Annotated in this window: 91 protein-coding genes, 1 tRNA gene and 1 pseudogene; 39 read left to right on the top strand and 54 right to left on the bottom strand. The window is 66.4% G+C overall.

Annotated features, from left to right (window positions below; translation table 11 throughout):
- Positions 1–383: 383 nt before the first annotated feature.
- The 4 genes from GO986_RS11890 to GO986_RS11875 all read right to left on the bottom strand — a co-directional run bounded on the left by GO986_RS11890 (position 384) and on the right by GO986_RS11875 (position 4,963).
- Positions 384–2,810 (bottom strand): EAL domain-containing protein, encoded by a 2,427-nt coding sequence (locus GO986_RS11890; protein WP_157459512.1) that lies wholly within the window; start codon positions 2,808–2,810, stop codon positions 384–386.
- A gap of 625 nt (positions 2,811–3,435) precedes the next feature.
- Entirely contained in the window at positions 3,436–4,173 is a 738-nt protein-coding gene (locus GO986_RS11885) for a metallophosphoesterase (RefSeq protein WP_157459511.1), read from the bottom strand.
- Between the two features lie 66 nt (positions 4,174–4,239).
- A tRNA-Pro gene (locus GO986_RS11880) sits at positions 4,240–4,316 on the bottom strand.
- A gap of 86 nt (positions 4,317–4,402) precedes the next feature.
- Positions 4,403–4,963, bottom strand: coding sequence for a RecX family transcriptional regulator (locus GO986_RS11875; protein WP_157459510.1), 561 nt, complete (start codon positions 4,961–4,963; stop codon positions 4,403–4,405).
- A 179-nt stretch (positions 4,964–5,142) separates the two neighbouring features.
- On the opposite strand from GO986_RS11875, the gene rpsT reads away from it, so the two are divergent.
- Positions 5,143–5,421 carry a 30S ribosomal protein S20 gene (rpsT, locus tag GO986_RS11870; RefSeq protein WP_157459509.1) on the top strand — a complete coding sequence of 93 codons (279 nt, stop codon included), beginning with the start codon at positions 5,143–5,145 and terminating at the stop codon, positions 5,419–5,421.
- Between the two features lie 200 nt (positions 5,422–5,621).
- Here rpsT and GO986_RS11865 read toward each other — a convergent pair whose 3' ends face one another.
- Together GO986_RS11865 and glmM are read right to left on the bottom strand one after the other, a co-directional pair.
- Positions 5,622–6,119 carry a hypothetical protein gene (locus tag GO986_RS11865; RefSeq protein WP_157459508.1) on the bottom strand — a complete coding sequence of 166 codons (498 nt, stop codon included), beginning with the start codon at positions 6,117–6,119 and terminating at the stop codon, positions 5,622–5,624.
- A gap of 166 nt (positions 6,120–6,285) precedes the next feature.
- On the bottom strand, positions 6,286–7,617 hold the full coding sequence (gene glmM, locus GO986_RS11860) for a phosphoglucosamine mutase (RefSeq protein WP_157459507.1): 1,332 nt from the start codon (positions 7,615–7,617) through the stop codon (positions 6,286–6,288).
- Between the two features lie 105 nt (positions 7,618–7,722).
- On the opposite strand from glmM, the gene GO986_RS11855 reads away from it, so the two are divergent.
- Positions 7,723–7,938: a hypothetical protein gene (locus tag GO986_RS11855; RefSeq protein WP_157459506.1), complete on the top strand. Its 216-nt coding sequence runs from the start codon at positions 7,723–7,725 to the stop codon at positions 7,936–7,938.
- A gap of 3 nt (positions 7,939–7,941) precedes the next feature.
- Positions 7,942–8,931: a phosphotransferase family protein gene (locus tag GO986_RS11850; RefSeq protein WP_232337756.1), complete on the top strand. Its 990-nt coding sequence runs from the start codon at positions 7,942–7,944 to the stop codon at positions 8,929–8,931.
- A 397-nt stretch (positions 8,932–9,328) separates the two neighbouring features.
- Here GO986_RS11850 and GO986_RS11845 read toward each other — a convergent pair whose 3' ends face one another.
- Positions 9,329–11,002, bottom strand: coding sequence for a DNA repair protein RecN (locus GO986_RS11845; RefSeq protein ID WP_369409339.1), 1,674 nt, complete (start codon positions 11,000–11,002; stop codon positions 9,329–9,331).
- A gap of 320 nt (positions 11,003–11,322) precedes the next feature.
- On the opposite strand from GO986_RS11845, the gene GO986_RS11840 reads away from it, so the two are divergent.
- Both GO986_RS11840 and pckA read left to right on the top strand, forming a co-directional pair.
- The gene (locus GO986_RS11840) at positions 11,323–12,486 is read left to right on the top strand and encodes an alginate biosynthesis protein AlgP (RefSeq protein WP_157459504.1); all 1,164 of its coding nucleotides are present in this window, start codon (positions 11,323–11,325) and stop codon (positions 12,484–12,486) included.
- Positions 12,487–12,824: 338 nt separating this feature from the next.
- Complete coding sequence (gene pckA / locus GO986_RS11835) at positions 12,825–14,411, top strand: phosphoenolpyruvate carboxykinase (ATP) (RefSeq protein WP_157459503.1); 1,587 nt, start codon at positions 12,825–12,827, stop codon at positions 14,409–14,411.
- Between the two features lie 246 nt (positions 14,412–14,657).
- Here the strand turns inward: pckA and GO986_RS11830 are convergent, their stop codons facing one another.
- From GO986_RS11830 to GO986_RS11815, 4 genes are read right to left on the bottom strand one after another with little or no spacing between them, the layout of a single operon-like run.
- Complete coding sequence (locus tag GO986_RS11830) at positions 14,658–16,040, bottom strand: sugar ABC transporter permease (protein WP_369409338.1); 1,383 nt, start codon at positions 16,038–16,040, stop codon at positions 14,658–14,660.
- The gene (locus tag GO986_RS11825; RefSeq protein ID WP_157459502.1) at positions 16,037–17,446 is read right to left on the bottom strand and encodes an ABC transporter permease subunit; all 1,410 of its coding nucleotides are present in this window, start codon (positions 17,444–17,446) and stop codon (positions 16,037–16,039) included. Before GO986_RS11825 ends, GO986_RS11830 begins: the two co-directional genes overlap by 4 nt.
- On the bottom strand, positions 17,443–17,769 hold the full coding sequence (locus tag GO986_RS11820; protein WP_157459501.1) for a hypothetical protein: 327 nt from the start codon (positions 17,767–17,769) through the stop codon (positions 17,443–17,445). The genes GO986_RS11825 and GO986_RS11820 overlap by 4 nt, the downstream gene beginning before the upstream one ends.
- 17 nt (positions 17,770–17,786) lie before the next feature.
- The gene (locus GO986_RS11815) at positions 17,787–18,968 is read right to left on the bottom strand and encodes a sugar ABC transporter substrate-binding protein (protein WP_157459500.1); all 1,182 of its coding nucleotides are present in this window, start codon (positions 18,966–18,968) and stop codon (positions 17,787–17,789) included.
- Positions 18,969–19,381: 413 nt separating this feature from the next.
- Between GO986_RS11815 and GO986_RS11810 the strand changes: the two genes are divergently transcribed.
- Positions 19,382–20,656, top strand: a complete 1,275-nt coding sequence (locus tag GO986_RS11810; RefSeq protein ID WP_157459499.1) for an RsmB/NOP family class I SAM-dependent RNA methyltransferase — start codon at positions 19,382–19,384, stop codon at positions 20,654–20,656.
- Here the strand turns inward: GO986_RS11810 and GO986_RS11805 are convergent.
- From GO986_RS11805 to GO986_RS11795, 3 genes are all read right to left on the bottom strand, one after another.
- Positions 20,653–21,480: a hypothetical protein gene (locus GO986_RS11805; protein ID WP_157459498.1), complete on the bottom strand. Its 828-nt coding sequence runs from the start codon at positions 21,478–21,480 to the stop codon at positions 20,653–20,655. The two genes, GO986_RS11810 and GO986_RS11805, sit on opposite strands and share 4 nt — an antisense overlap.
- A gap of 221 nt (positions 21,481–21,701) precedes the next feature.
- Positions 21,702–22,409, bottom strand: a complete 708-nt coding sequence (gene deoD / locus GO986_RS11800; RefSeq protein WP_157459497.1) for a purine-nucleoside phosphorylase — start codon at positions 22,407–22,409, stop codon at positions 21,702–21,704.
- 178 nt (positions 22,410–22,587) lie between these two features.
- On the bottom strand, positions 22,588–23,769 hold the full coding sequence (locus GO986_RS11795; protein ID WP_157459496.1) for an alanyl-tRNA editing protein: 1,182 nt from the start codon (positions 23,767–23,769) through the stop codon (positions 22,588–22,590).
- 92 nt (positions 23,770–23,861) lie between these two features.
- Here GO986_RS11795 and GO986_RS11790 point away from each other — a divergent pair, with 92 nt between their 5' ends.
- Positions 23,862–26,378: a glycosyltransferase family 1 protein gene (locus GO986_RS11790; RefSeq protein ID WP_157459495.1), complete on the top strand. Its 2,517-nt coding sequence runs from the start codon at positions 23,862–23,864 to the stop codon at positions 26,376–26,378.
- Between the two features lie 241 nt (positions 26,379–26,619).
- On the opposite strand, the gene mglA is transcribed toward GO986_RS11790, so the two are convergent.
- Both mglA and mglB read right to left on the bottom strand, forming a co-directional pair.
- The gene (mglA, locus tag GO986_RS11785; protein ID WP_157459494.1) at positions 26,620–27,210 is read right to left on the bottom strand and encodes a GTPase MglA; all 591 of its coding nucleotides are present in this window, start codon (positions 27,208–27,210) and stop codon (positions 26,620–26,622) included.
- Positions 27,211–27,240: 30 nt separating this feature from the next.
- Complete coding sequence (mglB, locus tag GO986_RS11780) at positions 27,241–27,726, bottom strand: GTPase-activating protein MglB (RefSeq protein WP_157459493.1); 486 nt, start codon at positions 27,724–27,726, stop codon at positions 27,241–27,243.
- A gap of 297 nt (positions 27,727–28,023) precedes the next feature.
- Between mglB and GO986_RS11775 the strand changes: the two genes are divergently transcribed.
- Positions 28,024–29,808 (top strand): phosphodiester glycosidase family protein, encoded by a 1,785-nt coding sequence (locus tag GO986_RS11775; RefSeq protein WP_232337755.1) that lies wholly within the window; start codon positions 28,024–28,026, stop codon positions 29,806–29,808.
- 122 nt (positions 29,809–29,930) lie between these two features.
- On the opposite strand, the gene GO986_RS11770 is transcribed toward GO986_RS11775, so the two are convergent.
- From GO986_RS11770 to GO986_RS22930, 5 genes are all read right to left on the bottom strand, one after another.
- Positions 29,931–30,473: a 3'-5' exonuclease gene (locus tag GO986_RS11770; protein ID WP_369409337.1), complete on the bottom strand. Its 543-nt coding sequence runs from the start codon at positions 30,471–30,473 to the stop codon at positions 29,931–29,933.
- A gap of 359 nt (positions 30,474–30,832) precedes the next feature.
- Positions 30,833–31,753, bottom strand: coding sequence for a hypothetical protein (locus tag GO986_RS11765; RefSeq protein WP_157459491.1), 921 nt, complete (start codon positions 31,751–31,753; stop codon positions 30,833–30,835).
- A 371-nt stretch (positions 31,754–32,124) separates the two neighbouring features.
- Positions 32,125–32,613, bottom strand: coding sequence for a gluconokinase (locus GO986_RS11760; protein WP_157459490.1), 489 nt, complete (start codon positions 32,611–32,613; stop codon positions 32,125–32,127).
- Between the two features lie 35 nt (positions 32,614–32,648).
- Positions 32,649–33,560, bottom strand: a complete 912-nt coding sequence (uvsE, locus tag GO986_RS11755; protein WP_369409336.1) for a UV DNA damage repair endonuclease UvsE — start codon at positions 33,558–33,560, stop codon at positions 32,649–32,651.
- A complete protein-coding gene (locus GO986_RS22930; protein WP_224575833.1) occupies positions 33,557–33,745 on the bottom strand; it encodes a DUF2256 domain-containing protein in 189 nt (62 codons plus the stop codon). Before GO986_RS22930 ends, uvsE begins: the two co-directional genes overlap by 4 nt.
- A gap of 350 nt (positions 33,746–34,095) precedes the next feature.
- On the opposite strand from GO986_RS22930, the gene GO986_RS11745 reads away from it, so the two are divergent.
- Entirely contained in the window at positions 34,096–36,072 is a 1,977-nt protein-coding gene (locus tag GO986_RS11745; RefSeq protein ID WP_157459488.1) for a carbohydrate binding domain-containing protein, read from the top strand.
- A gap of 435 nt (positions 36,073–36,507) precedes the next feature.
- On the opposite strand, the gene GO986_RS11740 is transcribed toward GO986_RS11745, so the two are convergent.
- Positions 36,508–36,975 (bottom strand): Rrf2 family transcriptional regulator, encoded by a 468-nt coding sequence (locus GO986_RS11740; RefSeq protein ID WP_157459487.1) that lies wholly within the window; start codon positions 36,973–36,975, stop codon positions 36,508–36,510.
- Positions 36,976–37,246: 271 nt separating this feature from the next.
- Positions 37,247–38,236 (bottom strand): ribosome small subunit-dependent GTPase A, encoded by a 990-nt coding sequence (gene rsgA / locus GO986_RS11735; protein WP_157459486.1) that lies wholly within the window; start codon positions 38,234–38,236, stop codon positions 37,247–37,249.
- 195 nt (positions 38,237–38,431) lie between these two features.
- On the opposite strand from rsgA, the gene GO986_RS11730 reads away from it, so the two are divergent.
- The gene (locus GO986_RS11730; RefSeq protein WP_224575840.1) at positions 38,432–38,764 is read left to right on the top strand and encodes a hypothetical protein; all 333 of its coding nucleotides are present in this window, start codon (positions 38,432–38,434) and stop codon (positions 38,762–38,764) included.
- Positions 38,765–38,773: 9 nt separating this feature from the next.
- A complete protein-coding gene (locus GO986_RS11725; protein WP_157459485.1) occupies positions 38,774–40,444 on the top strand; it encodes a cation:proton antiporter domain-containing protein in 1,671 nt (556 codons plus the stop codon).
- A 438-nt stretch (positions 40,445–40,882) separates the two neighbouring features.
- On the opposite strand, the gene GO986_RS11720 is transcribed toward GO986_RS11725, so the two are convergent.
- Positions 40,883–42,544 carry a GGDEF domain-containing protein gene (locus GO986_RS11720; protein ID WP_157459484.1) on the bottom strand — a complete coding sequence of 554 codons (1,662 nt, stop codon included), beginning with the start codon at positions 42,542–42,544 and terminating at the stop codon, positions 40,883–40,885.
- Positions 42,545–42,814: 270 nt separating this feature from the next.
- Between GO986_RS11720 and GO986_RS11715 the strand changes: the two genes are divergently transcribed.
- Positions 42,815–45,931: an NAD(P)-binding protein gene (locus GO986_RS11715; RefSeq protein WP_157459483.1), complete on the top strand. Its 3,117-nt coding sequence runs from the start codon at positions 42,815–42,817 to the stop codon at positions 45,929–45,931.
- Positions 45,932–45,969: 38 nt separating this feature from the next.
- On the opposite strand, the gene GO986_RS11710 is transcribed toward GO986_RS11715, so the two are convergent.
- The 4 genes from GO986_RS11710 to GO986_RS11695 form a co-directional block, all read right to left on the bottom strand.
- Complete coding sequence (locus tag GO986_RS11710; RefSeq protein ID WP_157459482.1) at positions 45,970–46,428, bottom strand: hypothetical protein; 459 nt, start codon at positions 46,426–46,428, stop codon at positions 45,970–45,972.
- Positions 46,425–46,973 carry an AAA family ATPase gene (locus GO986_RS11705; protein WP_198170620.1) on the bottom strand — a complete coding sequence of 183 codons (549 nt, stop codon included), beginning with the start codon at positions 46,971–46,973 and terminating at the stop codon, positions 46,425–46,427. The genes GO986_RS11710 and GO986_RS11705 overlap by 4 nt, the downstream gene beginning before the upstream one ends.
- A 10-nt stretch (positions 46,974–46,983) precedes the next feature.
- Entirely contained in the window at positions 46,984–47,208 is a 225-nt protein-coding gene (locus GO986_RS11700) for a hypothetical protein (RefSeq protein WP_157459480.1), read from the bottom strand.
- A 349-nt stretch (positions 47,209–47,557) separates the two neighbouring features.
- Positions 47,558–48,649, bottom strand: coding sequence for an aminopeptidase (locus tag GO986_RS11695; RefSeq protein ID WP_369409334.1), 1,092 nt, complete (start codon positions 48,647–48,649; stop codon positions 47,558–47,560).
- A 454-nt stretch (positions 48,650–49,103) separates the two neighbouring features.
- Between GO986_RS11695 and purU the strand changes: the two genes are divergently transcribed.
- Both purU and GO986_RS11685 read left to right on the top strand, forming a co-directional pair.
- Entirely contained in the window at positions 49,104–50,006 is a 903-nt protein-coding gene (gene purU / locus GO986_RS11690) for a formyltetrahydrofolate deformylase (protein WP_157459478.1), read from the top strand.
- Positions 50,007–50,159: 153 nt separating this feature from the next.
- Positions 50,160–50,603, top strand: coding sequence for a hypothetical protein (locus tag GO986_RS11685; protein WP_157459477.1), 444 nt, complete (start codon positions 50,160–50,162; stop codon positions 50,601–50,603).
- A gap of 134 nt (positions 50,604–50,737) precedes the next feature.
- Here GO986_RS11685 and GO986_RS11680 read toward each other — a convergent pair whose 3' ends face one another.
- On the bottom strand, positions 50,738–51,625 hold the full coding sequence (locus GO986_RS11680) for an NAD-dependent epimerase/dehydratase family protein (protein WP_157459476.1): 888 nt from the start codon (positions 51,623–51,625) through the stop codon (positions 50,738–50,740).
- A 96-nt stretch (positions 51,626–51,721) separates the two neighbouring features.
- On the opposite strand from GO986_RS11680, the gene GO986_RS11675 reads away from it, so the two are divergent.
- The 3 genes from GO986_RS11675 to GO986_RS11665 all read left to right on the top strand — a co-directional run bounded on the left by GO986_RS11675 (position 51,722) and on the right by GO986_RS11665 (position 56,176).
- A complete protein-coding gene (locus GO986_RS11675) occupies positions 51,722–52,609 on the top strand; it encodes a UbiA family prenyltransferase (RefSeq protein ID WP_369409333.1) in 888 nt (295 codons plus the stop codon).
- On the top strand, positions 52,600–53,958 hold the full coding sequence (locus GO986_RS11670) for a phytoene desaturase family protein (protein ID WP_369409332.1): 1,359 nt from the start codon (positions 52,600–52,602) through the stop codon (positions 53,956–53,958). The genes GO986_RS11675 and GO986_RS11670 overlap by 10 nt, the downstream gene beginning before the upstream one ends.
- Before the next feature lie 271 nt (positions 53,959–54,229).
- Positions 54,230–56,176 carry a WD40 repeat domain-containing protein gene (locus GO986_RS11665; RefSeq protein WP_157459475.1) on the top strand — a complete coding sequence of 649 codons (1,947 nt, stop codon included), beginning with the start codon at positions 54,230–54,232 and terminating at the stop codon, positions 56,174–56,176.
- 175 nt (positions 56,177–56,351) lie between these two features.
- Here the strand turns inward: GO986_RS11665 and pruA are convergent, their stop codons facing one another.
- The 5 genes from pruA to GO986_RS11640 form a co-directional block, all read right to left on the bottom strand.
- Positions 56,352–57,923, bottom strand: coding sequence for an L-glutamate gamma-semialdehyde dehydrogenase (pruA, locus tag GO986_RS11660; protein WP_157459474.1), 1,572 nt, complete (start codon positions 57,921–57,923; stop codon positions 56,352–56,354).
- Positions 57,920–58,795: an SDR family oxidoreductase gene (locus GO986_RS11655; RefSeq protein WP_157459473.1), complete on the bottom strand. Its 876-nt coding sequence runs from the start codon at positions 58,793–58,795 to the stop codon at positions 57,920–57,922. The genes pruA and GO986_RS11655 overlap by 4 nt, the downstream gene beginning before the upstream one ends.
- Positions 58,795–59,733 (bottom strand): proline dehydrogenase family protein, encoded by a 939-nt coding sequence (locus GO986_RS11650; protein WP_157459472.1) that lies wholly within the window; start codon positions 59,731–59,733, stop codon positions 58,795–58,797. Before GO986_RS11650 ends, GO986_RS11655 begins: the two co-directional genes overlap by 1 nt.
- Positions 59,730–60,392, bottom strand: coding sequence for a GntR family transcriptional regulator (locus tag GO986_RS11645; protein WP_157459471.1), 663 nt, complete (start codon positions 60,390–60,392; stop codon positions 59,730–59,732). The genes GO986_RS11650 and GO986_RS11645 overlap by 4 nt, the downstream gene beginning before the upstream one ends.
- Positions 60,393–60,617: 225 nt before the next feature.
- The gene (locus GO986_RS11640; RefSeq protein ID WP_157459470.1) at positions 60,618–61,079 is read right to left on the bottom strand and encodes an MgtC/SapB family protein; all 462 of its coding nucleotides are present in this window, start codon (positions 61,077–61,079) and stop codon (positions 60,618–60,620) included.
- Between the two features lie 225 nt (positions 61,080–61,304).
- Here GO986_RS11640 and GO986_RS11635 point away from each other — a divergent pair, with 225 nt between their 5' ends.
- A complete protein-coding gene (locus tag GO986_RS11635) occupies positions 61,305–61,580 on the top strand; it encodes a cold-shock protein (RefSeq protein WP_157459469.1) in 276 nt (91 codons plus the stop codon).
- A gap of 129 nt (positions 61,581–61,709) precedes the next feature.
- On the opposite strand, the gene GO986_RS11630 is transcribed toward GO986_RS11635, so the two are convergent.
- Positions 61,710–62,126 carry a hypothetical protein gene (locus GO986_RS11630; RefSeq protein WP_157459468.1) on the bottom strand — a complete coding sequence of 139 codons (417 nt, stop codon included), beginning with the start codon at positions 62,124–62,126 and terminating at the stop codon, positions 61,710–61,712.
- Between the two features lie 87 nt (positions 62,127–62,213).
- Between GO986_RS11630 and recO the strand changes: the two genes are divergently transcribed.
- Positions 62,214–62,975: a DNA repair protein RecO gene (recO, locus tag GO986_RS11625; RefSeq protein ID WP_157459467.1), complete on the top strand. Its 762-nt coding sequence runs from the start codon at positions 62,214–62,216 to the stop codon at positions 62,973–62,975.
- 341 nt (positions 62,976–63,316) lie between these two features.
- On the opposite strand, the gene GO986_RS11620 is transcribed toward recO, so the two are convergent.
- Entirely contained in the window at positions 63,317–64,015 is a 699-nt protein-coding gene (locus GO986_RS11620; protein WP_157459466.1) for a 16S rRNA (uracil(1498)-N(3))-methyltransferase, read from the bottom strand.
- The gene (locus tag GO986_RS11615) at positions 64,012–64,824 is read right to left on the bottom strand and encodes a 50S ribosomal protein L11 methyltransferase (RefSeq protein WP_157459465.1); all 813 of its coding nucleotides are present in this window, start codon (positions 64,822–64,824) and stop codon (positions 64,012–64,014) included. Before GO986_RS11615 ends, GO986_RS11620 begins: the two co-directional genes overlap by 4 nt.
- A 68-nt stretch (positions 64,825–64,892) precedes the next feature.
- Here GO986_RS11615 and proC point away from each other — a divergent pair, with 68 nt between their 5' ends.
- Entirely contained in the window at positions 64,893–65,684 is a 792-nt protein-coding gene (proC, locus tag GO986_RS11610) for a pyrroline-5-carboxylate reductase (RefSeq protein ID WP_157459464.1), read from the top strand.
- A gap of 245 nt (positions 65,685–65,929) precedes the next feature.
- Positions 65,930–66,946, top strand: coding sequence for a LacI family DNA-binding transcriptional regulator (locus GO986_RS11605; RefSeq protein WP_157459463.1), 1,017 nt, complete (start codon positions 65,930–65,932; stop codon positions 66,944–66,946).
- 442 nt (positions 66,947–67,388) lie between these two features.
- Here the strand turns inward: GO986_RS11605 and GO986_RS11600 are convergent, their stop codons facing one another.
- Positions 67,389–67,709, bottom strand: coding sequence for a hypothetical protein (locus GO986_RS11600; protein WP_157459462.1), 321 nt, complete (start codon positions 67,707–67,709; stop codon positions 67,389–67,391).
- Positions 67,710–67,783: 74 nt separating this feature from the next.
- Positions 67,784–68,293, bottom strand: a complete 510-nt coding sequence (locus GO986_RS11595) for a hypothetical protein (RefSeq protein ID WP_157459461.1) — start codon at positions 68,291–68,293, stop codon at positions 67,784–67,786.
- 250 nt (positions 68,294–68,543) lie between these two features.
- On the opposite strand from GO986_RS11595, the gene GO986_RS11590 reads away from it, so the two are divergent.
- Positions 68,544–68,765, top strand: a complete 222-nt coding sequence (locus tag GO986_RS11590; RefSeq protein WP_157459460.1) for a hypothetical protein — start codon at positions 68,544–68,546, stop codon at positions 68,763–68,765.
- Between the two features lie 323 nt (positions 68,766–69,088).
- The gene (locus GO986_RS11585; RefSeq protein ID WP_157459459.1) at positions 69,089–69,643 is read left to right on the top strand and encodes a hypothetical protein; all 555 of its coding nucleotides are present in this window, start codon (positions 69,089–69,091) and stop codon (positions 69,641–69,643) included.
- Between the two features lie 254 nt (positions 69,644–69,897).
- Here the strand turns inward: GO986_RS11585 and GO986_RS11580 are convergent, their stop codons facing one another.
- Together GO986_RS11580 and GO986_RS11575 are read right to left on the bottom strand one after the other, a co-directional pair.
- Positions 69,898–70,548 (bottom strand): glycosyltransferase family 2 protein, encoded by a 651-nt coding sequence (locus tag GO986_RS11580; RefSeq protein WP_157459458.1) that lies wholly within the window; start codon positions 70,546–70,548, stop codon positions 69,898–69,900.
- A 334-nt stretch (positions 70,549–70,882) separates the two neighbouring features.
- Complete coding sequence (locus tag GO986_RS11575; protein WP_439648711.1) at positions 70,883–72,682, bottom strand: hypothetical protein; 1,800 nt, start codon at positions 72,680–72,682, stop codon at positions 70,883–70,885.
- 344 nt (positions 72,683–73,026) lie between these two features.
- Here GO986_RS11575 and GO986_RS11570 point away from each other — a divergent pair, with 344 nt between their 5' ends.
- The 3 genes from GO986_RS11570 (at position 73,027) to ftsY (ending at position 76,400) form a co-directional block, all read left to right on the top strand.
- Positions 73,027–75,114 carry a protein kinase domain-containing protein gene (locus tag GO986_RS11570; RefSeq protein WP_369409331.1) on the top strand — a complete coding sequence of 696 codons (2,088 nt, stop codon included), beginning with the start codon at positions 73,027–73,029 and terminating at the stop codon, positions 75,112–75,114.
- 3 nt (positions 75,115–75,117) lie between these two features.
- Positions 75,118–75,375 carry a glutaredoxin family protein gene (locus GO986_RS11565; protein ID WP_369409330.1) on the top strand — a complete coding sequence of 86 codons (258 nt, stop codon included), beginning with the start codon at positions 75,118–75,120 and terminating at the stop codon, positions 75,373–75,375.
- 68 nt (positions 75,376–75,443) lie between these two features.
- On the top strand, positions 75,444–76,400 hold the full coding sequence (gene ftsY / locus GO986_RS11560; protein ID WP_157459456.1) for a signal recognition particle-docking protein FtsY: 957 nt from the start codon (positions 75,444–75,446) through the stop codon (positions 76,398–76,400).
- A 243-nt stretch (positions 76,401–76,643) separates the two neighbouring features.
- Here ftsY and GO986_RS11555 read toward each other — a convergent pair whose 3' ends face one another.
- The 4 genes from GO986_RS11555 to GO986_RS11540 all read right to left on the bottom strand — a co-directional run bounded on the left by GO986_RS11555 (position 76,644) and on the right by GO986_RS11540 (position 79,031).
- Complete coding sequence (locus tag GO986_RS11555) at positions 76,644–77,399, bottom strand: alpha/beta fold hydrolase (protein ID WP_157459455.1); 756 nt, start codon at positions 77,397–77,399, stop codon at positions 76,644–76,646.
- Complete coding sequence (locus GO986_RS11550; protein WP_157459454.1) at positions 77,396–77,965, bottom strand: mycothiol transferase; 570 nt, start codon at positions 77,963–77,965, stop codon at positions 77,396–77,398. The genes GO986_RS11555 and GO986_RS11550 overlap by 4 nt, the downstream gene beginning before the upstream one ends.
- An 89-nt stretch (positions 77,966–78,054) precedes the next feature.
- On the bottom strand, positions 78,055–78,594 hold the full coding sequence (locus GO986_RS11545) for a histidine phosphatase family protein (RefSeq protein WP_157459453.1): 540 nt from the start codon (positions 78,592–78,594) through the stop codon (positions 78,055–78,057).
- 203 nt (positions 78,595–78,797) lie between these two features.
- A complete protein-coding gene (locus tag GO986_RS11540) occupies positions 78,798–79,031 on the bottom strand; it encodes a hypothetical protein (protein ID WP_157459452.1) in 234 nt (77 codons plus the stop codon).
- Between the two features lie 335 nt (positions 79,032–79,366).
- On the opposite strand from GO986_RS11540, the gene icd reads away from it, so the two are divergent.
- Together icd and GO986_RS11530 are read left to right on the top strand one after the other, a co-directional pair.
- Positions 79,367–80,623 (top strand): NADP-dependent isocitrate dehydrogenase, encoded by a 1,257-nt coding sequence (icd, locus tag GO986_RS11535; protein WP_157459451.1) that lies wholly within the window; start codon positions 79,367–79,369, stop codon positions 80,621–80,623.
- 112 nt (positions 80,624–80,735) lie between these two features.
- Positions 80,736–81,002 (top strand): hypothetical protein, encoded by a 267-nt coding sequence (locus GO986_RS11530; protein ID WP_157459450.1) that lies wholly within the window; start codon positions 80,736–80,738, stop codon positions 81,000–81,002.
- 248 nt (positions 81,003–81,250) lie between these two features.
- On the opposite strand, the gene nadA is transcribed toward GO986_RS11530, so the two are convergent.
- The 3 genes from nadA to GO986_RS11515 form a co-directional block, all read right to left on the bottom strand.
- Entirely contained in the window at positions 81,251–82,270 is a 1,020-nt protein-coding gene (nadA, locus tag GO986_RS11525; RefSeq protein WP_157459449.1) for a quinolinate synthase NadA, read from the bottom strand.
- Complete coding sequence (nadC, locus tag GO986_RS11520; RefSeq protein WP_157459516.1) at positions 82,267–83,109, bottom strand: carboxylating nicotinate-nucleotide diphosphorylase; 843 nt, start codon at positions 83,107–83,109, stop codon at positions 82,267–82,269. The genes nadA and nadC overlap by 4 nt, the downstream gene beginning before the upstream one ends.
- 106 nt (positions 83,110–83,215) lie before the next feature.
- Complete coding sequence (locus tag GO986_RS11515; RefSeq protein ID WP_369409329.1) at positions 83,216–84,760, bottom strand: L-aspartate oxidase; 1,545 nt, start codon at positions 84,758–84,760, stop codon at positions 83,216–83,218.
- Positions 84,761–84,904: 144 nt separating this feature from the next.
- Between GO986_RS11515 and GO986_RS22925 the strand changes: the two genes are divergently transcribed.
- The 6 genes from GO986_RS22925 to GO986_RS11485 all read left to right on the top strand — a co-directional run bounded on the left by GO986_RS22925 (position 84,905) and on the right by GO986_RS11485 (position 89,559).
- Positions 84,905–85,237 (top strand): hypothetical protein, encoded by a 333-nt coding sequence (locus GO986_RS22925; protein ID WP_369409328.1) that lies wholly within the window; start codon positions 84,905–84,907, stop codon positions 85,235–85,237.
- Entirely contained in the window at positions 85,234–85,992 is a 759-nt protein-coding gene (locus GO986_RS11505) for a class I SAM-dependent methyltransferase (protein WP_157459448.1), read from the top strand. Before GO986_RS22925 ends, GO986_RS11505 begins: the two co-directional genes overlap by 4 nt.
- Positions 85,993–86,149: 157 nt before the next feature.
- Positions 86,150–86,638, top strand: coding sequence for a Panacea domain-containing protein (locus GO986_RS11500; RefSeq protein WP_157459447.1), 489 nt, complete (start codon positions 86,150–86,152; stop codon positions 86,636–86,638).
- Between the two features lie 10 nt (positions 86,639–86,648).
- Positions 86,649–87,044 (top strand): hypothetical protein, encoded by a 396-nt coding sequence (locus GO986_RS11495; protein WP_198170618.1) that lies wholly within the window; start codon positions 86,649–86,651, stop codon positions 87,042–87,044.
- 394 nt (positions 87,045–87,438) lie between these two features.
- Positions 87,439–88,971, top strand: a complete 1,533-nt coding sequence (locus tag GO986_RS11490; RefSeq protein WP_157459446.1) for a B12-binding domain-containing radical SAM protein — start codon at positions 87,439–87,441, stop codon at positions 88,969–88,971.
- Positions 88,972–89,067: 96 nt separating this feature from the next.
- Complete coding sequence (locus GO986_RS11485) at positions 89,068–89,559, top strand: hypothetical protein (protein ID WP_157459445.1); 492 nt, start codon at positions 89,068–89,070, stop codon at positions 89,557–89,559.
- A gap of 9 nt (positions 89,560–89,568) precedes the next feature.
- Here GO986_RS11485 and GO986_RS11480 read toward each other — a convergent pair whose 3' ends face one another.
- From GO986_RS11480 to GO986_RS11470, 3 genes are all read right to left on the bottom strand, one after another.
- The gene (locus GO986_RS11480) at positions 89,569–90,435 is read right to left on the bottom strand and encodes an alpha/beta hydrolase family protein (protein ID WP_369409327.1); all 867 of its coding nucleotides are present in this window, start codon (positions 90,433–90,435) and stop codon (positions 89,569–89,571) included.
- Positions 90,436–90,908: 473 nt separating this feature from the next.
- Positions 90,909–92,075, bottom strand: a complete 1,167-nt coding sequence (locus tag GO986_RS11475) for an acyltransferase (RefSeq protein WP_157459444.1) — start codon at positions 92,073–92,075, stop codon at positions 90,909–90,911.
- Between the two features lie 139 nt (positions 92,076–92,214).
- On the bottom strand, positions 92,215–93,330 hold the full coding sequence (locus tag GO986_RS11470) for a prephenate dehydrogenase/arogenate dehydrogenase family protein (protein ID WP_157459443.1): 1,116 nt from the start codon (positions 93,328–93,330) through the stop codon (positions 92,215–92,217).
- Positions 93,331–93,388: 58 nt separating this feature from the next.
- Here GO986_RS11470 and GO986_RS11465 point away from each other — a divergent pair, with 58 nt between their 5' ends.
- Together GO986_RS11465 and msrA are read left to right on the top strand one after the other, a co-directional pair.
- Positions 93,389–94,141: a TSUP family transporter gene (locus GO986_RS11465; protein WP_369409326.1), complete on the top strand. Its 753-nt coding sequence runs from the start codon at positions 93,389–93,391 to the stop codon at positions 94,139–94,141.
- Positions 94,142–94,490: 349 nt separating this feature from the next.
- The gene (msrA, locus tag GO986_RS11460) at positions 94,491–95,048 is read left to right on the top strand and encodes a peptide-methionine (S)-S-oxide reductase MsrA (protein WP_198170616.1); all 558 of its coding nucleotides are present in this window, start codon (positions 94,491–94,493) and stop codon (positions 95,046–95,048) included.
- Between the two features lie 59 nt (positions 95,049–95,107).
- On the opposite strand, the gene GO986_RS11455 is transcribed toward msrA, so the two are convergent.
- Positions 95,108–95,770, bottom strand: coding sequence for an MOSC domain-containing protein (locus GO986_RS11455; RefSeq protein WP_157459440.1), 663 nt, complete (start codon positions 95,768–95,770; stop codon positions 95,108–95,110).
- A gap of 467 nt (positions 95,771–96,237) precedes the next feature.
- On the opposite strand from GO986_RS11455, the gene GO986_RS11450 reads away from it, so the two are divergent.
- The 3 genes from GO986_RS11450 (at position 96,238) to GO986_RS11440 (ending at position 98,877) form a co-directional block, all read left to right on the top strand.
- The gene (locus GO986_RS11450; RefSeq protein ID WP_369409325.1) at positions 96,238–96,636 is read left to right on the top strand and encodes a hypothetical protein; all 399 of its coding nucleotides are present in this window, start codon (positions 96,238–96,240) and stop codon (positions 96,634–96,636) included.
- Positions 96,633–96,983, top strand: coding sequence for an RNHCP domain-containing protein (locus GO986_RS11445; protein ID WP_157459439.1), 351 nt, complete (start codon positions 96,633–96,635; stop codon positions 96,981–96,983). The genes GO986_RS11450 and GO986_RS11445 overlap by 4 nt, the downstream gene beginning before the upstream one ends.
- A 367-nt stretch (positions 96,984–97,350) precedes the next feature.
- Positions 97,351–98,877: a sensor domain-containing diguanylate cyclase gene (locus tag GO986_RS11440; protein WP_157459438.1), complete on the top strand. Its 1,527-nt coding sequence runs from the start codon at positions 97,351–97,353 to the stop codon at positions 98,875–98,877.
- A 319-nt stretch (positions 98,878–99,196) separates the two neighbouring features.
- Here GO986_RS11440 and GO986_RS11435 read toward each other — a convergent pair whose 3' ends face one another.
- Entirely contained in the window at positions 99,197–99,463 is a 267-nt protein-coding gene (locus GO986_RS11435; protein WP_157459437.1) for a hypothetical protein, read from the bottom strand.
- A gap of 105 nt (positions 99,464–99,568) precedes the next feature.
- Positions 99,569–100,355 (bottom strand): annotated as a pseudogene (locus GO986_RS11430) (IS5 family transposase).
- Between the last annotated feature and the right edge of the window lie 61 nt (positions 100,356–100,416).

The following is a 100,416-nucleotide window of genomic DNA, read 5'->3' as shown; positions in this document are numbered from 1 at the left end:
TGGTTCTTTTGGGTTCACACCCCATCTTGGGGCCAAAAGTGCGTTCCAGACGTCCTTTCCCAAAACTGCAAGATGTCAGTATAGGTTTTTGTCAACAGCTTTGAGGTCTGCTTTGCTACAGGCTCGGATGGCACCATTTGCAAAAGCGGATGACTGGTTTGGAGAGTTGAGAAGCAAATCAGGCAGGACCTAAACGTCTGCTAGGCATGGACCAACCAGCCCTTCTTGCCTATGAGGGCAATACGGCGAAGTCCTACGGGTCGTGGGCATGCCAGAGGGGAGGTCATCTGATCACACAACCTCCTCTGCTCGATCAGCGCTGCCGAGCACCTCTCGCTCTAAATTCGCCTCGCTTCTCTGCGGTACTGGCCGGCCTTAAGCCCCTAATTGCGGTTGTACAAAGCAGGGAGACTCAACAATTCAGGTGCGGTGGGACGGGCAATCAGGTAGCCCTGAATCAGGTCGCAGCCCCAGGTCTGGAGGTCTTCGAGCTGTTCGGGGTGCTCCACGCCCTCGGCCACCACGCGCAGGCCCGCCTCGTGGGCGAAGGTAATCAGGGCGCGCACAATCGGCCGCGCTGGGCGCACGCTGCTGCCCGCCGAGCCCTCAGCCTGAATCAGCGAGCGGTCAATCTTGAGCCACTGCGCCGGCAATTGGTGCAGGCGGCTGATGCTGGAATATCCGGTGCCGAAGTCGTCCAGCGCCAGGGTCAGGCCGGTGTGGCCCATTGCCGCTTCATGGGGCACGCCGCCCTCGTCCATCACGGCGCCCTCGGTGACCTCCAGAATCAGGGCGTCGGCAGGCAGGCCAGCGTCGGCCAGCAGGGTCAGCACCTGCTCGGCAAACCCAGGCTGCGCGAACTGGCGCGGCGCCACATTCACCGTCATGCGCAGGGCAGGCCACTGCGCGCGCCAGAGGGTCAGCTGACGGCACGCCTCGCGCAGCACCCAGTCACCCAGCGCCACAATCAGGTCGCTGCTCTCGGCCACTGGGATAAAGCGGCCAGGGGGCAGCAGGCCCAGCGCTGGGTGCTGCCAGCGCACCAGGGCTTCCAGGGCCACTGGCGTCAGGGTCTGGGCGTCCACGATGGGTTGGTAATGAAGCCGCAATTCGTCCCGGTCAATGCCCGCCCGCAGCGCCTGCTCCAGTTCCAGCCGTTCCAGCGCCGCAGTGCTCAGGGCGGCCTGAAACCGGCGAACGGTGTGGCGCTCGCGCTTGGCCAGGTACATGGCCAGGTCAGCATTCTTTTGCAGCGAGGTCACATCGGTGCCGTCGTCGGGGGACACGGCCACCCCAATCGAGGCCGTGACGGTCAGGGTGCGCCCGGCCAGTTCGGTGGGGGCACTCAGGGCCGCCAGGATGCGGCCTGCGGCGGCTTCAGCTTCCTCATGGGAGCGCACGCGCCGCAGCAGCACGGTAAATTCATCGCCGCCCTGGCGGGCCACCAGGTCGCCGTCACGCACAGAACGCTGCAGCCGCTCGGCCACCTGAATCAGCAGCTGGTCGCCCACATCGTGCCCCAGGGTGTCGTTGACCTGTTTGAAGTGGTCGAGGTCGATAAACAGCACGCCCATCGTCTCGCGCGCCTGAATGGCGCCCTGAAGCGCCGCCTCAAAGGCCGCGCGGTTCATCAGTCCTGTCAGGGCGTCGTGCTGGGCCTGATAGGCCAGGCGTTCCTGGGCCACCTGAAGCGCCGCGTTGGCGTGCGACAGTTCCTGGTTGCGCAGCCGCTCTTCCTCGGCTCGGTGTTCCAGGCGCTCGACCTTGAGCTGGGTGGCCAGCACCTGTGACTTCTGCCGCAGCACATCGGCGGTCACGGCCTGCTCGGCGGCGGCGGCCTGGCGGGCGTGGTGCAGCGCTTCGGGGTAGGCCCCCAGCTGCTCCAGCACCGCCGACAGGTGCAGGTGGGCCTCGGCCTGCCGCAGGGTCAGATTCAGCTCATCGGCCAGCGCCGCTGCCCGCTGCAGGACGTCGCGGGCGCTGGGCCACTCGCCCTTGCCAGCCAGCACCCGCCCCTGCGTAATCAGCACGTCACACAGGTTCTCCCGGTCCCCCAGCTCCTCAGAGCCGCTGACCCCCTGCACGGTGAGGGCCAGGGCCTCGTCCAGCCGGCCCAGTGCCAGTAGGTTGACCGACATGTTGGCCAGCAGCAGGTCCTCGTGCTGGCGGTAGCCAGCGGCGCGGGCGCGCGCCAGGGTCTGCTGGTTGAGCGTCAGCGCCTCGTCAAATCGCCCCAGTTCCTGATAATCCAGCGCCGCATTGATCGACGCGCTGGAAATCAGGATGGAGTGCCCGATGGCGGTGGCCAGTTCCAGCGCCTCAAGGTGATAGGGCAGCGCCGTCTCGTAGTCTTTGAGGTCCAGATAGAGGTTGCCAATGTTGTTCAGGGCGCGTGCCTGGCCCTGGGCATCGCCAATCGACTGCACCATTCGCAGGCAGCGCAGGTGGTATTCCAGCGCCTGCCCCAGTTGGCCAGTCTTGACCGCCGTGATGGCCAGGCCGTTCAGGTTGCGCGCTTCCAGGGCGGTTAGACCCAGCGCCGCTGCCAGCGCTGCGCTTTCTTCAAAGGCCGCGCAGGCTTCAGGGTAATTGGCCAGATAAAAGTGCCCGTAGCCAATCAGCATGCGGGCGCGGGCCATGCCCGCTTCGTAGCCGGTCTGCTGCGCAAGGTCCAGGGCGCGCGCTGCCAGCTCCTGCGCGCGCTGCATGGACAGCATCAGTACGGCGTCGGCCTCGTCGTTCAACTGGTCCACGCTGCGCCACGCCGCGTTGGCGGGGGGCAGGGCAGCGGTGGCGGGGTAAAACGACATGGAAACCTCCTGGGACAGTGGGGCGGGAATAAGCCAGAAGATAGCGGCGCCCGGCTGACAGGCTTCTGAATACCGCTCCACCCCCGGTCATCTTCATCTGCCCTTGACCGGCTGCCGTCAGAGGTGGGGCGGAATGCGGCTGGAGGCGGGAAAATGCAAGCTATAGACGACGTTTTCTGGTCAATGTGTTCACGTGCTCTTTGGAATCAAAGTCACACTGGCCTGCCAGAACCAGCGGTGCCGCTTAGTCTGATTTCGCACAGAGTTCTGACGCGGCGGCACGGTGGGCTGTCACGCCTCTGGCAAGACTCTGCATCAAGCGAGCCGTGAAAAGGGCAATCTGGCGGCTCTGAACTCGATAAATGGCCTGCGAAAAGAGTCCGACGCTGAGCCAGAGCTTCACCCGGTCAGGGAGATGAGGGCCGATGGCTGAGACACCTTCCAGCTGTGTTGTTGGCTTCTCAGAACAGAACTGAATTGCCAGCCGCTGCCCACCTTCCTGCTTGCATCGCGGCTGGGTCACTTGACTCGGATTGAGTTTTGGACAAAACAAGGAGGTCGAAGGCCGGCTTACTCCTCAAGCGGCGCCCTTTCAATGCTTGAGTGCTCCGGACGGCTCTCCGTCTTAATGGCCCGGCTGCATGCCGGTGTCCACTCCCACCTGCGCCGTGTCCAGCAGTAGCTGAGGCCGGAAGCGCAGGCCGTCGGCAGCCACCAGTTGCGCCGGAATCCCGTTCACGTGGCGCATAGCCCGTTCGGGTGCCACGCCATGCAGGTGCCCGTAGACAATCTGGTCGGGGCGCGCGGCCTCAATCACGCGGGTCAGCGGGTTGGGCAGATAAGGTGGCGAGGCCGGCGGGTAATGCAGCATCATCAGCAGGTGGTCGCCGGGTTGGCGCAGGGCCTGGGCTGCCCGCACGCTCAGGGTCAGGCGCTCGGCCTCGCGGGCCAGCAGCCGCTCGTCGTCGGCGCCCAGCGGCTCGTGGCCTGGGGTGACCCAGCCGCGCGTACCGCAGACCACCACATTGCCCACCCGCACGGCGTCATTGACCACCGCCAGCATGCCCGGCGGCAGCGCGGCGCGCAGCTTGCCCGCCGTGGGCCACCAGTAATCGTGGTTGCCGCGCAGCAGCACCTTGGTGCCGGGCAGCGCCGCGACAGGGGCCAGGTCCTGCAGCGCCTCGGGCAGCCGCATGGCCCACGACAGGTCGCCGGGCAGCAGTACCAGGTCATCTGGGTGCACCGCTGCCTGCCAGTGGTCAAAAATGGCCTGGGGGTGCCCCGCCCACTGCGGCCCGAACACGGTCATGGGCTTGGGGGTGGTCAGGGCCAGATGCAGGTCGGCGATGGCGTATACGCGCATGAAGGCTCCGGGGAAGAGAAAAACACCCTCCCAGCTGCGGGAGGGCGAATCTGTGGTCGGCTCGCTTGGTCGGGGCGAGAGGATTCGAACCTCCGACCCCTTCGTCCCGAACGAAGTGCGCTACCAGGCTGCGCTACGCCCCGAAAGAAGCCGACCAAAGCCCGGCGGGTGGCTGGGCAGGGGGTAGTCTACGCGCGGGCCTGGGGGGTGTCAAGCGCGTGCCTGGGCGTTATTCCCAGTCTTCCGGGGCGTCTGGCAGAGGGGCGCCAGTGTCCTGCTCTGCCACAAAAGCGCGAATGGCGGGCCAGATCACGCTGCCCGGATAGCCCCGGCGGGCCAGAAAGGCAAAGGCGCTGGCCTGGGGGTCACGCTTGCGGGCAAACGAGGGCCAGCGCCGGGCCAGCAGCTCGGCCACAGCCTCGGCGTCGCTGCCAGGGTCACGGGCCTCCAGGGTGTCCTGAATCAGTTCGTCGGCCACGCCCCGCCGTTTAAGGGTCTGGCGCACCCGCATGACCCCCACGCCCCGGCGCGCATTTTCCACCCGCGCCACCTGGGTGTCGTTCTGGTAACCCAGTTCCTGCACGCGGGCCAGCACCTCGTCAATCAGGGCGGCGTTCTCACTGCGTTTTTCCAGCCGGCTGCGCAGTTCCTGGGCACTCAGGGCGCGCTGGCCCAGCGCGCGAAAAGCGTAGGCCAGAAGCGCGTCGCGTTCCTCGGCGGGGGTGCGGGCGGGGCGCGGCTTTGGCGTCTGGTTCCCGTCCGGGGCAGCTCTGGAGCGTCGGCCGTACATGCCCCGCAGTATGCCGCTTGCCGCCGCGCCCGGAGGCGGGTATAGTCACGAGGTTGCCTTCACGGCAGCCGGGCGCCCTAGGCGCCGCGCGCCGGCCCACCCGCCGGACGCTCGTGTTCCCTAGGAGGGAACCGCCCCGCACCGCCAGACCGGCGGCGGGAGAACAAGGAGAAAGACACATGGCCCTTCGTCATAAATCCGCCCAGAAACGTCACCGCCAGAGCCTCAAGCGCCGCCTGATCAACCGCAGCCGCAAGAGCACCATCAAGACCTTCACCAAGAAGGCCGTGGTGGCTGCCCAGACCGGCGCCGAAGACCTGGCCACGCTGCAAAGCCGCGCCGAGAGCCTGATTGACAAGGCTGCTAAGGGCAGCACCCTGCACAAGAACACCGCGGCCCGCAAGAAGAGCCGCCTGGCCAAGGCCATCAACAAGGCCAAAGCCGCACAGCAGGGCTAAGCCAGCAGCACCGCGCGCACCGATGAAACGTCGGTGCGCGTTTTGTTGGGTGAAGCAGGCCAGCTGAATGGACATGCCGCGCGGGCTGTTACGAGTGGCCTTCTCAAGATGATGGGCCACTCATCTCCCCAAAGGAAAACAGACAAAGCCGCCGCAGAGGACGTTTCATTCCTCTGCGGCGGCTCTCTGAACTTCTGGGGTTACTTCACCACGGCGCGGATGGCGCAGCGGCCCTGGCTGGACGCCTTGAGCAGCGGCACCTGCCAGCGCACGTTGGTGTATTCGCTGGGTTTGACCTCAACCTGGCGCTGGACCTGCTGACCGTTTTCGGTGACCGTTACCGTCTTTTTCAGCGGCGCGGCGCCAAAGGTTTTGCCGTCAATGCTGTACAGCGTGACCACACCGGCCACCGTGCAGGCCGCGCTACGGAATGTGGTTGCTGGGTCCACCTTCATATCGAGCTTCAGGCCGCGCAGGTCGGTCGCAGAGACGTTTTGCATGGTGTGGGCCATGTCGAGCAGGACGCCAGGCACGACAGCAACCTTGCTGGCATCCGTCAGGACTTCAGTGGTTTTGCCGTTCTGGGTGGTCTGAGTAACCACCGAGGTGCCGGAGGTCAGCTTCAGGGGACTGGGGGTCTGGGCGGCGGCCCAGGACAGCAGGGCCGGAGCAAGCAGAGCAGAGACGGCGTATTTCATGGACAGAGAACCTCCAGGCAGAGAGCGGGAACGCAGGGGCATGGGCTCCAGTTGGCCGCGTGCGGGTGACCTCAGTCTGATGGTCGCGCGCCGGGCGGGCCAGTGGCCGCTGTTGTACCGCGCCGCCGCATGAGGGGTGTGGGAGCCGGGACGGGGACTGCGGCCTTTACGCTTGCGCGCCCCGCGCCTCAACCACGCCGGCCAGGACGCGGGCGATTTCATGAATCTCGGCGGCGTCCTGGCCCTCGACCATCACGCGAATCAGGTTCTCGGTGCCGCTGGGGCGCAGGTTCACGCGGCCCTTGCCGTGCAGCTGCGCCTCGGCCTGGGCCACCGCCGCCTGCACCTCTGGGTCGGCCGCAATGGCCTTTTTGTCAGCCACCCGGACATTGACCAGGGTTTGCGGGTACATCACGAGGTCATCGTGCAGGGCGTCCAGTGTGGTGTTCAGCGCCTTCATGCTCCCCAGGGTCAGCAGGGCGGTGAGGACGCCGTCGCCCGTCGGCGAGACATCCAGAAACAGGATATGCCCGCTCTGCTCGCCGCCCAGCCGCAGCCCATCTCCGTGCAGCCGTTCGTGGACATAGCGGTCCCCCACTGCTGTCCGCTCCAGGGGAATCCCGGCTTCGGCCAGTTTCACTTCCAGGGCCATGTTCGCCATGATGGTCGTGACCACCCGCCCCTCGCCGCGGGCGCGGGCATTGAGCAGCAGCATGTGGTCGCCGTGAATCACATTGCCCCGGCTGTCCACGAACAGGGCGCGGTCGGCGTCGCCGTCAAAGGCCACCCCAAGGTCGTACTGCCCTTCACGCACAATGCGCTGAAGGTGATCCAGATGGGTGCTGCCGCAGTCGCGGTTGATGTTGCGGCCGTCCGGCGTGGTGTAGACCGCAAACACGTCCGCACCCGCCGCCTGAAACACCTTGGGCCCCACCCGGTAGGCGGCCCCGTTGGCGCAGTCCATTGCAATCCGCAGGCCGCTGAGGTCGGGGGCGTGGCCCCGCAGATAACCCATGTACAGCCGCTCGGCTTCAGAGTAGTTGGTGACCCCGCCCAGGTTCACGCCCGTCACGGGGGGCAACTCGTGCAGACTGTCCAGCGCGGCCTCTATGTCCAGTTCGGTGGTGTCACTCAGTTTCTGGCCGTCGGCGCCGAAAAACTTGATGCCGTTGTCCTGATAGGGGTTGTGCGACGCGCTGATCACCACGCCCGCATCGGCCTTGAGGTGACGGGTCAGGTAGCTGACGCCGGGGGTAGGCAGCACGCCCACATGAATGACATTCACGCCCCGGCTGGTCAGGCCGGCGGCCAGGGCCGCTTCCAGCATGTCGCCGCTCTGGCGGGTGTCCTTGCCGATGACCACCGCCGCCTGATCGCGTCCAGCTTTCAAGATTTCACCGGCGGCGGCGCCCAGCTCCATGACCCAGGCGGCGGTCAGTGGATGGGCACCCGCCACAGCACGCACCCCATCGGTGCCGAAGTATTTACGTTCGCTCATATCTTGGCCGCATGATACGCCGGCGAGTGTCATGCTCACGGCACGCCCAATTGAACCCGGTCAAAACATGGCAACCCTGGCGCTCCCCACCGCGTACCGTGGGGCATGAGCGGATTCTCAGTCGGATCGTTCTCGTTCAGCCGCAGCGGTCACAGAGGCGGCTTTATGCGCCACAGCAGCCACAGCAGTCACAAGCGGCATCACTACGGTTACGGCGGGCACCACCGTCAGGTGCGCCGTTCGGGCTGCCTGGGGATGTTCGTGGTGGCGGCCCTGGCGGCGGGTGGGTCGCTGGCGGGGCTCGTCTCGCTGCTGGCCTGAGGCTTGCTGCGGCGCGCCTTCGCCTTTGTCGCTGACCAGGCGGCCACCCGGCGCGGTCAGGCCCCAGCGTGCAGTGTGCGGGCGTGGCCACCGGAGCTGCGCGCCGCCTTTCCTGGGGCGCGGCCCGTCGAAAGCTGGACGGGGGAGGGGGCCGCCTTTGCCCGGTACCGCAGCGGGCGCGGCCCCCTGTTTCTGAAATACATTCCGGCGGGCTGGCGCGATGCCCGAGCGGCCGAGCGGCTGCGCCGCGAGGCTGCTTACCTGCGGGACCTAGCTCCTCTGGCGCCGGTGGCCCACGCGCCGCACCTGCACGACGCGGCCAGCCAGGCGCGGCCTCTGGCCCACCTGCTGACCCGCGACCTGACCGACGAGACCACCGGCTGGGGCTGGTTTCAGACCGATGCCCAGCGGGAACAGGGCCTGCACGATGTGGTGCGGTTACTGGCGCAGCTGCATGCGTTCTGGGCGGGGCCGGGGCAGGTGCATCTGCGTGGCCCCTGGGTCTGGCAGCCCGCGTCCGTGGTCCGGAGGCAGCCCCAGACAGACGGCCTGCCTGAAGCGGTGCGGGGGGCTGTGCTGGCGGCCGCACGTGACCTGCCTGCGCTGCTGGAGCGCGCCCCCGTCTGGACACTGGTTCACGGGGACATTCACGCTGGGCAGGTGCTGTGGCCGCGTGGTGGCGCCCCCGCTGTCCTGATTGACTACGGCCAGGTGCATCCCAGCCTGCCCGGCGAGGACCTCGCGCATCTGCTGGCGCTGCGGCTGGACCCGGCCGAACGCGCTCGCCTGGGGCCAGAACTGCGGGACGCTTACCAGGCGGCGCTGGCCGAAGCCGGGCTGCCGCTGAGCCGCACCGAACTGGCCGCACAGGAACGGGCGGGCTTGGCCATCAACGTGCTGTCTACGGCGCGGCAGGCGCGGCGCCGACAGAGCAGCGGTGTGCAGCAGGCGCTTGAAGCCGCCGCTCAAGCGTGGTGGGAAGGGGAGGCGTAAGGAGCGAGCAGAGCTGTGGGGGCAGACTCTGGCAAACATTGACCGTAATGCACTTCAGGTCAGGCAACTTCAGAGGAACGCCTCGGCTCCCCGAAGCACAAAGGCAGTGAGAAGTTGCTGGTCGAGTGGGTGATCATAGGAAAGCTGTGCGACTGAGCGAATGAACGCCACCTGCGACAGATTCTGGAGAAGTCATTCAGGTCAGGCAGGCGGGTTTGGCGGCAGAAGAGGAGCTAGAGGTGATGAGAATGCAATTGACGGCCCAGATGACAGTCGTATCAATCGCTGGCCCGCGCGTTGGTGTCTGAGCAGCGGAGGTGATGCAGCGCTTCTGTTGTGGTCATTGAAGCCAGCGGAAGGCTCCTCGCCGCTTTCAGGGAAACCAATCAGAAACGGCTTAGGCCAGCTCACCCAGCAGTTCACGCGCATGGTGCAGCGCGGCCTCGCTGGTGTTGCCACTGAGCATCCGGGCGATCTCTTCCAGGCGTTCGGAGGCGTCCAGCAGGCGCACGCGGCTGACAGTGCGGCCTCCCTCAACGTGTTTTTCCACCTTGTAATGGTGGTCGGCCTGGGCCGCAATCTGGGCCAGGTGCGTGACCACCAGCACCTGCCGGGTGCGCGCCAGTTGGCGCAGTTGCGCGGCCACCGCGTGTGCAGCGCTGCCGCCAATCCCGGCGTCCACCTCGTCAAAGACCACGGCGGGTGTGTCGGCGCCCAGCACGGTGCTGATGGCCAGCATCACGCGCGAGAGTTCGCCGCCCGAGGCCACGTCGGCCAGGGGAGCCAGCTCTTCGCCAGGGTTGGCGGTGAAGTGCAGCGTCACGTCGCTCAGGCCTGAAGACGCCGGCTCGGTGTGGGGTGTCAGGTGAAAGGTCAAGCGCGCGTGTGGCATGCCCAGCTGCCGAATGACGGCCAGCAGCGCCTCGGCCAGCGGCGGCCCCTGTTCGGCGCGGGCCTCATCCAGCGTGCGGCCCGCCGCCAGCAGGTCGGCGTGCAGGCGCTCTACATCGGCGTCCAGGGTGCCGGCGTCCTGCTCGTCCTGGGTCAGAGTGGCCAGCTCGGTCTCGACCTGGGCATGAAAGGTGAGCACGTCGTCCAGGGTCGGGCCGTACTTGGCACGCAGCTTGCTCAGGGCGCCCAGGCGGCCTTCCACGCGCGCCAGTTCCTCGGGGTCAGGGGCCTGATCCTCGGCCACGCCGCGCAACTCGCCGACCACAGCCTGAATACTGCTCAGGGCGTCTTTGAGTTCGCGCTGGAGCTGGGCACTGGTCTCGTCGTAGCGGGCGCTGGTGTTCAGGGCGCGGGCGGCCTCGTTGAGAAAGCCGAGGGCGTTCTCGTCGCCGTCGCTCAGCAGGTTCAGGGCGGCGGCGGCGCTCTGGGCAATGGTGTCGAGGTTGGACAGCCGTGTCAGGTCCGCCTGGAGGGGGTCTTCCTCGCCGGGCTGTGGGGCCACCTCAGCAATCTCGCGGGCCTGAAACTGCAGGAGGTCCAGCTGCCGGGCGCGGTCGCGCTCGCTGGCGCGCAGGGCCTCCAGGCGGGCGCGGGCGTCGGTCCAGGCGCGGTAGGCGCCGGCATAGGCAGCGGCCTGGGCCGGGAGCTGCCGGTCCAGCAGCGCCCGCTGGTTGGCTGGGGTTAAGAGGCTGACTGCGCTGTGCTGCCAGTGAATGGTCAGGCGGCGCTGCGCCCAGTCCTGAAGTTCGCGCAGGCTGACGACCTCGCCGTCCAGCCGCGCCGTGCTGCGGCCCTGGGTGGTCACGCGGCGGCTGGCCACGTCGTCGGCCCAGAAGCCGGTCACCAGCAGGTCGTTTTCCCCGCTGCGAATCAGGTCGGTGTTGGTGCGCGCGCCCAGCAGCAGCCCCAGGGCGTCCACGATAATGCTCTTGCCGGCGCCGGTTTCTCCGGTAAAGACGCTCAGGCCAGCGCCGAAGTCCAGTTCCAGCGCCTCAATGGTGGCCAGATGCCGCACCTCCAACCGCGACAGCGGCAGAGAAGGAGGCGGAATGAGGGCGGCCGCTGGGGACGGCGGAGCCTCGGCAGGGGCGGTGGCGCGCGCGCGGGCCTTACGGGTCACGCCCCCGAGTCTACCCCGCGCGCCTGGACCCCGATTGGAATGGAGTGGGGAAAAACAGGAGAGGGGGTGCAGCCACCTGAGCAGCCCCTCTATGGAGGAAGTGATAGAAGAGGCGGCCTGAGTGCGCCTTATTCGGCTACGCCCGACCTGAGCCATAAGACCCAGGCGACGCCCCACGGCACGCACGCCGAACGCAGAACATGAAACCGCCGTTACAGTCCCCCCATATTTCGCTGCCGCGTGCGGCAGACAATGGCGGCACTGTTCACCTGTCCATCCCCGGAGTGGCTGGGAGGGCGCGGTGAAAAAGGAGTGACCCTATGACCCATGAATCGACTGGCGGCGTGAGCAAGCGCAGCCTGCTGCTGCTGGGGGGCCTGGCGGCCCTGGCCCTGAACAAAGACACGCGCCGCGCCCTGGTGGACGGCAGCCGCAATGCCTGGACCGGTACTCAGGACACCCTGAGCGGGACCGTGGCCCCGGCCCTGCTGACGGCCGCCGCCCACGCCCGTGACGCCGCCCTGCAAGGCGCGCACCAGGTCTCGGACGTGGTCAGTCACACGGCCCAGACTCTGCGGGAGGAAGGCCTGCCGCGCGCCAGCGCCCTGCTGGGCAGTGCAGTGGAAGGTGCCGGTGTGCTGGCGGGCAGTGCCCAGGAACGCGCCCTGCACCTGGCCGGCGAAGCAGGCGAGGCCACGCGCCAGGCCGCCACGCTTGGCGGTCACCGGGCGCAGCAGGTGTGGCAGGCGGCGCAGGCCGGCGCCGGACACACCATTCAGGACGCCCAGAGCGCCGGGCGCGAGCTGCTGGCGACCGTTCAAGACCGTGTGGGGCACGCCCTGCACGAAGCCGCCGACGGCGCCGAGACCCGCAAACGCCGCGCCGAGCGCACCCTGCGCCAGGCCCGCCGCGACGCGCTGCGCGAGTTACAAAGTGGCCGTAAAGTGCTGAAGAGTCACCAGCTGGAAAAAGCCGTGGCCAAGCGCGTCGCGCCACTGGAAAAGAAATTGACCCAGGAGCTCAAGCTGCTGGACAAGCAGGCCAGGCATGCTCGCCGCGATGACCGGCACGGTTCGGGTGTGGGCGGCGGTCTGGTGGCCCTGGCCCTGCTGGGGACTGGCATCGTGGTGCTGGCGCGGGTGCCTGCGGCCCGTCAGGGCATCTTGAACGCCGTCGAAGGTGTGAATCCCGACGCCGCCGAAGCCCTGCGCAAGGCCGGCCGCGACGCCCGGAACCTCATTGGCACCGCCTGGCTGGAGCGGATTGAGGAAGAGAAGGTGACCCCGGCCCCCGGCGCGGCGCGCAGCACCCAGGCCGCCACGACCGGCGCCACCTGGGGCGGGGCTGTGGCACCTGACGCCCCAGCAGCCGCCAAAACAGTGGCGGAAACCGAGAAAGCCAATCCAGAACCGGCCCAGGATAAGAAGGACGACGCTCCCAAAGCTGACGCCAAAGGCACCAAGCCCGCCACCCCCACAAACTAAGCGAGCGTTCTCATGCGCCGTCTGCCCAGTCCGGGCGGCGGCGCTTTTGCGTTTCCGGTAGCAAAGGACACGGCTTATTCGTTCATCCTGGCTGGACACCCTGTCTGGCAGATGTGTCTTCTGTGTGGCTTTGGGTTAGCAGAGGACAGGCGAGAACGTTGTCTAGCTGGCTCTTGTCAGGTTTCGGCCATTCTAGGTCAGTCCACTGCCTTTGTTCCCTGAGATGTGACACCACTAAAGTTGGTGTGGAACCGTTTCCTGAGCGACAATTCCGGGAACGCTTCGCACACGAACTCCTGTCTTTCCCGGTCCACAGAGGCCGCGCCCCGGAGGTTTCCATGAGCCTGACTGCCCCGAATCCCCTCGCTGACCTCGGTATCAAGGCCACCGTTCACCTCAACCCTGGCGTGGACGAGCTGTACGCCCACGCGACCCGCCTGAATGAAGGCGTACAGGCCGCCACTGGCCCCCTGACGGTCCGCACTAACAAGACGGGCCGCAGCCCCAAAGACCGCTTTATCGTCGAAGACGAACAGACGAAGAACAGCGTGTGGTGGGGCGGTTTTAACACACCCGTTTCTCCAGAGGTCTTTGACCGCCTGCTGGACAAGATGACCCGCTATGCCCAGGGCCGCGAGCTGTTTGTGCAGCAGGTGTACGCCGGCACCGATCCCCGTTACCGCATTGGGGCGCGGATGGTCACGGAAATGGCGTATCACTCGCTGTTTATTCGCAACATGTTCGTGCGCCCCACGGCCGATGAACTGGCCGCCTTTCAGGAAGACTGGACCGTCCTGAACATTCCGTCCTTCAAGGCAGACCCCGAAACGGACGGCGTACGCAGCGACACCTTTATCCTGGTCAACTTCACCAAGAAGATGATCCTGGTGGGCGGCACCCAGTACGCCGGCGAGAACAAGAAGGGCATCTTTGGCGTCCTGAACTTCCTACTGCCAGCCCAGGGCGTCATGCCCATGCACTGCTCGGCCAACGTGGGCGAGGACGGCGATGTGGCGCTGTTTTTCGGTCTGAGCGGCACCGGCAAGACCACCCTGAGCGCTGACCCCAGCCGCAAGCTGATTGGCGACGACGAGCACGGCTGGACCGACACGGGCGTCTTCAACTTTGAAGGCGGCTGCTATGCCAAGGTCATCAACCTGAATCCTGAGGCCGAGCCGGCCATCTACCAGACCACCCGCACCTACGGGACCGTGCTGGAGAATGTGGTGCTGGACAGCCAGGGTATCCCTGACCTGGACGACGGCAGCCTGACCGAAAACACCCGCAGCGCCTACCCCATTGACCAGATTGCCAACATTCAACCTGGGAGCCTGGCCGGGCACCCGCGCAACATCGTCTTCCTGACTGCCGACGCCTACGGGGTGCTGCCGCCCATCAGCCGCCTGAGCCGCGAGCAGACCATGTACCAGTTCATCAGCGGCTTTACCGCCAAGATTCCGGGCACCGAAGACGGCGTGACCGAGCCCAGTCCGACCTTCAGCACCTGCTTTGGCGCGCCCTTCATGCCCCGGCACCCCGGCGAATACGCGCGCCTGCTGGCCCAGAAGGTGCAGGAGAGCGGCGCCCGCGTGTGGCTGGTCAACACCGGCTGGAGTGGCGGTCAGTACGGCACCGGCAAGCGCATGAGCATTGCCCACACCCGCGCCATGATTAACGCGGCGCTGTCCGGCGCGCTGGACGACGTGAACTTTGAGCAGGAGCCGTTTTTCAACCTGGAGATTCCGACCGAGGTGCCGGGTGTCCCGGCCCAGGTCCTCAACCCCCGCGACGCCTGGGCCGACCCCGCCGCCTACGACGAGGCCGCCCGCAAACTGGCCCGCATGTTCCGCGAGAACTTCAAGCGCTTTGAAGAGGGCGTGGACCCGGCCGTGACCGCCAGCATGCCCAATCACGACCAGAACTGAGCAAAGAGAGGGGAGAGGCGTCAGGGGAGCACTCCCTTGACGCCTTTCTTGTACAGGGGTCGCTGAGAGAACGGTGCCCCTGTGAAGAGTGGCTGATGCCGGGCCGCGAGTGGGGCGCCGTGCTGGTTGACCCCTCTGGTCGTCAGCCGCGTCGCCCTTCCTGCCGTGTCCTTTCAAAACAAAAAACAGACCTCAGGGCATCATCCTGAGGTCTGTCTTGAAGGAGAACGATCTGTCGGCTGAGGCTTACTCTTTCACGCCCCCGGCCACGGCGCCGCCCACAAAGAAATTCTGGAAGGCGTAGAACAGCGCAATAATCGGCAGGGCGCCCAGCGTGGCGGCGGCGGCAAACACGCCCCATTTGGTGCTGAATTGCCCGGTCGAGAACGAGCGCAGCATCACGCCGACCGTCCACTGCTCCACGCCGGTCAGCAGGACGTTGGCCAGAATGAATTCGGCGTAGGTGCCGATGAACTGGTTCAGGAAGATAAAGACCATGATGCCGCCGGACAGAGGCAAAACCACGCGCAGGAACGTCTGCCAGCGGGTGGCGCCGTCCACCATGGCCGCTTCCTCCAGCGACTCGGGCAGGCTTTCCACATAGCCCTTGAAAATCCAGGTGTTAAAGGCGATGGCGCCGCCCGAGTAGGCCAGAATCAGGCCGGTGAAGGTGTTGGCCAGCCCCAGGTCGGTCAGCAGTTTGTAGACCGCCACCAACGCCAGAAAGACCGGGAACATCTGAATAAAGATGAAAAACAGCAGGGTCTGGAAGCGGCCAGGAAAGCGCAGCCGCGCCATCGCGTAGCCCGCCGTGGTGGACAGCAAGATGGCCAGAATGCCTGTGATCCCCGAGACCAGCAGCGTGTTGCGCACCGACAGGACGAACTTACTTTCGTTGGTCTGGCCCGTGAACTGCGCCGGGGTCATGAACACCACGATCAGCAGCAGGGCGCCGACCAGCACCCAGCCAGCCCAGCGGGCCAGACGCGCTGGTCCTTCGGGGTTGGCGCTTAGGCGACCGACGAGCTTCAGGATGAGCAGCGCGGCGGCGGCGGCCCCACCCGCGACGGCCAGCACCAGCTGCCAGCCAGGCACTGTAAAGCCCTCAAACAGCTTGGCAAAGTTCTCGTAACTCAGCACCTGCAAGTTGGGCAGCAGGCCCGAGCGGTACAGGATATTGGGGTTACCGGTGTCTGGAAAGGCAAAGAGGCTGTTGCGCGGGTCAAAGGCGGCAATCAGCACGTACAGCAGGGGGTAGATGGCCACCAGCACCACCAGAATCAGGAAGAGGTGGGTCAGCTGCGTGCCAAACACGGCCCAGTAGTCAACGCGCCGCCCGGTGCGGGCCATGCCGAGGCGCTGGCCCAGAAAACTGGTCAGGGCCAGCACGCCCGTGGCGGCCAGCAGAAACAGCAGGAAATTGACCCAGCCATTCTTGACGAAATAGATGGTGAAAGCAGGTGCCTTGCCTTCCAGCGTTTGCGCCAGGCGGAAGCCCAGGTAGCCCAGGCCGGCGAGCACCACCGCCAGCACCAGCCAGGGCAGTAAGCGGCGCAGCAGGGACGGCTCGCGGTGAACATAGCCGCCGGGCGGCAGGGGGGCGCCGGGGGCAGGTTTGGTGGCGGTCACTTGCGGGCCTCCTTGAACACCCCAGCGGCCCTGAAATTCACCAGGCTAATGGCCAGGGTCAGGAAAAAGATGATCAGGGCAATGGCGCTGGCCAGCGCGAAATTCTGACCGCCGCTGGAGACAAACGCCGTGTTGTAGCCCCACGACAGCAGGATGTCGGTGCTGCGCGCCGTACTTTCGCGGCCCGCCTGATCCGGCCCGCCGGCCGTGAGCAGGTAGATGATCCCGAAGTTGTTGAAGTTGAACGCAAAGCCCGACAGCAAAATGGGCGTAAACGAGGTGCGCAGCAGCGGCAGGGTAATGCCCGTAATCTGCTGCCAGCGGCTGGCGCCGTCAATGCTGGCGGCCTCGTACAGGTCGTCACTGATGGTGCTCAGGGCGCTGATGGTGGCGGTCATCATGTAAGGAAAGCCCAGCCACAAGTTGACCAGCAAAATGCTGATTTTGGCCCACAGCGGGTCGTTCAGCCACGGAATCGCCACGATCCCCAGCAGACCCAGCGCCTTGTTCACCACGCCGTAGGGCTGGTTCAGCAGCGCCACCCACATCTGTACGCTGATCACGGCTGGGATGGCCCAGGGCAGAAACAGCAGCGTGCGGTAGATGTTACGGCCCTTGAGGTTCTTGTTGTACAGCAGGATGCCCAGAATCAGGCCGGCCAGCGCGTTGATGATGACCGTGCTGAAGGCAAACACCACCGTCCACAAAAACACCGGCCACAGGGCGCGGCTGGCCTTGCTGAAAATCTCCTGAAAGTTGGCCAGCCCGACGTAGCCGAACGTATTGATGCGCGTGGCCGCCGCGACCGTCTCCAGCGTGGCCGGAACAGGCGCGCTCAGGGTAACCTGGGGGCCTGACACCGATTCGACTTTTTGCCGCAGAGGACTGGAGGCCTCTTCGTCGTACAGCACGAGGGAAGCGCCCTGGCAGCTGGGCTGGGCACAACCCAGGTACTCGGCCACCGTCTGCTCGCCCAGTTCGGAGAGGGTCACCACCCGGCGGTCTGCGCTGAGGGTGGCGGCTGTGCGGCTGGCGCTGTCGGGGCTGCCGCTGTTCTGCCCGCTGTAATTGGTAAAGGCGTAATTGACCGTCAGAATCACCGGCAGCACGGTAAACGCCAGGACAAACACCAGCGCCGGCAGCAGATAAAACCAGTCGGTGATCCAGGGAAAGGCGCGGTAGGTCAGCGGCGCCAGGACCAGCAGCGCCAGCCCTGCCCACACCAGGATCAGATACGCCGGCGCTCCGGGCACCACCTGGGCGGTGAGGAGCGATAAGCCCCAACCAATCAGGGCGCTGAGCCCCAGCAGCGCCCCCAGAATCAGCAGGGCCAGCAAAAAGCCCCGCGTGCCCTGGGGAGGCACGGCGGGGCGCTTGAGGGTAGGAGCAGGCAATGTGTTGGTCATGTGGCGTCGAGACCTCCCTGGCGTAAGTGCCGGCGTGGAACGAAAAGGAAGTGAACCGCCGTGTCAAGAATGGGTGTCTGTACGGTACTCCACAGGATGCCCAGACACGTCAGGTTAAGGAAGTCACCGTTCATCTTCTGGTGAACAGAGGAAAAAAGACGCGGCAGCAGAACTGGAGCGGTTCCGGCACTTTTCTGCCAACGCGGAATGTGCGCCGCCACGTCCTGAAGGGCCAGCACAAGGCCCTGGGCCGGGGCCGCACAAAAATGTCCGGCGGCGGCAGGGACCGCCGGGCCGGACAACCGGGGGAACACGCCGGGCATGTTCCCCCAGAGAGGCATTACTTGATGTTGCTGTTAATTTCCTGCACGGCCTTGTCCAGAATCTGCGAGTAGTTCTGATTGGCCTTTTGCACGCTCTGGGCGATGGCGCTGCTCCAGGGGCTCCAGACGGCGCCCATCTGGGGCACGTTGGGCATGGGGGTGCCGGCGCTGATGCTCTTGCCGAAGCCCACGACCACAGGGTCGGTCTTCAGCTTGGTGCGGGCCGAGAGGCTGACCGGGATGCGGCCGCCCGCCTTGTTAAAGGCCACCTGCGCGTCGCTGGCAGAGATCTGCTTGGCAAACTGGGCCGCCACGGCCTTCTGCTTGCTGTAGGCGTTCATCATGGTGCCCTGCACGCCCACGAAGGGGCTCCATTTGCCGCTGGCGCCAGGAGGGGTGGGGAAGGTGGCGATGCCGTAGTCAATGCCCGCCTTCTTGATGTCTCCCATGTCCCAGGGGCCGGTCAGGAACATCGCCAGGCGGCCGTCCACGAAGGCGCTCTTGGCGGCGCCGCCGTCCACACCTTCAGGAACGAGGTTGTACTTGTAGCGCAGGTCGTTCAGGAACGCGCTGGCCTTGTCGGCGCCCGTGTTGGCCAGGCCCACGTCCTTGACGTTCAGGGTGCCGCTGTTGTTCTTGAACACGTAGCCGCCGTAGGCGCTGATGATGCCGTACTGCATGTAGGCGTTGCTCAGGTCGGCCAGGTAACCGAACTTGCCGCTGCCCGTGTTCTTCTGGGCCGCCGCCAGGAACTGCGTCCAGTTGGTCGGCGCCGTGGCCACCAGTTTCTTGTTGTACACCACGGCCACGGCTTCGGCGAACATGGGGATACCGAACAGTTTGCCCTGGTAAGTCATGGCGTTCAGACCGGTCTTGTCGTAGTCGGTGCGCGAGGTCACGTACTTGTCCATCGGCTCAATGACGCCGGCGGCGGCCAGCTGGCCCAGGCGGTCCTGGGGCAGGGTGGTCACGAGGTCAGGGCCTTGGCCCTTGGGGGCGCTCTGAATGAGCTTGTCAGGAATCTGATCAAACGGCACCGTCACCAGATTGACCGTGTGGCCGGTCTTGGCCTTGAACTGAGCGGCCTGTGTGCGCAGCCAGCCCAGCTCGGCGTCCCCGAAGTGCGACCAGACCGTGATGGTCGCGGCGCTGGCTTGACCCAGCAGAGCAAGAGACAGAACCGTCAGTGCTTTTTTCATAGGGCTCCTTTGTGGGCAGCGATTGTGAATCGCTTCCAATTGGACATTCCAATTCCCAGGGGCCTTCCACTGTAGGGGGCCACCTGGCGTGCCGAGGTGAGCGCCTCGGCGGGGGAGTGTATTCCGGTTGCTCAGAAAATAGTATAGACCTCTGATTCCCGCTTGACAATGTGCTGAGACCACAGCTTTTTCACGTCCTAGTCAGTCCTGAGTCACCTTTGACGGGGATAGAGAAGCGGCATGGCCTCTTGCTACAAAAGCCAGGAGTCCACTTATGGCCGAACCGAACGGGAGAAAACAGTTTGAGATGCAGTTGCTCTGGTCTGAAACTGTTTTGCAAGCTTTCTTTCAAGGGGTGTGGCCGGCCAGGCCAGGGGGCGTCTGGCCCATGCGGGGGCGCGTACACTGCCCGGATGACTGACGCCTCTCGCCTGTCCCGTGACCGACCGGGGCCTTTCAATCCTGCGCGTGAACTGTCGGTGCGTGTGCTGCTGCGGGTGCTGTCGGGCGACACCTTTGCCGCGCCCGCACTGGACGCGGCGCTGTCTCAGGCCCGGCTGCCCGGCCGGGACGCTGGCCTGGCCACCCATATCGTGTACGGCACGCTGCGGCACCTGCCCAGCCTGAGTGCAGCCCTCTTGCCGCTGCTGCGCGGCGAGACCCACCCAAAGGCGCGTGCCCTGCTGCTGGCCGGCGCTTTCGAGAAACTGTATCTGGAGACGCCGCCGCACGCGGTGGTCAGCGAATACGTGAATCTGGCCCGCACCGCGCGCCTGGCGCCGCCGGGTCTGGTCAATGCGGTGCTGCGCCGCGTGGAACGCGCGGCCGACGCTGAAAACCAGGAGTTACCAGCCTGGCTGGCGGCGGTGTACCGAGACGCTTACGGCGAGGCAGCTGGGCGCGTGATGGCCGACCTGCTTCAGCCTCAGCCCCTGTGGCTGAGCCTGTCGGACGCCGGGGTCAGGGCGCTGGAAGAGGAAGGGAGCGTGGTGGAAAGCGGGCCGCAGGGGGTTGACCGCGTGAGCCTGGACCGGCCCTTGCGCCAGACCGCGGCCTTTGCCCAGGGGCAGGCTCAGCCGATTAACCCGGCCAGCCGCGCCTGCGTGGATGCCCTGGGCGACGTGCGGGGCGCGCGGGTACTGGACCTGGCGGGCGGCGCGGGCGTGAAGGCCGCCATGCTGGCCACTGAGGGCGCGCAGGTGACCAGTGTCGACATCGAGCCGCGCAAGCACGAGGCGGCGCGCAAGAACCTGCGCCGCCTGGGCCTGAAGGCCGAGTTCATCTCGCACGACCTGACGCAGCCTCTGCCGCTCGCCCCGGCGCCCTTCGTGCTGCTGGACGCCCCCTGCACGGGCAGTGGCACCCTGCGCAGTCACCCGGAAATCAAGTTGCGCCTGACCCCGGAGGCGGTGGAGGAGATGGCGCAGCTGCAGGCCCAGATGCTGCCCAGCGCCGCCGCTCTGGTGCAGCCGGGGGGAACACTGGTGTATTCAGTGTGCAGCGTAACGCCCCAGGAGGGGCCAGAGGTGGTGGCGGCGTTCCTGAACACCCACCCCGATTTTGAGGCGCAGGCCGTGCCGAACCTGGAAGTCCCCAGCGTGCCGGCCGGCCCCGGCGTGCTGACGGTGCCCGAAGGCGGGATAGATGGCTTCTTTATCGCGCGGCTGCGGCGTAGAGCGCAGGGCTAACCGGTCCAATGGGGTTCTGAAGTGGGAAGATGCAAAGTCTGCCGGGCCAGCTGGTCAAAGAACCCTCTGTCCAGCTGAACGGCCCAGCATTGGCCCCAGGGCAGAGAGAACAGCACGGCTTGCAGCAGAACAGTGCGGCCCGGCGCGTCCAGCCGTGCGGCGCTCAGCCCGTCGCCGAAAAGGGGCGCCCCGGTGATCCAGCCCTGGCCGGCCGCTTCGGTCAGCCAGTGGGCAAAGGCGGCGTGAATGTTGCTGCCGGATGCCAGCAGCACCGTAGACTCACTGTTTTCATTTGACCAGTGCAGGCCGGTGGGGCAGGTCAGGTTCAGGCCTGGCCCCAGGTCGGCGGTGTAGTGTGCCGCCCTGAACAGGCTCAGCCCCAGCGGGCCAGTGGACCAGGGCGGCATGACGTGCAGCAGCCACTCGGGGTTCAGGGTGTAGAGCGGTGGAAACTGTGCGAAGCCAGAGCCGGCCTCGGCAGGCGGCAGCCCCGACGCCACCAGGGCCGCCTGAACTTCCCTGAACAGCTGAGCGCGCGCCGGAAAGTCATCCGCTGGCAGGTGCAGCAGCGCCACCCGTTCATCCCGGCGAGAGCGGTAGACGCCCAGCGGCGTCACGCCCGGCGGCCACTTCACCCCCTGCAACTCTGGCGGCAGGTCGCCCAGACGTTTCATGCGGCGCGGGTTGGGTGGCTGCTGAATGGGTGGCAACAGCACCCTCAGCGCAAAGTTCAGGCGCGTCAGCCAATGCCAGCGCTGCGGCACGTCCACCGCCACCTCGCTTATCTGAGCCAGGGCAGCGGTCTTCGGCCTGCGGCGGTGCATTGCCCCCACCGGATACAGGAATGTCCATCCCTCCTTTCTCTTGCGCCCCATGCCCACACAATAAAACCGGGCCATACGCGGCGGCCCGGCACATCAGCAAAACCTGTGGATCAAGTCCGTCTGTTCCGCTGAACAATCGGGACAGACGCGAGTTGCCAACGCCTCGACTGGAGGGGCACCTTGCTTCTGCTTCGTCGCCTGACCAGTCGCCCTACTCGGATTTACTCGCCCAGCGCCGCGTCCAGGGCGATTTCAATCATGGCGTTAAAGGTCAGCTGGCGCTCCTCGGCGGTGGTTTCCTCGTGGGTGACGAGGTGGTCACTGATGGTCAGGACCGTCAGCGCCCTGACGCCGTGCTTAGCGGCCAGGGTGTACAGGCCCGCCGCTTCCATCTCTACGGCCAGCACGCCGTACTGCGCCCAGAGTTTGTACTGGTCAAAATCGTCGTGGTAAAAGGTGTCGCTGCTCATGATGTTGCCGACGTGCGTGGCGTGGCCGCGCTCTTTGGCAATCTGATAAGCGCGCATCAGCAGTTCAAAGTCGGCAATAGGCGCAAAGTTCTTCTGCCCAAACCGGATGTTGTTGATGTTGCTGTCGGTGCAGGCGGCCTGTGCCAGGACGATGTCGCGCACATGCACGTCTGCCTGATAACTGCCGGCTGTGCCCACCCGGACCAGGTTCTTGCAGCCGTAGCTGGCAATCAGTTCGTGGACATAGATCATGCTGGACGCGATGCCCATGCCGGTGCCCTGCACGCTGACGCGCTTGCCTTTGTAGGTGCCGGTGTAGCCGTGCATGCCGCGCACGGTGTTGTGCAGCACGGGGTCTGTAAAAAAGGTTTCGGCGATGTGCTTGGCGCGCAGGGGGTCGCCCGGCAGCAGCACGGTTTCGGCGATCTGGCCGGGTTCAGCGTTCAGGTGAATACTCATGCGCTACAGGCTAGCAGGGGGCCGGGGACGGGCGTCCCGGTCCATCAGGGCGTGGAGGGAGCGGCCCTAAAAGATGCGGAGTCCAGCGGGAAGGCCCACGCACCGCAACAGCACCGGCCCCTTGTGGCTCCCGCCGCCCGGATTCCACCGTTGGTGCAAAGAGGCCGCGTCTGGCTCGTCAGGCCGGGAGGTACGCCAGCGCGGCTTCCAGAAAGGCGGCCGGGTCTGCTGTGCCCCCCTGGGCCAGGTCAGGGCGGCCCCCACCCTTGCCGCCCGTCTGGACCAGCGCGGCTTTCAGGACTGCGGCGGCGCTCACGTCAGGCGCGCTGCTGCCCACCCCGCAGCGGCCCCCAGCGGTCACGGCCAGCACCACGGTGGCCGGGGACAGGTCGCTTAGGGCAGCTTGCAGGCCGGCGGCGTCTGGCAGACGCACCGTTTTGATGGTCAGGTCACCGCGCAGCTGAGCGGGTGCTGCGTCGCGCAGGGTCCGGGCGTGGCTGGCGTGCAGGGCGTCCAGTTGTGCCTGAAGGGCCACGTGGCTAGTGCTCAGGGCCTCGACCCGTTCCAGCAGGCGCTCGACGGGCACGCTAAATCCCTGGGCCAGCGCTCGAGTGCTGGCGTAGACCTCGCTCAGGTACGCGCTCGCCTCTTCGCCCGCCATGAAGGTGACGCGGGTCACGCCGCCTTTAATCCGCTCGGTGCGCAGCACCACCACCGGCGCGGCCAGGCTCGCGCGCGGCACATGGGTGCCGCCGCAGGCGCTGACATCAAAGGGGTGGCCAGCCTCGTCCCGGAAAATCACCAGCCGCACCTCGCCGCGCACCTGTGTCTCCCGGCGCAGCGGATAGCGGCCCAGGTCGGCCTCGGGGACCACGGGCGTCTCCAGGGTCAGGTCGGTGCGGCCGAGGGTCTCGCGCAGCAGCGTTTCAGCGGCGCGCACGTGCAGCTCTGCCGGGTCGCCCAGCAGGTCCAGGGTGCATTCGGGGCTGGCCATGTTCACGGCGGCCACCGTAAAGGCGGGGTTCACCCGCAAGAACGCCTGCGCCAGCAGGTGCTCGCCGCTGTGGCGCTGCATGTGGCGCCAGCGGCGCGCGGCGTCCACCTCGCCTGTCACGTCGGCGCCCACCGGGGGCAGGTCGCCTGTCAGGCGGTGCCACACCTGCCCCGTGGCCTTGTCCTTGCGGCTGCCTGTCACCGCCGCTTCTGCGCCCGCCCAGCGCAGCGTGCCGGTGTCGGCGGCTTGACCCCCAGCTTCCGGGTACAGGGCGGTGGCGTCCAGGGTGACCTCCTGGCCCTGCACGGCCTGAACCTGCGCGGCAAACGTCAGCTGGGTGCTGTGGTGGTACAGGGGACGGGTCATGCGGGCCAGGGTAGCGCCCACCCGCTTCCGGCGCGCTGTCTTCAGCCCAGCTCCCAAAGAGAGAGGAAGCCTTCGTGTAAGCTCAGCTCTGTATGAACGTTATTGGGAAAGTCACGGTGCTGCCTCAGCTGCCCGGCAGCATCGCCCGGCTCTCGGAGCTGGCATATAACCTCTACTGGTCGTGGACCCCACACGCCCAGGCACTGTACGAGACCCTGGACCCCTCTCTTTGGGAGCGCTTCCAACGCAACCCGGTGCGGACGCTGCTTGAGGTGCCGCAGGCCCGCTTGCAGGCGGTGGCCGCCGACCCCGCTTATCTGGCCCGCTACGCGCAGGTCATGAAAGACTTTGACGCCTACATGGGCAAGGCAGACACCTGGGCCAGCCGGAAGGCGCCGGGCCTGAAGCCGGTGGCGTATTTCAGTATGGAATACGGCTTCCATGAGTCGCTGCCCATTTACTCGGGCGGGCTGGGGGTGCTGGCCGGCGACCACTGCAAGAGTGCCTCGGACCTGGGGCTGCCGTTTACGGCGGTGGGGATGCTGTTTCACCAGGGCTATTTCCGGCAACTGTTTGATAAGGACGGCTGGCAGAACGAGGCCTACGACGAACTGGACCTGACCACCTTGCCCATCACCCCCGCCCGCACCGCCGGCGGCGAGGAAGCGCGCGTGCAGGTCCGCATTGGCGACCGCGAGGTGCAGGTGCGGGTGTGGAACCTGAACGTGGGCCGCATTCGGGTGCTGCTGCTGGACACCAATGTCCCTGAAAACAGCGAGGACGACCGCAAGCTCACGGCCCGCCTGTACGGCGGCAACCAGGAGTTGCGCGTGCAGCAGTACGTGCTGCTGGGCGTGGCCGGCATCCGCGCGCTGCGGGCGCTGAACATCCCCGGCGAGGTCTACCACATGAACGAGGGCCACGCCGCGCTGCTGGGCCTGGAGCGGATGCGCGAATACGTGGCGCAGGGCCTGGAGTTCCGCACGGCGGTGGAGACCGTGGCGGCCAGCACGCTGTTTACCACCCATACGCCCGTTCCGGCTGGCAACGACGCCTTCGGCTATGACCTGATGGACCGCTACCTGGGCAAGTGGCCGGGCCTCTTGAACACGACCCGCGACGAGTTGTACGCACTGGCCAGGCACGAGCAGCTGTGGGACGGCCACCTCGTCCCCACCTTTTCCATGACCGTGTTCGCTCTCAACATGAGCCGCGCGGCCAACGGTGTCTCCGAACTGCACGGGGAAGTCAGCCGCGACATGTGGAAGTTCCTGTACGAGGGCGCCGAACCCGAGGAAGTGCCCATCGGTCACGTCACCAACGGGGCGCACAACCTCACTTTTACTAGCCAGGCCATGCGCGACCTGCTGTCCACGGTGTTGCCTGCCGACTGGACCGAGCGCCTGGAAGACGAGGCGATGTGGGCCGCCGTGGAAGGCCTGAGTGACGAGCAGCTGCGCGACGTGCAGCGCGACATGAAACGCGAGATGATTGCCTTCGTGCGCGCCCGCGTGCGTGAGCAGAAACTGCGCAATGGGGCCTCGGCCGCCGATGTGGCCGCCACCGGCACCCTGCTGGATGAAAACACCGTCACTATCGGGTTTGCGCGCCGCTTTGCCACCTACAAGCGCGCCACGCTACTGTTCCGCGACCGCGAGCGCCTGAGCCGCATCGTGAACCACCCTGAGCGCCCGGTGCAGTTTGTATTTGCCGGTAAGGCCCACCCCGCTGATAACCCCGGCAAGGCGTTTATTCAGGAAATTTACCGCATGAGCCAGGAGCCCGAATTCCGGGGCAAGATTGTCATTCTGGAAAATTACGACATGAACGTGGCCCGTCACCTCGTGCAGGGCGTGGACATCTGGCTGAACAACCCCCGGCGGCCCCTGGAGGCCTCGGGCACCAGCGGCATGAAGGCCAGCTTTAACGGCAGCCCCAACTTCAGCGTGCTGGACGGCTGGTGGCGCGAAGGCTACGACGGCACCAACGGCTGGCCGATTGGCGAGGAACGTGAATACGCTGACCTGAACGTGCAGGACGACGCCGACGCCTATAGCCTCTACCAGACGCTGGAAACCGAGATCGCGCCGCGCTACTACGGCACCCCGACCGGCGAGAATTCCTGGGCCGATACGGTGCGCCGCGCCATTCAGACGGTCAGCCCGCGCTTTTCCATGCAGCGTCAGGTGATTGATTACGTGCAGGGCTACTACCTGCCGATTGGCGAACGCGGCGCCGAACTGGCCGAGAACAGCAGCGCCCGCGCCCGTGAGATTGCGGGCTGGAAAGGCTGGGTGCGCCAGCAGTGGAACTACACGACCCTGACGGCCCAGGCCCAGTTGCCCGCCACCACCCAGCCGGGGCAGACGGTGCCGGTCAGCGCGCAGGTCAATCCGGCTGGCATCAACCTCAACGAGCTGCGCGTAGAGGCGGTGCTCAACCGGGGCGGCCACCTGACCCGCTTTCCCCTGAAAAGCCAGGGCGACGGCCGCTTCAGCGCCGATGTGCCGCTGAATGAAAGTGGCCTGTATTCCGTGGGTGTGCGGATGCTGCCGGTTATCGAGGGCCTGAGCAACGACCTCGAAGCGGGCCTGATGAAGTGGGCCTGAGCTAGAGCCGCTTGAGGGCCGCCCAGCGCAGTGCCGGGCGGCCCTCGTCGTGGGGCTAGAAGAAAGGAGCTTGGCGAGAGGAGGACAGGGGAGAGTCATCAGGTGAGGCCTCAGGGCCGGGCTTGTCAGAGGCTCTCAGCGTCAGTCAGCTCTGTTTGACCCCTTGCTGCAGCTCTTTGCTGAGTCCACACAGATCAGCGCCGCCCGGTGATGCCCCTGGGCGGCGCTGCTCTCTGTGCTTTTACTTGTTCTGAGACAGGCGTTCCAGCACCAGACGGCTGACCGTCTTCAGGGTTTCAAAGACGCCCACACCCTTGTCGGACATGGCTTCAAACAGTTGCAGTTCCTGCTTGGGGTCAATGACCGCGCGGATCATGGCGGTGGGCAGGGCGTCGGGCAGGTCGCGCTTGTTGATTTGCAGCACGATGGGCACGTCGCGCACGTCAATGCCGTGTTCCTGCAGGTTCTCGCGCAGGTTGCGCATGCTCTCGGCGTTGGCGCGCAGGCGGTTGGGGGCGCTGTCAGCCACGAACACGATGCCGTCCACGCCGCGCAGAATCAGCTTGCGGCTGGCGTTGTAAAACACCTGGCCGGGCACGGTGTACAGGTGAAAGCGGGTCTTGAAGCCCTGCACGCTGCCGAGGTCCAGCGGCAGAAAGTCGAAGAACAGGGTGCGCTCGTCTTCGGTGGCCAGAGACACCATCTCGCCGCGCAGGTGGCCGGGGACCTTGGAAAAGACGTGCTTGAGGTTGGTGGTCTTGCCACTCATACCGGGGCCGTAATACACAATCTTGCAGTTGATTTCACGCGCAGCGAAGTTGATGGTACTCATGGAAGTCCTCCTGGGGCAGGGAAGAAGGGGTTAACCGAGCAGGTCGTCAAGGAGCGAAGCCGCGCCCTGGCTGAAGTCGTCGCCCAGTTGCACCGGGGGAATGTCCTTGAGTTCTTCGAGGATGGCCGCAATCTGCGTGATGGTCTTCTTGGCATACACCTTGACCTTGCCCAGCGGCACGCTGGCGTCAAAAATCAGGGTCAGCAGCGAGTCGGTCCCCACCGATTCCACGTACAGGGTGCCGTTCTCGCCCTGGTGAATCTGCTCGCTGAAGGTGCGCTCGCCCAGCATGTTGGCCAGGGCGGCGGTGGCGGCGGCGTTGCTGGCCACCAGGGTCGCCACGCTGTCCAGCGCCGGGGGGCGGGGCGCCCACAGCGCTTCTTTGTGAGACAGCACGAAGCCCTTGCGGTCCACGAGCAGGCCGTAGCGTACACCCGTGGTTTCCAGAAGCTCTTGAATATGCCCGTCTACACGCTCGAAGGCGTCGCCGTACAGTGCCAGTGAGGGTTCAATCATATGCCCGCCAGTGTAAGTGCGCTTTTCATACAAGAGCCTGACTGAAGGTGAGACGTGTACCGAATGCGGCTGTTGCCTCTGTTGTAACGGCGCGGCTGCCCGGCGACTGAGGCTGAGCGCCGCCGCACTCTGGCGGCCAGTGGGCGTGGTGAAGCGGGAAAAAGCCCTGCTGCTCAGGAGCCCGAAGCTGACGAAGCGCTCACCCGCCGCGCCGGGCGCCGCATTACACTCGCCCGCGTGACATGGCACAGGCGCAGGGTGGGGACTAGAAGGCTTTCTCTGGCTCTGCTTGGGGCGTTGCTGACGGGGCTGGCCGGGGCGCGCCCGGTGGCGATTGGTGGGCTGGTGCAGAGCAGCGCCGTGGACACCCGCGTCTTTGTGGGCGGCGAGGCGCTGCCCGTGTGGACCCTGCCGCGCCTGGGGGTGGCGGTGCGCAACGACCCGCAGGACGTGCGCCTGCAACTGGGCACGCGGGAACTGCGCTACAGCCCCGCCGCCGGCTGGCGCGCCATTGGCTTGCCGCTGCCCACCCGCCTGCCCGTACCCGAATTGGCTGGCGGCAGCCTGTATGTGCCGCTGGCGGCGCTGACCGCGCTGGGCGTGCTGGTGCTGGCCGATACGCCCTCGCTGCTGGATTTTGCCGCGCCGGTCAGCGTGCCCCTGGAGACGCTGCCGCCCTCGCCTGTTGCTGTCGCCTCGGCCCCTGCGCCCACGCCTGCCCCTGTGCCGGGGCCAACGCCAGGGCCGACCCCACCGGCGCCGACCCTGCCCAGCGCCACCCTCACCACCCTGCGCGTCAGCCGTACCCTGCACCGCACCGTGGAGGTGCAGCGGGTCGTGGTGGAACTGAGCGGCTCGGTCGCGCACACCGTGACCCGCGAGGCACATGGCCTGGTGGTGGGCCTGCCGGGTGTGACCGCCGCCCCTAGCACCCAGACCCTGGAATCGGGGGATACGCTCAGTGTCCTGAGCAGCCCTCAGGGCACCACGGTTCGGCTGGGCACCGGCGGTGGCCGCAGCGAGATTTTTACGCTGGACAACCCCCCCCGCGTCGTGATTGACACCACCACCTATACCGACAGCCGCGTGCCGCCCCCCGTCAACCCCGACACGCTGCCCGAAGGCGTGACCTACCGCGCGGTGGGCAAGCTGCACCTCCTGAGTTTTGACCCGGCGCGCTATCAGCCGCGCGTGGTGAGCGCTCCGGCTGGCAAGGCCAGCGGCGTGGCTGACCTGGTGCGTTCGGTGGGCGGCGTGGCGGGTGTGAACGGCGGGTACTTTGACCCGGCCAGCAACCTGCCGGTGGATCTGGTGGCGGTGGGCGGCCTGATGACCGCCGGCAGCCTGGAAAAACGCGCCACCCTGGGCTTTACGGCGCAGGGCGAGGCGCTCTTTGGCTATCCCAAGCCCCGCTACGTCCTCAGTGGCCCCGAGTTCAGTGTGACGGTGAACAGCATTCGCAGTCGGCCGGACGGGACGCTGCTGACCGCCTTTGTAGGCGACGGAACGACGCGGGTGGGGGCCGACCTGCTGACCACAGTGTTTGTCGCTCCAGGCGCCGGCAGTGTGGCCCGAGCCCTGACTGGCGTGGTCGTGCCGCCGGAAGGCACGCTGGCCTTTACCTTTGACCCGGCCCGCTTTCCGCAGCTGCCGCGCACCGCCGGGGCCCCTCTGACGGTCGGCCTGAACTGGCGCGCCGCCGACGCCCCCTGGGAGACCGCCCTGGACGCCCTGAGCGCCGGGCCGCTGCTGGTGCAGGGCGGGCGCGTGGCCATCAATGCGCAGCGCGAGGGCTTTAACACGGCGGCCAACATCTGGCGCCCCACCCGGCAGGTGGCGCTGGGGACGCTGGGGGCTCAGCCCACCATCGCCTACTTTGAACACGGCACCCCCGAAGCCTTCGCCGCCGCGCTGGCCGCAGCGGGCGTGCGCGACGCGGTGCGGCTCGACAGCGGCAGTAGTGCCACGGCTTACCTGACCGGCGGGTATGCCAGCCTGGGCGGCTACCTCAACACGGTCTGGAGCCGCACGGTGCCCAACGCGGTCGTGTTCGTGCCGCGTGCCCCTGATGCCCGTAAGTAGGCCCAGTTAGACGACGGCCTGTTAAGTCCACCTAGCTGGAGGGCTTCACAGCCGGAACCCGCATTCGGTTGCTTCTTTGTTTCTCTGAACCGTCCTGACCGGTGTTTCGGGCAGAGGCGGTCTTACGCGGGTGTGCTTAGCCGCTCCATCAAGCGCAGGTAGGCCTGGGCGGTCACCTGCACGTCACCGTAGCTGCGGTGGCGCCCACCTGGGGCAAAATTCAGGCCCAGCCGGTCGGCCACCGCATTCAGGTTGTGGGCGCGCTCCTTCGGGAAAGCGCGGCGCGAAAGCTGCACGGTGCAGTGTTCAGCCGCAGGCTGCCAGGTCAGCCCCTGCCGCCGGGCATTGACCCGCATAAATGAACCGTCAAAGCCAATGTTGTGCGCCACCACCGGCCAGCCGTTCACGAACTCCAAAAACTCAGGCAGGACCTCGGCAATGGCCGGGGCGCGGCGCACCATCTCGTTGCTGATGCCGTGGACCTGCTCGGCGCGCCAGGGAATCAGCAGGGCCTGGCCCCCTTCGCCTGTGGGCCGCACCAGGGTCTCGTACTTCTGCGATTCGTCCACCTGGCCGTCCACAATCCGCACGGCGCCAATTTCCACAATGCCGTCCCGTTCGGGCGACAGGCCAGTGGTTTCCAGGTCGAACACGACGACGTTCACGCCCCGCAGGGTAGCGCATAGGCGAAGCCGCGGCGCTGCTGAGTGGCTAACGGGCCGTTTGGAACCTCTCTGAGGGGGTCACTGTCTTCTTGAGGTTGGATAGGCGGAATCCATGACTCAACGCCGGGTCGGCATCTCTTGAGAATGTTGCCGAGCTGCAGTGGTCTCACGCCCTTTGCGGCTAACGTCTGCAGAGATCAGGAGGGGAAAGGCGTCTGGATGTGGAGGGATTTTTCCCCTGTCGGTCAGTGCGAAAAATGCCTTGACGCTGCCTGAGGGAGTGAGGACACCTTTCAAGGCCCTCAGGGGTTGGCTCTCACAGCGCCTGAGCCAGCTTCGTTCTGTGATCCACTCGCGCTTCAGCGTACCAGCAGCGGCTCATAGGCGGTTTTGACTGCGCCGTTGGCAAACGTCAGCTTGGCAATGGTGTTCAGGCTGGTCACCTGCCGCCCCAGGACGCTCTTGACCGCCAGGCTGATGTTGGCCGTCACCGTGCGGCCCTGCTGGGTCACGCGGGGGTCCAGGGCGCCAGGGGTGCGGCCCGGTAGCCACAGTTCCTTCTCTGGCAGCAGTTTTTTCACGTATTGACCGTTTTGCACGTACTCGATCTCGTACTGAAATTCGGCGCGCACCACGGCGCTCTGCGCGCCTTTAGTTTCAATCACCAGATCGCAGCGGGCGGCCTGGCCCGACTGCAGGTAGGTGTTCACGCCGACCGCCGACTTGCACGAGCGGAAGGACCAGACATTCAGCTTGGTGGGACCGCCGGTCAGGGTGACGGCGCTGGGCGCGGTGCGGGTCAGGTAGTTGCGGTCAGCCTCAATAACAAATCGCGTGTAGGCCGGGTCCCAGTCGCAGTAGATGCGTGCGGTACGTTCGTCGGGGCTGGTGGCCAGCACGCGGTAGTTGCTGCCGTCCAGGGCGTAACAGGGGTCCAGGCGGCCCGTGTTGGACACGAAGCCCATCGCCATCTGCTGCACGGCGGCAAAGGTGCTGCGGTCCAGGTCGGCGTTCACGTCCTCATTGGCGCTGTGGAGGCTCACGGCCGTGATACGGCTGCTGGGTTCGCTGGATTCCCGCTCGACCTCTAGCAACTGCGAGCCGGCCACCCGCAGGCGGTAGGTCCAGGTGCGGCCCCACTGCTCATTCAGTTCGCAGCGGTACTGCTGGCAAAAGGCGCTGGTCGAGACGGCGCCGCTGGTGCCCAGCAGACCAGCAGCGCTGGCTGGCGTGGCCAGCAGAAAGGCAGCAATCAAGGCCGTGTGGCGCAGAGGACTCATAATTCAAGGGTACGGGTCAGGGCTCTACCTTGCATGCCAGATTGACCAGGCGTCACCTTGGGCTGGTCTTGAGCTTGCAGGTGGTGTGCAGCAGGGACAGCGGGGCAAGAAGTTTTCAGGCTTCTGATAGAGCCCAGCAGCCTGAATAGAAAGGTAGGACCTAGAGTCTTTGAAAGCTACAGGTCTAGAGGCTCTGAAGCAAGTGGACTTTCCGGGCCACTCCGCTAGGCGAGTCGCCGCATCCAGACAGTTCCTCAATACGAAGCGGTTGCTGCCCTTTCCCTACCGATAGCACAGAGGTCCACCGTCAGACCTGGCCGGGTGTCTGTTCAGCGGGCTTCTGCACCTTTCTTTGTGCAGAAGCCCGCTGCTCAGTGCAGATTGAAAGCCGTCATCACGCGGGTGGCCAGGTCGCTGGGGCTGTCCTGCAGGCTGACGTGCAGGGTCAACACATCCAGTTCGCTGGGATCGGGCGTTTCCAGCGCCTCTAATTGAGACGGCAGCAGGCTGGGGCCAGCAAAGTGATCCGGGCGGTGGTTCAGGCGCTCTCTGACCAGCGCGGCCGGCACGTCCAGATAGACAAAGCGGGTGCCGGGCAGACGTAGGATGTCGCGGTAGCGGCGCTTGAGGGCCGAGCAGGCCAGGATAACTTCCGGGCGTTCGCCCAGCGCGCGGCGCAGCGCCAGCAGCCAGGGGCGGCGGTCATCGTCGGACATGGGGGTGCCGGTGGCCATCTGGGCGCGCGCCTGCGCCGAGTGGTAGTCGTCGGCGTCCAGAAAGGGCCAGTGCAGCTGCGCTGCCAGCGTCCGGCCCAGCTCGGTCTTGCCGCTGCCAATCACCCCCATGACCACCACGCGCATGGGTCCAGTGTGCAGTGCGCCTGGCCCACCGGGCTTTAGGTGACATTGAGCGTTGCGGCCTGCGCCATCAGGGCGCCCACGGCCTCTTCCTTGCCCTTGGCTTCAACCTCGATCCAGGGCACGTCGGCGTAGGCACTGGGCAGCTGCGTAATCAGGTAGCTGTGGCGGCGGTCGCCGGGGCCTTCCAGGCCGTTACTCAGGTGAACCACCTGCCACTCTGGGGGTTGCCAGGTGCGCCGGGCCGCCAGCACCCACTCGCGCACGCTGGGATGTTCCTGGTCGGGCAGCTTGTCGTAGACCACATGGTGGTGGGCGTCAAAGACCAGAGGCGTTCCCGTGGCCTCGCACACCGGCAACAGGTCGGCGGGACCATAGGCGCGCTCGTCGTTTTCCAGACCCAGCCGCAGCCGCGCGCCGTCGGGCAGGTCAGGAATGATGGCGGTCAGTTCGGCGGCCCGTCCACCTTTGCCGCCGTGCAGCAGCAGCAGCGCCCAGTGGCTGCGCGGCAAGCCCAGGCCGTCCAGCACGCGGGCGTGGCTGCCCAGCGCGGCGGCGCTGGCTGCACGCACTTCGGGGCGGTCACTGTTGAGGACGATGAATTGCTCGGGGTGCATAAGCACGCGAATCCCGGCGTCCACGAAGGCCTGCCCAGCAGCCAGGAGCTGCGGTGCCAGAGCATCTAACACGGCCCCGCCCGTGTCGTCACCGGCCAGGTCCAGCATGGGAAAGAGACTGGAACTCAGGCGGTAAAGGCGAATGCCGCGCGCCGCGCAGAAGTCGGCGGCCCGCTGCACCCGCGAGATGTTCTCGGCGTACAGGTCAAGCAGCGCCGCTTCCCGCGCCTCTGGGCTCAGGGCGCGGTAGCGCGTCAGGGTGATGGTGCGGAAGTGGATTTCTGGCCCCACCGTCATGCACACCAGGCCGTAGGCCGGGCTGGGCGCGCTCACGGCGTCTGCCCTGCGGCGGGTGCGGCCCGGCCCGCTTTGCGGCAGCGGTCCGAGCAGTAGCGCACCTGCTCCCAGTCGCGTTCCCACTTTTTGCGCCAGGTAAACGGCAGGCCGCACGCCGCGCAGAGTTTGGTGGGGCGCTGACTGGGTGGCCGGCCTTTGCCGAATGAAGCTTGAGCAGACATCCGCTGCATCATGCGCCGGGGCCGGGGCCGCGCGACAGAGGCGCCGCTTGGCGCTTTCTTGCGGGTTGGGCGAGGAGGACGGGCGGCGCCTAATGGACACCCCTTTTTGAAAACGCATTCATACGGCCGGGAATCAGAATGGCCGATACCAAAGGAAAGACGACCGGTTTCTAGAAAAGGGTCGCTTGTCTGGCTTGACAGCGTTTTCAAGAGCCTTTACGCTCGGGGTAAGCAGCTCTTTTTTGCCCCACCTGACCGCAGGAGGCCACTTTCCGTCTGACGCCCATGTGTGCGCCCAGGCGGCACAGTCGGACTTGCCCTGCCGTTCCTCAGGCTGCCCGGAGGCTTTCATGTTCCAGCGCCGCGCCCGCACCTACGCCGCCCTGTCTCTGGTCACGCTGATGCTGGCCAGCTGCGCCCGCACCGCTGTCACCGAGCCGCAGCCGGTGTGGCAGGAAGAATTTACTGGTTCTGGCCTCAGCACGGCCCGCTGGAGCCATCAGCTTGGCAACGGTTTCATGAATGGCAGTGAGTACATTTCAGGCTGGGGCAACAACGAGCTGGAATATTACACCGACCGCCCTGAAAACCTGCGCCTGGAGAACGGCGAACTGGTCATTACCGCCCGCAAGGAAAGCTACAAGGATGCCCAGGGCGCCACCTTTCCCTGGACCTCGGCCCGCATCCGCACGGCGGGCAAGTTCAGCCGCACCTACGGCCGCTTTGAGATTCGCGCCAAGTTTCCGAAAGGCAAGGGGCTGTGGCCTGCCATCTGGATGCTGCCCGAGGAACCCAATCCCTACGGTGTCTGGGCGGCCAACGGCGAACTCGATATCGCCGAAGGCTGGGGCAGCAAGCCGACCGAGGTAGGGCAGACCATCCATTACGGCGGCGTGTGGCCCAACAACGTCTACAAGGGGCAGACCGTCAACTACCCTAACGCGGGCACGATGGACGAGTGGCACGTGTACACCGTCGAGTGGACGCCCGGCAAGATTCAGTGGTTCATTGACGGCCAGCTGACCTCTGAGAAGACCGAGTGGTGGAGCGCCAAGGGCGTGCCCCCCAGCAGTGACAGTGATCTGTATGCCTGGCCGGCACCTTTTGACCAGCCGTTCTACTTGCTGCTGAACCTGGCGGTGGGCGGTAACTTTGACGGCAACCCCGACGCGACGACGCCCAGCACCGCCGAGATGCGCGTGGATTACGTGCGCGTGTACGGCCTGGAAGCCGAAAAGAAACCCGCCCGCGAGCGCCCCAAGATGACCTATCCCTGGACACCAGTGCCCGGCCGCCCCGCCCTGCAGGACGGCAACCTGGTCTATAACTCGTCCTTTGACTGGGCCGACACCGACCCGCGCGTGACGCCGGGCGCCACCCATCTGGACGGCGTGACCAATTCGGCCTTCTGGACGCTGTACACCAGCGACGGCAAAGTGAATCTGAGCAACGACGCGGCGCAGGGCAGCGCCCTGAAGGCCGACATCACAGCCCCTGGTAACGTCAATTACGCCGTGCAGGTGCGTCAGGACGGCCTGAACGTGGAAAGCGGCGGCAAGTACGAGGTCAGCTTTGATGTCTGGGCGGCGCAGGCCCGGCCCATGATGGTCAAGGTGGGCGGCGGCCCTGACCGGGGCTACGCGGCTTATTCCGGTGAGCAGACCGTCAACATCGGAACCACGAAGGAACGCAAGACGCTGACCTTTGACATGAAGGCCGTCACCGACGCGGCCGCGCGCCTGGAATTCAACCTGGGAGCGGCGGGCGCTGGCCCCGTGTGGCTGGACAATGTGGTGGTCAAGCGGGTGGGCGACGCGGCGGGCGCGCGGCCCCCAGCCCCGGACGGCAACCTGCTGTACAACGCCGCCTTTACTCAGAACAGCGCGGCCCACCCCGGCATTGCGGGCGTGCCCGGCACCGCCTACTGGTCCACCTGGGATAGCGGCGCGAACGGCCTGACCACCGCCGTCAGTGGCGGTGAGGTGACCCTGAACGTGGCCCATGTGGACCCGGCCAACAACTGGCATGTGCAGCTCAACCAGACCGACGTGCCACTGGTGGGGGGCCAGAGTTACACCCTGACCTTTACTGGCCGCGCCAGCAGTGCCCGTGAGGTGGCGGTTGTGGTAGGCGAGAACGGTGGCAGCTACGCCCGCTACCTGGACACCAAAGCCGCCTTGACCCCCACAGCTAAGGGCTTCACCTACACTTTTACTGCTCCCACGACCAACGTGGCGGCGCAGCTTCAGGTGCTGGGGGCGGTCGGCACACCGGGCGACGCCTACAGCCTGTCGTTCAAGGACTTCAAGCTGGTGCCGAACAAGTAAGGCGGCATGGGGGAGGATTCGGCAACAGACCGCCGAATCCTCCAGGTGGGCTGGTCAAGCGGCACAGCAGCAGCGGTAGAAGGGGGACCGGAAGGCCTCTGGTGAGCTGTGTCATTGGAGCAACCCGGTAGGTAGAGTGTTTCGGCGGTGGGGTGGCTTCCTCGTGATGAACGGGGTGCCGCCCCACCGCTGTCTATCTGACGTCCAGCGTTCGGAGGCGGGAAGACGCTGGTTTATCAGCACGTCAGTTAAAGGTGCTGGGCTGAGCCGTGTGGGAATTCATCGGGGGTCTTCGCTCTGTCAACCGCATGACAGGTGAGTGCTGAATTTAGATGAGCGACAGAGAGGGCCGTGCGCTCTGGCACCTGTGACGCTCCGGCAGGCCCTGCCGACTGTTCAGTAGGCTGTGCCCACGCCGTGCTGCTGACCTGCTTGTTAAGCGTTGGGCTTGAGCAGGTGGGTCAGGCAGTGGCCGTAGCTCACGCCCTGCTGGGTATCGGCCACCAGGTCGTTCACGCTGAATTCTTGCAGCACCCCCAGCATGGCGTCGCGCATACGAGTGTAGACCGTGTTGCGGGCGTGGCAGCGCGCTTCTTCCACACACGGCTCGTGCCAGTTGAGGCTGATGCACGACAGCGGCGCCACCGGGCCGTCAATGGCGCGCACCACCTCGCACAGACTGATGAGATGAGGTTTGCGGGCCAGCGCGTAGCCGCCGCCAATTCCCTTTTTGCTTTTCACGACGCCCTTGGCGCTCAGGGCCGCCAGAATCCTGACCAGGTACGGGCGGTGAACGCCGGTCGCCTCACTGATTTCCTCACTGGACACCCAGCGGTCCAGCGGCTGGGCGCCCAGAAAGCCCAGGGCCTGAAAAGCGTAGACATCGGTGGCCGAAAGCCGCATGGGCCGCAGTGTACCCTGGGATGCGGCCGGTTTACGCCTGTGGCTCTGCGGCGTGCGCCGAGACGGCCAGAAGGGCATTGTCAGGCACTGACAGCAGAGGAGTGTTGCCCTGGACGTAGCGATGGTGACAGGCTGAAAAGAGTCGCGTCTGCCCAGCACTGTCGCCCTTCTCATGCGGGCTCCTGCCTGACGCAGAGCCCACCACCTCTGACCGGTCATCACAGTGAATGGCCCGACCTGCACACCCCCTCTCGTCTCCCTTGCACCCGTGTCAGCGGCGCTTTCGCTGCTGGGTCTGAAAGGCCGCCAGGCGGGCCGCCGAGACCTCCCCCGCCTGCACGGCGGCCCGCACAGCGCAGCCCGGTTCAGTGGTATGGGTGCACTTGCGGAACCGGCACTGGGCGGCCAGGTCCTCCAGATCGTCAAAATCAGCGGCCGCCGCGTCCCACACCGCGATGTCGCGTAGGCCCGGATTGTCAATTAGCAGCCCACCGCCCGGCACCAGATACAGCGTGCGGGTGGTCGTGGTGTGGCGGCCCTGGCTATCACTGGCCCGCACCGCCCCCGTCTGTGCGGCCTCGCGGCGCAGCAGGGCATTGGTGAGGGTGGACTTGCCCACACCCGACGAGCCGATCAGGGCCAGCGTGACACCTTCGGTCAGCAGGGCCTGAAGTGCGTCTAAGTCCTGCCCATCCGCCGCTGAAACGGCGTGTACCTCCAGCTCAGCGCCAAGACTTTGCAACTCGTTCAGATACCAGCCCACATCTGGGCGCAGATCGGCCTTGTTGAGCACCAGCACGGGCCGCGCCCCGCTGGCCTGCACGGCCTGAACGTAGCGTTCCAGCCGGTCCAGGTCGAAGTCGGCGTCCGGGGCCGTGACAATCAGGACGACATCGACGTTGGCGGCGATAACCTGCTGGCGCACGGCCTGGGGCCGGCGGCCCTCGTCGGCGCCCAGGGCGCGTGAGAAGGTGGTGCGGCGGGGCAGCACCTGGAGCAGGCGGCCAGGCCCTGTGCCTGCGCCCTCCAGAACGGCCCAGTCGCCAATGGCGGGGGCGACCTGTTCCTGGCGGAGGGTGCCCGCCAGCCGGGCCTCGGTGTCGCCGTGGGCGCCGCGCACGTGGACGATCTGGCGGCCCGTGCCCACAACGCGCACCGGCTGCACCTGAGGCTGCGCCTCGGGCGTGAGCGTCTGGCAAAACGCCTGGTAGTCACTCTCAAAATCGGCCCCCCAGCCCAGGGCCCTTAGCTCAGGCAACATATGGCCCCTACTCTGCCACGCGGGCACCCTGGACCACCGCAGGCGAGGGCTGACGAGCGTGGCCCGTGCGCCCTCTGGACACTGTTCAGGCCCTCGTAGGGTCTGACACTCAACGCCTTTTTCAGCTGGCCTGAGCGCCTTTTGATCATTGCTGGCAATTCGCCATCTTTTTGTGGTACTCTGCCAGTGGTTCCTATGCCATTGAAACCCCCCTCCCGAGTTCATTCGCTGATTCGTCACGCGCTGGAAGAACAGGCGGCGCGTGGGCACCAGGGTGACCTGCCCGACGGCAAGGTGACGCTGCGCCTGCAAGCCGCCGACTTTTTCTGGCTGACTCAGCTGGCCGAGCTGATGGACGCCACCCGCACCCGCGCCGCCGGGCAACTGCTCTCAGCGGCCATCCGCGACGCCGTTCAGGCCGCTGGCCTGCCCACCCAGGGCGAGGAGTTCCAGGCCGCCTTTCAGGCGTTTCTGGCACAGGAGTTTCCCCACGAGACCTCGCCCCCCGCTGCCGACCCCACCCCCTAAGGAGCCGACATGCCTCACCACACCGAACTGATTGCCGCCCTGGCCGTGGGCCTCACCCTCGCGTTTTTTGGCGGTCTGCTGGCCACCCGCCTGCGGTTGCCCCCCCTGGTGGGCTATCTGCTGGCGGGGGTTGCCGTTGGCCCCTTTACCCCCGGCTTTGTGGCCGACTCGCGCATTGCCGCGCAGCTGTCCGAGATTGGCGTGATTCTGCTGATGTTCGGGGTGGGCCTGCACTTCTCGTTTGGGGACCTGCTGGCGGTGCGCCGCATCGCTGTGCCAGGCGCGCTGCTGCGCATGCTGGCGGTGACGCTGCTGGGCATTGGCATGACGCAGCTGTGGGGCTGGTCGGTGGGGGAGGGCCTGATTTTCGGCCTGGCGCTGGCGGTGGCCAGCACGGTGGTGCTACTGCGCGCCCTGGAGGAACGCGGCACCCTGAACACCGAGAAGGGCAAGATTGCGGTGGGGTGGCTGATTGTCGAGGACCTGGTGATGGTGCTGGCGCTGGTGCTGCTGCCCGCCTTTGCGCCGCTGCTGACGGGTCAGACCGAGGGTGGCCTGAATGTGGGCACGCTGCTGACCACCCTAGCCCTGACCGTGGGCAAGGTCGTGGTGTTCGTGGCGCTGATGATGGTGGGGGGCCGCCGCGTCATTCCCTGGGTGCTGGCCCGCGTGGCCCGGCTGGGGTCGCGCGAACTGTTTACGCTGGCCGTGCTGGGCACAGCGCTGGGCATCGCCTACGGGGCCGGCATCCTGTTTGACGTGTCGTTTGCGCTGGGGGCCTTCTTTGCCGGCGTGGTGGTGAGCGAGAGCAAGTTCAGCCAGCAGGCGGCCGAGGATGCGCTGCCATTTCAAGACGCCTTTGCGGTGCTGTTCTTCGTGTCGGTGGGCATGCTGTTTGACCCGTCCATTCTGCTCAGCGCGCCGCTGCTGGTACTGGCCACGGCCCTGCTGATTATGCTGGGCAAGGCGCTGCTGACCTTTGTGCTGGTGCTGTGGCGCGGCTACCCGGTGGGCACGGCGCTGGCGGTGGGCGTGTCGCTGGCGCAGATCGGCGAGTTCTCGTTCATTCTGGCCACCCTGGGCCGCGACCTGAACCTCCTGAGCGCCCAGGGCCAGAACCTGATTCTGGCGGGGGCCATCATCTCGATTTCTCTGAACCCCTTCCTGTTCCGGCTGATTGAGCCGCTGCAGCGTGCCCTGGGCGGGCGCGGGAAGGCCGTGACCAGCGCCGCTGTCCCAGAGCAGACCCCGACGGTACTGCGCGACCACGCCGTGCTGGTGGGCTACGGCCGCGTGGGCCGGCTGGTGGGCGAGGCCCTGACCGCACAAGGACAACCCTTTGTGGTGGTGGAGCAGGATGACGCTCTGGCCGACGACCTGCGTACCCAGGGCCATCAGGTCATCCTGGGCGACGCCGCCCGAACCCAGGTGCTGCGCCAGGCCGGGCTGCCCGAGGCCGCGCTGGTGGTGATTGCCGTGCCAGACGCCATTCAGGCCCAGCTGATGACCGAGCATGTCCGGCGTGTGAACCCCGGCGTTCCGCTGATTGCCCGTGCCCACGACGAGCACACCCAGCTGGCCCTTCAGGAACTGGGCGCCACCGAGGTACTATTTGCCGAGCAGGAACTAGGGCAAGCTATCGGCGTGCAGGCCGTAGAGATGATGGCGGCCCGAAGCTAGCCGCAGGCCAGAACCCAGCACAGGAGAGGCACAGCCCAGGAAACGCGGCTGTGCCTCTTCTCTTGAGGAGTCTTTTCTAGGTCAGGCTGCCTAGAGCGGTCTTCAGGGACTTTCGACAAGCGCAGGGCGGAGCAACTCGCTGGTGTGAACGGCGGTTGTGCGCGGCAGGAAGGGGTGAGCAGGCTTCCCTAAATCGCTGTCAGTAGTCACAAGACGCGCCCCGCTCAGACGAATTTCGTCTCCGGCGCTCCTACACCAGCACAGCACCGGTTGGCCCACGTACAGCCAGAACCTCTCATCCTGTTCGCTTTCCTCTGAACCGTCATCCCACGGCGCTTTGATGCACATGGTGAGGTCAGTGTGCCTCTCACGTCATATCGAGAGGAACGCCTTGTTCCGCACGGTCCTCCAGGCAAAGCTTCAGGTCTTTCGGAGGAATTACGTCAGCAAGGAGGCGCGCACGTTTCTTTTTTTTGCCTGTTTGTGGTGATACATCCGCTGGTCGGCCTCGTCAAAGGTGCTGACTTTTGGCGCGGCGCTGGTGTGCGCCACCCCGAAGCTGACCCCCGACGACGGGTGGTTGGTCTGCATGGCACGCTCGATGTCCTGCAGGCGCCCAGTCAATTCGGCCTCGGTTTCCAGGGGGGCCAGGAGGGCAAATTCATCGCCGCCCAGGCGGTAGGCGGTCACCCCCTCACGCTCCAGGTCCCGGAGGTGCTTCGAGAAGGTGCGCAGCAGTTCGTCGCCACTGGTGTGCCCCTGCTGGTCGTTGACGCCTTTCAGGCCGTCCAGGTCCATCACGATCAGCAGGCGCGCGCTGTCTTCGGCATTAAAGACCTGCTCGAAGGCGTAGCGGTTGTGCAGGCCTGTCAGGTTGTCGGTGCGGGCCAGGTGCAGGGCGCGCTGCAACTGAACAATGGACGCCTGATTCTGACGGCTGAGCAGCCGGATCATGTCGGCCAGAGCAAAGGCCAGCAGCAGGCCGTCCAGCGTGCCGCCCAGCAGCGTGAACAGTTCCGAGTTAAACGGCACGTCGGGGGACAGGCCCACGTTGCCCGGCAGGATCACGGCCGCCGGGATCAGCAGGGCCAGCAGGCCCAGCACGAAAAATCGGGCGGGGGCAAAGCCCTGGCGCCAGCTGACCACCCCTGACACCAGCGCCAGCACCAGCCACAAAGAGATCACGGCGGTGGCCAGCACATGTGCGTAGGCCAACAGGAAAAACGAGGTGGGCAGCAGCGCCAGCGCCAGCCAGACCACCCACCGGCTCAGGCGGGCCAGCAGCGGCACCCGGCTCTCCAGCTGCAAAAAGTGCAGGTAAAACAGCGTGTTCAGGACTGGCAGCAGGAAAAACCACAGGTAATGCAGCCGCAGGTTGCGCAGCCCAAACACGTCGGCCGGCAGGTGAAAGGTAAAGGCCCAGCCGGCGCAGTACGTCAGCATGTAGGCCGCGTAGAACAGAAACGAGCGGTTGTGCGTGCCCGCGTAGATAAACAGGTTGTAAAACGACAGCGTGACCAGCGCGCCCAGCGCCATCAGAATCAGGAAGTTTTCAAACGACACCGTGCGGCGGTAGTCGGCCCGGCTGGGCACCGAGAACTCGGGCTGCGAGGCATAGAAAGGGCTGCTGAGCCGCGCCACCAGCCACGCGCGCTCGCCGGGCGGCACTGTAATGTCCACGCCGTAATGCAGCATATAGGCGTGGTCGGCCTGATAGCCGGTCTGAAAGGGTTGTGGAGGCTGGCCCTCGCGGTACAGCCGGGCGTCCACCCGCTCGATCAGGCTGCCGTGGGGACTAAACACCCAGTCGGCGTTGGCGCTGCGGTTGGTCAGCTCCATGACCAGCCACGACTCGTCGCCAGTGAACCTGACGCGCGGGGTGGCCGTCAGGGTGGCGGCCCAGCCGGAGACCTCGGGGCCGGAAGCCGGAAAGGCCTGGTCAGCTGCGTGGTAAAGCCCAGAGCGCACCGTCAGGCCGGTCTCCGTCAAGCCAGTCTCGGGGGTCTGCGCGTGAACGCCTGCCCCGGTCAGCAGGCCCCACAGGGCCAGCAGCAGAGCGGCCAGCGGCCAGACCAGACGGTTCAGGGTAGGGTGGTTCATCGCGCACTCCCTTGTTCAAGAATAAACACAGTATAAAGAGAACTGCCTCTCAGGTCACATTGAGGACAGTCTGACGGACAGGCTGCCCTGCTTGCTGCCGGGGCGCTGTGCCGGTGGTCTGCCGCCCGCTGTGTGTCGCTCGTCTGCGTCCTGCCGCGTGGCCCAGCCGCCGGGCAGGGGGCCAATTTCCTGGACAGGCCGCCAAGACCCACCCGCTGGGGGCCCCGGAGGCCTCCTTCACTTTTCCGCCTCTTCGACTCAAGGTGAACGATGTCCAGACCCGAATACATTTACCTGCCTGGTTCCGTCAATATGCACGCGCCGCTGGCCCTCAAACAGGCCGACATGCGCGGCTTTTTTGTCAAGGGCGACCTGACGCGGCTTCAGGCCACCGTGGACGCGGGCCTGAACCGCGCTGCACAGGGCTGCGCCACCTTCCGGGTGCTGTCGCCCTACGTCATGCTGACCTTTACGCGGGTGGGCCACGCCAATTCCACGTACCCCAGCGACGAGGCCAAGGGCTGGATTACCGAGACCGACATCATCACCTGGATTCCGGTGGGGCAACTGGACGCGCGAGGCCGCTTGCAACACCTGTACTTCTATCCGGCGCACATCTGGGTGGACGACACGATGGCCCTGATTAACGGCCGCGAGTTGTACGGCTACCCCAAATACGACTGCCAATACGAGATGCCCGCTGCCGGTCAGGCCGGCGACTTTCATCTGAGCGTCAAGGGCTTCGAGCCATTTGCCCCGGACACGCAGATTGCTTGGCACCCGCTGCTGGACGTGACCTCAGATTCAGGGCTGCTCCACGGGCGCGGGCATCCGGTTGAGTCGTTGGCCGAACTGGTCACGGGCGCCTACGCCGAACTGCGTCATCTGCCCGACTTTCTGGTGCCGGACCTGGCCGGCTGGGAAGACCTGCTCTCGCTGCTGACCAACCCCCGCACCGACCAGCTGTTTCTCAAGCAGTTTCCAGATGGCGCCGGCGACAGGGCTGTGTATCAGGCCGTGGTGGCGGCGCCCGCCGTGGTGGAGAAGGTGCATGGGGGGCGCCTGGTGGGGGGCCGCGCCACCTGCACGCTGCACGAGGTCGCCAGTTTTCCGCTGGCGCAGACGCTGGGCTGGGCGCCCGGCGCGCAGGACGCCCACCTGCCCTTCGAGCTGCAATTTGACTTCACGGTGACAGAGGCGCAGGAGGTGACTCCGCCGGCCCGCACGCCCCCAGAAAAGATCGTGATTCTGGGCGGCGGCGTGGGCGCCATCAGCGCGGCGTACCACCTGACCCAGGAGCCCGACTGGCAGGAGAAATACGACATCACCCTGTACCAGATGGGCTGGCGGCTGGGGGGCAAGGGGGCCAGCGGACGCAATGCCGCCGCTGGGCAGCGCATAGAGGAACACGGCCTGCACCTCTGGTTTGGTTTCTACGAGAACGCCTTTCGCATGATTCAGGGGGTCTACGGCGAGCTGAACCGGCCTGCCGCCGCGCCGCTGGCGACCTGGCAGGACGCCTTCAAGCCTCATGACTACATCGTCCTGAGCGAACATATCGGAGACACCTGGCGCCCCTGGCCGCTGATGTTCCCGCACAAGGCCAGCACGCCCGGCGACGGGGATGCCCACCCGACCCTGTGGGAAGCCGCCGAGACCCTGCTGGGCCACGTCAAGGGCTGGCTGGCTGAGGTCTGCCACACCCACCTGCCTGCCCCGGTGCCGGTGCCCAAAACCGAGACCGGCGAGCATCCGGGCTGGCTGCGCCACCTGGCGAGCACCATCTGCGCGGACGTGGACTATCTGGCGACCAGCGCCCTGCACACGCTGGAAGGGGCCTGTCAGTGGCTCGCGGCCCTGCCCGCACACCTGCGCGAGGATGAGAACGGCGGCGGGCTGCTGGCCCGCACCCTGGAAGGCCTGCGTGAGTGGCTGAACCACATGCTCTGCGACCTGCTGGACCGCGACGACAAGCTGCGGCGCCTGTATATCTGCCTGGACCTGGGCGTGACCACCCTGCTGGGCCTGCTGCGCGATGGGGTGCTGACGCGCGGCTTTGACGTGATCAACGACATTGACCTGCGCGACTGGCTGCTCAAGCACGGGGCCAACGAGCGCTACAGCGTGAACAGCGCGGTCATTCGTGGCTTTTACGACCTCATCTTTGCCTACGACGGCGGCGACTACGACCGCCCCAACGCCGAAGCCGGCACGCTGCTGCGCGCCATGATGAAAATCGGGCTGGCCTACAAGGGCAGCATCATGTACAAGATGCAGGCCGGGATGGGCGACACCATCTTCTCGCCGGCCTATCAGGTCCTGAAAGCCCGTGGGGTGAAGTTCCGGTTCTTCCATAAGGTTGAAGAACTGACGCCCGACGGGGGCGAGGTGGGCACCATCCGCCTGACCCAGCAGGCCACGCCGACCAGCGGGGCCGACCACTACGACCCCTTTGTGTACGTCAAGGGGCTGGCCTGCTGGCCCAGCACGCCGAACCTTGACCAGCTGCTGCCTGAGGAAGCCGAGCTGCTGCGCCAGAGCGGCGCGAACCTGGAAAGCCACTGGAGCGACTGGCCGCAGGTCTACGCCCAGGCGACGGGCCAGCCGCTGCCCGAGCTGACCCTAAGGCGTGGCGTGGACTTTGACCGGGTCATTCTGGGCCTGTCGGTGGCCTCGGTGCCGCTGGTGGCGCCTGACCTGGTGGCGGGCAGCGAGGCGCTCAGGAACACGACCACCTTTGTCAAAAGCATTCCGACCCAGGCCTATCAGCTGTGGTTCAGGGACGACCTGGCAGAGCTAGGCTGGACCGCGCAGCCTGATGGGCAGGAGCCGGTGCTCAGCGGCTTTACCGAGCCGTACGACACCTGGGCACCGATGGACCAACTGCTGCGGCGTGAAGACTGGCCAGACACCCCAGGCGCGCCGCGCAACGTGTCGTATTTCTGCTCGGTCTTTCCCGATGAGGGTCTGCCGCCCAGCAGCGAGACCGCTTTCCCAGGCCGCTGCGCGGACCAGGCCAAAGCCGGGGCGCTGCATCAGGTGACCCAGCAGCTGACGGCCCTGCTCCCCGCAGTTGGCCCGGCAGGCGAGTTCAACTGGGCCCTCCTGAGTGCCCCCGACGCGGCGCAGGGCGAGGCGCGATTTGACGCCCAGTACTGGCGTGCGAACGTAGATCCCTCTGAGCGCTATGTCATGAGCGTGGTGGGCAGCACGAGGCACCGCCTCAGGGCCGATGAATCGGGCTACCGCAACCTCATCCTGACGGGCGACTGGCTGAAAACAGGGCTGAACGCGGGCTGTGTGGAGGCGGCGGTGATGGCCGGGATGCAGGCCGCCCAGGCCGTTACGGGCGTGAAGGCGCCTATTCCGGGCGAGCGCGACGAATAGGGCAGAGGGAGGCCGCTGGGCAGGGGGCTCCTCCCTGCTCAGCTTTTTTGTTCGTCGTGAACAGGGAAGAACAGGTCGCGGAGGTACGGCTGGGCTATGGGCAAGGTGGTCAGGACGGCCTCCACCTCGGTCTGTTGCGCCGCCGTTAGGCTCGGCGTGCGGGCGTACACATCCAGCCCGGCTGGCGTGAAGGGGGTGCGCGCAAACACGGTAATGGCCCAGCTATCCGCCGCGTGGGCCACCTGCCACCGGCTAGGCGTGAACCGGGTGAGCAGACTGATCCCGCGCCATTCCCAGCCGCCCCCCGGCAGCGGCCGGTCCAGGCCGACAATCAGGCCCGGCCGCCCGCGCTGCGTAAAGCGCACCGTGTCCACCACGCGCCCGTCTGGCAGCGGCGCGTAAGTCACGCTGGGGTTTTGCCGCGTGCGCCACAGCGGCAGGCTGGTCTGCACGACAAACCAGGTGCCGCTCAGGACAGCAGGATTGCCGGGCGTCACTGCGGCCACTCCAGGGTCAGCAGGGCGTCCACGGTGTCGTCCAGCGTCAGGTGGCTGCTGTCCACCACGGCCCAGCCTGCTTCGGCATACAGTTCGGGCGGCATTTGCGGGTACAGGCCATCAATGAGAGGCGCGAGGCGGGCAGTGTCGTAGGTTTTGTTCGTGCGCGTTCGGTTGCGGTGGTGGGCGACCTCTAAGGTGGTCAGCAGCCGCACCGGGTGCACATCCAGCCCGGCCCAGTGGGCGCTCATGGGGGCCAGGTCGGCGGGCCACAGCACGTCGTCGACCGCCACCGTGAACCCGGCCTCGGCGTAGAGGCGGGCGTGGTGGGCGGCGGCCGTGCGGGCCAGGGCAAACTGCCGTACCGCCTCGGGGGGGTGGTCCAGGCTGGGGTGGGCCAGTCCTGAGACCACCAGTTCGCGCAGGTCGTCAATGGGCAGGTGCAGGCCCAGCGCAGAGCGGGCTAGCAGCGCCTGCGACACGCTGGTCTTGCCCGCACCAGGGCTGCCGCTGAGCACCCAGATGGGGCCAGGAGAAGGGGTCATGTCAGGAATGCTAGCGGGCAGAGGCCAGGCCATGCGCTGCTTGCGTGCCATCGCTCTCTTGAGGCTGGCCGTACAGCTGGGTTGGGGACGGCACAGGCCACATGATCAGTACAGTCTGGAGACTGGTGAAAACGGCCAGCACCTGCCCGTCGGGTTGCCGGAATCCTGGCGCGCTGGTCATCAGCCCCACGCGCAGGACACACAGCGTCAGTGAGATGAGCGGCCTCAGGGTCATGGCACTGGCGTGCCGGCCAGCCTGCTCGGCCCAGCCACAACCTCAGACGGCGAAGATCGACCCTCCGTCGCCCAGCTCTGAAATCCAGCAGCAGGCGGCTCTGTTCCAGTTCAGCTGGACCTGCGCATGATTTAGTACCAGTAGCACCAGCGTGTGCAGCAGGGTGGTGGCAGTGCTCACCAGGAGGCACCACAGCGTTACCGGCTCAAACTGAAGAGCGTCAACGCCTTCACGGGAAGCGCCCAGCTCGCCTGCTGTTGCTCTACAAGGACTCCAGAGTGGTGGAATGAAGGGCCACCTCAACCGCTCTGGGGCGAACGATGTGAATGAACAACAGAGGCTGCCGCTGTCAGATCAAAAACTGTCCATTCTCCTGCACGACCTCGCCGTCCAGGCTCAGGCGCCCGCCTGTGCGGAGGTCGGTAATCAGGTCCCAGTGAACGGCGCTGGCGTTGACGCCGCCGGTTTCGGGGTAGCTCTTGCCAATGGCCAGGTGAACGGTGCCGCCAATCTTCTCGTCAAACAGGATGTTGCCGGTGGGCACCTGAATACCGCTGTTGGTGCCAACTCCCAGCTCGCCCAGGCGGCGGGCGCCGGGGTCGGTGTCGAGCGCGGCGTGCAATACGGCCTCGCCTTCCTCGGCGCTGGCGTCCACGACCAGCCCACCTCTGAACTCCAGCCGCGCCCCGCGCACCACCTGGCCCTGGTACTCGGCGGCCACCGTGAACGTCACCACGCCCTCGGCGCTGTCCTCAAGCGGACCGGTAAAGACCTCGCCGCTGGGCATATTGCGCCGCCCATCGCTGTTGGCCCAGGTCCGGCCGCCCACGCGCAGGGTCAGGTCGGTGCCGGGGGCTTCAAGCCTCACCACGTCGGCGCGGCTCAGGCGCTCAATGATCCGGGCCTGCATGGCGCGCACCTCGCCCCAGGCGGCCACCGGGTCGGGCCGGTCCAGAAACATGGCGCGCATGACGAAATCACCAAACCCTTCGGGCGTCATGCCGGCCTGCGCGGCGGCGTGGGCGGTGGGGTAGAGGGTGAGGCTCCACTTCTTGCGGGCGCGGGCCGCGGCCACGGGCGCGCGGGCGGCCATCAGGCGGGCGCGTCGGGCCGCATCAACGGCGTGGCCCGGCATAGGAGTCAGCACGCGCAGGCTGCCGTCCAGGGCGTCCACGTCTGCCAGGTCTGCGGCGTGGGCGGCGTCCAGTACGGCGTCCGACGCCAGCTCGGCAAAATCTTCGTCCTGGCCAGGGTAATCCACACGGGGCACCGGGCGCGCGCCGCGCGTCAGCAAGGCGCGGGTGACGGCGCGCAGCAGCGGCGTGGCCTCCTGGCCGCCGGCCACCAGGAGCCGCTCGCCTTCCCCGGCCATCAGGCAGTAGTCCGCCAGCAGCGCCGCGTGAAGGTCCGGGTCATACGCCAGAAGGGAGGGTGTCTGCACGCCTGCGAGGCTATCACTGGGCTGAGGCAGGGCAGGGTGTGACGGCAGGCAGCAGGGGAGCAAACACGCCAGTTCCATTGCGGGGTGTGGAAGTGCCCGGCACAGTGTCCGTCTGATAATGATTCCGTCTGTTCCGTTTTCAAATCGGGAGAGAACCGATTGGCCAACTCCACGCCCGGAACCCGCTTTGCTCCTTCCTCCCTCCAGTCGGATGTCATCGTTTTTGTAAGCGATTCAATCGGAGTCGGTGTGAGACGGATTCCACCTGTTCCGTTTTCAAATTGGGCAGGCGCCGATTTGAAAACACCACGCCCGTCAACCCACTTTTCCTCTTTCTCGCACGGCTTGAATCAGCCCGTTTGCGCAAACGAGTTGCCGGAAACTACAGAGGGCTGGGCCCTTCCATCTGGGCAGGGCGAGTCAGTCTGACCCAGGCGCAGGGTATCCTCGCCGGATGACGGCTCCCGCTTCCGCCCTTTCCGCGCCCACCTCACTGGACCCCCAGAACACGGCTGTCCTGACCATCTCCTGCCCAGATCGGGGCGGCATTGTGGCGGCGGTGTCGCAGTTTCTGCACAACCACGGCGCCAATATCATCCACAGCGATCAGCACAGCACCGACCCCCAGGGCGGCATCTTCTTTATGCGGATGGAGTTTCACCTCTCGGGCCTGGACCTGGCGCGTGAACCGTTCGAGCGGGCCTTTGCCAGTGTGGTGGCCGCGCCGTTTGGCATGACCTGGCGCGTCAATTACACGTCGCAGCCTAAGCGGATGGCCGTGTTGGTCAGCCGGTACGATCACTGCTTTCTGGACCTGCTGTGGCGCAAACGCCGAGGCGAACTGCACGTCGAGATTCCGCTGATTATCAGCAACCATGAGGACCTGCGCCGCGACGCTGACATGTTTGGCATTCCCTTTCATGTCGTGCCCGTGACCAAGGAGAATAAGGCTGAAGCCGAGGCCGAGCAGGTGCGTCTGATGCACGAGGCCGGGGCTGATTTCGCTGTGCTGGCGCGCTACATGCAGATTCTCTCGGGCGATTTCCTGGGCCACTTTGGCCGGCCCGTCATCAACATTCACCACTCATTTTTGCCGGCCTTCGTGGGGGCCAACCCCTACCGCGCGGCCTTTAACCGGGGCGTCAAGCTAATTGGCGCCACCAGCCACTACGTCACCGAGGAACTGGACGCCGGCCCCATCATTGCCCAGGACGTGATTCCCGTAACCCACCGCGAAACGCCCGATACCCTGATGCGGCTGGGCCGCGATGTGGAGCGGCAGGTGCTGGCCCGCGCGGTCAAGGCGCATGTTGATGACCGCGTGCTGGTGTACGGCAACAAGACGGTGGTGTTCTGACAGCTTGATTTAGAAGAACGGAGGGGCGCCCTCTGAAAGCGGGCGAACTGGTTAGGCGACGACGCAGAGCAAGTCACCACTACAGCCAGCAGCTAACGTGAGATTGAGGGGACTCTCTTGAGCTGACCGCTCGGTCAAATTAGGCTAAGGGCCATGGCCTTTCTTTACGCTGCGCTGCTGACCATTCATAACCTCAACCGCTGGGTCGTTCTCCTGACCGGCGTGTGGGCGCTGGTGGCCAGCCTGCGCGGGCGCTCGGCGGGGCGGCCCTTTGGCCCGGCGGCCCGTCGGACCGTCGTGGCCTTTATGGGCAGCCTGCACCTTCAGGTCGTGCTGGGGCTGATGCTGTTCGCCTTTCTGGGCATGCAGAATGTGCCTGTCTTTGCCGGGGCGCCGCGCGCCAGCTTTCAGTGGGAGCACCTGGGGCTGGGCTTGCTGGCAGCCGTCTTCGCTACCCTGGCGAGTAGCCAGTCCCGCAAGGCCACCACGGACACGGCCCGTTTTCAGGCAGCGGCCCTCTGGAGCGGCCTGGCGCTGCTGACGGTGCTGCTGGCTATTCCCTGGTGGCGCCCCCTGCTGCGGTTCTTTGGGGTGTAAAGACAGCGGCTGTCGGTTGAGCCCATACGGCAGAGCGGGGTATCACCTCCAAGACCGGAACCGGCACAGCTCACCAATCCGATTGGCTTGAACCGTTGACGCAACCGCAGGGGGGGGCCAGCTCCGTCTCAGGCCTAGCCTTTTTTCGCCTGCGTCACAATCTCGGGCAGGTGTTCGGGCAAGCGCCGCATGGGCAGGTCAAACACGGTGCGGGCCGGCTCGTTGGGCGCCGTATTGCCTTCTTTCAGCATGGCGTACTGGTCGCGGGTGATGGGCGGGTGGGGCAGCAGACCCATCAGGGGCACCGCCAGATTCATCAGGGGCAGGGGCACAGGCACAATCGGCTTGCGCTTGCCCAGCGCCCCCAGTTCCAGTTCCAGCAGTTGCCGGAAGGTGTATTCGTCGGGGCCTGTCAGGCGAAAGGTTTCGCCCACCCCTGTCTCCGACCCGGCGGCGGTGGCGAAGGCGCGCGCCACGTCCTGCACACTGACGGGCCGAAATGGAAATGAGCCGTCGCCAATCTGCGGCACGATGGGGGCCGTGCTGACCAGTTCGCGCAGCACCCGGCCAAAAAAGTCGTCGCCGACCCCAAAAATCAGGCTGGGCTGAAAGATCGTCCAGCGCAGGCCGCTGGCCCGCACCAGGCCCTCCGCGCGGGCTTTAGAGCTGGAATACCCGCTGCCGCTGTCCCCGCGCGCGCCCAGGGCGCTCATGTGAACGTAACGGGCGTGCCGGGGCGTGGCGGCCAGCACATGCCGGGTGCCGCCGACATGCACCCCCTCAAAGGTCTGGTCTTTAGTCTCGGCAATGATGCCCACCAGATGCACCACGGCCTCGGGGTCGGCCTGGCCCACGGCGCGCTGCACGCTGCCGGGGTCCGTCACGTCCAGCTTCAGGCCGTGGGCGCCGGCCACCGCTTCGCCCCTGCGGCTGCCGGCCCAGACGGTATGCCCGCGCGCGCGTAACTCGGCCACGACGGCCCGCCCCACAAAGCCGCTGGCCCCGGTCACCAGAATGTTCATGCTTCGCATTGTGCGGGCGCAGGCCCCCGGCAGAACGTAGCCGCGCGCCCAGGTCGGGGCATCTGCCGGGTGGGGGCGGCGCGTACACTGCGGGCCGTGAGCCGCCTGCCCGCCCGCGCCTGGCCTGCCTACCTGCCCCTACGGCGGGTGCTGGTGGTGTCGCGCCCGGCCCTGTGGGTCAATACCGTGGGCACCCTGGTGACGGGCGTATGGCTCAGCGGGGAGCTGTATACCCTGCACCCCGGCGTGCTGGCTCTGCTGGTCTACCTGACCCTGCCGTTTAACCTGCTGATTTACGGCCTGAACGATCTCTTTGACCGCGAAGAAGACGCCCGCAGCAGCCGCAAAGGAGGCTGGCAGGGCGCGCGCCTGGCCAGCTATGAGGCCGCGCCCCTGCTGCGCGCCACCGCATGGCTGAATGTGCCCGCCCTATTGCTCCTGACCCTGGCCCTCCCCCCAGCCGCTACGGCTGTGCTGGCCGTGTCGGCGGCGCTGTTTGTGGCCTACAGCCTGCCGCCCCTGCGCCTCAAGGCCCGGCCCTTTCTGGACGGCCTGAGTAACGTGGCCTACGCGCTGCCCCTGGCGCTGCCCGCGCTGGTGCTGGGCAAGGGCATGCCCTGGGCGCCGCTGCTGGCCCTGATGGCGTATTCGGTGGGCAAACACGCCTTTGACGCCGCGCAGGACATTCCCGCCGACCGCCTGGCCGGCACGCGCACGGTGGCGACCACGCTGGGCGCCGGGGGCACCGCCCTGTATGCCCTGGCCTGGTTCTGTCTGGCGGCGGCGCTGCTGTGGCCGGTGTCGCGCTTGACCGCGCTCGCCCTGCTACTGACCTGCGGCGGCATGAGCTTGGCCCTGCGCCGCCGCCCCACCCCCGAGCAGGCTGCGCGGCTGTATCCCCTCAGCATCGTCACGCCCTGGATCGTGGGCGCGGTGGCCGGGGTGCAGCTGGTCTACCTGCTGGCGCGCGGCTTGTGGCCATAGGCCGCTCGGTTGGGATTCTGGGCGGCGGCCTGGCGGGGCTGGCGCTCTCGGCGCTGCTGGCGGCGCGGGGCCACCACGTCACCGTGTATGAGCGCGATCAGCTGGGCGGCAAACTGCGGCGCCTGGAGGTGGGCGGCCTGACCTTCGACACTGGCCCCAGTCTCTTCACTGTTCCTCAGGTCTGGCGCGCGTACCTGGACCGGCTGGGCGAGCCTGACCCCCTGAACCTTCAGCCGCTGCCGGGTGGACTGGGGCAGTACCACACGCCGCACGGCCCGGTGCCGCTGCCGGTGCCGCCGGGGCACGCCCTGTTTGCCGACTGGCAGCGCTACGTGCGGATGGCCGCGCCGCTGGCGCCGCACCTGCTGACCCTGCTGACCACCCCGCCGCGCCTCACCGACCCGGCTTTCCTGCGGGCCAGCGCGGCCCTGTTCCGGGTGACCGGGCCTCACCTGACGGCGGCGGCCTGGCTGCGCGCCCGGCACTTTCCGCCTGCCCTGAGCCACGCCCTCGCCACGCAGGCCTTGAATGCAGGCCTGGCCCCGCAGGACGCCCCGGCCCTGTACGCCCTGCTGCCGGCCCTGGTGGGCGCCGAGGTGATGCGGCCAGCGCGGGGGATGGGCGCGCTGCTGGAGGCCCTGAAAGACAGTGCGGCCGCGCGGGGTGTGGTGCTGCGCGAGGGTGAAGCGGTGACGCGAATCAGCGGCACCGCGCTGATGTTGAACGGGACAGAGGCTGTTCGTCATGACCTCCTCGTCAGCGCCCTGGACCCGGTGCGTCTGGCGGCCTTGCGGGGCCAGCGGGCGCCCTCGCCCCTGGCCAGGCGGACGGTCAGTGGCGTGGCGCTCTATGCCGCGCTGCCTGAGCCGACCTCTCTACCAGCCACGAGCGTCCTTCCGCCTGACGATTTCCGGGCGTTCCGAGCCGCAGTGCGGGCCGGTGAATGGCCTTCTTCCACCCTGGCCCTGGTCCATGCCGAGGGCCGGCGCCTGAGCGTGCTTCTGGCGGCGCCGGCCACGGGCGCCGCCGTGACGCCAGAGCATCCCTGGGTGCAGGCGCAGTTGAGGCGGATAGAGGAGACGCTGGGGGTGCCGGGCCTGCTGGCCTCTGCTCAGGCGGTCACGGCGCTGCCGCCTGCCCATTACGCCGCTGGGGGCCATCCGGGCGGCGCGCTGTATGGGGCCGCGGTGCCGCCCTGGCGCGGAGGCCCGCTGCATCCTCAGCCCTACCGCGTGGCGCCGGGGCTGTGGCAGGTGGGCGCGGGCGTGCATCCGGGCGGCGGCCTGCCAGCCATTCTGGGCGGCGCGCTGCTGGTGGACACGCTGCTGGCCGGGACGAACGGGCGGTAAAACGTTCTCATGATTCCGATTGAACCGAGCAGAATGCCGGGTGGAATCCAAGCGGACCTGGGAAGCGGCGCCGCAGACTTGACAAGCTCCGCAAGAGAGTAAGAAGGAAAAGGTACGGATTTTGCGCTCTGCAGGCGCAGACGGTGCCTTCTCAGCTGTGCTGTCATGAAGTGGTGAAGTGGAATCTGTGGAGAGCAGGTCTTGGGTGAGCCACCCAACCTGCTGGTCAGGCCTTGAGGCAGCGTCAGCTCTCCTGGCCTACTCTCGGGCTATGCGTGCTTTCCTCCTTGCGGCTCTGCTGGCGTCAGTGGCTTCGGCCGCCTCTAGTCCCCACACCATCACGCTGCCTGGGCACGGCGCCGGGTCATTCGGTTCGCCCAACGACCCTATCGGCGCCCTAGCGGGGGGCGTGGCCTGGCGCAGTGACCAGGAGGTCTATACCCTGGACACCACCCGCGTCCTGAAGCGCTGGAGCGTGGCCAGCGGCGCCCTGCTGGCCACGCAAACCCTCTCACCGCTGGCGGCAGTGCTCGGCGGCACCCTGACGCTGGAAGACCGCGCGCCGGACGGGGGTCTGCTGCTGCAAGGGCAGGGGTACAGGGGGGCCAAACCCGTGGGGCTGCGCGCTCGCCTGAACCTTCAGACCGGCAAGGCCCAGCCCGAGGCCGCCTGCACCGCCAGTGCCGTGACCCTGAACCGCTGCACGCCCGACGGGCAGACCCGCGCCTGGGTGCAGGGCGGGGCGCTGCGGGTCCAGGGGCGGGGGACGGGCCGGACCTGGACGCTGCCAAAGGGACTGAAGCCCGCCGTGCTGGGCCTTAGTCCTGATGGGCGGCGCGCGGCCCTGCTGGTCCTGACCCCAGTGGCCGACTGGGGGGACCACGGGCGCGGCACCCTGTACATCTGGAACGACCTGAGCCGCTCTGCCGCGCCCCAGCGGCTGGACCTGAAGGCACCTCTTCTGTTGCCGGGCGGCACCCTGCGTCCAGCCGGCCAGGGTTGGCTACTGGCAGCCACGGTGTACAACACAGGCGACCGCACCAGTGGGGGCGGGGCGCGGGAAGGGCAGTGGCTGGCCCTCTTTGACCTGGCGGGGCGGGTGGCCTGGCAAGTGCCAGCCACGGTGGGATTACGGGGGGCGTGGCCCTCACCCGATGGCCGCCGCTTCGTGACCCTGCGCGGGGGCAGCGTGCCCGAAGTGCGCCGCACCGCCGACGGCACGCTGCTGCGTGGTCTGGGCGAGGCCGTGCAGGCGGCCGTGCCTCTAGCCCGCGGGCACGCCCTGGTCGCCCTGCACGGGGGAGGCGGCGCAGGGCGGCTGGCGCTGGTGGACCGCTCAGGGGTCCGGACGCTGGCGCCTGTCCGGGCCGCCGTGCTGGCCGCCACGCCAACTGGCACCCTCTTTGCCTCGGCACAGGGGCGGCTGGTGCGGTTGCACGGGGCGCGCGGCGAGGTGAAAGGGAGTTGGAACGCAGCGGGCGAGGTTGCCGCGCTGGCCTTTTCCCCAGACAGTCAGGTGCTGAGCGCGTGGGTTTCGACAAGAACCGGAACGCTGGTTCAGGCCTGGACCCTGGCAGGCAAACCTCTGAATCTGCCGGCCGGGGCCACCTTCCCGGTGCAATCGGTGGTGTTCACCACGGCAGATGACAAGAATGGCCCAGAGCAGGGCTACCGCGAGCGCCTGAGTGTCCTGACCCTGAGCGGCAAAGTTCTGTGGCAGACGCCGTGGACGCGCGGCGGCCTCTCGGTGCAGCCGTCGGCGGATGGCCGGGCCGCCGTGCTGTCAGGCCTGGACCCACAGGCCACCGGAGACCCCGTGGCCCGGCGGTTCTGGCGGGTCAATACCCAGACGGGCCGCCCTGGTCCGGTGCTGGTCATGAAACCCACCACCCAGGACCCCAACTCGGGCTGGCAGCTCCGGGCGCTCAACGGCACCGGGCGCCTGGCCCTGCTGGGCGAGGGCAGCGGCGACGGCTGCGGTTGGGGCCTGCTGGGCTACCGGTTGGCCGACGTGCAGACAGGGCGCCTGCTGCCCACACCGGCCCGTCTGGCCCAGGGCTATAACCGTACGGGTGGCTGCGGGTTCAACGTCCCCTTTCTGCGGGCCGCCTTTGCCCCAGATGGCCACCTGCTCATTCAGGACGGCAACCGCCTGGACTGGTGGAGTATTCCGGGTTTCAGCCTTCAGGCGGTGCCAACTGGTCAGGACGTGCGCTGACACGGGCCTCCTTTGAGTCCAAAACATTGTTCCATTGGTGGAGTACCGTCTTTTTTCATGTTCGCTCTGCGAGGCCGCTCACCTCACCTGAGTTCCGTGGAGCAGAAGTGCCTTCCCTTGGGCCCAGACCGCAAAACCCCCGGCATTTACCGGGGGCTTGCTGTGGGGTTTCTGTTTACCAGCGCTCGGTGACGGTCTTGAGCTGCATGAAGTTGGCCAGGTAGTCCGGGCCGCCCGCCTTGGAATCGGTGCCGCTCATGTTGTAGCCGCCGAACGGCTGCACGCCCACGATGGCCCCCGTAATTTTGCGGTTGAAGTACAGGTTGCCCACCTCGAACTCCTGCCGGGCCTGCTCCAGACGCTCGCGGCTGGAGCTGCACACGCCCCCTGTCAGGCCGTATTCCGTGGAGTTGGCGATATCCAGGGCGTCCTGCCAGTCCTTGGCGCGGATGACCGATATGACTGGCCCGAAGATTTCCTCCTGAGCCAGGCGAGAGTCGCGTTGCACGTCGCCCACGATGGTCGGCTGAATGTAGTAGCCCTGCTTGCCGCCGTACTCGCCGGGGGCCTGGCCGCCCAGCAGCACTGTGCCTTCTTGCGGCGCCAGATCCAGGTAGCTTTTGATCTTGTCAAAGCTCATCTGGTTGACCACGGCGGTCACGTTGGCGTTCTCCTCGCCGGTACCGACCTTCAGCGCGCGGGCGCGTTCCACGAACTGGCCTACCACCTCGTCGTACACGCTGTCCACCACGATCAGGCGGCTCATGGCGCTGCACTTCTGACCGTTAAAGCCAAACGCGCCCTGCACGGCGGCAGTTACGGCGTTGTCCAGATCGGCGGTCTCGTCCACGATCAGGCCGTCTTTGCCGCCCAGTTCCATAATCACGCGCTTGATCCATTTCTGCCCCGGCTGCACCTTGGCCGCCACCTCGTTGATGTGCAGGCCCACGGCGCGGCTGCCGGTGAAGGTGATAAAGCGGGTTCTGGCGTGCGTGGTCAGGTATTCGCCGACCTCTTTGCCCACACCCGGCAGGAACTGCAGCACCCCAGCGGGCAGTCCGGCCTCCAGCATGATGTCCACCATAAAGCCGGCGATCAGGCCGGCGTCTTCGGCGGGTTTCACGATCACGCAGTTGCCCACCACGATGGGCGCCGCTGCCATACCAATAAAGATGGCGCAGGGAAAGTTCCAGGGGCTGATGCTGACGCCCACGCCCAAAGGAATGCTCATCAGGCCGTTTTCCTCGCCTTCAAACCAGGTGGTTTCGCTGCTGCCAAAGCCAGCGTACTTCATGGCGCTGCGGGCGTAGTACTCCAGAAAGTCAATGGCTTCGGCCACTTCCACGTCGGCTTCAGCGTAGTTTTTGCCCACCTCAATGCTCATCAGGGCGCAGGCTTCCAGGCGGCGGCGCTTCAGGATCGCGCTGGCCTTGAGCAGAATGCGGGCGCGGGCGTCCATGTCCCACTTCTTCCAGCTCTCGAAGGCTTGCCAGGCGCCTTGCAGGGCGCGCTCGGCGTCCTGGATGGTCGCCTTGGCGGTGGTGCCCACCAGTTCGGCGGTGTCGCAGGGGTTGCGGCTTTCAATCTTCCCTTCGGTGTCCACGCGCTCGCCGTCAAGGACCAGCGGATAATGCTTGCCCACCAGCTCGGCGCGCACCTTGTTCAGCGCGGCCTGGTACGCGGCCACGTTTTCGGGCTGGGTAAAGTCAATGAAGCTCTGGGGGCGGTAGTCCTGAACTTTAATCATGGGGTGTCTCCTTGCAGTAGGGGGGCGAGGTCGCGGGCAAAGTCAGCGGGGGTGCGGGCCGGGCGGCCCAGCAGCCGGGGGAGGTCGTCCGAAACATGGGCGGCCAGCCCAAAGCGGGCGGTGGCATAAATGGCTTCCATGACCAGAATCTGTGCCGCCGGGACGCCCTGGCGCCGCAGGTGCTGGAAAAAAGCCAGTGGCGAGGGGTTGGTCGAGTGGATGGGGCGGCCCAGCGCCGCCGTGAAGGTGGCTGCCAATTCGTCGTAGGTCAGCGCCTGCGCGCCGGTCAGTTCGTAGGCCTTGTCCTCGTGCCCGGCCTCGGTCAGAACGGTGGCGGCGGCCTCAGCCACATCGCGCACGTCCACGAAGCTGGTGCGGCCCTGTCCGGCGGGCACGGCCAGGACGCCGCGCTTCAGATCGCTCAGGTGGGTGGTCGTCAGGTTTTGCAGGAAGAAGCCGGGGCGCAGGAAGGTCCAGGCCGCGCCTGTGCCGCGCAGGTACGCTTCAAGCTGCGCGTGGGGCGTTATGGGCAGGCGCTCAGCCCCTTGCAGAGACAGCAGGACAAAGTGCCGCACCCCTGCGCCCAGGGCCACGTCCAGCGCGGGCACCAGGTCGCGGGTCACACGGCTCAGTTGCGGGGGCCGCAGCACGAACAGCTGTTCCAGGCCCTGCATGGCGTGGGCGTAGGTGGGCCGCTCGCCAAAGGTCAGGGCACGGAACTCGACCTGGCCCGCCACGTCGGCCAGGGCCTCGCGGGCAGCCTCCGGGCGGCGGGCCAGCACCCGCACCTGCGCGCCCCGGCGCAGCAACGCCCTGACCAGCGGCGTGCCCACGTTGCCGGGGGCGCCAGTGACCCCGATCAGACCAGGCATCAGCCCTTGAGCATGCCGCGCAGCACGAACATCACGTTCGCAGGGCGCTCGGCGATGCGGCGGCTGAAATACGGATACCAGTCGCGGCCATAGGGGATATAGGCGCGCACCCGGTAGCCCGCTGCGGCCAGGCTCTTTTGCAGGTCGCGGCGAATGCCGTACAGCATCTGAAACTCGTAGGCGTCTTTAGCGATCCCGTGCGCCAGCGCAAACATCTTCACGTCCTCCACGATGCTTTCGTCGTGCGTGGCCACGTTGACGTAATTCCCGGCCTTCATGTGGGCGTACACCAGCTGGCGGTAGGCCGCGTCCACATCGGCCTTGACGGGCATCGCCACTGTCTCGGGTTCCAGGTACGCGCCCTTGACGATGCGGAGGTTCGGCTTCAGGTCGTCCAGGCTGGCACGGTCAGCCTCGCTGCGGTACAGGTAGCTTTGCAGCACGGTGCCCACATGGTCATGGCCGTACTCGCCGACCAGCGTGCGGAACTGCGCCAGGGTCTGTTCCACGCGTGGGTGGTCCTCCATATCCAGGCACACGAAGCCGCCGTACCCGGTGGCCCGCCCGATGATGCGCCGCGCGTTTGTCAGGCCTAGGTCCTCGCCATTCACCGTCTTGCCCTGGCCGACACTGGAGAGCTTGATGCTCACGTACGGCGTCACGCCGGCAGCGTGCGCAGCTTCAATGACCTTGAGCACGTTGTCGGCAAAAGCCGTGCACTGCTCGGGCGACTCGATAAATTCGCCCAGCAGGTCCAGATTGGCCAGGATGCCGTCTCTGGCCAGTTCCTGCACGGCGGCGATGGCGGTATCGGGGCCTTCACCGGCGACGAACCGCTGGGCCATGCCCCACCCACGCGCACGCACAAGGTTCTCGATGGTTTTCTGGCCGGCCACCGTCAGCACGGCTTTGCGGTACAGCTGGTTGAAGTCGGTCATAGAGCCTCCTGGGGAATAGTCAGGTCGTGCAGCACGAGGGCGGCAAATGTGCGGACATGGTGCCGGGCGGCGGCGCGGGCGGCGCGGGCGTCCCGGGCCAGCACCGCCCGCAGCAGCGCGGCGTGCTGTTCATCGGTCTGGGGGTGGGCGTTGTAGGTGCGGGTCTGGTGCTTAATGAGCGCCACACGCTGCTCCAGGTCGCGGGCCAGGTCAGTCAGGGCCGCGTTGTGGGCCGCGTGGGTCAGGGCGCGGTGGTAGGCAAGGTCCAGGCGGGTCTGCTCGCGGTAGTCGCTGCCTGGCGCGGCGTTCAGGGCGGCCAGGGCGCGGCGCAGGGCCTCGGCGTCGGCGGGGGTATGGTGCTGGGCAGCCAGGGCGGCGGCCAGGCCGTCCAGCTCCTCGCGTACCACGTAGGTGTCACGGGCCTCAGCGGCCGTCAGGGTCCGCACCCGTACCCCCTTGTTCGCCTCGGCTACCAGCAGGCCGTCCTGGGTCAGCCGCATCAGCGCCTCACGGATAGGCGTGCGCGAGACCCCAAACTGCTGTCCCAATTCGACCTCCCCCAGCCGCTCGCCGGGGGCCAGTTCGCCGTCCAGCACGGCGCGCCGCAGGTGGTCATAGACCCCATCGCGCACCAGACTGGGCCGCTCGAAACTTGCCATGTTGGATATTGTATACAATTTTTGGGCACGAAGAGCAGGCCTGAAACGCCTGAAAACGGTGCCGGCTTAGGCAAAAGGAAAAGACTCGGCGGAGGTCTTCTTAACTCCATGTGCCGCCCTGATTCGACCCTCTGTTGAGAACAAGCTCCTGAGAGAGCGGTAGACGACTTCACCTAAAGCGGCGTGGGGGCGACTCAGGACGCTCTTTAAGCCAACGGCCCTGTCTTACTCGCCCTCATCTTGGGTCAGGCGTTGCAGGGGGCGCAGTACAAATAGAAACAGCAGCGTTGCGCCGGCGGCAAAGACGTACAGATGAAGGCCGCAGGCCACCCCCACCCCAGCGGTGGCCAGCAGGCTGGCGGCGGTGGTCAGGCCGCGTGTCCTTTCGCCCTTGCCCGAAGAAAAGATGGTGCCGGCCCCCAGGAAGCTCACGCCACTGACCACAGCGGCCAGCACCCCCACGAGGTCAAAACGCACCGCCGGATTGTCGTTGCCAAACTGCCGAATCAGCTGCTCGGCCAGCACCACGAACAGCGCCGCGCTGATGCCCACCAGCATATGGGTGCGTAGGCCTGCCCCGGCGCGGTGGGCTTCTCGCTCCCAGCCAATCAGGCCGCTCAGCAGCGCCGCGACCAGCAGCCCTATCATCAGGTGCAGCTGCGTGATCAGTGGGGTCCAGACCTCCATGTGCCCCGACGCTACGGGCTCTCCGGTCAGCTCACAAGCCGGCAGCCTTTACCATTGATTGGTCTGCCGTCTGTCAGAGCGACGTAAAGTAACCCAGAGCACGTTTGCGGGGGGCGTCTCCCCCCTACACTGCACTCATAGTTTCCTGGGTACGCACATTGGGTAAGAGGCGCACAGGCAGATTCTGTGCGTCTCCCATGTTCTATGGAAGCTAAGGAGTGGATTATGGCAGTAGGGAAAGTTAAGTGGTTCAACGCAGAAAAGGGTTACGGCTTCATTCAGACCGAAGGCAGCCCTGACGTCTTCGCGCACTTCAGCGCCATCCAGGCCAGCGGCTTCAAGAAGCTGAACGAAGGCGACGAGGTCGAATTCGAAATCGAAGAAGGCCAGCGCGGCAAAGGCCCCCAGGCCAAGAACATTGTGGTGACCAAAGCGGCCCCCGTCAGCGAATACGGCGGCGGCAGCAATGGCGGCGGCGCCCGCCGCAACGACCGCTGGTAAGCCACACTTTCCAGCTGAAGAAGGCATCCAATCTGGGTGCCTTCTTCTTTTGGTCGAGGGTCAAGGGGATTGCGTGAGGGTGTCCCTGCTCACCGCCAAGAATGCTGTCAGGCAACTGAACTGCTGCTGTCAGCGCTCGCCTGGGCCGTAGGGTTCAATGGGAAAAATCCGCTCGGCCAGGGCCAGCAGGCCGCGTTCGCCCGCGCGGCCCTGACACGGCGCGGTGTGAGTGCAGAGGGTGACGTACCGGGTGCGCCGGGCCGCCACATGTACGCGGTACACGGACGCCTCGGTGCGGCTGCGGGTGTGGTGGCACAGGTCGCAGTGCAAAGCCCCCCGGTGCTTGGGGTCAAGCGGTGTAAATTCGGCCAGCTGGTCACCGTGCACCAGGGCCAGTCGGCCGTCGGCCACCGGGTACAGGCCCAGCGTGGGCGGCGCGTCCCCGGTGGCCGTTCCAAATAATTCGCGGTGCGTCTCTGGAAAAAGTTCGCGCAGCAGGTCCTGTACGCTGTGCGATTCCTGGTCCTTACGCTGAGGGTCGTTCATTGGTTTGCAGTGTAGGCGAGGCCCTGGGACCCGAAGGTGGACAGAGGCACAGCCCGCCGCTGGGCTCCGGCGCTACACTGCCTGGCGATGAGGTCGCGTACCGCCAACCGCAGCGGCATTGTGCTCCGGCGGCGCGTGACGCCTGCCGGGGACATTCTGGTCACCCTGCTGACCCCGCAGGGCAAATTAAAGGCCATTGCGCGTGGTGGGGTGCGCGGGCCGCTGTCCAGCCGCCTGAACCTTTTTCACCATGTGGGCGTGCAAATCTACCAGACGCCGCAGAATGACCTGGCCACTGTCAAACAGGCGGTGCTTGAGGGTGCGCTGCCGTCGCTGGCGCAGCCGGGCCGCTACGCCTTTGCTCACCTGATGGCCGAATTTGCTGACGCCCTATTTCAAGAAGGCGAATTTAGCGAGCAGGCGTTTGACCTGTTTGCCGGCGCGCTGCGCGGCGTGGCCCACCAGCCTGACCCCGAGTGGGTGGCGCTGGTCATGAGTTACAAACTACTGGCCCTGGCCGGTTTTGTGACGCAGACGGCGCGCTGTGTCCGCTGCGGCGCCCCCGAGCCGGAGCATCCAGACCCGCTGGGCGGACAGGTGCTGTGCCGCGCCTGCGCCGCGCTGCCGCCCTATCCGCCTGAGTCGCTGGCGTTTTTACAGGGGGCCGTGCGCCGCACCGTGCGCGAAAGCATGGCCCAGCCCCTGCCCACCGACCAGCGTCCGGCCCTGTGGCGCGCGTTGGAACGGTTCGTCACGGTGCAGGTGGGCAACGTGCAGTCCTGGCGTCAGCTGGTGCCCACGGCTGTCAGCGCGATGCAAGACACGCTCCGCACGTCTGACGTGGCCTGAGTGAAGGAGCTGGGAGCGCCGTCTGGCTCTTTCTTATGGACGCCGATCCGACCATTTGCGAAAACGACGAAATTCGATCAGGGCGAAGAAGAAAAACGGGTTCCGGGCGTGGTGTTGGTAAATCGCTGCCCGCCTGATAGACGGAAGCCGTAGCCGTTCAACCGCTGTTCATCAGCCATTGGCTCTGGTGCAGAACCCTGCTGGGGCGCTCATTCGAGAACTTTTGAAAACTGAGCCCTGAGGGCTCTGGCTGCTGCGTGGACGGCCAGAGTCGTGACCCTTCCCAGCTCAGAAGCGCGCTGTAATGAGGGTTTTACTTCTGGCAAGGGCAGCAGCTCTGCTTACTCACCCAGCGCGGCGATGGCGCCCAGCAGGGCCACTGGCGCGGTCTCGGCACGCAGGATGCGTGGTCCCAGGGTCACGGCCTGCGCGCCGCGCGACACCAGGGCGGCCACCTCGGCGTCGGTCAGGCCGCCTTCGGGGCCAGTGATCACCGTCACGGGGGCAGTCCAGCGCAGCACCTCGGCCACCCGCAGCACTGACCCCGGCTGCGCGACCAGCACTTGCCCCTGGGGGGCAAAGGTGGCCAGAGGGACAGGCGCATGCACCACAGGCACCACGGCGCGGCGCGACTGCTTGCTGGCTTCCTGCGCCACACGGCCGAGCCGCGTCAGTTTCTGGTCGCCTATCTCGCGCACGTCGGCGCGGGCCGTGACCAGCAGGCGAATCTCGGCCACGCCCAGTTCGGTGGCGGCGCGCACCACATCGGCCAGCTTGTCGGCCTTCAGCAGGGCGGCGGCCAGGGTCAGGGGAAACGGCGTTTCGGCGGCGCCGCTGACCGCCTCGCCCAGGGTCAGCACCGCGCTGCCGGCATCCAACTCCAGCAGGGTGGCCCGCGCCTCGTGGCCCTGGCCGTCAAAGACGCGGACCTCGTCGCCTGCTTGTAGCCGCAGGACATGTAGGTGGCGAGCCTCGGCAGGCCCCAGCGTCATGGTAGCCGCCAGTTCGGGGACCCGCAGGCGGTGGCGAGGCAGGGTCATGCGCCGGCGCGGGCCGTTACCAGTGCCCACTCGCCGTCTTCGCGCACCTGCACAGCGGTAAAGCCTTCACGGTCCAGGGCCTCCAGCACGAGCGGCAGCTTGCTGGTCAGAATGCCGGTCAGCACCAGGGGACCGCCGGGGCGCAGGTGACTGACATATTCCCCAGCCAGCAGGTCGTGCAGTTCGGCGTACAGATTGGCTACTAGCACGTCATACACGCCGTCCGGCACCACGTCGCCGGGCAGGTCGTCGCCCAGGGTGCCTTCTAAAAACACGGCCCGGCCCGTGGGCACCCCATTCAGTTCGGCGTTTTCCTGCGCAATCGGAATGGTGATGGGGTCAATGTCCACTCCCAGCGCGTAGGGCGCGCCCAGCAGCGCCGCTGCGATGGCCAGGACGCCGCTGCCGGTGCCGACATCCAGCACGGTTTGTGCCGTCAGGTCCAGGTCGCTCAGCGCCTCAACCGCCATGCGCGTGGTGGCGTGATGGCCAGTCCCGAACGCCATGCCCGGCTCAATGACCAGCGCGGTCTGCTCCGCCAGCACCTCGGCGCGCAGCCAGGGCGGCACGATGGTGACCCGGCCCGCCTGCACCGGGCGCAGGTTGGCCTTGAACTCGGCCAGCCAGTCCTGGTCGGCTTCACGGCGCCACTCGCCGTCGCGGATGTCGGCAGCCAGCTCGGTTTCCTCGTCAAAATAGGCCCGAATGACGCCCGTCCGTTCCTCCAGGCCCGTGGCCCCGGCCTGCCACAGCAGGTCCAGGTGGGCTTCGCGCGTCTCGAACGTTCCGGGGAGGTGGTACACCAGCATCCCGCCAGTCTAGGGCATGGCGTGGGCGGGGTCAGAACGTGCGGGGAAGCGCACCTATACTGACCAGGATGAAGCTCGCAATCGTTGGTGTGGGAAAACTGGGCCTGGCTCTGCTGGAGGGCGTGACGGCACGCGGGGTCATCCCGGCAAACGAGATTGGCCTGCTGGACACCAACGCGCCCCGCGCCCAGGAGATTGCGGCCCGCAGCGGGGCGCGCGTGCTGGTACCGGGTGACCTGGCGCGCGCCGAGCGCATCCTGATCAGCCTGCAACCGCGCGTGTTCCCCGAAGCCGCCGAGTGGCTGGCCCAGGAAAATGCCGGCTACATCTCCACGATGGCGGGCGTGAGCGTCACGGCGCTGACGCGGCGCCTGGGCACCAAGCGTGTGGTGCGCGTGATGCCCAATCTGGCGGCTACCATTGGCCTGAGTCAGACTGCCATCACCGGCCCGCGTGAGGCCGGAGACGCTGGGGACCTGGCTTTTGCCCGCACCCTCTTTGGCGCGGTGGGCGACACCTACGAATTGCCGGAACACCTGTTCAACGCCTTTACCGGCATGAGCGCTTCTGGCCCCGCTTACGCCGCTGTGGTGGCCGAGGCTCTGGCCGACGGCGGCGTGCGCATGGGCCTGCCCCGACCGCTGGCCAACGAACTCGCCGCCAAGCTGCTCGTGGGGGCCGGCGAACTGCTGCAGCGCCGCGCCCACCCAGGGCTGCTCAAAGATGAGGTTGCCAGTCCGGGCGGCACCACGATTGCGGGCCTGGCGGCGCTCGAAGCGTCTGGCGTGCGCGGCGGCCTGATTGAGGCGGTGGTGCAGGCCACCCGCCGGGGCACGGAGCTGGGCAAAGATCAGGACTGAGGTCCAGCAGGAGGGGAGCGCGGCTTCCCTCCCGCCTCCTGTCAGTAGGGGTGGCTTGCGATGTTTTTCAAAGTCGCTGACTCGGAAAGGCTAGGACAGTAAGACTCTGGACGCCTTTCCACGCGGCTGTTGCCCACTTTCTTTGACTGTGCCCAAAAAGCGGACCTATGAAAGCGCTTTCAGGTATGCTGTGGCATGCCTTCAGCCTTCTTTGCTCCGGCCCGCCGGAGGGCCACGCGCCGTTCATGACCCGCGCCGTGACCCTCAGTGAAGTGGCGCGGGAGGCGGGGGTCTCGCCCAGCACGGTCTCGCGCATTTTGAATGGTACGGCCCGCGTCAATGACGACAAGGCGCGGCAGGTGCGCCAGGCCATCGAGAAACTGGGCTATACCCGCAACGCCTTTGCACGTAGCCTGGCCACCGGATCGTCGGGCATCGTTGGCGTCCTTACACCGGATATCGCCAGTCCCTTTTACAACGATGCCCTCAGCGGCATCGAGCGCGGCCTGATGGGCAGTGGCTTTTCGCCCCTGATTATCAGCGGACACTGGCGCACGGGTGAGGAAGAGCATGCCGTGAGCCTGCTGCTCAACCGCCGGGTCGAAGGGCTGATTATTCTGGGCGGCCAGATGCCCGACCACGAGATTCGGGAGGTGGCGGCCCGGCTGCCGGTGGGCGTGCTGGGCCGCGAGGTGGACCTGAAGGACTGGGGCGGCGTGGCGCTGACCATGGACAACCGCCAATCGGCGCGCGACCTCGTGACCTATCTGGTGGGCCGGGGCCACCGGGTGATTGGGCACATCAGCGGCCCGCAGGACCACACCGACGCCCGTGACCGCCTGCGCGGCTACCGCGAAGCGCTGGAGGAATGCGGCCTGCGCTTTCAGCCGTCGCTGGTGGTGCAGGGGGACTTTCAGGAGCCGTCTGGTCTGATCGGGATGCAGCGTCTGCTCAACCGCCACGCCGACCTGACGGCCATTTTCGCGGCCAACGACCAGATGGCCTACGGCGCCCGGCTGGCCCTGCACCGCCTGGGCCTGCGCGTGCCCGAGGATATGTCTCTGATCGGTTTTGACGACCTGCCGGGGTCGTCGTACACCACGCCGCCGCTGTCGTCGGTGCGCCAGCCAATGGCCGAGATGGGGCAGTGGCTGGCGCGGTACGTGCTGGGGCGCCTGCGCGGCGAAACCCCCGAACCGTTCGCGCCCCGCCAGGAGCTGATGCTGCGAGAATCGGTCGCCAGCCGCCGGGGCACCCACTGATGGATAGGGGAGGAGGTACAGATCTGGAGGCGCCGGCCTTGAGGGAGGCTCAAGCCTCTTCAGGGCACGGCGCGGAGCAGGCTCTGACCTGCTCAGTGGTTTCACGATAGGTGTTCCAGGCCTGTCTTGCCGGAGCACAGTAAGCGCCTCGGGCGAGATGGCAGATGGAGAGAACGAATTCTTGCCGGCTTCTAAAGCAGCGCGGGCTTGAGTTGGCGCTCAATTGCACGCTCGCCGGGCGAATTCAGCCCTCAGTCAGTCTCCAGACGACGGAATAAAGCAGCAGGCTGCGGGTCATTTCAGCCTCTCCTGCGCAGCCCTGCAAGTCGGCAGAGTCTGAGGCAATTGCTCCATTTGCACCCAAACATAGAACTGTCACGGTCAAGTGCGGCCTTGACGTTGCCATCGGTCCACACGCCCGGCTCGCTCTCACCGCAGCCCCTTAGGCTCGGCGGGTCACCTGTTCACGAATGGCCTGCTGAACGGCTTTGGCATACAGCTGACCGGCCTCGTCCGGCGGATAGCCGCTGTGCCGCTCCCGCCGCAGCTCGAAAAAGAGGCAGGTCCGCAGCACGTCCAGGTCGGTGGGCAGCGCGCCCGTCCTGGTGTATTGGCTCAGGGTCGTGTTGGCAATGTCGGCACAGCGCTCAAAGCTATTCCAGTGCGTGTATCCGTCGAAACTTGAAGCGAAGACTCGCCACTCCTGGTCATCCGTTGGCAGGTGCTCTGGACGCAAATCGGCCGAGGCGATCACTGGTGACATGGGTCAACCTATCGCAGGCGCGTGTTCATTGCCCCTGAGGTGCCGGCATTGCTGAGGTGCTGACGGCGGCGCTATCAGGGGGAAAGACCTTCAATCTCCCGGTTTGCACTTGACTTCACCCGCTTCGCGTCCGCTCTGGGATAGGTGTGACACGTTGAGCGGAAGGAGAGAGGCCAGCCCTCGTACACCCGGTTGTAGTTGAGGTTGACGCTGATGTCGTCGCGCTGCATGGTGACATTTTCCTTGACCTGGGTGACATCGGTGAAGCCGGCGGCGGCCACAGCTGACCGGATGGCTTCGAGCTGACCGGCGATATTACCTTTCGGGGCCTTCATGCTGCCACCACCGACGTACCGCTGACCGATGCCGCCTGGGCACGAGGCCCAGCGGCCTATGGCCTTCAGATCGGTGCCCCTCAGCGCTCTGGCGGCCGCAAGCATGGCGTCGCGGGCAGCATCAACCGCGGCCTGCTCGGTGGCCTGGGCTGAGCGCTCGTCACGCCCTAACGAGCAGGCCGCGAGCAGCGCCGCGAGGCCCAGCAGGGTCAGGGATGGGCGGGCACGTTGAAAGCGGAACGCCAGCATAGCCGCATCATAGGCGCGAAGCGGCCTGCTTCAGTCCTGGCCGCCTCAGGCGCCCTCTTGATACGGTGGCATGGTGCCGTTTCGACCACTTGAAGAAGACCAGCCGAATGTCAGGGTCTCCTGCCGCGCCTGTCAGTGGCGGTGGACCATCTATATGCAGCAACTGGGGCTTTCCTTGCCGTGCCCGTCATGCGGTGCAGTCGCGCCGCCACGCTATGAGGGAACCACGGCGGCAGGCAGTGGAGGCCAGGTGACGTTCAGCACCTTTAAGCAGCTGCTCAGTCAGCCGGGCACTTCAGCAGAGTTCATTGGCCTGGTCGAACATCTGCTAAACCTTCGGCCTGAGGCTGACCTGCGGTTTGTGGATGCCGCTGGACACGCTGTTGAGCTTGAGGAAGTGCATTACCGCATTCAGGGTCAGGCGGCGTGGCAGGCCACGCTGTACAACCGTGCGATGAACCACATTCGTTGACACAGTGCAGGCGAACCTTGTTCACCACTCTAGGCTGGTGCGGCGAGTGCAGCGTAGCCGAGGACAAAGGTGGTCGCACAATCTGATGCCGTCCTGGGCCGATGCAGGTTGGTAACCACATTTCATGCTGAGTGCGGCGTCATCTTAATCTCCAGAAGTCTTATGAGCGTCAGGGGATGCTAGGGAGCGACTCCGTTGTAAGCTCTGTCCTTCTGCCACGAGTGGCCTTAGAAAGCTGATGCCTCAGCGTCCATGCGGATACTTGGCCACCAATGAATTCTTTCGCACATCGCTGGCCCTGTCAGCCGCTAGGCTAGGCGCCGATGACCGCGCGCCGTGCCCGACTGCTGCTTGCCTGCCTCCTGCTGCCCGCAGGGGCGCAGGCCCTGGCTCCAGATGCCAACTATTATCCACGCCGACCAGGAATGCGCTGGGTGTACAGCAGCGGCGAAACGCAAGTGGCTGGGGCGCCAGTCGTTCACCGGGGCGTCACCGTGACCCCAGTCAGTCACCAGTACGGCGCCACCACCTTTTCACAGGATCTGTTAGAACATCGCGCCGACGGCAGCGTGTGGCTGCGCGGCGTGAATACGGGGGGGCGCCTGACGTGGTACACGCCGCCTCTGAACATCTACCCACCCGGACCCTTGCGCCCTGGCATGACCTGGCAAAGCGCCGCCGCTGGGGTCACTCAGCGCTCGCTCGTGACGGGCGTGGCGCCGCTGACCACGCCTGCGGGCGCCTTTAACGCCCTGAAAATCCGCACCGAAACCACAGCCGGCGGCAAGGTCAGTGCCCAGACCACCTACTTTGTGCCCACGGTGGGTGTGGTGCGTTTTGACACAGCCGACGGCAGCGTGATTCAGCTGGTGAAATAACGCCTGGCAAGGCTGACGGGCAGCGGCGGCTCATTTACCCTGAGGCTAGCCACACCCCACATGACTGTTGGCACCGCTGTCTGTTTCGGCCACTCTTCGCCCCAGTACGGTTGAAGAGTGATGCTCTCAACTGCTCTGAGGGCCTGTAAAGGCGGCTGGTAAGTGGGGTTGAGCAGGGCGGCCATACATAGGTGTGCATCACAACTGGAGGGAGCAGAAGCTCCTGGTCCGCTCACTGCACTTTGCAACCTGCTCTATTTGGGGCGGCGAGCGCGGTAGGTTAGCAGGGCGGCATACATCTTGGTGCGGGCCTGGGCACCGCGCCAGAAGCCGCGCTTCTTTTCCTTGACCACCTGGGCCACGTTGGGGAGCGCCATATACGCCCACCGCGCCCCGGTGACCTTGAGGTGGCGGGTAATGGCCGGTTCAGGCCAGCGCTCGGCGCCCAGATCGGGCACGCCCAGCAGCCACGCGCGGCGGCAGGCCCGCTGGCCGCTCAGGTGGGGGGTCAGCTTGTTGCCCCAGTCAGTTACAAAACCGCCGCCCTCGAATACCCCGATGCTCATGTCCAGGGCGCCGCTTAGCACAGGCCCGCACAGGCGCTGCAGGTGGTCCAGGGTCAGGCCGGTCAGGTCGGCGTCCAGCAGCACTACGGTCTCGGCGGTGGCCGCCTGCAACCCGGCCAGCAGCGCCGCGCCCTTGCCGCCGTTCTCGGGCAACTCCACCACCTGCGCGCCCGCCTCGCGGGCGGCCTGGGCGGTGCCGTCGCAGCTGCCGTCCGACGCCACCACCACCTGCGGCGTCAGTTCCAGGGCCACGCGCACCACGGCGCCCACGGTGTCGGCCTCGTTGTAAGCGGGGATCACCACCGCCAGAGACGGGGCAGAGGAAGCGGCCATCGGCATGCCGCCTATGGTAAGGGATGAGAAACGGCCTGAGCTCTGAGGCCACGCTGTCACAGAGTCTCTGGTCCCCTCTCGCAGATGGAGGTCTAGGGCTCTTTATGATCATTCAGCAGACCGGAGGCAAGTAGGCTAACCACACTCAGCCGGCCTCTGCCCCTGGAGAGGAGCTTTCGTCGAACGGCTGGTGGCGCTCCACTGTTAGGAGAACCTGCTCTAGATTGATCTCTCAGCGGCCCTGAGGTCAGCGGATTCAAAGCGGCACGGAACAGAGCCCCTGAATGACCTGAAGGCCAGCGTTTGCCTGCCATCAAAACAAGACGGTGCAAAGCTGCTCTCAGTGCGCAGTGATGTCCCCGGTTTCCAGCTCGGCCAGGCGCAGGGTGGGCACCGGCTCGTCGCGGCCCACGGTGGCGGCCAGCCAGGTGCCGTGGCGCACCAGCAGCAGGTGCAGGTCCGGCACGCGCACCACCAGCAGGTCGTGCAGAATCATGGGGGCCAGACCCGGCAGCACCGCCACCAGTTCGCCCTTGTAGTCGTAGCGCAGGGTGACGCCGCGCGGCCCAGCTTCCAGGGTGAGGGGGTCATCGGTCAGCTGCACACTGAGAAAGCCCTCGTCGGTCAGGGTGAATCGCTCGCCCTGACGCGGCTCGGGCAGCGGCTCGGGGCGGTGCAGCGCGGCGTGCAGCGCGCCGTGGAGCCGCTCGGCGGCGCGGGGGTGGAGCCCCAAGGCGGCGGCAGCCTCCTGAAACGCCCCGGCAGCCTGCTCCGGGGCCGTGCGCCCCAGACGGGCCGAGAGGTTGTCCACCCCCTTGCGGGCAAAGGCCAGCAGCACGTCCGGCGTGGCGGCGTGGTATTTGCGGGCGCTGTCTGGCCCCAGGCTGTCCAGCTGTAGGGGGCCGCCGCGCAGCAGGCCAGCGGCGGCGCGCGCCAGGCGCAGGTAGGCAAACTGTTCCTGGCTGTCCAGCAGCAGCGAAACTGCGCGGGCCAGCGACGCCCGGCGGCCCAGTTCGACCGCCGCCTGACTGTCGATGTGCAGCATCAGGTAGGCGCCGCTGACAAAGAGGCGCAGGTGAGTGCCGGGCAGCGCCACGGTCTGGGTTCGGTCGGCGGGACTCAGGCCAGGGCGCAGCAGCGTGACCTGGCCGTCCACCTGAAGCTGCCAGTTGGGGCCGATAGGCTGCCAGCGCAGTTCCAGACCGCGCCAGCGGGCCGCCTGGGCGCCGCGCAGATGCACAATCAGCCGGTCGGCGCCGTCATCGGGCACGCGCATGGCGCTGGCGGGATGCTGAGCGTACAGCACGCTGCCGTGCGGCACCGCCCCCAGGGTGCGGCTGGGGGCACTGTCCAGTAGTGGCTCCAGCTGGTCGGCGACCTCGCGGGCCGCCACCCGGATGACCGAGCGCTCGCGCGGGTCGCGCGGCAGGGGATACTCGGCCTTCAGGGCCACGATCAGGCGCTCTCTGGCTTCGGGGGCCATCGGCTCGCGCTCGGCGGCGGCCAGCCGGGCGGCCAGCACGTCCTCGTCGGGGTGGCGCGGAAACGGCTCGGCCTGCACCTCCGACAGGGCGGTGCGCACCTGACTGCGGCCCGCCTCGGTCAGCAGCAGGGTGCTCAGGGCGCCCGCAATGGCCTGGTTGACTTCGGGGTCGTGCAGGTCCATCAGGGGGTCGTTGGCAGCGGGCACCGGCACGGGCTTGTACCCCGGCCCCACGGCCCGCTCGGCATTTTCTACGACGGTGTACAGCACCCGCAGGCGCTGCAAGGTGGCGTCGCGCTGCCAGTGCCCGGCCAGTTCCTGCAGGGTGCGGGCAGCGCGGTGGTGCCACAACAGGGTGTGCAGTTCTTCCCAGGCGCGCGTTTCGTCCGAGTCGGCGGTGGCGGGCGCCTCCCAGGCCGCGTGAGGCAGCGGGGCGGGGCGGCCCCGGTGGGGTAGGGGGACCTGGCCTCCCTGCTGTCCCCGGAACATCCGGTCACTTTCCATGACCCGCCGCAGCAGGGCGGGTTCCAGGGGGGCCCCCAGCAACTCCTCGCGCAGCTCGGTCAGGGAGCGCCGGCCCCCGCGCGGCACCCGGCCCTCCAGCACATCGGTGACCTTGTATTCAAACAGCTCAACCAGTTCGGCCCAGTACGGCATCACGCGGCCTCTGGCGCCGCACAGCCGACCCTACACGCCAACGAGCAGAAGAAAACAGCAGGAAGAAAGTGGCGGTAACCCATGTGCAGGCGGCCTCCCCAGCCGGTGAAGGGCCGCGCCGACCCCTGAACCAGAGGGCAAGTGGCCACAGCAGGCGCGGTCATGCCCACAGTATGCCCCGAAGCCCTGCTCCTGCCCTACACCAGACGGGGTGACTGCCCGCAGGAGGAACCAGGGAGGCAGACGCCTAGATTTGCTCGCCTGTAAGGGCGGCGCAAGTTCTGTTTTGTATAACTAGGAATCATGAAGCCGACCCCTCTTTCTCTTGAGCCGGGCGGCGCGGCGTGACGCCGCTGCTGCTGGGCGCGCTGTTCATTGTGGGGTTGCTGCTCTCGGTGCGGGCGCCCGAGCGCGTGCTGGGGTTTGTGTCGGCCGGCGTGGTGGCCGTGCTGGCGCTGGTGCTGGCCGGGCTGGCCCTGGGCGTCGGCGGCCCGCAGGGCGCGCCCCTGGCCTTTGCCGAACTGGGCCGCGCCCAGGGCGCGCTGTGCCTGGCGGCCTTCCTGCTGGCCACGGCCGCCTTCCGGCTGGGCCGGGTGCTCACGCCCAGCATCCACCGTGGTCCGCGTGACGCGCGCGGCCGCCCGGTGCGGGTGCAGCGCACCGCCACCCCCATGCCGCCCTCGCGCCGCAACACGCTGGCGCAGACGGCCATTGACCTGCGCTTTCAGGATTACGAGGTCCTGGAGCGCATCGGCATTGGGGGCATGGGCAGCGTGTACCGCGCCCGGCGCCGCCAGGACGGCCGCGTGGTGGCCCTTAAGGTGCCGCAGGACAAGTACCTGGCCGACGCCAAGTTCGTCAAGCGTTTTTACCGTGAGGCCGAGGTCCTCAAGCGCTTTAACCACCCCAACATCGTGCGCGTGTACGACTACCGCATGCAGGACCCCGAGCACTACATCGCCATGGAATTTCTGGACGGCGAGAGCCTGGAAGGCCTGCTGGAAAACCGCAGCCTGAGCTTCAGTGAAGGCTCGCAGCTGATTCGCGCGCTGGCCGACGCCCTGCGGCACATCCACATGCAGAATGTGGTGCACCGCGACATCAAGCCCGCCAACGTGATGGTCCTGAAAAATGCCTTCACCGACGGCGTGCTGCGCGAGGGCGGGGTTAAACTCATGGACTTCGGGATTGCGGTGGGCAAAGTCCTGACCCGGCTCACCATGACCGGCGCCCGCGTGGGCACGCCCATCTACATGGCCCCCGAACAGGCCAAGGGCAACCGCGTAGATGCCCGTAGCGACGTGTATTCCCTGGGCCTGCTGGCCTACGAGATGGTGACGGGCCAGACTGCCTTCAAGGGCAGTTACGAGGCAGTGGTGCACCAGCAGGTCTTCGAGTCGCCCAAGCCGCCCAAGCAGGTGCGCCTGGAGGTGCCGGGCAAGCTCAATGACCTGATTCTGCACATGATTGAAAAAGACCCTGCCCAGCGCCCCACCCTGGACGAGGTGATTGCGCGCATTGACGCGGGTGTCCTGAGTGACGAGGCCTTTAACGACCCCGTGGCCCTGGCCCTGAGCGTGCAGGAAAAGCGTGGCACGGTGCGGCTACTGGACCTGAAGTGCAAGCTGCGTGCCAGCCTGCGCGACCAGTCGGGCGGCGACAAGGGCATGCCCGGCGCGCCCAATGCCATGAGCAGTGACGGGCAGGGCCACATGTACGTGACGCTGCTGGACTACCGCCAGGGCAAGGCGGGCGCCCTGGTCCGCAAGCTCGACGCTGAGGGCCAGGAACTCCTGAGCTTTGGGCCCTACGGCCTGAACGACGGCGAATTGCTACAACCGGTGGCGATTGCCGCCACCGACGCGTTGGTGTTCGTGCTGGACGCCGAGGCGCACCACGTGGTCGTGTTTGACCCGCAGGGCCGCTTCGTGCGGCGCTTTGGCGGCAAGGGCCAGGGGCTGGGGCGTTTCGAGAAGCCACGCTCTATCGTGGCCTCGGCAGACGGACACGTTTACGTCCTGGACACCGGTAACAACGAGGTGCAGCGCTTTACGGCGCAGGGCGAGTATCTCAGCCGCTACGCTTTCCGCCTGGACCGCAACAGTGACAGCCTGCGGTCGCTGGACGGCCTGGCAGTAGATCACTACGGGGCCGTGTACATCGTGGACGCCGTTGCCCGGAAAGTGCGCAAGATCGAAGCTGACGGCTCGCCGGGCCTGACGTTTGCCCTGGAAACCCTGGTCGGCGAACCCACCGAGTCGCCGTGGCTGCTGCAGGTCGGCCCCGACGGCCAGCTGTACGCGGTGCGTCAGGGCGGTCAGGTGCTGCGCACCTACTCGGGTGCGGGCGACCTGCTCAGCCAGTGCGACATGTACGCCCCGGTGCAGGCCATGACCATCCTGACGCGGCCTCAGGTGCTGCAGCCCGCCTGAGCCGTGGCTCTGCCTCTGCTGACCCTGTATCACCGCCCCGGCTGCCACCTGTGTGAGCAGGCCGGGGCCCATCTGGACGCCCTGAACTTCCGTTACGAGTGGGTAAATGTAGACGCCGACCCTGGCCTGCGCGCCCGCTACGGCGACGACGTGCCGGTCCTGGCGTGCGGAGAGCGGGTGCTGGGCAAGGGGGCCTTCAGCCGGGGCCGCCTGAGCCAGGTGAAGGTGCTGCTGCTGCGGGAGGCGGCGGGGCGGTCATAATGCCTGGTCCGTGGGCGCTATGGTGAAGCCATGATGACCCTGTTGTCCCGCCGGCCCGGAGCCTGCGTATGAGCTGGTTGGAGCGGCTGCGCGACGGCCTGAGCAAGACCCGCAAACAAATCAACGACACCGCCGGTTTTCTGGGCACCGATGTGCGCGACGTTTTTAATGGCCGCCTGGAAACCATTGAGGACCTGGAATACGCCCTGATTGCCGCCGACGTGGGCCGCGCCGCCACCGAGGAAATTCTGGAAGACATCCGCGCCAGCGAGGGCAAGAACTTGCAGCAGGCCCTGATGGACGCCCTGACCCTGCAACTCGAACCCGACAGCCGCCGCGCCGAGTTTCGCAAGCTGGGCTTTACCCCCGACGCCCGGCGCAGCAGCGTGGACCCCAAGGGCCATGTGGTGATGGTGATTGGCGTCAACGGCGTGGGCAAAACCACCACGATTGCCAAGCTGGGCCAGTATTACCGGGGTCGGGGCAAGAGCGTGATGTTCGCCGCTGGCGATACCTTCCGCGCGGCGGCTGGGGCACAGCTGGGCGTCTGGGGTGAGCGCCTGGGCATTCCGGTGGTGCAGGGCGTGGACGGCGGCGACCCGGCCGCTGTGGCCTTTGACGGCGCGAGCGCCCGCGTGGCGCGCGGCACGGACCTGCTGTTCGTGGACACCGCCGGCCGCCTGCACAACAAGCACAACCTGATGGAAGAGCTGAAAAAGGTGCGCCGCGTGATTGACAAGGCCGACCCGAACGAACCCGCCGAGGTCTGGCTGGTGCTGGACGCCGTGACGGGCCAGAACGGCCTGCAACAGGCCAAGAAGTTCCACGAGGCCACGCCCCTGACCGGCGTGATTGTCACCAAGCTGGATGGCACAGCCAAAGGCGGCATTCTCGTGCCGATTGTGCGGGAGCTGGGCGTGCCCATCAAATTTATCGGGGTGGGGGAGGGTGCCGACGACCTGCAACCCTTCGACAGCCGTGAATTTGTACGCGCCTTATTTGATGTGAATATCCCGCGCGAGTAAGAGTAAGCAGCAGAGGGCAGGTTAGGGAGCCGGCGGTGAGCGCTGGCTTTCTGCTGGCGGTGGAGGTCACTTGTGCCGCTCGGTTCAGGGGGTGATTTCGGGTCTGTCCAATCAGCACCCAGTTCCACTGAATAGATCTAGCCCCCAGGATGGCTGGGGAGAACAGCGCGGGTCTTGACAGCTCAGCAGCAGTTGAAGTGACGAGGCTTTCTCACCCTCAATGCCACGGAGAACCACCATCAGTCACACTTCATCCAGCAGAAACCTCACCACATCGTCGCGCATTCGCTGGCTGGTGTAATGGGCCACGCCGGGGTAGGTGCGCGCCTGAAAGTGCTGGGGCTGCCCGACTTGGGCGTAGGCGGCCCGGTAGGCCTGCGCGGTCGGTTCGTGGTGCGCTGCCAGCGGAAAGGTCGGGTCGGCCTCGCCGCTGGCCAGCAGCAGCGGCTTTGGGGCCAGGTCGCCTGCATGGGTCAGGGGGCGGTGGGCTTCTAGAAAGGCCTGCGTTTCGGGGCGCCGCACCTCAGGCTCTTGCCAGACACCGGACGTGATCAGGGCCGCGACCTTTGCCACCCGCTGTTCCAGGCGGCCCAGGGTCTGCGCCACGTAGCCGCCCATGCTGGAGCCGACCACCCAGACGGGCACGGGGCCATAGGTCGCCTGCGCCGCGTCCAGCAGCGCCGGAGCTTCGGCCACTGTGCGGCGCACGCTGTCCCAGACGTACTCGCGGGCGTTCAGGCCGGGTGGGGTATCGCCCAGGCGCTCGCCGTGCAGGGCGCTGTCGGGCAGCATAGCCGCCACCCCCGCCGCCGTGAGGGCGCTGTAGACGCCCAGCTTACCTTCCTTGGTGGCCCAGGCGCCGTGATAGACCACGCATAGGGCGCGGATGGGCTGGCCTTCGGGGGGCCGCTCGACCAGACAGGGCACCCCAGCGAGGACGCGCCGCTCTATCTGGTAGGGCTTCCCCGCAGCGTTGGGCGTGGCGTGGGGATCGGTCATGGCTGAGCGTCCTGACCGCGCAGCAAACGGCGAATCAGCCGAATCTGGCCCCGGTGGCTGACCTCGTCTTCCATGACATGAAACCAGGCCCAGTGATGGTTCATGCGGGGGTCGGCGGGCACAGGCTCAGAGAGCCAGGCATCGTCCCTGGTGGCCAGCTGACGCAGGGTGTCGGTCAGGGTCGCCTCCAGGTCGGCTTCGTACCACGCGAGGTCGTGGCCGCGCACGCTGAGCCGCGCCGCTTCGCCCAGGTCCAGGGCAGGGCGGTGGGCGGCAAAGGCCTCATCGTCGTAAGGGTCGTGGCCCTCAAAGGTCATGGTCTGGTAGATCCGGTGAACCGCCGCCAGGTGCGCCAGCAGCATGCCCACCGAATTGGTGAGGCCTGGAGGTACCGCGTCCAGTTCAGCCTGGGTCATGCCGGCTGCGGCCTGTAGCGTGGTCAGCCGGGCGTAGGTCAGCATATCCACCAGCGCAGCCACTAGCGGTGTTAGGGGAGAGCGGCCTACCGTGACGATCTCGCAGGCGCGGTCATCTTTGAGGGTGGTGGCCAAGCCGGGCAGGGTCATACGTCAGCCTAGCCTGACCGCGGCTGGCCGCTCCACTCTGAGGAAAACGGCCCGCCTTTCGTGTCCACTTCTGCTGCCGCTCTTGGCCGTCACTTCCTGCGTCCGCTCTGGGGTGAAGTGAGCGTGGACCAGACCCGCACATCTGGATTCGTCAGGGCCGCCCACTCTGCGTAGGTCAGCCCCAGGGCCAGCGCCATCAGGTTCCCGTGGGTCACCACCACGGTCACGCCGCTCGGGTCTCGGGCGTCGGCCAGGGCCGCAAGGCTGCGCGCCCGCGCCCGGCGCCCCGATTCGCCGCCTGGAAACCGCAGGGCCGGCACGCGGAAACTCCAGCGGAGGCTGGCCCTCCACCAGCCCACTGGCTGGCCGGTCAGGACCCGCTCGGTCAGGCGCTCGTCGGTGTGGATGGTCAGGGTCAGCCTCTCGGCCAGTGGCTGCGCCGTCTGCACAGCCCGCCGCCAGGGACTGCTGACGATCCGGGTCAGCGGCAGGTGGGCCAGAGCCCGCGCCAGGTTCTGCGCGGCGGTCTCACCGTCTGGGGTCAAGGCCGCGTCTGGGGCCTGTCCCTCGGCTCTGGCATGCCGCACCAGCAGGACTGTCCCAGGCGGCAGCTGTTCAGGCAGCTTCATGGTTTCTCCCTGCGGACGTTTACTGCGAGCGGCCGCGCAGGCCACTGGTGGCGCGGTCGCTCTGCCGCTTGTCGGAGGCCATTGTCATCCAGCAGGCCCGCGGCCAGAAGGTTCATAGAGGTCATCCTGCCACGGTCCGACTGCACCGGGCCACAAAAAAACCAGCGCCCGCTGGGGGGCACTGGTTAGGGAAGGCTCAGGCGTTAGTGACCGTCGCCGTCCTGGGCCTCACGCTTGCCTTCGTTGTATTCCGCGTGGGCCTGGGTGTTGTGGAGTTCCGCTTTGGCGCGGTCTTCCAGCGCTTCGGCCTTGTGGTGGGCGTCGCCGGTCACGGCGTGGGCCACGTTGTGTCCGGCCTCGCGGGCGCGGTCAGCGGCTTCATTCACTTTGGCCTTGGCGGCGTCCACCATATTCTCTGCGGTGCTTTTATCACTCATGGGTCAGAGTCCTCCTGCGCGTGGATTCCCGGATGGGTCTTTCCAGAGTGCCGCGCGGCGGTGGGCGGCAGGTGAGCGGCCCTTGAGGAGAACTGGAGCGTTCTCCCTGATTCTCCTTTAGGTCCTTTAGGCACTCCCCGAAGTGAAGACAGAGTGTATCCGTGGTGGCCAGTGGGGTGGTCTCTCCGAAAGTGGCGTGACGACCTCTCGGCGTCTGGCGGGAGAGGGGATCACTCTCCTCTGAGCAGCCTCACCTTTTGAACTGCGTCTAAACCCTTCGGGTAACACGGACACCAAAGTCAGGATTGGGCCGCGTGGAGTACAGTAGGGCCGACATGGATAAGCACATCAAGGTGCCCACGCAGGGCGAGAAGATTACGATGCAGGGCGGCAAGCTGTCCGTTCCCAACCACCCCATCATTCCGTTTGTGGAAGGCGACGGCACCGGCCCCGACATCTGGAAGGCCTCGGTGCGGGTGCTGGACGCTGCGGTTGAAGTGGCTTACGGCGGCGAGAAGAAAATCGAGTGGATGGAAGTCTACGCCGGTGAAAAGAGCCTGGAAGTCTACGGCGAAAACGAGTGGCTGCCCCAGAGCACGGTCAATGCCTTCAATGAATACCTGTTCGGCATCAAGGGGCCGCTGACCACGCCCGTGGGCACCGGCATCCGCTCGATTAACGTGGCGCTGCGCCAGGAGCTTGACCTGTACGCCTGCGTGCGCCCCGTGCAGTACTTCGACGGCGTGCCCAGCCCGGTCAAGCGCCCCCAGGACGTGGACATGGTGATTTTCCGTGAAAACACCGAGGACATCTACGCAGGCATTGAGTACAAGGCCGGCACCGATGAGGCCGACAAGATGCGCGGCTTCCTGACCCGCGAGATGGGCGTCAAGAAGATCCGTTTCCCCGAAAGCAGCTCCTTTGGCATCAAGCCCGTGTCCAAAGAAGGTACCGAGCGGCTGGTGCGCGCCGCGATTCAGTACGCCGTGGAGAACGGCCGCAAGAGCGTGGCGCTGGTGCACAAGGGCAACATCATGAAGTTCACCGAAGGCGGCTTCCGCGACTGGGGCTATGAACTGGCCAAGCGTGAATTCGGCGCCGTGGAACTGGACGGCGGCCCCTGGCTGCAGCTGCCGAACGGCATCGTCATCAAGGACGTGATTGCCGACAACTTCCTCCAGCAGATTCTGCTGCGCCCCACCGACTACGACGTGATTGCCACGCTGAACCTGAACGGCGACTACATCAGCGACGCGCTGGCCGCGCAGGTCGGCGGCATCGGCATCGCGCCCGGCGCCAACATCAACTACGTGACGGGCCACGCGATCTTTGAGGCCACCCACGGCACCGCGCCCAAGTACGCGGGCAAGAACGTCATCAACCCCTCCTCGGTCATCCTGTCGGGCGAGATGATGCTGCGCTACATGGGCTGGACCGAGGCCGCCGACCTGATTCTGAAGGGGCTGGACGCCACCATTCAGCAAAAGGCTGTGACCTACGACTTCGCCCGCAGCATGGAAGGCGCCACCGAAGTGAAGACCAGCGAGTTTGCCGACCGCATCATCGAGAACATGAAGGCTGCAAAGGCGTAAGCCAGAAAAGCTGATTGAGCGGGCGGGGGCGTCAAAGCCTCCGCCCGTTTTTGCTGACCACTTGCCGCAAGTGCGGTCACAGGCCGCTGTACCGCGCGCTACGGTGGCCCTGATGTGTGCATTCGCAGCGGGGATTGCTCTGGTGGCGCTGGGCCTCTTTGTGGGTGCCCTGGGTTTGCTGCTGTCTGACTTGGGCCAGCAGGCCGCTGACTTCGAAACCAGTGTGTCGGTCATTCGCGTCTTTGGAGCGTTGTTTGGCGGAACAGAAACGCTGATGTTGTTGCTGTTGCCCGGCGCGCTGCTGGTGCTGCTGGGTATCGGCTTACTGGTGGTGGGGTGGCCTGCTCTGCAAATGCCCAGGCAGGAGGCCGAGGACTAGCACGGCTGTCTATGATCTTGTTGCCCAGAGCAGTTCAAGTAGAAGAGGAGCAACACGTGTTCCACAGCGGCTGCCAGTTCCATCCTAGGGCCAACAACGCCCCTGGGTTCCTGTCTGCCGTGGACACTCACTTCGTTCGTCTCAAAGCGGTTGAGGGAGAAGCACCCAACCGCTCTGGGTGGTGAGATCAGGCCAGACCAGGCAGCGCAGTCGGCACGTCCAGGTTGCCTTTCTGCCTCTTCAGCCTTTTAGCCAATCGCCAGCATGCGCTCAATCGGTTTCAGGGCCTGCGCGCGAATGTCCTCGGGCACGGTCACGCGCGGCTGCAAGTTCAGCAGGCTGTCGCGGATGTTCTCCAGGGTAATCATTTTCATGTACTCGCAGCAGGCGGTGCGGCTGACCGGAATAAAGGTTTTGTCCGGCACATCGTGCTCAAGGCGGGTCACCATGCCCGTTTCGGTAACCACAATGAATTCCTGCGCGGCGCTGGTCTTAGCGCGGCCAATCATGCCCTCGGTGGAGTACAGCTGGAGGTCTGGAATAGCGCTGAGAATCCGGCTGGAGCAGCCGCATTCGGGGTGAATCAGCAGCTCGGCGTCTGGATAGGCGGCCTGCTGGCCCTGCACGTCTTCAGGGCGAATGGCCTCGTGAACGTGGCAGGCCCCGTCCCACACGTCCATCTGCCGCCCGGTTTCGCGGATGACATGCGCCGCCAGAAACCGGTCTGGGGCGAACAGGATGGGCACGCCCTCTGGCAGGCTCTGCACGATCTGCACCGCATTGCCGCTGGTGCAGCAGTAGTCCGAAACGGCTTTTACATCGGCGGTGGTGTTCACGTAGGTCACGACCAAACCGCCGGGGTTCTTGGCCTTCCAGTCGCGGATGCCCTGTGCCGTCACAGTGTCGGCCAGCGAGCAGCCTGCGCGCAGATCGGGCAGCAGCACCGTTTTCTCCGGATTCAGGATGGCGGCGGTTTCAGCCATAAAGTGCACGCCTGCAAAAACAATCACGTCGGCGTCGGTCCTGGCGGCCATCCGCGAGAGGCCCAGCGAATCGCCCACGAAGTCGGCAATGCCCTGCACCTCGGGCCGCTGGTAGTTGTGAGCCAGGATCACCGCGTTGTTCTCGGCCCGCAGCCGGACAATATCGGCGCGCAGTTCGGCCTCATCGGGCAGCACAGTCAGCTGAAGCAGGTCGCGGTGCGGCACCTGGGGGCGCGGCACCACCGGAGCAGAAGAGGGGGGGGTTGGTTCGGTCGGGTTGCTCATCGTTGGTCCTCAGGCAGAAAGTTCAGGCTGATGTCCAGGGCCGGCGCCGAATGGGTCAGGGCGCCGGCGCTGACGTAATCCACGCCGCTCCGGGCCACGCTCGGCAGGCGTTCCAGGGTCATGTTGCCGCTGGCTTCCAGGGTGACGTGGGGGGCCAAGCTGCCGCGCAGGGCCACCGCCTCGGCCAGCAGCGCGTCGTCCATGTTGTCCAGCAGCACACGGTCAGCGCCGGCCCGCAGGGCTTCTTCTAGGCCAGAGAGGTCCGGCACCTCGCATTCCACTTTCAAAAGGTAAGCGTGGTCGCGGGCGCGGCGAATAGCCTCGGCGATGCCGCCAGCAGCAGCCACATGGTTGTCTTTGATGAGAAGGCCGTCGTCCAGGCCCGCGCGGTGGTTCAGGCCCCCGCCGTGCCGGACGGCCTGCTTTTCCAGATCGCGCCACAGCGGCGTGGTCTTGCGGGTGTCCAGTAAGCGTGTCCGGCCAGGCCCCAGCGCCTCCACGTAGCGCCGCGTCTGGGTGGCGACGCCGCTTAAGCGCTGCAGCAGGTTCAGGGCCAGCCGCTCGCCGGTCAGCAGGCTGCGTGCCGGGCCGCTCAGGGTGCCGATGACGCCGCGCCCCCGCCGCTCGCCGTCCTGGGCGGTCCAGTGCACGGTCACCCGCTCGTCTACCAGCGCAAACACGCGGGCAGCCACCATTAAGCCGCTCAGCACGCCGTCCTCTTTCAGCAGGAATTCGGCGCGGGCCTGCTGGCCCTCGGCAATCGTGGCCAGCGTGGTGGCGTCGCCGCGCCCGATGTCCTCGGCCAGGGCGGCGCGCAGGCGCTCGTCCAGACTCAACATGCCAGGCACGGGGACAGAGGGGCAAAGTTTGTGCGGGAAATCACGCGCTGAACCCTAGCGCATTTGTTCGGCGCCTGTTCAGAACTTGGGAACGGCGGCCGCTGGGTCACGGTTGCTGGCCCACCAGGACGGTGGCTTGCACCGGGACCGGTACAAGGCTGACCGAGCCGTCAGGGCGGCGCTGCGCCACCGTGTGCTGCGGGGGTCCTTCGGCTGGGAAGTCGCTGCGGTGGTGCCCGCCGCGCGACTCCTGGCGGGCCAGGGCCGAGCGCAGCAGCAGGCCCCCGATGGTCGCCAGGTGACCAGCCTCCAGACTGGCGCGGGTGGTTTCGGGGCTGGCCGGCCAGCCCCAGGCGTCCAGCGCCCGCTGCAGGCCCGGCGCGGTGCGGTGCAGGCCGGCGGCCGAGTCCATCACGGCGCGCAGGCGGGGCAAAGCCGAGGGGTTGACAGTGGGCATGGCTGGAGCCTCTCCCTCGGTGTGCGGGGTTTTCAGTTCGGCCAGGGCCGCTCTGGCCGCGCGCGCGCCAAACACCAGTCCCTCCGAGAGGCTGTTGCTGGCCAGCCGGTTGGCGCCGTGCAGACCGCTGGAAGCCACTTCACCCGCCGCATACAGCCCCGGCACGCTGGCGCGGCCCTGCACGTCGGTCAGGACGCCGCCCATCGTGTAATGCACGGCGGGCTGCACCGGAATGAGGTCGCGGCCCAGATCCAGCCCCCAGGGCCGCAGCGCCCCCGTGACGGTGGGAAAGCGCGCGTGGACAAAGGCCTCACCCAGGTGGCGCAGGTCCAGGAAGACGGCGCCCGTCGCGGCGCGCTCGGCGGCGATGGCGCGGGCCACCACGTCGCGCGGGGCCAGTTCCAGCGCCTCGTCATAGCGGGCCATAAAGCGCTCGCCGGAAGCACTGAGCAGATGACCGCCCTCGCCGCGCGCTGCCTCGGTGACCAGCCGGGCCTCGTCGCCGCGCACCACGGCGGTCGGGTGAAACTGCACGAATTCCAGGTCGCGCAGCGCCGCGCCGACCGCCCAGGCCAGCCCCAGGCCGTCGCCAGTGCCTTCGGGCGGGGCCGTGGTCACGCCGAACAGGCGCCCAAAGCCGCCAGTGGCCAGCAGCACGGCGCCGGCCCGGACGCGCAGCGGCCCCTGTGGCGTCAGCAGGTCGGCGCCGACGACGCGGCCGCCCGCCTGCCGCAAGCTCTGCACAAAGGCGCCTTCTTGGAGATTCAGGGCGGGGCCGTGGCCAGCGCGCAGCGCCTGACTGAGCGCCAGGCTAACCGCGTGGCCAGTGGCGTCGCCCGTGTGCCGGATGCGGGGGCGGCTGTGCCCCCCTTCCAGCGTGCGGTGCGGCGAAAAGCTCACACCCAGGTCACGCAGGGTGTCCACATGGGCCTGAGCCTCTTTGACGAAGGTCGTGACAGTCTCCGGCTCGCACAGGCCGCGTCCGGCGGTCATGGTGTCAGCGGCGTGCGCGGCCTCGTCGTACAGGCCCAGGGGCGCCGCAATACCGCCCTGCGCCCACCGGGTCGAGCCGCCCACCAGCGCGCCCTTGCAGGCCAGCAGCACGTCGGCACCGTAACTGCGGGCTGTCAGCGCGGCGTAGGCCCCTGCCACCCCGCCGCCCACCACCAAGAGTTCGGTTTCCAGCGTCTTCACAGCTGTTCAGGGTAAAGCAGGGCCAGCGGCCAGAGGTGTCACTGGCCGGCAAGCAGCGGTGCAGGCCGTCAGGCAGGGGCGGCCCGCTGCTAGACTGCGCCCCATGACCTGCCCCCCTCTTGCCACCCAGGCTGGGTGCGCGGCGTGACCCGCCTGCTGCTGGCCCTGGCGGGGGTGGTGCTGCTGGCGGTCACGGCGCTGGCGGCCGTGTGGTTGGTGGGGCAACTGCTGACCGGCCTGGGTGCCTTTATCGTGGGCACGGCGGGGGTGCTGGGGCGCCTGTTATGGTTTCTGCTGGTGGCCGGAGGGCTGTCCGGCCTGGTGTTTTTCGTGGCGAGTGCGTGGCGCCCGGCAGGTCGCTTGCCTGCGGCGCGCCGGGGGGTGGCCCCTGTCACCCGGCCCTCTCCGCCGCCGACTGCGGTCACTGTGGCCCCGGCGTCTGTCCCCGCTGCGCGCGTGCCAGAGACCTCCGCATGAGCCACGCTGACCGCTTCGATGGCCGCGCCGCCGCCTACGCCCAGGGCCGCCCCGGTTACCCGGCGGCTCTGGGGGCCTGGCTGCGGGGCACAGGCCTGTTGCGCCGCCCGGTGGCCGACCTGGGTGCCGGTACGGGTCTGTTTACCCGCGTGCTCTTGGCCGGCGGGGCCACGGTGACGGCCATTGAACCCAACGCGGGGATGCGCGCTGTCTTGCAGACCAGCCTGGAGGACGCGGTGACCGAGGGCCGCCTGCGCGTGCAGGCCGGTACCTCCGAGGCGATGGGACTACCGGATGCCTCGGTAGCACTCATCACGGCTGCCCAGGCCGCACACTGGTTTGACCCGGTGCCGACAGTGCAGGAGTGGCGGCGTGTGCTGCGGCCCGGTGGGCAGGTGCTGCTGGTCTGGAATGACTGGCGCGGGCTGGAAGAGGGCTTTAACCCGGCCTACGGCGCGGTGGTGCGCCCCTTTCTGGCGGCGGGCACCCCCGACACCGCTAACCGCGTCCCCGAGGACCGGCTGCCCGCGCTGCTGCCCGGCGGCTTTGACACCCAGGTGTTCGAGCAGGCCCATGCGCTGACCCGGGAGCGCCTGCACGCGCTGGCCGGCAGCGTCAGTTATCTGCCGGCCCCTGACTCGCCTGACTTTCCAGCCCTGACGGCGGCCCTGGACGCGGCCTTTGATGCACACGCGCAGGCTGGCGAGGTCACACTGATCTACCGCACGTACGCCTACCTGGGCCGCCTGGACTAAGCTGGGCACGGCCTCTAGTGATTTGCGACCACGGCTTTCTCTACACAGGGCAAAGAGTACGTCCTTCCAAGGCTGAAATTGGAGATTCAGAGAAAGCCAGAACGGCCGTGCCAGCAGCGGCTGTGTTACGCTGAGGACAGAAGGGAGGGCCCAGGCCATGACCATCGCCATCGACAATCCGCAGCGCACCGGGTACGCCGCCGAGGTGGTGGCGAACGCCTTTCTGAGTCTGGCCCGTCAGGAGGGCCGCGCCCTGACCCAGATGCAGGTACACAAGCTGGTCTTTATCGCCCACGGGTTTACCCTGGCGCTGCTGGGCCGGCCCCTCATGTACAACACGGTGCATGCGTGGCGGGGTGGGCCGGTGGTGCGGCGGCTGTGGCAGCTGTGGGGCGAACGCGGCACCCGGCCCATTGAGGAGGCGCTGCCCGTGGCGCCGGGCGAGCCAGACCTGGGCGGCGACCCCGAAGCCAGCGACGTGATTCGTAGCGTCTGGGAGGCGTATGGCCGCATGGACGGTCTGGAACTTTCTCGCCTGACGCACCGCAGCGGTAGCCCGTGGTCTCAGGTGTACGGCCAGCCCACCGACCTGATTCCTGATCAGGTCACGCGCGAGTACTACACGGCCCTGGCCCGCAGCGCCTGAACCCTGCCCTGTGACCGACCCTGCGCCGCCCACTGACTCCGCGCCGAGCCCAGCGGCCACCACCATTGCGCGCACCGTGCAGCACAGCCTGGAAGCCGAGCGGCGCGACCTGCCCACCCAGGCCGAATTGGAACGCCGCACCCGTGAACTGCGGTACCGCGAGGCTGTGGATCAGCGTTGGCTACGCCTGGGGGTGGGGGCCATCGTGTTTCTGCTGTCGGCGGGGTGGCTGGCGGCCGACATCGTGCTGACGCTGGCGGCCGGCTGGGGGGAGCTGGGTGGGCGTCCGTTCAAGCTCGACAGCACGGTGATCGTCGCTTTTCTGACCACCAGCACGGCCACGGTAATTGGCCTTTTCCTCGTTTTCCTGCGCTGGCTCTATCCGCAGGTGACTCCGCCCAGTTAGACCCCGTGGTGGGCCGTTCATGCAGGTACTGGATGGGATGAAGGGCGTATCTGTAGGCCAATCTCAGCCTCATCGTGTGTGAGCAGGTTATCCCGAGCGGCCTTGAAGAGCGGTGCCTCAGAAGAGAGCCGCTTTGCAGGGCGGATTCCGGGCGGACAGTTGTCACACCAATCCTGATTTGTGGACGTGACAGCTGTAAGCCGTATCAATCGGCTCTCTAGAGGGGCATGCTGCGCTGCGCCTCCCAGCTTCGGCGTAACCCGCGCTTCAGTTGGGCGGCGAAAATCCGTTAGAATCGCAGATTGTGACGCGCGCCGCCGCCTGAGGTTCAGCTTCTTCCGCTGCTTTTCACGGCCTTCCTTCCCGGCGCGGGCCACGCCCCACCGGAGGCCTTTTGAGTTACTGGCGCACTGCAATTAAACCCCTGCTGGAGGCCGAAACCGGCACCCTCTTTAAACAGGCCCCCATCCGCGTGACGCTGGCCTTTCCCAACCGGTACTCGGTGGGGATGGCGTCTTTGGGCTATCAGGTCATCTACCGCATGTTCAATCAGGAAGAAGGGGTGGCCTGCGAGCGCGCCTTTCTTCCTGACGATGTCGAGGCTTTCGAGCGTACTGGCCAGGCGCTGCCCACCGTCGAAACCGGGCGCGACGCTGGCGACTGCGAACTCTTCGCCCTGAGCGTGTCGTTTGAGCTGGACCTGACCAACATCATCCGCACGCTGGATGTGGCGGGCCTGCGGCCCCTGCGTGAAGAACGGAGCGATTCTGACGCGCTGGTCATGATTGGCGGGCCGTTTACCTCGTCCAACCCTTACCCGCTGACCCCATTTGCCGACATCATCATCATCGGGGACGGCGAACAGATTGTGCCGGTCATCAGCGAGGCGCTGCGCGAAGCGACCTCCCGCGAGGACTTTTACGACCTCGTGGACGGAATGCCCGGTGTTTTCTTGCCGGCGCGGCACGCCCATGAACCCAAGTGGGCCACCGCGCCCAAGGAACTGCTGCCGGCCTACAGCCAGATTGTCACGCCGCACAGCGAGCTGAGCAACATGTTTCTGGTGGAAGCCCAGCGCGGCTGCCCGCGCCCCTGCACCTTTTGCCTGGCCCGCACCATGTACGGCCCCAACCGCAACAACCAAGCTCAGGAACTGCTGGACACCATTCCCGATTGGGTCGAAAAGGTGGGGCTGGTGGGCGCGGCCTTGTCGGACTTCCCTCACACCAAGTACGTGGGCCGCACCCTGACCGAGCGCGGCATCAAGCTGGGCGTGTCCAGCATCCGCGCCGATACCGTGGACGCCGAACTGGCCGAGATTCTCAAGGCGGGCGGCCTGCGCACCTTCACGGTCGCCAGCGACGCCCCCAGTGAACGTCTGCGCCGCTGGCTGAAGAAGGGCATTACCACCGAGGACCTGCTCAAGACCGCGCACATCAGCCGGAACCTGGGCTTTAAGGGCATCAAGGTCTACATGATGATTGGCCTGGGACCAGAAACCGACGACGACATTACCGAGCTGATCTCGTTCACGAAGGAACTGGCCGGCATCAACCGGATTGCGCTGGGCATCAGTCCCTTCGTGCCCAAGCGCCACACGCCCCACTTTGCCGACCCCTTTGCAGGCGTGCAGACCATCGAAAAGCGCATGAAGCGCATTCAGAAGGAGCTGCGCACCACCGCCGAACTGCGCAACGTGTCGGCCAAATGGGCCTGGGTCGAAAGCGTGATTGCGCGCGGCGGTCCCGAAGTGGGGATGGCCGCCTACCAGATTTACCGCAGCGAGAGTATCGGCGCCTGGAAAAAGGCGCTGGCTGAGGTGGGCTGGAATGATGAGTTCGAGGCGAACATGCCCACCATTGGCCTGCCGCCGGGGCAGTACGAGAGTAAAGAGGTCAGCGCCCACGCGCAGGGCCTGGCGATTTAGACAAAGAGTAGAAGAGGGCGGGCACCGGCGTGAAAGGGGCCCGCCTGCTCTTGGTGCTGGTCCGGTCTCCTCACCTTGGGGCGGCAGAATGCAGCCGTGCTAACCCTGACTGTCTGGAAGCGCCTCAGCCTTATGGGCGTGGTTGGCGGGCTGCTGGTCGGTGGTCAGGCGGAGGCGGTCACTACGGCCAACCGGCCTGCGCTGGTGCAGGTGTTTATTCCTGGTGTCGTGGAGCCTGGCGCCCAGGACTCCCTCCTGACCGTTAAGGTCAAAGGCCTGGAAAGCCCAGGCCGGTTCTTGCTCACCGGCATCTGCCAGGTGCGCTACACCGTCTTTGACCGGCAGGGCAGGGCGCTGATGATGTACCCCAACCAACAGACTTTCTGTGCTGATGTAGGGCTGAGTGTAAACACCGCGCGCGGCACCTGGCAGACGTTCAAGAGTCCGCTGTCACCCATTCGAGAGGCCGGGCTGCCACCGGGGAAATACCTGCTGTTGGTGCAGATCGTTCTCATTGACACCGCTTCTGGTCGGGCGTTAGATCTGCCAGCCATAGTGTCTAACACCGCCAATCTTTGGGTGAGGTAGCGCCCCTGATTACCTGGAGCGCAGCATCGGCACTTCGGTCGGCGCCGGGGTTCGGGCTTCCAGGCGTCCAAAGAAGGCCGCCAGGTGGGCACCCAGTTCTGGCGTAAAGCGGTTCCCGCCCAGGTGAGCGCCGCTGACACGCAGTTGCACACTGTCGGGGTGCCGCCCAAAGACCTCGAACAGCCGCGCGCTGTTAGTGGCGTGGGGTACGGTCTGGTCTTCCTCGCTAAACACCGTCAGGAGGGGCTGGCGCGGCGCCGTCTGGGCGGCCACCAGCGGATTCAGGGCCGCTGGCAGGGCGCCGCTGACTGTGTAGGCCGTCTGAATCTCGGTGCGGCGCGTTACGGCCGTTCCGTAGGCCTGATCCAGGTCCACCCAGGCGTCAATCAGGGCCAGGCCGCTCACCGGATAGGGCGCGCCAGGCAGGGCGCTGCGCAGCGCCATCAGGCCGCCCATACTCAGGCCCAGGGCGAAGGTGCGGCCATTCCAGGCAAAGCGGCGCGTGGCCGCCGCGTGGGTGGCCCCCAGTTCGCTCAGGGCTGCTGGGCTGCCCCAGGTGGCGGGTCCGCCGTCGCTGCTCAGGAGCACCGCAAAGCCGCCCTGCAGCAGCGTGCTGGTGAGCACGCCCACCTGCGGGCTGTCACGCAGCCGCTCGGCGCTCTGGCCGCGCGGGTGCGACACGACCACCAGCGAGCAGGGCCGCGCCGCGCAGGTGGCCGGCGCCTGAAGCCATGACGGCGCGTCCGGGGCGCCCAGCGACACCCATGCGGGCGGGGTGGCTGGAATATCCAGAGACGGGGGGGGTGGGGTCAGGGCGCCCGCAGAAACACTGGCAGCGCACAGCACAGAGAACAGGAGGACGGCAGCACGCTTCACTTCGCGGCACTGTAGCGTCTCAAGCTGACCGGAGGCTGTGACAGGCTGGACGGGTGCAGTCTGGATGTCAACAAATCGGGCAAGTGCCAGCAGGTCCAGTCCATGTTTGGAGTCCCTGTTGCTATAAGACGACGCCTTACCAGGCGACTCCAACGGGCACTGTTCTTCCTCACGCTGAGGTAGGCGATTGGTTCACAGCGGTCTTCCAGTGGAGTGAAGATGGACAGTTCCACCATTTATTCCACGAAGCCTGCCGGCTCAATGCAGCGACTCGCCCTCTGACTCGATCTCACAAGGCCGCGGGTCCAGAATCATAGCGAGCGCCTTTGACGCTTGTTCTCAGAGGGGAGGCCAACACGGTTGAGGGGCTCCTCGACTGCTCCGGGGCGAACGAAGTGAGTGTCTATAAAAGTGGGCGGCCCCAACGGAATTGAGGGGCGTCTTCGGCCACAAGGCATCAGATGTCTTGCCGCTCAGCGGCCAAACAGCAGCGTGCCCAGGCGTGTGTTCAGAAGTGCGCGGCCCAGCAGTGCGGGCACGACCAGCGCCACCACAAAGTAGGCGGCCACCGTGACCGCCACGCGCCAGGGCGGGCCGTCGGGCGGCATGTATTTTTCCAGGGCCTGCAGCAGCGCTGGGTGAATCAGGTAGACCTGAAGGCTCACCGTGCCCAGCAGGCCCACCCCCGTGCGCAGCCAGGGAACGCGGGTGCTGCGGGCCAGGCGGTAGGCCAGCCCCAGCAGGGTCAGGGCGGTCAGGCTGGTGTACACCCAGCTCAGGCCGCTGTAGACCACGGGCGTGACGGCCTCGCCCCGGGCGTAAGCCAGTGCGGTGGGCAGGTACACCAGATAGGCCCCGATCAGAAAGGGCAGCAGAGTCCAGCGCCGCCGCTGCCACCAGACCGTGAACTCGTCCAGGCGGGCGCCCACGGCCATGCCCAGCACCACTGGCAGCATGTACCACAGCACCGTGCTGGCCGGAAAGGGAAGGCGCAGCACCTCACGGTTCAGAAAGTACAGCCCCAGTTGCAGGGCCAGTCCCGCCAGCAGCGCCGCCGTGATGCTGGGCCGCCGCCTCGCCAGGGGCAGCAGCAGGGGCAGCACCAAATAGACTTCCAGCGCCACCAGCAGGAAGTACAGGTGATAGCTGGCCTTGCCGTACATGAGCCAGTCGCGCCAGCGGTCCCAGTCGGTCAGGGTGTCGGGCGCGCGTTGGCCAGTCCAGACGTACCAGGCGATGTACAGCGCGCTCCAGAGCAGGTATGGCCAGCCGCCGCGCGTCAGGCGCCGCCAGAAGTACCGGCCCGGCTCGAACTTTTTCAGCAGGCTGCGCGTCAGCACCACCGCCGACAGGAACACGAAGGCCGGCACGGCAAAGTGCAGGGTGCGGTTCACCAGCAGCGCGGCTAGGTGGGCGGCGGTGTCCGGCTGAAACCAGCGCAGCGCCACGCCGCTCGTGTGGTGCCCCACCACTTCCAGAATGGTCAGGCCGCGAAACAGGTCAATGGCTGAAAGGCGCGTGGCTGGTGCGGGCCTGGCCTCAAGCGGCGGCGTCTCCGGCGCCTGATCCGAGGGGGCTGGGTCAGGAACGGGGACAGAAGCCGCGTTGGGAGGAGGGGAGAGTGGGAGCGGGTCAGCCATCAACCCCTCACGCTACCGCGTCGGGGGCCAGGCAGGGTGAATGGGCGCCTCATCTTTTGTCGCCGTGTGAGGGTGGAGACAGAGACCTGCATCAGCCGCTGCGCGCGGGGCAGCCCTCTGCCTCCAAGGCCCTGGGTGCTCAGCCCCGGCCCCGTACCTCAAAACCCGCCGCATTCAGGATGCTGGCCGCGTGCGTCACGTCGTCAGGGCTCTCTAAGCCCAGGCGGATAGCGCCGCCGTCCTCACGGATGGCCAGCACCTCAATGTCCTTGATATTCACCCCCGCCGCGCCCAGGGCCTGCGTCACGGCGCCAATCTGGTTGGGACGGTCGGGCACTGCCACCACGAGGTCATGGCGCTGGGGCAGCAGGCTGCGGCGCACCACCGGCAGGCTGTCACGGGTGCGTTTGCCTTCGGCGGCGGCGGCCAGCAGTTCCTCGGGTTCGTCAAGGTCGGCTTCCAGGCGCTCAAGTTGCCGACGGAAGCGGCCCAGGGCGTCCTTGAGGGCCGCGCGGTTTTCCACCACCATATCGCGGCTCATGCGGGGGTCGCCGCTGGCCACGCGCGTCAGGTCACGGAAGCCGCCGGCCGCCAGCAGGCTCAGGCGTTCGTCGCGCGCCACCATATGCGTCAGGGCCAGGCTGGCCAGGTAGGGCAGGTGACTGACCGTCGCCACCAGCGCGTCGTGGGCGTCAGGCGGCATGACCATGGGGGCGGCGCCCAGTTCCTCGACCAGCGTGCGGGCGCGGCTCAGGGCGGTCAGGGGGGTGTGGTCGGTGGGGGTCAGCACCCACACGGCGTTTTCTAGCAGCGCGGCGCGGGCGTGTGTCACCCCGCCGCGCTCGCTGCCCGCCATCGGGTGCCCGGCCACGAAGCCCCGCACGCCCAGACGCTCCATCTCGGCGGCAATTCCGGCCTTCACGCTGCCCACGTCGGTAACCAGCGCGGCTGGATTCAGGTAGGGGGCCAGGTCGGCGGCCAGAGGGGCCAGGGCGCGCATAGGGGCGGCCAGCACCACCAGGTCGGCCCCGCGCAGCCACTCGCCCGGTGCGGCCCGCACCTCGTCCACCACGCCCAGCGCCTCGGCCTCACGCAGCACGTCCATGCTGGCGTCCAGGCCAATCACCCGCCGCGCCAGCAGCCGCTGACGCAGTCCCAGCGCCACGCTGCCGCCAATCAGGCCCACGCCCGCCACCACAGCGGTGTCAAACAGGGGCGGGGCAGGGGGGGCGGCGCGGTCTGGGCGGGCAGTCATGGGGGCGAGGCTAGCACGGCCCCTTCCGCTGGCGCCCACCCGCGCTACAGTGCCCGGCGTGCCTGGTCCCGAAGTGCTGCTTTACGGCCTGCCTCTGGCCTTTCTCGCCGGTTTTCTGGACGCAGTGGCTGGCGGCGGCGGCACCATCACGCTGCCCACCCTTTTCCTGATGGGCCTCAGCCCCGCGCAGGTGGTCGCCACCAACAAGCTGCTGGCTATTTTTGGGTCTGGCAGCGCCACCTGGCAGTACTGGAAAGGCGGACATGTCGAGCGGCCTCTGGTGCTGCGGCTGATTCCGCTGGCCCTCCTTGGCAGCGCGCTGGGCGCCTTTCTGGTGCGTTTTGTGGACCCGGCGGTGTTCCGTACGCTGGTGGGCGTGGTCATCCTGGGGGTCGGCGCCCTGGTGCTGGCCAACAAGCGCTTTGGCCTGGAAGACCGCTACCCCGGCCTGACCGCCCGGACCCTGGCCCTGACCCTGCCGGGCACGCTGGTGATTGGTCTCTATGACGGCTTTCTGGGTCCCGGCACCGGCACCTTTGCCATGTTTCTGTTCTCGCTGGCTGGTTTTAACCTCGTGCGCTCCAGCGGCAACGCGCGTACCCTGAATTTTGCCACCAACCTGGGTGCCTTTTTCCTGTTTCTGGTGGGTGGGCAGATGGTCTGGTGGATTGGCCTGCCGATGGGCGCCGCCAACGCCCTGGGCGCCTATGTGGGTGCGCGCATGGCCATGTTGCGCGGCAGCGCCTTCGTGAAGTGGATGTACGGCATCATCGTGGTCCTGGTGGCCGCCCGGCTGTTTTTTGGGCGATAGGACGGATTCCGCTTCATGACGGCACAGCGAAGGAGAGCGGCAGTCCGTCCCCTCGCCTCCTTGCTCTTCTACGAAGCTCTTCAAGCCTACGGCGCAGCTTGCCAAGTCTGCTCGGATACCATCCTGCATGCTGTTCGATTCAATCGGAGTTTGTATAAAGACTCCAGGTGTGTTCAGTAGGTCAGCACCAATGAAGATGCTGCCTTGATCTCACCATGCCTTTTGCCTTCGACCTCGGACGCACGGCAAGGGCGGCGAGCATGACCCCTCTTCTCTTCACCTTGACCTGGCGTTTAGACCGTGCCCCTGCTTCCCGTCGTGTGCAGGCCCGCGCGGCATCATGCTCCCCATGACCAACCCGACCACCCACTCCCAGACGCAACAGGCCATTCTTGCTGGAGGCTGCTTCTGGTGTACCGAAGCTGTGCTCAAAGACGTGCGCGGCGTGCAGAAGATTGAAAGCGGCTACATCGGCGGTCACACGCCTAACCCTGATTACCGCAGCGTGTGCAGCGGCCAGACGGGCCACGCTGAGGCCGTGCGCGTGACCTTTGACCCGGCACAGGTCAGCTATAAGGACCTGCTGGGCCTCTTTTTTGCCACCCATGACCCCACAACCCTCAATCGGCAGGGCGCGGACACGGGCACCCAGTACCGCAGCGCCGTGTTTCCCCAGACCCCCGAGCAAGAAGCCCAGACCCGCGAGGTGATTGCCGACCTGACCGCGCAGAACGTCTTCGGCCAGCCGATTGTCACCACCGTCGAGCCCGCCAGCGAGTTCTTCGTGGCCGAGGACTACCACCAGGACTACTACGCCAATAACCCGCGCCAGCCCTACTGCGCGGCTGTGATTGCGCCCAAAGTCGCCAAGATGCGCCAGTATTACGCTGACCGTTTGCGGGCCTAAGTGGATAGAGGGAGCGCGCCAGAGTTATCTTCTGGCGCGCTTTATCGTGTCCAGCAGGGTTAACCGAGTTTGCTCAGCCGACTTTCAAGGTCGCGCCGGGTCCGTACGGCGACCGGGAAGGTCAGCCAGGTTTCTAGAGTGTCGCGTGCGGTGTCCCGGTCCCCCACATACAGGTCGAACAGCTCGCCAATGGTCGGCGCGGCGGGGTCGCCAGGGGTATAGGTCACGGCGTCACCGGCGCCTACAGTGCCTTCCTGCAGGACGCGCAGGTACAGGCCGGGGCGGCGCATCCTGGCAAATCGTTTGACGAATGAGCCCTCGCGCACATGGGCCGCGAGCGTGCCGCAGGGAATGCGCGGCGCGGTGACTTCTAGCACGGCGTCGCCGCCTGTGCCGTGCAGCGTCAGGCGGTCACCTACGCGCAGCTCGGCGGAGGCCAGGCCACTCAGGGTCAGGTTCTCGCCAAACAGGCCGGGGCGGGGCGGGGGAGACAGCTCGGCTGCCCAGGCCGCGTAATCCGTCTGGGTGTAGGCGTACACCGCCTGATCGGGGCCGCCGTGGTGTTTGCGGTTCAGCACGTGGTCGCCGTCCAGCCCTGCTTGCCGGACCGCCACGTGGCCCGGCAGTGGGTGCTTGTCGATGCCCGTGATGGTGGCCCGGCCGCCCACTTTCAGGGCCGTTGGCTGTCCCACACACACGGCCGTCACCCTCAATTCACTCATGGCTGCAGCCTAGAGCATTTGGTGAAAGAAGAGGGTGGCAGGAGTTGGCTGGGCGCCAGAGGCTGCGTGCGGCGCCTGGGACCCTAGTGCCTCATGTTGCCGGGGAGAAAGATCTGATGCTGGCACCTGCCTTCTCTCAGGTGTAGGGCCGCTGAGGACCGGAGGGGACTGCTAGAAATGGGCGTCTAGCAGTCCTTTAGTCTGTGACACCCACACGCCAGAAGGTTGCTGCTTGGCCAGCTCCATGCCCTGAACCTATTTCGCTTTCCTGCGAGGCTATGCCAGGTCGATTGAATGGAAATGTTGTGGCACATCGTGGGGCCAAAGTGGACTTGACTGCGGGAGCCGAGATTGAAAGCTTCGCCCGCACGAGGAAGGGCTACAGGGGTTGGCTACTTTCCAGCCTCCTCGCTCCAGTGTGATTCCTGTCCTCGCCCGCGCCGCGCCCATGTGCTGAAATACCGGCTGTGACCCCTCCTCTTTCGCCTTCTCCACTGGTCGCGGCGGGCCGCCCCCTAACCCTGGCCGTCCTGTGGGGCCTGTTCATGCTGACCAGTCTGCCGCTGCTGGCGGGGCTGGTGCAGGGCCAGGCGACCGGCGTAGAGAGGCAGGTGCTGTACGCCTGCGCCACCGCCTTTTTGCTGGGGATGGTCTGGCGCGGCAGCATCTGGGCCTGGCGCCTGACGGTTAGTTTCGGCATGGTGGCCGGCTTTCTGGTGTTCATCCTGGGCATGCTGTCGGGCACCTGGGTCATCAGTGGGGTGGGGCTGGGGTATCTGGTGCTGGCCACTGCGCTGGTGGGCACGGCCAGCATCCGCGCCTTTCTGGACAGCCGCTGGGCCGCGCGCTCTGGGCGGCGCCTATGAGCGGTGAGCGGCGTTTTACCGTGCAGGGCACCAACAACGCCTTCGCCTGCGGTTACTGCGGCGCCCAGGTGTTACCGCTACGCAACGGCAGCGTGCGAAACCACTGCCCCCACTGCCTGCACAGCAAGCATGTGGATGTCTTGCCCGGCGACCGCGCCTGCGAGTGTCACGGCCTGATGGCCCCCGTGGGGGTGGAACAGAGCGGCAAGAAGGGCTGGGTGCTGGTTCACCGCTGCCAGACCTGCGGCTTTCAGGGCCGCAACCGCGCCGCGCTGGACGACCCCGAACAGCCAGACAGCTGGGACGCCATCGTGGCCTTAAGCGCCCGCACAGAGCAGGGGCGCTAAAGAGCAGCGGCTGCCAGCAATCTGAGGAAGTGAGAAATTGGGGCACGACCTCCCCCACCGTCTGGGCCGGTGTTTCACAGAGAGGAGGGAAGACTCAGAATCCGGCGAACCCAAAGCTCTGCTATATGAATGACGACAGGCATCCACAACAGTGAAGTGGCAGCCCTATCACTTCAGCACAAGCGTCGTACCTAATGGTTCCGTTCGTGATCAGCTTGCGAAGCTCTCGCTGTGCGGGCGTCTCTTCGCAGGTTTTGCTCCTGCAGTCCTGCTTTGCTGACCGTACGAACAAAAGTCCTGCCAGAGGCCGTCCTAAATGTTTGGTCCTGTACAGCTGCGGTCAGATTCCCTCCGTATGGTGAAAGACATGACAGCTGCGCCCCTCCCCTCTGATGAGTACCGCCGGCTTCTGGACCTGGCCCGCTATCAGATTCTAGATACAGTGCCAGAAGAAGACTTTGACCGGATTACCCGGTTGGCGGCGCGGGTGCTCAATGTTCCGGTGGCAGTGCTGAACCTGGTTGACCAGCACCGCCAGTGGGGCAAGTCGGCGTTTGGACTGGGCGACACGACGGCGCCCCGCAAAGACTCGTTCTGTGCCTGGACCATTCTGGACGACTCGCCCCTGGTGGTGCCGGACGCCAGGACCGACCCCCGTTTTCAGCAGAACCCGATGGTCACGGGCGATCCGCACATCTATATGTACGCGGGGGCGCCTCTGATTACCCCCGCTGGGCACCGCATCGGCACGCTGTGCGTCACCGACGACCAGCCGCATCCTCTGGGCACGGCAGACCTTCAGGCCCTGCAAGACCTGGCCGTCTTGGCCATGAGGGTGCTGGAACTGCGCCGGCAATCGCTGGAAGCCCAGCAGGAGGCCGGCGCGCAGCGGCAGCAAGCCGCAGAACTGCGGCGCACCCTGGAGCAGGCGCGCATTCTGGAAGGTGTCAGCAGCCTGATGGACCTTGAGCTTGACCCCGATCAGGCCACTCTGACGGCTGCCGCCCTGATCAGTGAAGCCATTGAGGCCGATTACACGGCGCTGTTGACCTGGCAGGAGGAGGGCTTTGCAGTGCAGGTCGCCCATGCGCCTTCTCTGCAATCGCCGGAGTTGCTAGCCCTGACGGACCAATTGCCCAGCCTGAAGGGCGTAGTCCATACCCTTCGTGATCTCCAGCAGCCGGTCTACCTGAGTCAGTACGCGGCCCATCCTCAGGCCCACCCGCACATCGTGGCGGCTGGCGTCACGCAGGTAGCGTGGCTGCCGCTAGGTGACGCGGGTGACCAGCCCACGCTCTTGGTGGCCGCCCGACTGAGAGGGCACGCCTTGGAGGATTGGCGTTCGGGTGACCGCACCTTGCTGGAAGCAGCGGGACGGACCATCCGGCACGCTTTGCAGCGGCACGCGGTGCTGGAACAGGCGCAGCAGCAGGCGCGGCAGGACCCCCTGACTGGCCTGCTGAACCGCCGGGCTTTTGATGAGGAGTTGGTCGGGCGTGTGGCCACGGGCGACCCGTTTACGCTGGCCCTGATTGACCTCGATGGCCTGAAGGCTGTTAATGACAGCGAGGGTCATGCCCAGGGCGACAAGCTGCTGCAAGTCTTTGGTCAGGCGCTGGACGCCGAATTGGATGAGAGTGCGGCGGCCTACCGGCTCGGGGGCGATGAATTTGCCGTGCTGCTGCCTCAGTGCACGGAAGACGACCTGCTTGAACACATCGACCTGGCCATGAGTGCTGCGCAGGCGGTTGCTGTGCAGCGCACTGGAGCCAGTACCGGGGTCGTGCAGTCAGCTGAAGCGGGGCATGTGGCGGCGCTCCTTGCTCTGGCCGATGAGCGTATGTATGCCGTCAAGCGCCGCCGTCAGCGGGCCGCGTCTGCGGCGGTGGAGTGAAAAGCCTCTCCTCACTCTGGTGGGTCGCTGGGATGGGGAGATGCCCGTCGCTCTGATATGTCTCTACCCTGGGCTAAAAGGTGCAGTCCCGCTGAGTGGCTTGCCTGGTGGCCTCACAGAGACTGGTATGCCTCCAGACCTCATCTGAGTCGCGCATATCTCGCTCATATAAGAACGCCCAACAAGGTTTGGGATGCAGAGAGAAAGCGAAACGGAAAAGGCAATCCCTGAGAGCTGAAATTTTCTGAAGAAGTGCGTCTCTTGCAACTAGGGCCCCAGCATTTTTGGAGGGGGGGCGGAGTAATTTCTTGTGTGAGCATTACTGCGCGTTGAAGTTCCGAGGCCAGGTAATGAGGCCTATGGCGGCCCACACCACCGCAAGGGTGATTAGGAACCAGCGGCGTGGATAGGAAACGTATAGCCACCCGCCGATTAATGCGAGCTTCAGCAGCTCAAAGGCGTAATTGGCTCCTCGCCACTCCTGCCCACCGGGAATCAAGAACCAGTCCATGAGGTAGGCACCCAAGGCGGCGATCAGCAAGGACAAGTGCCATCTTTGCAGTGGGCGGCTGGGTTCGGGCGTCATGCCCTTCGTCCTATCACGCCCGGCTGACGTATGTCCGTGCTAATGGATCAGGGACATGCGATTGCTCTCCCAATACCTTGAGTAGCTTAGAGGGTGCCAAGAACGCTAGGCAAAAAGAGGCTTCAAGTTGTTGCAGAGCAGAACGCAGGCGGCGAGGACGTGGAAGCCGACCAGGGTGGTGGGCAAGCGTTCCAGATCACGTCCGAGGCGTCTGAAGCGCGACAACCACGCCAGTGAGCGCTCCACGACCCAGCGTTTGGGCAACAGGACGAACCCCTTGATGGCTTCGGGGCGCTTGACGACGATCAATTCAACCCCGGCCTGGGTGGCATCAAAAGCGGTCTGGGTGCTGATCGGCGAAGGCGACTTGGACCGTCACACCTGTAGCTTCCTGCACGTCTAGGCACAGGTCAAAGACCTGTGCTCGGTCTTGCTCATTGGCCGGTGTGGTGAGCACCGCCAGGACGTGCCCTAGGGTGTCGACGGCCAGATGGACTTTGGTGCCCCTGCGCTTCTTCGCGCCGTCAAAGCCGGCACGGTGGCCGCTCTCTGGTGTGCTCTGGAGTGTACGACTGTCGATGATGATCGCCGTTGGCTCACCATGCCGGCTCTTCTCCACGCGGGACAGCAACCGCAAATCATGTGCCGCGCTCTGAAAACACTCGGCCACAAACCAGCGGTGCGCCTGTTGGCGCACCGTCTCTGCCGGGGGAAAGTCATGAGGCAAATACGCCCACTGTGCCCCCGTGCGCGCGACCCAAAGTAGAGCGTTCAATACGTCTCGGATGGAATATTTCCGTTGTCTGGCGTCTTCAGGACTGAGCAGCAGATATGGGAGCAGAAAGAAATACGTGTCGTCATCGACGTCACTCGGGTACCTTCGGCGCGTCACCGACCCATTCTGCTCGTTACGAAGTCGCTACCGCGAACTTCAAACCTGTGCTTGGCACCCT

This window comes from Deinococcus arboris, assembly GCF_009755355.1.
GTDB lineage: Bacteria > Deinococcota > Deinococci > Deinococcales > Deinococcaceae > Deinococcus > Deinococcus betulae.
The sequence above is the reverse complement of the archived record's forward strand: the minus strand, read 5'-3'. Positions and strand labels throughout refer to the sequence as shown.

Bases quoted from the DNA above. Each gene is read 5' to 3' on its own strand.
- GO986_RS11575 (WP_439648711.1), bottom strand. From the start codon at position 72,682: ATGCCGTACTGGGCCGAACTGGTTGAGCTGTTTGAATACAAGGTCACC.
- GO986_RS11530 (WP_157459450.1), top strand. From the start codon at position 80,736: ATGTGTGCATTCGCAGCGGGGATTGCTCTGGTGGCGCTGGGCCTCTTT.
- GO986_RS11540 (WP_157459452.1), bottom strand. From the start codon at position 79,031: ATGAGTGATAAAAGCACCGCAGAGAATATGGTGGACGCCGCCAAGGCC.
- GO986_RS11765 (WP_157459491.1), bottom strand. From the start codon at position 31,753: ATGAGTCCTCTGCGCCACACGGCCTTGATTGCTGCCTTTCTGCTGGCC.
- GO986_RS11825 (WP_157459502.1), bottom strand. From the start codon at position 17,446: ATGACCAACACATTGCCTGCTCCTACCCTCAAGCGCCCCGCCGTGCCT.
- GO986_RS11810 (WP_157459499.1), top strand. From the start codon at position 19,382: ATGACTGACGCCTCTCGCCTGTCCCGTGACCGACCGGGGCCTTTCAAT.
- nadC (WP_157459516.1), bottom strand. From the start codon at position 83,109: ATGTTGAGTCTGGACGAGCGCCTGCGCGCCGCCCTGGCCGAGGACATC.
- GO986_RS11615 (WP_157459465.1), bottom strand. From the start codon at position 64,824: ATGCTGGTGTACCACCTCCCCGGAACGTTCGAGACGCGCGAAGCCCAC.
- ftsY (WP_157459456.1), top strand. From the start codon at position 75,444: ATGAGCTGGTTGGAGCGGCTGCGCGACGGCCTGAGCAAGACCCGCAAA.
- GO986_RS11605 (WP_157459463.1), top strand. From the start codon at position 65,930: ATGACCCGCGCCGTGACCCTCAGTGAAGTGGCGCGGGAGGCGGGGGTC.
- GO986_RS11470 (WP_157459443.1), bottom strand. From the start codon at position 93,330: ATGACTGCCCGCCCAGACCGCGCCGCCCCCCCTGCCCCGCCCCTGTTT.
- GO986_RS11545 (WP_157459453.1), bottom strand. From the start codon at position 78,594: ATGAAGCTGCCTGAACAGCTGCCGCCTGGGACAGTCCTGCTGGTGCGG.
- GO986_RS11640 (WP_157459470.1), bottom strand. From the start codon at position 61,079: ATGGAGGTCTGGACCCCACTGATCACGCAGCTGCACCTGATGATAGGG.
- GO986_RS11585 (WP_157459459.1), top strand. From the start codon at position 69,089: ATGACCGCGCGCCGTGCCCGACTGCTGCTTGCCTGCCTCCTGCTGCCC.
- GO986_RS11725 (WP_157459485.1), top strand. From the start codon at position 38,774: ATGCCTCACCACACCGAACTGATTGCCGCCCTGGCCGTGGGCCTCACC.
- GO986_RS11595 (WP_157459461.1), bottom strand. From the start codon at position 68,293: ATGCTGGCGTTCCGCTTTCAACGTGCCCGCCCATCCCTGACCCTGCTG.
- GO986_RS11455 (WP_157459440.1), bottom strand. From the start codon at position 95,770: ATGAGTGAATTGAGGGTGACGGCCGTGTGTGTGGGACAGCCAACGGCC.
- glmM (WP_157459507.1), bottom strand. From the start codon at position 7,617: ATGAGCGAACGTAAATACTTCGGCACCGATGGGGTGCGTGCTGTGGCG.
- GO986_RS11700 (WP_157459480.1), bottom strand. From the start codon at position 47,208: ATGACCCTGAGGCCGCTCATCTCACTGACGCTGTGTGTCCTGCGCGTG.
- GO986_RS11445 (WP_157459439.1), top strand. From the start codon at position 96,633: ATGAGCGGTGAGCGGCGTTTTACCGTGCAGGGCACCAACAACGCCTTC.
- GO986_RS11760 (WP_157459490.1), bottom strand. From the start codon at position 32,613: ATGCGCGTGGTGGTCATGGGGGTGATTGGCAGCGGCAAGACCGAGCTG.
- GO986_RS11440 (WP_157459438.1), top strand. From the start codon at position 97,351: ATGACAGCTGCGCCCCTCCCCTCTGATGAGTACCGCCGGCTTCTGGAC.
- GO986_RS11665 (WP_157459475.1), top strand. From the start codon at position 54,230: ATGCGTGCTTTCCTCCTTGCGGCTCTGCTGGCGTCAGTGGCTTCGGCC.
- GO986_RS11645 (WP_157459471.1), bottom strand. From the start codon at position 60,392: ATGGCAAGTTTCGAGCGGCCCAGTCTGGTGCGCGATGGGGTCTATGAC.
- GO986_RS11720 (WP_157459484.1), bottom strand. From the start codon at position 42,544: ATGAACCACCCTACCCTGAACCGTCTGGTCTGGCCGCTGGCCGCTCTG.
- GO986_RS11840 (WP_157459504.1), top strand. From the start codon at position 11,323: ATGACCCATGAATCGACTGGCGGCGTGAGCAAGCGCAGCCTGCTGCTG.
- GO986_RS11820 (WP_157459501.1), bottom strand. From the start codon at position 17,769: ATGCCCGGCGTGTTCCCCCGGTTGTCCGGCCCGGCGGTCCCTGCCGCC.
- GO986_RS11580 (WP_157459458.1), bottom strand. From the start codon at position 70,548: ATGCCGATGGCCGCTTCCTCTGCCCCGTCTCTGGCGGTGGTGATCCCC.
- rpsT (WP_157459509.1), top strand. From the start codon at position 5,143: ATGGCCCTTCGTCATAAATCCGCCCAGAAACGTCACCGCCAGAGCCTC.
- icd (WP_157459451.1), top strand. From the start codon at position 79,367: ATGGATAAGCACATCAAGGTGCCCACGCAGGGCGAGAAGATTACGATG.
- rsgA (WP_157459486.1), bottom strand. From the start codon at position 38,236: ATGTTGCCTGAGCTAAGGGCCCTGGGCTGGGGGGCCGATTTTGAGAGT.
- GO986_RS11635 (WP_157459469.1), top strand. From the start codon at position 61,305: ATGGCAGTAGGGAAAGTTAAGTGGTTCAACGCAGAAAAGGGTTACGGC.
- GO986_RS11865 (WP_157459508.1), bottom strand. From the start codon at position 6,119: ATGAAATACGCCGTCTCTGCTCTGCTTGCTCCGGCCCTGCTGTCCTGG.
- GO986_RS22930 (WP_224575833.1), bottom strand. From the start codon at position 33,745: ATGTCTGCTCAAGCTTCATTCGGCAAAGGCCGGCCACCCAGTCAGCGC.
- GO986_RS11790 (WP_157459495.1), top strand. From the start codon at position 23,862: ATGAACGTTATTGGGAAAGTCACGGTGCTGCCTCAGCTGCCCGGCAGC.
- deoD (WP_157459497.1), bottom strand. From the start codon at position 22,409: ATGAGTATTCACCTGAACGCTGAACCCGGCCAGATCGCCGAAACCGTG.
- GO986_RS11655 (WP_157459473.1), bottom strand. From the start codon at position 58,795: ATGCCTGGTCTGATCGGGGTCACTGGCGCCCCCGGCAACGTGGGCACG.
- GO986_RS11740 (WP_157459487.1), bottom strand. From the start codon at position 36,975: ATGCGGCTTTCGGCCACCGATGTCTACGCTTTTCAGGCCCTGGGCTTT.
- GO986_RS11500 (WP_157459447.1), top strand. From the start codon at position 86,150: ATGACCATCGCCATCGACAATCCGCAGCGCACCGGGTACGCCGCCGAG.
- pckA (WP_157459503.1), top strand. From the start codon at position 12,825: ATGAGCCTGACTGCCCCGAATCCCCTCGCTGACCTCGGTATCAAGGCC.
- recO (WP_157459467.1), top strand. From the start codon at position 62,214: ATGAGGTCGCGTACCGCCAACCGCAGCGGCATTGTGCTCCGGCGGCGC.
- purU (WP_157459478.1), top strand. From the start codon at position 49,104: ATGACGGCTCCCGCTTCCGCCCTTTCCGCGCCCACCTCACTGGACCCC.
- GO986_RS11555 (WP_157459455.1), bottom strand. From the start codon at position 77,399: ATGACCGATCCCCACGCCACGCCCAACGCTGCGGGGAAGCCCTACCAG.
- pruA (WP_157459474.1), bottom strand. From the start codon at position 57,923: ATGATTAAAGTTCAGGACTACCGCCCCCAGAGCTTCATTGACTTTACC.
- GO986_RS11435 (WP_157459437.1), bottom strand. From the start codon at position 99,463: ATGACGCCCGAACCCAGCCGCCCACTGCAAAGATGGCACTTGTCCTTG.
- mglB (WP_157459493.1), bottom strand. From the start codon at position 27,726: ATGATTGAACCCTCACTGGCACTGTACGGCGACGCCTTCGAGCGTGTA.
- GO986_RS11855 (WP_157459506.1), top strand. From the start codon at position 7,723: ATGAGCGGATTCTCAGTCGGATCGTTCTCGTTCAGCCGCAGCGGTCAC.
- GO986_RS11630 (WP_157459468.1), bottom strand. From the start codon at position 62,126: ATGAACGACCCTCAGCGTAAGGACCAGGAATCGCACAGCGTACAGGAC.
- GO986_RS11730 (WP_224575840.1), top strand. From the start codon at position 38,432: ATGCCATTGAAACCCCCCTCCCGAGTTCATTCGCTGATTCGTCACGCG.
- GO986_RS11885 (WP_157459511.1), bottom strand. From the start codon at position 4,173: ATGCGCGTATACGCCATCGCCGACCTGCATCTGGCCCTGACCACCCCC.
- mglA (WP_157459494.1), bottom strand. From the start codon at position 27,210: ATGAGTACCATCAACTTCGCTGCGCGTGAAATCAACTGCAAGATTGTG.
- msrA (WP_198170616.1), top strand. From the start codon at position 94,491: ATGACCAACCCGACCACCCACTCCCAGACGCAACAGGCCATTCTTGCT.
- proC (WP_157459464.1), top strand. From the start codon at position 64,893: ATGAAGCTCGCAATCGTTGGTGTGGGAAAACTGGGCCTGGCTCTGCTG.
- GO986_RS11815 (WP_157459500.1), bottom strand. From the start codon at position 18,968: ATGAAAAAAGCACTGACGGTTCTGTCTCTTGCTCTGCTGGGTCAAGCC.
- GO986_RS11705 (WP_198170620.1), bottom strand. From the start codon at position 46,973: ATGACCCCTTCTCCTGGCCCCATCTGGGTGCTCAGCGGCAGCCCTGGT.
- GO986_RS11890 (WP_157459512.1), bottom strand. From the start codon at position 2,810: ATGTCGTTTTACCCCGCCACCGCTGCCCTGCCCCCCGCCAACGCGGCG.
- GO986_RS11875 (WP_157459510.1), bottom strand. From the start codon at position 4,963: ATGTACGGCCGACGCTCCAGAGCTGCCCCGGACGGGAACCAGACGCCA.
- GO986_RS11600 (WP_157459462.1), bottom strand. From the start codon at position 67,709: ATGTCACCAGTGATCGCCTCGGCCGATTTGCGTCCAGAGCACCTGCCA.
- GO986_RS11475 (WP_157459444.1), bottom strand. From the start codon at position 92,075: ATGGCTGACCCGCTCCCACTCTCCCCTCCTCCCAACGCGGCTTCTGTC.
- GO986_RS11505 (WP_157459448.1), top strand. From the start codon at position 85,234: ATGAGCCACGCTGACCGCTTCGATGGCCGCGCCGCCGCCTACGCCCAG.
- GO986_RS11620 (WP_157459466.1), bottom strand. From the start codon at position 64,015: ATGACCCTGCCTCGCCACCGCCTGCGGGTCCCCGAACTGGCGGCTACC.
- GO986_RS11805 (WP_157459498.1), bottom strand. From the start codon at position 21,480: ATGCACCGCCGCAGGCCGAAGACCGCTGCCCTGGCTCAGATAAGCGAG.
- GO986_RS11795 (WP_157459496.1), bottom strand. From the start codon at position 23,769: ATGACCCGTCCCCTGTACCACCACAGCACCCAGCTGACGTTTGCCGCG.
- GO986_RS11685 (WP_157459477.1), top strand. From the start codon at position 50,160: ATGGCCTTTCTTTACGCTGCGCTGCTGACCATTCATAACCTCAACCGC.
- GO986_RS11715 (WP_157459483.1), top strand. From the start codon at position 42,815: ATGTCCAGACCCGAATACATTTACCTGCCTGGTTCCGTCAATATGCAC.
- GO986_RS11680 (WP_157459476.1), bottom strand. From the start codon at position 51,625: ATGAACATTCTGGTGACCGGGGCCAGCGGCTTTGTGGGGCGGGCCGTC.
- GO986_RS11550 (WP_157459454.1), bottom strand. From the start codon at position 77,965: ATGACCCTGCCCGGCTTGGCCACCACCCTCAAAGATGACCGCGCCTGC.
- GO986_RS11745 (WP_157459488.1), top strand. From the start codon at position 34,096: ATGTTCCAGCGCCGCGCCCGCACCTACGCCGCCCTGTCTCTGGTCACG.
- nadA (WP_157459449.1), bottom strand. From the start codon at position 82,270: ATGAGCAACCCGACCGAACCAACCCCCCCCTCTTCTGCTCCGGTGGTG.
- GO986_RS11650 (WP_157459472.1), bottom strand. From the start codon at position 59,733: ATGACCGACTTCAACCAGCTGTACCGCAAAGCCGTGCTGACGGTGGCC.